This window comes from Sporosarcina sp. P17b, from assembly GCF_002743115.1.
Lineage (GTDB): Bacteria > Bacillota > Bacilli > Bacillales_A > Planococcaceae > Sporosarcina > Sporosarcina ureae_C.
Genome location: NZ_PDYP01000004.1, coordinates 1 through 115,343, shown reverse-complemented (window position 1 = coordinate 115,343; position 115,343 = coordinate 1). Strand labels below are relative to the sequence as shown.

General features: G+C 42.1%; 107 protein-coding genes, 1 tRNA gene, 2 pseudogenes and 1 riboswitch (1 of these 111 running past the window's edge). Of the genes and pseudogenes, 28 read left to right on the top strand and 82 right to left on the bottom strand.

Going from position 1 to position 115,343, the window contains the following annotated elements; translation table 11 throughout:
* From thiD to bshB2, 3 genes are all read left to right on the top strand, one after another.
* On the top strand, positions 1 to 751 hold the 3' portion of the coding sequence (thiD, locus tag CSV76_RS06325) for a bifunctional hydroxymethylpyrimidine kinase/phosphomethylpyrimidine kinase (RefSeq protein WP_085428094.1). The gene continues 83 nt to the left of window position 1, outside the view; the window shows 751 of its 834 coding nt (coding positions 84-834); the start codon falls outside the window, past its left edge; the stop codon is at positions 749 to 751.
* Between the two features lie 126 nt (positions 752 to 877).
* Entirely contained in the window at positions 878 to 1,228 is a 351-nt protein-coding gene (locus CSV76_RS06320; protein ID WP_085428093.1) for a YojF family protein, read from the top strand.
* Between the two features lie 13 nt (positions 1,229 to 1,241).
* Complete coding sequence (gene bshB2 / locus CSV76_RS06315) at positions 1,242 to 1,916, top strand: bacillithiol biosynthesis deacetylase BshB2 (RefSeq protein ID WP_099625015.1); 675 nt, start codon at positions 1,242 to 1,244, stop codon at positions 1,914 to 1,916.
* Between the two features lie 42 nt (positions 1,917 to 1,958).
* Here the strand turns inward: bshB2 and CSV76_RS06310 are convergent, their stop codons facing one another.
* The 5 genes from CSV76_RS06310 to CSV76_RS06290 form a co-directional block, all read right to left on the bottom strand.
* Positions 1,959 to 3,020, bottom strand: coding sequence for a hypothetical protein (locus CSV76_RS06310; protein ID WP_158232743.1), 1,062 nt, complete (start codon positions 3,018 to 3,020; stop codon positions 1,959 to 1,961).
* Between the two features lie 93 nt (positions 3,021 to 3,113).
* On the bottom strand, positions 3,114 to 3,761 hold the full coding sequence (locus CSV76_RS06305) for a YczE/YyaS/YitT family protein (RefSeq protein WP_085428090.1): 648 nt from the start codon (positions 3,759 to 3,761) through the stop codon (positions 3,114 to 3,116).
* Between the two features lie 76 nt (positions 3,762 to 3,837).
* Positions 3,838 to 4,326 carry a Cys-tRNA(Pro) deacylase gene (gene ybaK, locus CSV76_RS06300; RefSeq protein ID WP_099625013.1) on the bottom strand — a complete coding sequence of 163 codons (489 nt, stop codon included), beginning with the start codon at positions 4,324 to 4,326 and terminating at the stop codon, positions 3,838 to 3,840.
* A gap of 115 nt (positions 4,327 to 4,441) precedes the next feature.
* A complete protein-coding gene (locus CSV76_RS06295; RefSeq protein WP_099625012.1) occupies positions 4,442 to 5,002 on the bottom strand; it encodes a hypothetical protein in 561 nt (186 codons plus the stop codon).
* Positions 5,003 to 5,411: 409 nt separating this feature from the next.
* Entirely contained in the window at positions 5,412 to 7,343 is a 1,932-nt protein-coding gene (locus CSV76_RS06290; RefSeq protein WP_099625011.1) for a cation:proton antiporter, read from the bottom strand.
* Between the two features lie 112 nt (positions 7,344 to 7,455).
* Between CSV76_RS06290 and CSV76_RS06285 the strand changes: the two genes are divergently transcribed.
* Together CSV76_RS06285 and CSV76_RS06280 are read left to right on the top strand one after the other, a co-directional pair.
* Positions 7,456 to 8,493, top strand: coding sequence for a hypothetical protein (locus CSV76_RS06285; protein ID WP_085428086.1), 1,038 nt, complete (start codon positions 7,456 to 7,458; stop codon positions 8,491 to 8,493).
* A gap of 29 nt (positions 8,494 to 8,522) precedes the next feature.
* Entirely contained in the window at positions 8,523 to 8,711 is a 189-nt protein-coding gene (locus CSV76_RS06280; protein WP_085428085.1) for an SE1832 family protein, read from the top strand.
* 535 nt (positions 8,712 to 9,246) lie between these two features.
* On the opposite strand, the gene CSV76_RS06275 is transcribed toward CSV76_RS06280, so the two are convergent.
* Both CSV76_RS06275 and CSV76_RS06270 read right to left on the bottom strand, forming a co-directional pair.
* Complete coding sequence (locus CSV76_RS06275; RefSeq protein ID WP_085428084.1) at positions 9,247 to 9,792, bottom strand: RNA polymerase sigma factor; 546 nt, start codon at positions 9,790 to 9,792, stop codon at positions 9,247 to 9,249.
* Positions 9,793 to 9,906: 114 nt separating this feature from the next.
* Positions 9,907 to 11,157 carry a hemolysin family protein gene (locus tag CSV76_RS06270; RefSeq protein ID WP_085428083.1) on the bottom strand — a complete coding sequence of 417 codons (1,251 nt, stop codon included), beginning with the start codon at positions 11,155 to 11,157 and terminating at the stop codon, positions 9,907 to 9,909.
* Positions 11,158 to 11,401: 244 nt separating this feature from the next.
* Here CSV76_RS06270 and CSV76_RS06265 point away from each other — a divergent pair, with 244 nt between their 5' ends.
* Positions 11,402 to 12,784 carry a dipeptidase gene (locus CSV76_RS06265; RefSeq protein WP_085428082.1) on the top strand — a complete coding sequence of 461 codons (1,383 nt, stop codon included), beginning with the start codon at positions 11,402 to 11,404 and terminating at the stop codon, positions 12,782 to 12,784.
* 688 nt (positions 12,785 to 13,472) lie between these two features.
* Here the strand turns inward: CSV76_RS06265 and CSV76_RS06260 are convergent.
* The 6 genes and pseudogenes from CSV76_RS06260 to CSV76_RS06235 all read right to left on the bottom strand — a co-directional run bounded on the left by CSV76_RS06260 (position 13,473) and on the right by CSV76_RS06235 (position 17,313).
* Entirely contained in the window at positions 13,473 to 14,063 is a 591-nt protein-coding gene (locus CSV76_RS06260) for a nitroreductase family protein (RefSeq protein ID WP_085428080.1), read from the bottom strand.
* A gap of 104 nt (positions 14,064 to 14,167) precedes the next feature.
* Positions 14,168 to 14,665: pseudogene (locus CSV76_RS06255) on the bottom strand (amidase domain-containing protein); the annotation flags it as partial.
* Positions 14,666 to 14,698: 33 nt separating this feature from the next.
* Entirely contained in the window at positions 14,699 to 15,427 is a 729-nt protein-coding gene (locus tag CSV76_RS06250; protein WP_085428078.1) for an amino acid ABC transporter ATP-binding protein, read from the bottom strand.
* A 25-nt stretch (positions 15,428 to 15,452) separates the two neighbouring features.
* Complete coding sequence (locus CSV76_RS06245) at positions 15,453 to 16,121, bottom strand: amino acid ABC transporter permease (protein WP_085428077.1); 669 nt, start codon at positions 16,119 to 16,121, stop codon at positions 15,453 to 15,455.
* A gap of 1 nt (position 16,122) precedes the next feature.
* Complete coding sequence (locus CSV76_RS06240) at positions 16,123 to 16,947, bottom strand: transporter substrate-binding domain-containing protein (RefSeq protein ID WP_085428076.1); 825 nt, start codon at positions 16,945 to 16,947, stop codon at positions 16,123 to 16,125.
* A 293-nt stretch (positions 16,948 to 17,240) separates the two neighbouring features.
* Positions 17,241 to 17,313, bottom strand: a tRNA-Ala gene (locus tag CSV76_RS06235).
* Positions 17,314 to 17,383: 70 nt separating this feature from the next.
* Between CSV76_RS06235 and CSV76_RS06230 the strand changes: the two genes are divergently transcribed.
* A complete protein-coding gene (locus tag CSV76_RS06230) occupies positions 17,384 to 18,403 on the top strand; it encodes a DUF2804 domain-containing protein (protein WP_369823293.1) in 1,020 nt (339 codons plus the stop codon).
* A 109-nt stretch (positions 18,404 to 18,512) separates the two neighbouring features.
* Entirely contained in the window at positions 18,513 to 18,968 is a 456-nt protein-coding gene (locus CSV76_RS06225) for a YusW family protein (protein WP_085428074.1), read from the top strand.
* 159 nt (positions 18,969 to 19,127) lie between these two features.
* On the opposite strand, the gene CSV76_RS06220 is transcribed toward CSV76_RS06225, so the two are convergent.
* The 3 genes from CSV76_RS06220 to CSV76_RS06210 form a co-directional block, all read right to left on the bottom strand.
* Complete coding sequence (locus CSV76_RS06220; RefSeq protein ID WP_369823292.1) at positions 19,128 to 20,930, bottom strand: ABC transporter ATP-binding protein; 1,803 nt, start codon at positions 20,928 to 20,930, stop codon at positions 19,128 to 19,130.
* Complete coding sequence (locus CSV76_RS06215) at positions 20,927 to 22,645, bottom strand: ABC transporter ATP-binding protein (RefSeq protein ID WP_099625008.1); 1,719 nt, start codon at positions 22,643 to 22,645, stop codon at positions 20,927 to 20,929. The genes CSV76_RS06220 and CSV76_RS06215 overlap by 4 nt, the downstream gene beginning before the upstream one ends.
* Positions 22,646 to 22,717: 72 nt before the next feature.
* On the bottom strand, positions 22,718 to 23,665 hold the full coding sequence (locus tag CSV76_RS06210) for a DMT family transporter (RefSeq protein ID WP_099625007.1): 948 nt from the start codon (positions 23,663 to 23,665) through the stop codon (positions 22,718 to 22,720).
* Positions 23,666 to 23,791: 126 nt separating this feature from the next.
* On the opposite strand from CSV76_RS06210, the gene CSV76_RS06205 reads away from it, so the two are divergent.
* Complete coding sequence (locus tag CSV76_RS06205) at positions 23,792 to 25,444, top strand: putative bifunctional diguanylate cyclase/phosphodiesterase (protein ID WP_085428070.1); 1,653 nt, start codon at positions 23,792 to 23,794, stop codon at positions 25,442 to 25,444.
* A 396-nt stretch (positions 25,445 to 25,840) separates the two neighbouring features.
* Here the strand turns inward: CSV76_RS06205 and CSV76_RS06200 are convergent, their stop codons facing one another.
* The 4 genes from CSV76_RS06200 to CSV76_RS06185 form a co-directional block, all read right to left on the bottom strand.
* Positions 25,841 to 26,071 carry a hypothetical protein gene (locus tag CSV76_RS06200; protein WP_099625006.1) on the bottom strand — a complete coding sequence of 77 codons (231 nt, stop codon included), beginning with the start codon at positions 26,069 to 26,071 and terminating at the stop codon, positions 25,841 to 25,843.
* A 209-nt stretch (positions 26,072 to 26,280) separates the two neighbouring features.
* Positions 26,281 to 27,672 carry an L-cystine transporter gene (locus CSV76_RS06195; protein WP_085428066.1) on the bottom strand — a complete coding sequence of 464 codons (1,392 nt, stop codon included), beginning with the start codon at positions 27,670 to 27,672 and terminating at the stop codon, positions 26,281 to 26,283.
* A gap of 267 nt (positions 27,673 to 27,939) precedes the next feature.
* Complete coding sequence (locus tag CSV76_RS06190; RefSeq protein WP_158232742.1) at positions 27,940 to 30,033, bottom strand: beta-propeller domain-containing protein; 2,094 nt, start codon at positions 30,031 to 30,033, stop codon at positions 27,940 to 27,942.
* 205 nt (positions 30,034 to 30,238) lie between these two features.
* Positions 30,239 to 31,411, bottom strand: coding sequence for an aminotransferase class I/II-fold pyridoxal phosphate-dependent enzyme (locus tag CSV76_RS06185; protein ID WP_099625004.1), 1,173 nt, complete (start codon positions 31,409 to 31,411; stop codon positions 30,239 to 30,241).
* A gap of 154 nt (positions 31,412 to 31,565) precedes the next feature.
* Here CSV76_RS06185 and CSV76_RS06180 point away from each other — a divergent pair, with 154 nt between their 5' ends.
* Positions 31,566 to 32,447 carry an SDR family oxidoreductase gene (locus CSV76_RS06180; protein ID WP_099625003.1) on the top strand — a complete coding sequence of 294 codons (882 nt, stop codon included), beginning with the start codon at positions 31,566 to 31,568 and terminating at the stop codon, positions 32,445 to 32,447.
* A 305-nt stretch (positions 32,448 to 32,752) separates the two neighbouring features.
* Here CSV76_RS06180 and CSV76_RS06175 read toward each other — a convergent pair whose 3' ends face one another.
* From CSV76_RS06175 to CSV76_RS06145, 6 genes are all read right to left on the bottom strand, one after another.
* Positions 32,753 to 33,946 (bottom strand): acyl-CoA dehydrogenase family protein, encoded by a 1,194-nt coding sequence (locus CSV76_RS06175; RefSeq protein WP_099625002.1) that lies wholly within the window; start codon positions 33,944 to 33,946, stop codon positions 32,753 to 32,755.
* Between the two features lie 25 nt (positions 33,947 to 33,971).
* Positions 33,972 to 34,580: a GNAT family N-acetyltransferase gene (locus tag CSV76_RS06170; protein WP_085428061.1), complete on the bottom strand. Its 609-nt coding sequence runs from the start codon at positions 34,578 to 34,580 to the stop codon at positions 33,972 to 33,974.
* 79 nt (positions 34,581 to 34,659) lie between these two features.
* A complete protein-coding gene (locus tag CSV76_RS06165) occupies positions 34,660 to 35,808 on the bottom strand; it encodes a saccharopine dehydrogenase family protein (RefSeq protein WP_085428060.1) in 1,149 nt (382 codons plus the stop codon).
* Positions 35,809 to 35,833: 25 nt separating this feature from the next.
* Positions 35,834 to 37,309 carry an aldehyde dehydrogenase family protein gene (locus tag CSV76_RS06160; RefSeq protein ID WP_085428059.1) on the bottom strand — a complete coding sequence of 492 codons (1,476 nt, stop codon included), beginning with the start codon at positions 37,307 to 37,309 and terminating at the stop codon, positions 35,834 to 35,836.
* A 459-nt stretch (positions 37,310 to 37,768) separates the two neighbouring features.
* The gene (locus CSV76_RS06150; protein ID WP_099625001.1) at positions 37,769 to 39,622 is read right to left on the bottom strand and encodes a tetratricopeptide repeat protein; all 1,854 of its coding nucleotides are present in this window, start codon (positions 39,620 to 39,622) and stop codon (positions 37,769 to 37,771) included.
* A gap of 80 nt (positions 39,623 to 39,702) precedes the next feature.
* A complete protein-coding gene (locus tag CSV76_RS06145) occupies positions 39,703 to 41,205 on the bottom strand; it encodes a DHA2 family efflux MFS transporter permease subunit (protein ID WP_099625000.1) in 1,503 nt (500 codons plus the stop codon).
* Between the two features lie 174 nt (positions 41,206 to 41,379).
* On the opposite strand from CSV76_RS06145, the gene CSV76_RS06140 reads away from it, so the two are divergent.
* A complete protein-coding gene (locus CSV76_RS06140) occupies positions 41,380 to 42,261 on the top strand; it encodes a TetR/AcrR family transcriptional regulator (RefSeq protein WP_099624999.1) in 882 nt (293 codons plus the stop codon).
* A 174-nt stretch (positions 42,262 to 42,435) separates the two neighbouring features.
* Here the strand turns inward: CSV76_RS06140 and CSV76_RS06135 are convergent, their stop codons facing one another.
* Genes CSV76_RS06135 through CSV76_RS06105 form a run of 7 tightly spaced genes read right to left on the bottom strand, consistent with a single transcriptional unit; the run spans position 42,436 to position 47,393 of the window.
* The gene (locus CSV76_RS06135) at positions 42,436 to 43,401 is read right to left on the bottom strand and encodes a 2-hydroxyacid dehydrogenase (RefSeq protein ID WP_099624998.1); all 966 of its coding nucleotides are present in this window, start codon (positions 43,399 to 43,401) and stop codon (positions 42,436 to 42,438) included.
* A 13-nt stretch (positions 43,402 to 43,414) separates the two neighbouring features.
* Positions 43,415 to 44,434 carry a GTP 3',8-cyclase MoaA gene (gene moaA, locus CSV76_RS06130; RefSeq protein WP_198166157.1) on the bottom strand — a complete coding sequence of 340 codons (1,020 nt, stop codon included), beginning with the start codon at positions 44,432 to 44,434 and terminating at the stop codon, positions 43,415 to 43,417.
* Positions 44,431 to 45,000: a molybdenum cofactor guanylyltransferase gene (gene mobA / locus CSV76_RS06125; RefSeq protein WP_099624997.1), complete on the bottom strand. Its 570-nt coding sequence runs from the start codon at positions 44,998 to 45,000 to the stop codon at positions 44,431 to 44,433. The genes moaA and mobA overlap by 4 nt, the downstream gene beginning before the upstream one ends.
* Entirely contained in the window at positions 44,997 to 45,230 is a 234-nt protein-coding gene (gene moaD, locus CSV76_RS06120; RefSeq protein ID WP_085428051.1) for a molybdopterin converting factor subunit 1, read from the bottom strand. Before moaD ends, mobA begins: the two co-directional genes overlap by 4 nt.
* Entirely contained in the window at positions 45,227 to 45,673 is a 447-nt protein-coding gene (locus CSV76_RS06115) for a molybdenum cofactor biosynthesis protein MoaE (protein WP_099624996.1), read from the bottom strand. Before CSV76_RS06115 ends, moaD begins: the two co-directional genes overlap by 4 nt.
* A complete protein-coding gene (mobB, locus tag CSV76_RS06110) occupies positions 45,670 to 46,140 on the bottom strand; it encodes a molybdopterin-guanine dinucleotide biosynthesis protein B (protein ID WP_158232741.1) in 471 nt (156 codons plus the stop codon). The genes CSV76_RS06115 and mobB overlap by 4 nt, the downstream gene beginning before the upstream one ends.
* Positions 46,137 to 47,393, bottom strand: coding sequence for a molybdopterin molybdotransferase MoeA (locus CSV76_RS06105; protein WP_099624995.1), 1,257 nt, complete (start codon positions 47,391 to 47,393; stop codon positions 46,137 to 46,139). Before CSV76_RS06105 ends, mobB begins: the two co-directional genes overlap by 4 nt.
* Before the next feature lie 66 nt (positions 47,394 to 47,459).
* On the opposite strand from CSV76_RS06105, the gene moaC reads away from it, so the two are divergent.
* Complete coding sequence (gene moaC / locus CSV76_RS06100) at positions 47,460 to 47,951, top strand: cyclic pyranopterin monophosphate synthase MoaC (RefSeq protein ID WP_099624994.1); 492 nt, start codon at positions 47,460 to 47,462, stop codon at positions 47,949 to 47,951.
* A gap of 672 nt (positions 47,952 to 48,623) precedes the next feature.
* Here moaC and CSV76_RS06090 read toward each other — a convergent pair.
* The 11 genes from CSV76_RS06090 to CSV76_RS06040 all read right to left on the bottom strand — a co-directional run bounded on the left by CSV76_RS06090 (position 48,624) and on the right by CSV76_RS06040 (position 61,084).
* The gene (locus tag CSV76_RS06090; RefSeq protein ID WP_099624992.1) at positions 48,624 to 49,145 is read right to left on the bottom strand and encodes a MogA/MoaB family molybdenum cofactor biosynthesis protein; all 522 of its coding nucleotides are present in this window, start codon (positions 49,143 to 49,145) and stop codon (positions 48,624 to 48,626) included.
* A gap of 12 nt (positions 49,146 to 49,157) precedes the next feature.
* Positions 49,158 to 50,177, bottom strand: a complete 1,020-nt coding sequence (locus tag CSV76_RS06085) for a ThiF family adenylyltransferase (RefSeq protein ID WP_099624991.1) — start codon at positions 50,175 to 50,177, stop codon at positions 49,158 to 49,160.
* A 43-nt stretch (positions 50,178 to 50,220) separates the two neighbouring features.
* Positions 50,221 to 51,732 (bottom strand): MFS transporter, encoded by a 1,512-nt coding sequence (locus tag CSV76_RS06080; protein WP_099624990.1) that lies wholly within the window; start codon positions 51,730 to 51,732, stop codon positions 50,221 to 50,223.
* A 68-nt stretch (positions 51,733 to 51,800) separates the two neighbouring features.
* On the bottom strand, positions 51,801 to 52,331 hold the full coding sequence (locus tag CSV76_RS06075) for a hemerythrin domain-containing protein (RefSeq protein ID WP_099624989.1): 531 nt from the start codon (positions 52,329 to 52,331) through the stop codon (positions 51,801 to 51,803).
* Positions 52,332 to 52,349: 18 nt separating this feature from the next.
* Complete coding sequence (locus CSV76_RS06070; protein ID WP_085428041.1) at positions 52,350 to 53,000, bottom strand: response regulator; 651 nt, start codon at positions 52,998 to 53,000, stop codon at positions 52,350 to 52,352.
* The gene (locus CSV76_RS06065; RefSeq protein ID WP_085428040.1) at positions 52,981 to 54,063 is read right to left on the bottom strand and encodes a sensor histidine kinase; all 1,083 of its coding nucleotides are present in this window, start codon (positions 54,061 to 54,063) and stop codon (positions 52,981 to 52,983) included. The genes CSV76_RS06070 and CSV76_RS06065 overlap by 20 nt, the downstream gene beginning before the upstream one ends.
* Entirely contained in the window at positions 54,044 to 54,523 is a 480-nt protein-coding gene (locus CSV76_RS06060; RefSeq protein WP_085428039.1) for a GAF domain-containing protein, read from the bottom strand. The genes CSV76_RS06065 and CSV76_RS06060 overlap by 20 nt, the downstream gene beginning before the upstream one ends.
* Before the next feature lie 30 nt (positions 54,524 to 54,553).
* The gene (narI, locus tag CSV76_RS06055) at positions 54,554 to 55,249 is read right to left on the bottom strand and encodes a respiratory nitrate reductase subunit gamma (protein ID WP_085428038.1); all 696 of its coding nucleotides are present in this window, start codon (positions 55,247 to 55,249) and stop codon (positions 54,554 to 54,556) included.
* Complete coding sequence (gene narJ / locus CSV76_RS06050; protein WP_085428037.1) at positions 55,242 to 55,811, bottom strand: nitrate reductase molybdenum cofactor assembly chaperone; 570 nt, start codon at positions 55,809 to 55,811, stop codon at positions 55,242 to 55,244. Before narJ ends, narI begins: the two co-directional genes overlap by 8 nt.
* Positions 55,804 to 57,420, bottom strand: a complete 1,617-nt coding sequence (narH, locus tag CSV76_RS06045) for a nitrate reductase subunit beta (protein ID WP_085428036.1) — start codon at positions 57,418 to 57,420, stop codon at positions 55,804 to 55,806. The genes narJ and narH overlap by 8 nt, the downstream gene beginning before the upstream one ends.
* Positions 57,410 to 61,084, bottom strand: a complete 3,675-nt coding sequence (locus CSV76_RS06040; RefSeq protein WP_085428035.1) for a nitrate reductase subunit alpha — start codon at positions 61,082 to 61,084, stop codon at positions 57,410 to 57,412. The genes narH and CSV76_RS06040 overlap by 11 nt, the downstream gene beginning before the upstream one ends.
* 431 nt (positions 61,085 to 61,515) lie before the next feature.
* On the opposite strand from CSV76_RS06040, the gene CSV76_RS06035 reads away from it, so the two are divergent.
* The gene (locus CSV76_RS06035; protein WP_085428034.1) at positions 61,516 to 63,036 is read left to right on the top strand and encodes a succinyl-CoA:acetate CoA-transferase ScpC; all 1,521 of its coding nucleotides are present in this window, start codon (positions 61,516 to 61,518) and stop codon (positions 63,034 to 63,036) included.
* 326 nt (positions 63,037 to 63,362) lie between these two features.
* On the opposite strand, the gene CSV76_RS06030 is transcribed toward CSV76_RS06035, so the two are convergent.
* From CSV76_RS06030 to CSV76_RS06010, 5 genes are all read right to left on the bottom strand, one after another.
* Complete coding sequence (locus tag CSV76_RS06030; protein WP_085428033.1) at positions 63,363 to 64,400, bottom strand: ribonucleotide-diphosphate reductase subunit beta; 1,038 nt, start codon at positions 64,398 to 64,400, stop codon at positions 63,363 to 63,365.
* Positions 64,379 to 64,816, bottom strand: a complete 438-nt coding sequence (locus tag CSV76_RS06025; RefSeq protein ID WP_085428032.1) for a flavodoxin — start codon at positions 64,814 to 64,816, stop codon at positions 64,379 to 64,381. Before CSV76_RS06025 ends, CSV76_RS06030 begins: the two co-directional genes overlap by 22 nt.
* Positions 64,804 to 66,987, bottom strand: a complete 2,184-nt coding sequence (locus tag CSV76_RS06020) for a ribonucleoside-diphosphate reductase subunit alpha (protein WP_369823301.1) — start codon at positions 66,985 to 66,987, stop codon at positions 64,804 to 64,806. Before CSV76_RS06020 ends, CSV76_RS06025 begins: the two co-directional genes overlap by 13 nt.
* Before the next feature lie 198 nt (positions 66,988 to 67,185).
* Positions 67,186 to 67,362, bottom strand: a riboswitch (cobalamin riboswitch).
* Positions 67,363 to 67,864: 502 nt separating this feature from the next.
* Positions 67,865 to 69,286, bottom strand: coding sequence for an alanine/glycine:cation symporter family protein (locus CSV76_RS06015; protein WP_099624987.1), 1,422 nt, complete (start codon positions 69,284 to 69,286; stop codon positions 67,865 to 67,867).
* A 66-nt stretch (positions 69,287 to 69,352) separates the two neighbouring features.
* Positions 69,353 to 70,474: a glycerate kinase gene (locus tag CSV76_RS06010; protein WP_099624986.1), complete on the bottom strand. Its 1,122-nt coding sequence runs from the start codon at positions 70,472 to 70,474 to the stop codon at positions 69,353 to 69,355.
* Positions 70,475 to 71,200: 726 nt separating this feature from the next.
* Between CSV76_RS06010 and CSV76_RS06005 the strand changes: the two genes are divergently transcribed.
* Positions 71,201 to 71,707, top strand: coding sequence for a DUF2243 domain-containing protein (locus CSV76_RS06005; RefSeq protein WP_369823300.1), 507 nt, complete (start codon positions 71,201 to 71,203; stop codon positions 71,705 to 71,707).
* Positions 71,697 to 72,530 (top strand): cytochrome c oxidase assembly protein, encoded by an 834-nt coding sequence (locus CSV76_RS06000; protein ID WP_099624984.1) that lies wholly within the window; start codon positions 71,697 to 71,699, stop codon positions 72,528 to 72,530. Before CSV76_RS06005 ends, CSV76_RS06000 begins: the two co-directional genes overlap by 11 nt.
* Positions 72,531 to 72,569: 39 nt before the next feature.
* On the opposite strand, the gene CSV76_RS05995 is transcribed toward CSV76_RS06000, so the two are convergent.
* From CSV76_RS05995 to CSV76_RS05980, 4 genes are all read right to left on the bottom strand, one after another.
* Entirely contained in the window at positions 72,570 to 72,809 is a 240-nt protein-coding gene (locus CSV76_RS05995) for a PaaI family thioesterase (RefSeq protein WP_199173043.1), read from the bottom strand.
* Between the two features lie 210 nt (positions 72,810 to 73,019).
* Positions 73,020 to 73,586 (bottom strand): DUF6518 family protein, encoded by a 567-nt coding sequence (locus tag CSV76_RS05990; RefSeq protein WP_099625120.1) that lies wholly within the window; start codon positions 73,584 to 73,586, stop codon positions 73,020 to 73,022.
* Positions 73,587 to 74,070: 484 nt separating this feature from the next.
* Complete coding sequence (locus CSV76_RS05985; RefSeq protein ID WP_099624983.1) at positions 74,071 to 74,580, bottom strand: YfiT family bacillithiol transferase; 510 nt, start codon at positions 74,578 to 74,580, stop codon at positions 74,071 to 74,073.
* Between the two features lie 193 nt (positions 74,581 to 74,773).
* Positions 74,774 to 75,028: a GlsB/YeaQ/YmgE family stress response membrane protein gene (locus CSV76_RS05980; RefSeq protein WP_099624982.1), complete on the bottom strand. Its 255-nt coding sequence runs from the start codon at positions 75,026 to 75,028 to the stop codon at positions 74,774 to 74,776.
* A gap of 243 nt (positions 75,029 to 75,271) precedes the next feature.
* Between CSV76_RS05980 and CSV76_RS05975 the strand changes: the two genes are divergently transcribed.
* Positions 75,272 to 76,318, top strand: coding sequence for an FUSC family protein (locus CSV76_RS05975; protein ID WP_099624981.1), 1,047 nt, complete (start codon positions 75,272 to 75,274; stop codon positions 76,316 to 76,318).
* Positions 76,319 to 76,550: 232 nt separating this feature from the next.
* On the top strand, positions 76,551 to 77,396 hold the full coding sequence (locus tag CSV76_RS05970) for a DegV family protein (protein WP_085428020.1): 846 nt from the start codon (positions 76,551 to 76,553) through the stop codon (positions 77,394 to 77,396).
* A 46-nt stretch (positions 77,397 to 77,442) separates the two neighbouring features.
* On the opposite strand, the gene CSV76_RS05965 is transcribed toward CSV76_RS05970, so the two are convergent.
* The 14 genes from CSV76_RS05965 to CSV76_RS05890 all read right to left on the bottom strand — a co-directional run bounded on the left by CSV76_RS05965 (position 77,443) and on the right by CSV76_RS05890 (position 88,330).
* Positions 77,443 to 78,045, bottom strand: coding sequence for an RIO1 family regulatory kinase/ATPase domain-containing protein (locus CSV76_RS05965; protein ID WP_085429069.1), 603 nt, complete (start codon positions 78,043 to 78,045; stop codon positions 77,443 to 77,445).
* A gap of 284 nt (positions 78,046 to 78,329) precedes the next feature.
* Positions 78,330 to 79,376, bottom strand: coding sequence for a threonine aldolase family protein (locus CSV76_RS05960; protein ID WP_085428019.1), 1,047 nt, complete (start codon positions 79,374 to 79,376; stop codon positions 78,330 to 78,332).
* A gap of 135 nt (positions 79,377 to 79,511) precedes the next feature.
* Entirely contained in the window at positions 79,512 to 80,003 is a 492-nt protein-coding gene (locus tag CSV76_RS05955; RefSeq protein ID WP_099624979.1) for a DUF4825 domain-containing protein, read from the bottom strand.
* Between the two features lie 598 nt (positions 80,004 to 80,601).
* On the bottom strand, positions 80,602 to 81,012 hold the full coding sequence (mntA, locus tag CSV76_RS05945) for a type VII toxin-antitoxin system MntA family adenylyltransferase antitoxin (protein ID WP_099624977.1): 411 nt from the start codon (positions 81,010 to 81,012) through the stop codon (positions 80,602 to 80,604).
* Between the two features lie 145 nt (positions 81,013 to 81,157).
* Positions 81,158 to 81,445, bottom strand: coding sequence for a hypothetical protein (locus CSV76_RS05940; RefSeq protein WP_099624976.1), 288 nt, complete (start codon positions 81,443 to 81,445; stop codon positions 81,158 to 81,160).
* A gap of 120 nt (positions 81,446 to 81,565) precedes the next feature.
* The gene (locus CSV76_RS17210; protein WP_158232666.1) at positions 81,566 to 81,718 is read right to left on the bottom strand and encodes a hypothetical protein; all 153 of its coding nucleotides are present in this window, start codon (positions 81,716 to 81,718) and stop codon (positions 81,566 to 81,568) included.
* Between the two features lie 106 nt (positions 81,719 to 81,824).
* A complete protein-coding gene (locus CSV76_RS05935; RefSeq protein ID WP_099624975.1) occupies positions 81,825 to 82,553 on the bottom strand; it encodes a Fic family protein in 729 nt (242 codons plus the stop codon).
* 171 nt (positions 82,554 to 82,724) lie between these two features.
* Entirely contained in the window at positions 82,725 to 83,201 is a 477-nt protein-coding gene (locus CSV76_RS05930) for a hypothetical protein (protein ID WP_099624974.1), read from the bottom strand.
* 781 nt (positions 83,202 to 83,982) lie between these two features.
* Positions 83,983 to 84,192, bottom strand: coding sequence for a hypothetical protein (locus CSV76_RS05915; protein WP_085428004.1), 210 nt, complete (start codon positions 84,190 to 84,192; stop codon positions 83,983 to 83,985).
* A gap of 131 nt (positions 84,193 to 84,323) precedes the next feature.
* Complete coding sequence (locus CSV76_RS05910; RefSeq protein ID WP_099624972.1) at positions 84,324 to 84,920, bottom strand: hypothetical protein; 597 nt, start codon at positions 84,918 to 84,920, stop codon at positions 84,324 to 84,326.
* A gap of 103 nt (positions 84,921 to 85,023) precedes the next feature.
* Positions 85,024 to 85,254 carry an ATP-dependent Lon protease gene (locus CSV76_RS05905; RefSeq protein ID WP_099624971.1) on the bottom strand — a complete coding sequence of 77 codons (231 nt, stop codon included), beginning with the start codon at positions 85,252 to 85,254 and terminating at the stop codon, positions 85,024 to 85,026.
* Positions 85,255 to 85,324: 70 nt separating this feature from the next.
* Positions 85,325 to 85,588, bottom strand: coding sequence for a hypothetical protein (locus CSV76_RS05900; RefSeq protein ID WP_099624970.1), 264 nt, complete (start codon positions 85,586 to 85,588; stop codon positions 85,325 to 85,327).
* Positions 85,589 to 85,603: 15 nt separating this feature from the next.
* Positions 85,604 to 87,862 (bottom strand): PAS domain-containing sensor histidine kinase, encoded by a 2,259-nt coding sequence (locus tag CSV76_RS05895; RefSeq protein WP_158232740.1) that lies wholly within the window; start codon positions 87,860 to 87,862, stop codon positions 85,604 to 85,606.
* A gap of 45 nt (positions 87,863 to 87,907) precedes the next feature.
* Positions 87,908 to 88,330, bottom strand: coding sequence for a hypothetical protein (locus tag CSV76_RS05890; RefSeq protein ID WP_099624968.1), 423 nt, complete (start codon positions 88,328 to 88,330; stop codon positions 87,908 to 87,910).
* 219 nt (positions 88,331 to 88,549) lie between these two features.
* On the opposite strand from CSV76_RS05890, the gene CSV76_RS17205 reads away from it, so the two are divergent.
* Together CSV76_RS17205 and CSV76_RS05885 are read left to right on the top strand one after the other, a co-directional pair.
* The gene (locus CSV76_RS17205; protein WP_157129970.1) at positions 88,550 to 88,717 is read left to right on the top strand and encodes a hypothetical protein; all 168 of its coding nucleotides are present in this window, start codon (positions 88,550 to 88,552) and stop codon (positions 88,715 to 88,717) included.
* 69 nt (positions 88,718 to 88,786) lie between these two features.
* Complete coding sequence (locus tag CSV76_RS05885; RefSeq protein ID WP_085427998.1) at positions 88,787 to 88,966, top strand: hypothetical protein; 180 nt, start codon at positions 88,787 to 88,789, stop codon at positions 88,964 to 88,966.
* Between the two features lie 99 nt (positions 88,967 to 89,065).
* On the opposite strand, the gene CSV76_RS05880 is transcribed toward CSV76_RS05885, so the two are convergent.
* From CSV76_RS05880 to CSV76_RS05835, 10 genes are all read right to left on the bottom strand, one after another.
* Positions 89,066 to 89,971, bottom strand: coding sequence for a chemotaxis protein (locus CSV76_RS05880; RefSeq protein WP_369823291.1), 906 nt, complete (start codon positions 89,969 to 89,971; stop codon positions 89,066 to 89,068).
* 157 nt (positions 89,972 to 90,128) lie between these two features.
* On the bottom strand, positions 90,129 to 92,165 hold the full coding sequence (locus CSV76_RS05875; RefSeq protein WP_099624966.1) for an EAL domain-containing protein: 2,037 nt from the start codon (positions 92,163 to 92,165) through the stop codon (positions 90,129 to 90,131).
* Between the two features lie 415 nt (positions 92,166 to 92,580).
* Complete coding sequence (locus CSV76_RS05870) at positions 92,581 to 93,741, bottom strand: CaiB/BaiF CoA transferase family protein (protein WP_099624965.1); 1,161 nt, start codon at positions 93,739 to 93,741, stop codon at positions 92,581 to 92,583.
* 56 nt (positions 93,742 to 93,797) lie between these two features.
* A complete protein-coding gene (locus tag CSV76_RS05865) occupies positions 93,798 to 94,250 on the bottom strand; it encodes a MaoC family dehydratase (RefSeq protein ID WP_099624964.1) in 453 nt (150 codons plus the stop codon).
* Positions 94,251 to 94,290: 40 nt separating this feature from the next.
* On the bottom strand, positions 94,291 to 95,151 hold the full coding sequence (locus CSV76_RS05860) for an HpcH/HpaI aldolase/citrate lyase family protein (protein ID WP_099624963.1): 861 nt from the start codon (positions 95,149 to 95,151) through the stop codon (positions 94,291 to 94,293).
* 72 nt (positions 95,152 to 95,223) lie between these two features.
* Positions 95,224 to 95,970: an IclR family transcriptional regulator gene (locus CSV76_RS05855; protein ID WP_099624962.1), complete on the bottom strand. Its 747-nt coding sequence runs from the start codon at positions 95,968 to 95,970 to the stop codon at positions 95,224 to 95,226.
* 37 nt (positions 95,971 to 96,007) lie between these two features.
* Positions 96,008 to 97,300: a TRAP transporter large permease gene (locus CSV76_RS05850; RefSeq protein ID WP_099624961.1), complete on the bottom strand. Its 1,293-nt coding sequence runs from the start codon at positions 97,298 to 97,300 to the stop codon at positions 96,008 to 96,010.
* Positions 97,297 to 97,821 (bottom strand): TRAP transporter small permease, encoded by a 525-nt coding sequence (locus CSV76_RS05845; RefSeq protein ID WP_099624960.1) that lies wholly within the window; start codon positions 97,819 to 97,821, stop codon positions 97,297 to 97,299. The genes CSV76_RS05850 and CSV76_RS05845 overlap by 4 nt, the downstream gene beginning before the upstream one ends.
* 63 nt (positions 97,822 to 97,884) lie before the next feature.
* The gene (locus CSV76_RS05840; RefSeq protein WP_099624959.1) at positions 97,885 to 98,928 is read right to left on the bottom strand and encodes a TRAP transporter substrate-binding protein; all 1,044 of its coding nucleotides are present in this window, start codon (positions 98,926 to 98,928) and stop codon (positions 97,885 to 97,887) included.
* 48 nt (positions 98,929 to 98,976) lie between these two features.
* Positions 98,977 to 99,318: a cupin domain-containing protein gene (locus CSV76_RS05835; RefSeq protein ID WP_099624958.1), complete on the bottom strand. Its 342-nt coding sequence runs from the start codon at positions 99,316 to 99,318 to the stop codon at positions 98,977 to 98,979.
* A 417-nt stretch (positions 99,319 to 99,735) separates the two neighbouring features.
* Between CSV76_RS05835 and CSV76_RS05830 the strand changes: the two genes are divergently transcribed.
* The 3 genes from CSV76_RS05830 to CSV76_RS05820 all read left to right on the top strand — a co-directional run bounded on the left by CSV76_RS05830 (position 99,736) and on the right by CSV76_RS05820 (position 103,122).
* On the top strand, positions 99,736 to 100,062 hold the full coding sequence (locus CSV76_RS05830; RefSeq protein ID WP_099624957.1) for a nucleoside triphosphate pyrophosphohydrolase: 327 nt from the start codon (positions 99,736 to 99,738) through the stop codon (positions 100,060 to 100,062).
* Positions 100,055 to 102,475 (top strand): DEAD/DEAH box helicase family protein, encoded by a 2,421-nt coding sequence (locus CSV76_RS05825; protein WP_099624956.1) that lies wholly within the window; start codon positions 100,055 to 100,057, stop codon positions 102,473 to 102,475. Before CSV76_RS05830 ends, CSV76_RS05825 begins: the two co-directional genes overlap by 8 nt.
* 326 nt (positions 102,476 to 102,801) lie before the next feature.
* Complete coding sequence (locus CSV76_RS05820; protein ID WP_099624955.1) at positions 102,802 to 103,122, top strand: hypothetical protein; 321 nt, start codon at positions 102,802 to 102,804, stop codon at positions 103,120 to 103,122.
* 221 nt (positions 103,123 to 103,343) lie between these two features.
* On the opposite strand, the gene CSV76_RS05815 is transcribed toward CSV76_RS05820, so the two are convergent.
* The gene (locus CSV76_RS05815; protein ID WP_099624954.1) at positions 103,344 to 104,318 is read right to left on the bottom strand and encodes a DNA/RNA non-specific endonuclease; all 975 of its coding nucleotides are present in this window, start codon (positions 104,316 to 104,318) and stop codon (positions 103,344 to 103,346) included.
* A gap of 284 nt (positions 104,319 to 104,602) precedes the next feature.
* On the opposite strand from CSV76_RS05815, the pseudogene CSV76_RS05810 reads away from it, so the two are divergent.
* Positions 104,603 to 105,220 (top strand): annotated as a pseudogene (locus tag CSV76_RS05810) (recombinase family protein).
* Between the two features lie 126 nt (positions 105,221 to 105,346).
* Here CSV76_RS05810 and CSV76_RS17655 read toward each other — a convergent pair.
* Both CSV76_RS17655 and CSV76_RS17650 read right to left on the bottom strand, forming a co-directional pair.
* On the bottom strand, positions 105,347 to 105,838 hold the full coding sequence (locus CSV76_RS17655; protein WP_233204415.1) for a tyrosine-type recombinase/integrase: 492 nt from the start codon (positions 105,836 to 105,838) through the stop codon (positions 105,347 to 105,349).
* 41 nt (positions 105,839 to 105,879) lie between these two features.
* Positions 105,880 to 106,245: a hypothetical protein gene (locus CSV76_RS17650; RefSeq protein WP_233204414.1), complete on the bottom strand. Its 366-nt coding sequence runs from the start codon at positions 106,243 to 106,245 to the stop codon at positions 105,880 to 105,882.
* A gap of 312 nt (positions 106,246 to 106,557) precedes the next feature.
* On the opposite strand from CSV76_RS17650, the gene CSV76_RS05800 reads away from it, so the two are divergent.
* From CSV76_RS05800 to CSV76_RS05780, 5 genes are all read left to right on the top strand, one after another.
* Entirely contained in the window at positions 106,558 to 107,418 is an 861-nt protein-coding gene (locus CSV76_RS05800; protein ID WP_099624953.1) for a DUF6414 family protein, read from the top strand.
* An 87-nt stretch (positions 107,419 to 107,505) separates the two neighbouring features.
* Positions 107,506 to 108,186, top strand: coding sequence for a S1 family peptidase (locus CSV76_RS05795; RefSeq protein WP_233204413.1), 681 nt, complete (start codon positions 107,506 to 107,508; stop codon positions 108,184 to 108,186).
* Positions 108,173 to 108,631 carry a hypothetical protein gene (locus tag CSV76_RS05790; protein WP_099624952.1) on the top strand — a complete coding sequence of 153 codons (459 nt, stop codon included), beginning with the start codon at positions 108,173 to 108,175 and terminating at the stop codon, positions 108,629 to 108,631. Before CSV76_RS05795 ends, CSV76_RS05790 begins: the two co-directional genes overlap by 14 nt.
* Before the next feature lie 343 nt (positions 108,632 to 108,974).
* The gene (locus CSV76_RS05785) at positions 108,975 to 110,099 is read left to right on the top strand and encodes a protein kinase family protein (protein WP_099624951.1); all 1,125 of its coding nucleotides are present in this window, start codon (positions 108,975 to 108,977) and stop codon (positions 110,097 to 110,099) included.
* Positions 110,100 to 110,556: 457 nt separating this feature from the next.
* Complete coding sequence (locus CSV76_RS05780) at positions 110,557 to 111,276, top strand: hypothetical protein (RefSeq protein WP_199173039.1); 720 nt, start codon at positions 110,557 to 110,559, stop codon at positions 111,274 to 111,276.
* A 304-nt stretch (positions 111,277 to 111,580) separates the two neighbouring features.
* Here CSV76_RS05780 and CSV76_RS05775 read toward each other — a convergent pair whose 3' ends face one another.
* Entirely contained in the window at positions 111,581 to 113,800 is a 2,220-nt protein-coding gene (locus CSV76_RS05775) for a DEAD/DEAH box helicase family protein (protein ID WP_099624950.1), read from the bottom strand.
* Positions 113,797 to 115,188 (bottom strand): DNA methyltransferase, encoded by a 1,392-nt coding sequence (locus CSV76_RS05770; RefSeq protein WP_255406933.1) that lies wholly within the window; start codon positions 115,186 to 115,188, stop codon positions 113,797 to 113,799. The genes CSV76_RS05775 and CSV76_RS05770 overlap by 4 nt, the downstream gene beginning before the upstream one ends.
* Between the last annotated feature and the right edge of the window lie 155 nt (positions 115,189 to 115,343).

Here is a 115,343-nt window from a genome sequence, read left to right as displayed (position 1 = left end):
AGAACACGGTACATACGGCATGACGGCAGTAACAGTAATTGTAACGATGGATCCCGATCAAAACTGGTCACATGATGTCTATTCATTACCGATTGATGTCGTAAAAGCGCAATTGAAGACGGCGTTGTCGACTGGGATCGATGCAATTAAAACAGGCATGCTTAGCACGGAGGAAATTATCAAAACCGCAGGCCAGGCAATTGATGAGTCCGGTTTAGATCATGTAGTTATCGACCCTGTCATGGTGTGTAAAGGTGAAGATGAAGTACTGAATCCAGGCAATACAGACGCGATGATCAAATATCTTGTGCCCAAAGCAGAAATTGTCACACCGAATTTATTCGAAGCAGGACAATTAGCTTCTATGAAAACACCGAAGACTATTGACGACATGAAAGTAGCGGCGCAGAAAATCCATGAACTGGGTGCACGCAATGTTGTGATCAAAGGCGGTAAACAACTTGATCACGAAGCAGCCGTAGATTTATTCTACGATGGCACGACATTTACGGTATTGAAATCAGAAAAAGCGGATACACAGTATAATCACGGTGCAGGTTGTACATTTGCTGCAGCCATTACAGCGAATCTAGCGAATGGTATGACGATTAAAGACGCGGTCATTGAAGCAAAACAGTTCGTCACAGCGGCAATTACGCACGGCTGGAAGCTCAATGAGTATGTAGGACCTGTCATGCACGGTGCAAAAAACCAGTTTGACGCACCACAGGTAAAGCTGCAGGAAGTATAAGCGCAAAAGTCAGGTCTAGGCCTGACTTTTTTTATGAGCCGTCTAATCGCAATTAAACCGTACAATCTATATACTAATAAATAGATGAATTGCAGTAAAATGACTGCAGGATTTAGGAGGTTGAGCATGGAAACTGTTGACGCGAAACACTTACAGGAGTTACTGGACTCCTTTGCTAATAAAGATGTTTACATACATTTGGAAACCACAAACGGTTCGTATGCTTCTCATTTCCAAGAAGGTTTTTTCAATGCGGGGGCATTCATTCGTAATGTCGTCATTCGCTATGAACTTGGAAAAGTAGCAGGCGAATCCCCTCACCGAATTGGCTTGAAGTTACCGAGCGGTTGGATTTACGCACAAGGGATTACACATTACACACTGGATGAGCATAATCGTTTACTGATGGCAGGACTTGGACCTGACGGAAAACTTGCGGTTGCGTTCGAAATCAGTGAAACACCATTTGCTTATTAAGAAGGGAGATTTTTTGATGTTGCAAAAAGAACGACACGTACTCGTTGTATTCCCTCACCCTGACGATGAATCATTCGGAATCGCCGGAACCATTGCAGAATACATTGAAATGGGCGTACCCGTTACGTATGCTTGCCTGACACTTGGCGAAATGGGTCGAAATCTAGGAAATCCACCATTCGCGAACCGTGAAACACTGCCGCAGATCCGTAAGCAAGAGTTGCTGGATGCATGTGACGCAATGGGTTTGACAGATTTACGAATGATGGGACTTCGGGACAAAACAATAGAATTCGAAGATCCAGAGAAACTCATTACGATGATGACCGATCTGATAGATGAATTAAACCCTTCATTAGTCATTTCATTCCATCCGACGCTTGCTGTGCACCCCGACCACAATGCGACAGGCGTAGCCGTGATCGAAGCGATGAGTCGCATGCCTGAAGCGACCCGTCCTGCGCTATACATGAAAGCTTTCGACAATGATACGTTGAAGCAACTTGGTGAACCGCATATCGTACACCATACGCCAGACGTGGCGGATAAAAAGATTGCGGCTTTGCGCGCACATGCATCACAAACGATCTGGATGCTACCTGATATGGAAAAACGATGGGCAGCGAACGATACAGAGGCACTCGATTGGTTGCATAATGAAGCTTTTTATATTCATACATTCAAGTAAAAACCGCAGAGGCTCTGCGGTTTTTTTGTGTTTTATACTAAGTTACTTGTCTTCATACTCTTTAATAAAGGCATAAAGACTTTGCAATTTCTTCTCAAATACTTCCACATTCAATGCTCGGTCCATTTGGATTCTTACGCTGTTTTGTGCTTGCACAGCGACTTGCATCTGTTTGCCCGCTTCTCCAATGGTCGTTTGATAACGCTGTCGAATATCTTCAATCTGCTTTTCTGCTTCCTCGTCCTTCGCACATAGCGGAACAATATCTACTAATTCATCACGCGGACTATCTGCATCATAGGCATGAGGTTTCGTTGCGTCAAACAAGCAAATCGATAACTCTGGAAACAGCACTAAGTCAATACTTGCCGGATCCAGACCACACCAGCCATATAACACATTTATCCCTCGACGCTGCGCTTCATCTCCTAGCGCACGCATCATAGTAGATTTCCCTGTACCCGGCAACCCTTTAATTAAAAAGCGTCGTTTCATATGTCTTGTAATAGACGGGATGAAATCATGTGCACTGCCAGCGGACAACGAACCGATAATTCGATGCGAGACGTGGGCAGTTTTCGTCAGCTCCATAGTGCCGAATATCTCTCTCTTTAATTCTTCCGTAATCTCTTCGTGGCGCGGCCAATCCATGCGCGCGATATTGACCAGTTCCCACTCATCATGGATCGCTTTTGCCTTTTTCAATGCCTTCAACGACTGTTCGAAGTGACTTCTTTCTTCCTTCAGCAACGTACTTACTTCATCATGCCGAACGAGCAGCTGATCTTGATGATAGACATCATAGAAGCAAAATACTTTATGGCGTCTGCCCAGTTCTGTCGGCTCAAATGAAATCGGATGCGAAGCCTGTAAGATGAACAGTTCCAGTCCTTTTACGAACAGCGCATCGGTTTTATCCACATGGCCAGGATTCATGAATCTATCTACATGATAACCCCTGTTGACAAAGTAGACCGCCAAGTCATTAAGTACTTGCGATAAGGAATGCGTAGGCAGACACTTCAAAAATATCGTTTTCTTAGATTCTGCAAGCAACTCCTCGTATTTGTGCTGCACGCCTTGTCCTGTATAGGCTGTTCCCATGTATTCTGTAATATAACCGTGTATGTTGACCACCCTTTCTTTCTTCCTTTCATCATATGTATAGGCAAATAAAAAAAGCACAGCCTTGATGGCTTATGCTTCTTTATAGTTCAATAACACTTTCTCATCCGTTTGTTGAGTAATCTTCAGCAATATTTTCTTGCATTGCGGCAAGGCAATCTGAATGATTTGTCCAGAGAATATGACAACAACGAGTGTACCAATCCCGACAGGTCCGCCGAGGATGAAACCAAATAACGTGGCGATTGCTTCTATCGTAGTACGCACCAATCGAAGGCTCCAGCCAAATTTTTCGACGAACAGTATCATCAAGCTATCACGTGGACCCGCACCAAGATTTGGTGAAACGTAGATTCCTACACCATAGGATAAAACGAATACACCGATGATGAATAAAATGATTTGTGCAGTCAATGATGTGACATCCGGCAAAAGCCAGTTGAAAAAGTCAATAAATACACCAATCACCAACATATTTAACCATGTACCTAGTCTCGGCCACTCTCTTAAAATCACCGACGTCACCGCAATGATAACAAAACCTGATATTATACTCCATGAACCTATCGTTAACCCGAAGTTTTGATACAAACCGATATGGAATACGTCCCACGGTGCAATTCCAAGACGTTGACCTTTAATCATCAACGAGATCCCGAGTGACATTATCATCATGCCACCGATGAAAAATATCCACCGCCAAGCTAGTAAATTACGCATATACATTCTTCTTTCTTTTAGTTGTCAATGTCTTCATTGATTCATTGTAACAGAAATCGACAAGGTTGCTAGGTTCTTACTTTATGAGATCACTGAATTGTGCTTTTGCGACAAGCGCCAAGTCGTGAGGGGCCAATTTCATTTGTAAACCGACTTTACCTGCGCTGACATAAAAATAGTCGAGCGCTTCCGCTTGTTTGTCAATGAACGTCGGTAACTCTCGTTTCATGCCGATTGGCGAACATCCGCCACGGACATAACCCGTTTCTTTCGTCAGTTCTTTCATTGGTAGCATTTCCACTTTTTTAAATCCTGCCGCTTTTGCAGCCTTTTTTAAATCCAACTCATCTGATACGGGAATGATAAAAACGAGCAAATCCGTTTTACTAGCCATTGCTACGAGCGTTTTATAGACGTTCGCAACCGATTCATTCGTTTTATTGGCAACTGAAATTCCATCATTCTGTCCGTCATCTGTTTCGTAGCTACGGACTTCATGTGGGATAGCTTCACTTTCAAGAATACGAATTGCGTTCGTTTTAGGGGACTTATGTTTTTTTGCCATATACGTGACATCCTTTCTTTCGTTCTAATAGAAAACTTGTATATGCTATGTATGACTAAAAAGCCCATTTCACTGGGTTCCAGCAAAACGAGCTCCGTTTTTCAAGCGAATCGGATCAGACGCTGACATTCAGTTGGGGCTGATCCATTTGGTACTGATTCAATTTGGCTTGACTTTGTACTTGATAGATGGAAAACGCATGACTGTATTGCTGTTGCATGCGACTTGGTCCGTCAGTTACAACATTTTTATCGACGGCCTTCATTTGATCGTGGATGGTTTTGGCGCGGTTATGTAACGCTACTTGTAGTTCAGCTTGTGTGATCTTCGCTGATGCTTTACTAGCTAGCTGATAGTCCGCAGTCGTCGGCGCGACTTCAGAGTACGCTTCTTTGCGAACATCACGCCATAATTCAATAGTTTCATCTAGGTTGTTGCCGAGTGGAATCGAGATGTTTTTGACCTGGCCTGCGCCAAGCTTTTGGAAGTCGTTTGGTGTTTCTTCAAGTTTTTCAATTAGATGTGAGTTTCCGCGCAGCAGGGCAACTAAATCATCTTTGGTCTTTTGCGCTTGTTCACGAAATTCTGTTTGGCGTTCATAGGCATTCTTTCTACGGACTGCGTCATACCGCTGCAGTTGTTCGGCAGCGCTCGCAAACCCCATTACAGCATTCATGGCATCCACCTCCGAATAGAAATTTTCGATACGAGTGTCTAGTATTACTAGTTTACGCAATAGCGCGTGAACTGCCAATCCATCAAAAGATTGGAATCGTGCGGGTTATTGTGTTCATTTTACCCAGCAAGTACGCATTTCATACTATGAGGGTATGCGTGACGGGTGATTTTTACTAGTTTTTGTTAGGCAAACATGTGTAGTATAACTACCCTCTTTTCTATGAAACCAAACAAACCACACGCTACTTGGAGTAGTGTGTGGTTTGAAACTTTGTAAGGGGTATTAAGTTCAAGGGCGAACGGTGAATGAATTAGAGAGTTAATTGGATTGTGCATGGGATGGAAGCTGCAGCTGGCGGACGCTTTCCCTAGCACGATACTAATTCTACTTTACCTATTTCAATCCCTTATTTCTTCATAATCTTCGGAGGCGTGTCTCCTGGTATTTCTGGTTTTTCATTTGGGGCATCTTCCAAGAACTTCGTTACGACGATATCTTTCGGCACATTGGCTTTGCCGTTCTTTTCTTCCAATTTGTCAATTGTCCGCTCGATGGTTTTATTCAACGTCGAGAGCGCTACGATGGTATCCCCTGTCTGTGCTTGGAGTTCTTTTTCTGCCGTGTAGAACTCCATGTCTCCATTTGCACGCATGACGTATAGCAATACCGACTGGTCATCGCGTTCGCGTAAGTACTGGGTGTAGCTGTATTGTTTCGTCAGCAACGTCTTACGGAATACGTGTCCTTGATGAATGCGCTCGTCCAGTTCATGGATGGACAAGTTCGGTGTAAACAGGAACTGCCCTGTTGCTAAATTAAACTGTTGATCTGCGCTTCGTTTATGCGTTGTCGTTTGGAACAGTAAGTCCCTTCCTAGATCAGGTGTGAAGTCAGCACATACATGTGAATTATAAGTATCGGTCTTGGTCATAGCCAAAATATAACGGTATGGCGTTAAGTCGAGATGATACCCGGTATGTTCAGATAAGATATCTCCCATATATGTTGGAACACTGAGCTTTCGTGCGTTGGAAAGACCGCCCCACGAACCTTCAATAACTAATACTTTATGACCTGCGTCACTAATGTTCTTCGCCAGTTCGGCTACAAACCTCGTGCTACCGATGAGCACAACACCCGACTCGATCGGTGTGGTCAAATTCAGTTTCTTTGCGAGCCAACCAATCGAGAAGCCGTGTACGATAACGGTCGAAAATACGAGCGCAAAGGTTAGTGCAGTCAATAGTTCTGCATCTTTGTAGCCGTTCTCGAGCAAAATCGAAGCGAAATATCCCGAAACGGTCAGTGCTACAATTCCTCGCGGCGCAATCCACCCGATGAGTGTTTTCTCACGATTCGTCAAATCAGTGCCGATTGTTGATACCCAGATAGATAGCGGTCTGACGACGAATAGCATCGCGAGTACGTATAGTATAATTTTCGGATTCAAAATTTCAATCAGTATATGCGGATTGAGGGAAGCTGTCAGCATGACGAAAATCCCTGAAATAAGCAACACAGAAATGTTTTCCTTGAATTCACGGATGTCTTCTAGTGTAGTCAAATGCATATTCGCCATCGTCATCCCCATCGCTGTGACGGCCAATAAGCCCGTCTCATGCATGATTTCATCAGATAATACGAAGACGAATAATACAAAGCCGAATAAAATAGGCGCTTTTAAAAACTCAGGTACCCAACCTTTTTCAAACGATGTACCTAATATCCGACTGGTCCCCCAACCAAGAAGCACAGAAAATAGTGATGCGCCCACGAAAAGCAACATCGCTTTGACTGTTACTTCATTATTTAGGAACTTGATCACTTCAAATGCAAAGACTGCTAAAAGTGCGCCGAACGGATCTACGACAATACCTTCCCACTTCAATATGGCTGCAGCACGAGGCTTTAATCGCGCTTGTCGTAATAAAGGTAGGATGACGGTAGGGCCTGTTACGATAAATAATCCCCCGATGATGAATGCCACTTCCCACGACAATCCTGCGATATAGTGGGCTGCAAGTGAACCGGCAATCCACGCGAGGAACGCACCGAATGTAACGATTCGCGCAACGGGACGACCAAATCCTTTAATTTCTTTAAAATCGAGATTCAAACTTCCTTCAAATAATATAATAGCTACCGCAAACGTAATAATCGGAGAATATAAATCTCCCATGGATTGCTGCGGATTGATCAAACCGAAAATAGGTCCAACCAACAGACCCGCAATCGCCATCACGACAATCGCTGGCATTCTCGTGCGCCATGCTATCCATTGCGACGCTACACCAATTAATACGACCAACATTAAATCCATAATCAATGAATTGAACATTAGGTAGGTCGCCTCCTTCCATCTTCCAAGCCTTTCTGAAGCACTTTCTTCTCATTGTAATAAACAATTGCTCTTTTTCATAGGGTAAGAGGAACGAGCAGATTCAGAAAGGGTGGTTCCTATCGAAAAACAAGTCCAAAAAACAATCGTGATCTATCTTTCCATAACTGAAGGTAAGGGAAGTTATCCTTTACGCCGTGCACTAATACTGGCAAATACGCTAAAAAGCGAAGCACAAGTCATCTTTTTATACGATCAAGAAACACCAGTCCCAAGCGAAGATTTTACATGCCATAAAGTAATCGGCCCTTCTTCATTCATTAAATTAATAGGTAAACTTCAGCCTGATCTTTTGATTCGTGACAGTGGTCCAAGCTATAAGGACGAAATGATCAAGATTCACGAACTAGTGCCTAGTATTCTACATTTCGATGATTTTGGTGATGGCGGACAATTAGCAGACTGGGTGATCCAGACGCTGTATCCGGAAACTCAGGAACTACATGCCGAGCACTATATCGTGGGGCCTGAGACATTCATAGCAGACGCTTCACTGGAATCTTTTCGACATGCCGGTTTAAAGAGAAAATCCCTATCTTCATCGCAACTCGTCATTTCATTCGGTGATGAAGATCCCGGAAATCTCACGTTTCGTGCGTTGCGACATTTAAAGCAACTGCAAATTCCTTTATCCGTTATGGTGCTACTAGGAAAGAATTATAAACATGATGTGAGTGAAATCCAAATGATGGCATTAAGCCGACCGAATACAAAAGTCGTCCAAGCCCCGGACAACCGTGCAGAGTTGTTCTCCAAAGCCGATATGGTTCTGTGTGATGCGGGCTATACACCTTATGAAGTAGCTGTTATCGGTGTACCTTGTATTGTACTTGCCCAAAACGAGTTCGAATCAAACCTCGGCTTTCCGACCGAAAGAAACGGCTTCACCCACCTTGGCCTCGGCCGTAAAGTAACACAGTCAAACTTACTGAACGCGATTATGGAACCATTGCTGCATGACGCACGTAAGGAACGCGCGATCAAAAAGCAGTTGCAAATCGATGTAGGTACGAGTAACAAAGAGGTAATTGAGGCGATCCGTTACTTGCTAGAGTTTCCTAAACGCACAAGACAGAATATGTTACACTAAAGGAAAACATATGATAGGAGTTTTCCTTTATGACGAAGGATCAGTTGGAGCAAGAGATCGCTGAGCTGAAAATGGACTACATCAGCTTGCAGGGTGATATGGAGAAGTTGGAGTCGACGGGTCATGTGAAGATGATCGAGAACGCAGAACTACGCCTTTCTAGAATGGAAGAGCGCCTCGCAGATTTGAACAAGCAACTTGCTGAAGCGACGAATTAAACACGAACAGCCTCTATCAGGTATTGCTGATGGAGGTTGTTTTTGGTTTGGAATTAAGTATAGCTGGCCATGGATAGGGGTGGGGATTTGCGCTCTAGGCGGACGCTTTCCCATGGGCTCTCGGGAGTCGCCCCTCCTAGTGCAAAGATGTGCTCCTAACGCTACGCTTTTACTCGCAATACGAGTGGGTGATACTTTTCAAGTTCATTGAAGTTAGGATTGTAAGTCGTTCTGAACTGGAACCGTACTTGACCTTAACTAAGTTCAAAAATAACAACACTAAGTCACGCACTAACGGCAGTAAGCATTCTATATCCTTCTACTTTCAAAGTAGGATTGAGGCGGAAGCTGGGGCGACTCCGGGAGGATCAGCGTGCGCCTTGAGACCCCGCAGGAAGCGTAGCGTACGAGGAGGCTCAAGCCACGCCCACCGGAAAGCGTCCCCAGCTGGAGCCTCAATCCCCTCCCACTCACTAATTTTCACTATTTATCTATCCTCTCACCCCATAAAAAAAAGCCCACAGCAAGTGTGAGCTTAAGCCATTACATATTCATGGGCTGCTTCGTCTTGTACGAGCAACTCCTTCAAATACTTCTTCGCACGGAACAAGCGAGACTTCACCGTACCGATCGATACACTCATCAACCCGGCAATCTCTACCAACGAATACTGATTCACATAGAAATACTCAATCGTCTTCCGGTAAATCCCATCCAACTCGCCGATCTTCTGCTGCACCAGCTCCGAAATATCACTCTGCTCCATCAACTCAGCAGGTGTTTTCGAATTACTGGGAACCAAATCAAGGATCGGAACGTCTAATGTATCAGGTTGATTCATCACGTATTGACTGTGACGTACATTTTTTCTATAACGGTCGCGGAATGTGTTCATACAAATCGTTGTTAACCAAGCCTTCATACGGTTCACTTCGCTCATTTCACCACTATAGCGTACAACCTTTACCCATACGTCTTGCATGAGATCTTCTGCTTCTTCTTTATTGCGAGTCAATTTAAGACATAAATGATATATATAGCGTCCATATTCTTCGTATAATGCGTTTAAGTCGTTTTTCATAATAAGTAGCCTCCGTTTTGTAACTGATACCCTTATTATCACCGACAAACACATTATGAACTATCGCTTTCTCTTTCAGTAACCTTACAGTTATGTAAGGTCACTTGACATCTCTTAAACTTCTATGGCCTCTTCTTGTTCTTCTTTCTTGGTAATCCTCAGACGTAAAATCCGTGTTCGATCCATCTCTTCGATTTCAAACAACAACGACTTGTAGTTGAACGATTCGCCCACTTCGGGAATATGACCCACTTCTTGAAAAACAAATCCGCCGATTGTATCATGATCTGTCGGCAACTCTATGTCGAGAAGTTCAATGACGTCTTCAATCTCCAAGCGTCCTTGACAAACTAAGTGATTATCTTCTTTCTCAAAGACCATCGACTCTTCCTCTACATCCGTTTCATCCTCTATATCCTGTCCAATCATTTCTTCAATAATATCTTCCTGCGTTACAATACCAAGTGTTCCACCGTATTCATCTAGCACGATGGCCATATGCTTCTTTTGTGTCAGCATCCGTTTAAATACTAGTTCCACACTGGCTGTCTGGACGACGAACAACGGTTGACGATCAATGACATCCGCAAACGACCGCTCAGGATACATCGACCACTCGATTATCATTTTCGAATAAAAAATACCGACCACTTTGTCGATACTTTCTTCATATACAGGGTAGCGAGTGTAGAAATATTGCAATACGACATCGCGTACTTCTTCATACGTAGAATCCATCGATAGCGAAATAATGTCCGTACGGTGTGTTTCCATTACATCACTGACATCTTTATCGCGGAAGTCGAGCATCCCTTTTAAACGAAGAGATTCATCTTGCCCGAATGTACCTTCTGTAGATGCGATATCTACCATAGAACGGACGTCTTCTTTCGTCAAAGTCGCTTCTGTAATCGTTCCTTTAGAAATCAAACGAACGAAGAAATTTGTAAACAGTGACAAGACTAACGTCAATGGAATCAATAACTTCACGAGTACCGTAATAGGTGGTGCTACGATATACGCGATACGATCCGCAAATGTAGCAGCAATCGTTTTCGGTAATACCTCTCCAAATATAATCAAAACTACCGTTAAAATCCCTGTCAATAATCCAATACTCAATCCTTTGTCGATGGCAATCATCGTTACAATGGTCGGCATTAAAATATTGGCAATATTATTTCCGATTAAAATGGCCGTAATCATACGATCCGGCTTGGAAATCAATTTCCTTAATTTTATCGATTTAATGTCTCCCTGATCCGCGCGCAATTGAACTTTCATTCGATTGATAGCAGTCAGAGCTGTTTCACTTCCCGATAAAAAGAAAGACAAGAACAAACAAAGTCCCAGTGCAATAAACAATTGCGTCTCCTCCAGCGTTTCTCCATTTATTTGTTATCATTCATCAATTGTTAATTCCATGAATCCAACATTTCTTATTGCGTAAGTATATCATACATATAAACTGAGCCGTTAATGCAACACGCAAATTAGGACGTCTACTTTTAACATTCGGTTCCCTTATCTGTAAGCGTCTAAACCTTAATGCATCACGATCTTCTGCTATACTGTGAATAGAAAATATCCAAAGAAAAGAGGGTTTATTATGACTTCATTACAATCATTGGACCAATATTTCACGAATAACCGCGACCGCCACTTGGAAGAATTAACAAAATTCTTAGCAATTCCAAGTATCAGTGCACTTTCCGAGCATCAACCGGATATGCAAAAAGCAGCGGAATGGCTGTCGAATGAATTTGAAAGTATCGGACTGGAAAATGTATCGATTGAAAAAACCGCTGGACAATCTGTTGTCTATGCAGACTGGTTGCATGCTGAGGGTCAGCCAACTATTTTGATCTACGGTCACTACGATGTGCAGCCTGTTGATCCACTCCACTTATGGGAAACACCTCCATTTGAAGCAACTATCCGTGATAATAAATTATATGCACGCGGAGCAAGCGATGATAAAGGGCAAGTGTTTATGCACAGTAAAGCAATCGAGGCGCTGATGAATGTTGAAGGCAAACTTCCCGTCAACGTCAAGCTTATTATAGAAGGAGAAGAGGAAATCGGCAGCCCGAGTCTTGAGGAATATATCCAAAATAATCAAGATAAGCTAGCGGCAGACTTCATCGTCATTTCTGATACTGGCATGTACGGACCTGGACAACCGGCCATTTGCTACGGACTGCGCGGGTTAGCGGGCGTACAGATTGATGTAAAAGGACCTAAAGGCGACTTGCACTCCGGACTATACGGTGGTGGCGTTCAAAACCCAATCCACGCACTCGTCGAAATCCTAGCTTCATTCCGTGATGCTGAAGGAACAATTGCGATCGATGGATTCTATGATCAAGTTCGCGACCTAACCGAAGAAGAACGCGCAGGCTGGGCGGCTCTTGATTTTGATAGAGAAGCAGTGAAAAAAGAAGTGGGCGTCAAAGAACTTACAGGCGAACCCGGCTATACGTACACGGAACAAACATGGGCTCGTCCTACACTCGAGATCAACGGTGTATTCGGTGGATTCTCAGGAGAAGGCATCAAAACCGTTCTTCCTTCCGAAGCCGGAGCAAAAATCACATGTCGTCTAGTTCCAGATCAAGAACCTGACGAAATCGTAGAAAAACTACGTGCGCACATCGCGAAACACGAACCAGTGGGTTGTGAAGTAACGATCACGGAATTCGATAAGGGTAAACCTTACTTAACGCCATACGACCACGAAGTCATTCAAGCGGCGGGCCGAGCATATGAGCAAGTCTACGGTGTACCAACTGTCTACACTCGCGGTGGTGGCTCTATTCCAATCGTCGCAGCATTCGATGAAATACTTAAGTTACCTGTAGTATTAATGGGCTTTGGTCTAGATACAGAAAACTTCCACGCGCCGAATGAACACTTCCACTTGGAAAACTTCGACAAAGGACTGCGTGTGATTAGTGGTTACTATGGAGAGATTGAAAAGCTCGGTCTGTGAGTTTAAAGTCTATGAGCGGATTTGTGGCTGCATAGAGCACTCGGCCGGAGTCTATGAGCGGATTCAAGGCTGCATAGAGCACTCGTCCGGAGTCTATGAGCGAATTCAAGGCTGCATAGAGCACTCGGGCGTAGTCTATGAGCGAATTCACGACTGCATAGAGCACTCGGGCGTAGTCTATGAGCGGATTCACGACTGCATAGAGCACTCGGGCGCAGTCTATGAGCGAATTCACGCCTGCATAGAGCACTCAACGCAGTCTATGAGCGAATTCACGACTGCATAGAGCACTCGGGCGCAGTCTATGAGCGGATTCACACCTGCATAGAGCGCTCAACGCAGTCTATGAGCGAATTCACGACTGCATAGAGCACTCGGGCGGGGTCTATGAGCGGAATCACGGCTGCATAGAGCACTCGGGCGTAGTCTATGAGCGGATTCACGACTGCATAGAGCACTCGGGCGTAGTCTATGAGCGGATTCACGACTGCATAGAGCACTCAGCCAGAGTCTATGAGCGGATTCACACCTGCATAGAGCACTCAACGCAGTCTATGAGCGGATTCAAGGCTGCATAGAGCACTCAGCCAGATTCTATGATCACATCACTCCCAACACACATCCCTACTCACCTTTTCAACATACAAAAACAGGCTACTCCACATCGTGGGGTAGCCTGTTTCTTATTTCACTCTTCTTCGTCTGGTTCACTGCCAAAGTACGTAATAATTTCTTCGATTGGCTTACGTGGTGCTGCTTTCGGTAATGAATCGAAATGACCGAACTGCAACATGCTGATGATACGCTCGCCTGACTTTATACCCAAGCGTTCGCGGAACTTCGGATTATCGATAAACGGAGGTGTTTTCCAGCACGTTCCTACTCCACGATCCCATGCAAGCAATTGAATATTCTGGATCAGTATGCTGGCTGCCGCAAAATCCTCCAGCCGTTCTTTTTGGCGTACATCTTCAGGTACGATGACGAATACAGCTGCACTGGCAGTCGAGAACTTCTTCATTTGTTTTTCAAGATCCTCGTCAGAAAGCTGTTTCCAATTTGCTACACCGAACTCCTTCAAGACGTCCAAAAGCTGTTCATACTGTTCATCTGTTGCTACGATCAATCGCCAAGGATTACGGTTTCCGTGGTTTGGCGCCCAAATGGCATCTTCTATGATTTCTGGGATGATCTCTGGTTCGATCGGTTGTCCGTTAAAATTCTTAATAGAGCGCCGTGATACGATGGCCTCTCTTACCGATAATGCTTGTTCATTCACACTCAACCTTCTCCTTTGCAATAAGTATCTGTTTTTCATTATACCCTAACTTGGTAGTCTGTTGCTAGAGGCTATGGGAAACACTTTGATGCAGAGCTGGATATTTATGAGAAGTCGTCATGTATTTTGAAAAAGATGTATTTTGCGTTTGGCGAGTAGGCATAGGAGTCCTTATAGTCCCATGTGCGGTTATGCGCGTTATACGTATGTGCACTGACGAGTGGGTTATCTCCGTCCATAGCAGTTACAATCGTCGAATGATCGAAACGGCCGTCCCCTTGGAGGTCATACGAAATTACATCGCCCGGTCGTAATTCTTGGGCGCTCTTAACTTGTGTAGCAGTCAGCCCTTTTGTGGAAGTGGCTAGATACCAGCGCAATGAATGGGCAACGGTGAAACTGAAACTCCACGTGCCTTTGTACATCCACCAACCTTTTTCACGGTTTGGTGCGCCATGCATCGGTGCACCGCCTGCCAATAAACATTGTGAAATAAAATTCGTACAGTCATCATCAAAAATTGGGAACGCTGGATTTCTATCGTTCCACCATTTATCCGCGTAGCGAACTGCTGCTTGTCTATCGTACAAAAAAATCCCTCCTTGTCACATCATATGACAAAGAGGGACGTTCGATTAATGATGTAATACTTTCGATAAAAAGTTTTGGGCGCGTTCCGTATCTGGGTTCGTGAAGAACTTGGCCGGAGAGGCTTGTTCAACCACTTTACCATCTGCCATAAAGATAATTTCGTCGCAGATTTCTTTAGCGAAGCCCATTTCGTGTGTCACGACGACCATTGTCATACCACTTTCAGCGAGTTTACGAATCGCATCGAGCACTTCCGTGACCATCTCAGGATCGAGTGCAGAAGTGGGCTCATCGAAAAGCATGACTTGCGGATCCATCGCGAGCGCACGCGCTATGGCGACACGCTGTTGCTGGCCGCCTGATAATCGGTTTGGATAGGCGTCGAATTTGTCGCCAAGACCGAGTGAAGTCAGCAACTCTTTCCCTCGCTCCTCCGCCGCACTTTTGCTAAGTCCTTTTACATTGATTGGTGCCAGTGTCACGTTTTGCAACGCGGTTAAGAATGGATAGAGATTAAAGCTTTGGAAAACGAACCCAATTTCAGAACGTGCTTTATTAATATTTACTTTTTTATCGTGAATGGAAATTCCGTCTACGATGATTTCTCCATTATCAATGGGCTCGAGCGCATTGATTGTTCGGATTAATGTAGACTTCCCTGCTCCACTTGGGCCAATAACAGCCACCACATGGGATTTAGGTACTTCAAGTGAGACGTCTGTCAGCACTTGATTCATACCGAATGTTTTATTGACATTTTTGATAGAAATCATATCTGGCACTCCTTCACATCAAACTTCATGAATTTTCTCTCGCTAATAGCTTCTGTTCGATCGCACGGATGATCATGGACAACGTGAACGTCATGGCAAAGTACACTAGACCGACGAACGTCCACACTTCAATGGAGCGGAACGTTGTCGACACTAGATTCTTCGCATTCAATGTCAGTTCCGTTGCACCGATTACCGAGATCAACGATGAATCTTTAATTAGCATGATGAATTGTGAAGCAAGTGGTGGTAGAACGCGTCGGAATGCTTGTGGCAAAACAATCAAGCGCATTGCTTGCCAGTAGGTCATACCCGACGAACGAGCTGCTTCCATCTGACCTCTTGGCACGCCTTGTATTCCTGAGCGAACAATTTCCGCAATGAACGCAGCCGTAAAGACTGCTAAACCGATAATTGATCCCCAGTAGGAACCAAGTTTTAAAAACTGTCCCAGTACAAAGAAAATCCAAATCAATAATACTAGCAACGGCACGCCGCGCATGACTTCCACATAGGCTGAGGAAAGAATACGGATAAATCTATTGCGGGAAATTCTGCCCATTCCGATAATAACCCCAAGCGGAATAGCCAACAATAATGCAATCGCTGAAATTTCAAGTGTCTTTAGCGCACCTGCAATAAAGATATCCATATTTTGTGATATTACACTGAAGTCATATTCATAGCCGCCCATATTATTCTCCTGAAACCTTATCTAGCCAGTCGCTTTCCTCGAACCAACGATTTCTTGATTCCAACTCTTCTGGACTGTCGATATAGCTGAATAAGAATGAATTAAGCCATTGAACTGTTTCAAAATCATTTTTCTTTACAGCTATCCCTAAGTTCTCAGCAGATAATAAACCTTCCATCTGATGAACTTTCCCTTCGTTCTCCAAGCGCCATACTGCAACTGCAGGTTCGTCATAGACGACAGCATCCGCTTGTCCTGAACCCATCGTCGTAGCAGCTAACGGGAAGTCTTCAAAATCTACTACTTCCGCATTTTTAAACTGAGATTTCGCAAGCAAAGCACCTGTAGTTCCGATCCCTACAGCAATCTTCTTACCTTTTACATCGAGCTCTTCCCATGATTTAATGCCTTTGTTCGCTGCAGGTACCATGATGGCCTGACCTGTCTTGTAATATGGATTCGACATACTGACTGATAATGCACGGTCTCCACGAATCGTCATGCCTGCGATAACCATGTCCACTTCGCCTGTTTGCAAAGCTGGCACTAAGCCATCAAATACAAATTGCTTGAACTCTACTTCCGTTTTCAGCGCTTCCCCTACCGCATTTGCTAGATCGATATCATACCCAACAAAGCCGCCTTCTGTACTTTTCATTTCAAAAGGGAAATAACCGGGTGCAATTCCAATCACCAGTTTTTTGTTGTCTTTAATATTTTTTAATGTAGACTTCTCGGATGAACTTGCCCCTCCGCCGTCATTACTGCTACAACCTGCTACAACCAATACCAAAATTAGTACTAGTGCTGTAAACATCTTCTTCATACATTTCCCCTGCTTTCTCTCGTTTGGTATAAATATTCTAAATTAATATAATTATAAGATAACGAATAGTATCTGTCTACAAGTATATGTATACGGTTACTTGCATACTTCATACAGTAGCCAAGCTCTTATAATAGTTATTTACTCTAGTACTCAATATACGTTATAATGAATAAATATACAACAATAAAAAGTTTTATTCTATACTATTTAGGGGTATCTATAAGGGATAGCAACATAAAAAAACGACAGTTCGTTGAGATTTCTCTCAAGAACTGCCGCTACTACTTTAATGGAGCATAGGGGGCTCGAACCCCTGACCTTCGCACTGCCAGCGCGACGCTCTCCCAGCTGAGCTAATGCCCCTCGTATCTGATACAATATAGAGTATATCAACTGTTCGTTTAAAAAACAATAGGCAAGAAAGGGGGTTAATATGATGCAGCATGAAGAGAAAGAGTTGAATGAAACTGTACCTCTGTGCAACTCCAAGGGACTTCTGAATCCTGAATCAATAGGATACGCACGCAGCCCTTTAGTGAGAAGCAACTTAAAAGGTCAGTTCATGAAAAAGAAGCGCTGGAATCATTGGTGCGTCTACGGGGAAGATCTCTTATTGTCTGCCTCGATCGTACACCTGGATCATAAAGCAATTTGCCTCATTTACATACTGAATTATGAAACACAGCGTTTCTATGAAAAGCACGTAACCCTGCCTTTTGCGAGACGTATAAAAATGCCAGAAGAGGCACTTGAAAGCATCAAGTTTGTACATGACGATATTACGGTTCAACTTGTTCACATGCAAGGTGAAACACATTTATCTGTCCTTATCCCTGATTTCGACAATGAAGTATTACACGCAGATTTGCATATTATTCATCCAGAGAAGGACGAGTCATTGAATGTAGTGATTCCGAAAAACCGTGACTCGTTCCATTTCACTTCTAAACATTCAATTATGCCGACCGGTGGATATGTACGCATTGGCGATCGTCGCTATGACTTCAATCCGTATTACAGTTTCGCCGTTTATGATTATGGTCGTGGTGTGTGGAATACCCGAACGAATTGGGAGTGGGCAATGGCCTCGCAGCGTACAAGCGGCAAACGAGTTGGATTAAATTTTGGTGGTAGTTGGACAGATGGTACCGGATTAACAGAAAACGCTGTCTTCGTGGAAGGCACAATGCATAAGATTCACGAGGATGTATTATTTGAGAGCGATAAAGAAAATCCGAAAAGTACTTGGAAGATCCAAACAAAGTTTTCAGATGATATTCAATTGACATTCAAACCATTTTTCCACAGCTCCACACTTGATCATTATCTCGTACGGAAGATGTCGATCAATCAATATGTCGGTTATTACCACGGGAAAGTTCGTCTACCAAGCGGACAAGTTTTACCGATTCGACAGATGCTTGGTTCGATTTCAGAGCGCAAATATCACTAATTGTATCTTTACTCTGCTTTCACAGCCCCTAAATAAAGCAGTTCGGGTTTAAGATCCCTCTTTTTAGGTGATAATATAAGTAGTATACACTTTAGAAAGGGTGGCGCTTATGTCATTAATGCGAATGTTATCCATTGCAGGGGTTTCATCTATTTTACTTCTAGGCGGTTGCGCGTCAAAAGACGAAGCACCGAACAACGATGATGCGGTAAGTATTGAAGGTGAAAGTGAAGGCAGTACGATGAATACAGGCGACGGATACGGCTTCACAGATTTCGATTTGACGATCAAGAAAGATGATAAGAAAATCGAAACCGATTATGAGGATGTAAAGCCTGGCGATGCAGAGTATGTCAACGAATTCCAAGAAGTTGATCTCGAAGGTAATGAAGCAATTGACGATATGCATAAGATGTTTATGGAGATTTTGATTGATAGTGGCACTACAAAAGAAGAAGCGATTGATCGCATTCTGCAGTGGTATGGTCTTGATGATTATGATGAGTTTAAGTTGGATGTAGACTTTACAGACGACAAGTCCCTAAATATTGATGATAAGAAGTAATAACATGGAACAAGCCATTTATCCTGTATTGGATAGATGGCTTGTTTTTGTTTGGAATTAGACAGTTGGGTGAGGGTGAAAGCAACGTTGATCTGCGTTCCAGGCGGACGCTTTCCCATGGGCTCGGCTTGAGCCGCTTCCCTCACTTCATTTCACTCATCAATCATGATTCAACATCCCATAAAACACGCCTCTACGTTCCAATAGTTCTTCGTGACTGCCTGACTCAAGTAGCTCACCATCTGCGAGTACAAAGATTTTGTCTGCTTGCTTGATCGTGTTCAGACGATGGGCGATGACGAAACTGGTTCTTCCTTCCATCAGGCGCTCGAGCGCTTCTTGAATTGCCAGCTCCGTCACGGTATCGATACTACTTGTCGCCTCGTCCAGCAACAGCAACGTCGGATCCGCCACTAATGCGCGGGCGATGGATAGCAGCTGCTTTTGACCTTGTGAAATCTCTTCGCCACCCGCTGTCAGCACCGTATCATAGCCCATCGATAACTTGTTGATGAAGCTATGGGCATTGGCTTTTCTAGCGGCCTCTTCCACCTCTTCATCCGTTGCGTCAAGTCGGCCATAACGAATATTTTCGCGCACGGTCGCTTCAAATAAAAACGGATCTTGCAGGACGAAAGCCATTTGACTACGCACAGTTTGGCGCGGTAGTTCGTTGATCGGGATGCCGTCGAGTAAGATTTGCCCACTATCCGCTTCATAAAAACGGGATAGCAGTTGCATAATAGTGGTCTTGCCTGCTCCTGTCGCTCCAACGAAGGCTGCTGTTTCACCTGATTGAACGTGGAAACTAAGGTTTTTGATGATCGCTTCCTCTTCGTAACCGAATGTCACATCACGAAATTCGACATCACCGTGTAATGTTTCGGTCTGTTGAGTTGCTTCATCTTTTTCGACCGGTTCATCCATGATCGCAAACACTCGCTCTGCTCCCGCGATAGCGGAGAGTACCGTGTTAAATTGATTGGCAAGATCGTTCAGAGGTCGCGTAAATTGTCTTGCATACTCACTGAATATAACAATCGTCCCGACCGTTACACCACCAGATCCTGTCACCGCTAGCAGTCCACCGACTCCTGCGACTATTGCAAATGACATATTATTGAGCGTGTTCATGACTTTCGGAATGAAACCTGAATACGTCTGAGCCCAGAAGCCTGCCGTTCGAAGATGCTCGCTTTTCTGTGCGAACTCTTCCATGACATTCTGTTCCTGCGAAAACGCCTTGACGACTCGTTGGCCCGAAACAGTTTCTTCAATCATGCCGTTTAATTCACCGATTGCGCGTTGCTGTTCTTTAAATAGAATGCTTGTCCGCCGAGTGATCCATCGCATCGCAAAAAACATTAACGGAACAATAATCATCGTCAGTAACGTTAATAAAGGACTGAGATAGAGCATAATCGATACTGTACCCACTAGTGTCAGTACACTGGAAAATACTTGGATCAATGAAGAATTCAATGTTTGGCTAACGTTCTCAATGTCGTTCGTCACGCGACTCATTAGTTCACCGTGTTGTCTTTTATCAAAGAAACGGATGGGCAACTTCTGTAGATGACCAAATAATTGCGTACGCATACGATACACCGTTTGCTGCGCGATGCCGACCATCCAGTAGTTTTGAAAATACGTAGACAAAGAGAAGCCCGCATAGACAAGTAACAATAAACCAATCTGTAGGCTTAGTCCGTCCACTTCTTTCGGAATGATGAAATGGTCGATAATATTTCCGATCATCAACGGACCAAGTAGCGCAAGTCCGGAACTAACAAAAACGAGTGCCAGTACAGTGAGGAGTAAACTACGTTGTTGGTCAATCAACTGCCAAATACGCGTGAGAACGGATTTCCAATTACCCGCCTTCTGAACTTTTTTACGCTGTACTTTTGATAAATCGCTTTTTTGAATAATAGGTTCATAGCCAAATGGTTTTCGCATCATGCCACTCCCCCATTCTGTTGCGATTCTGCAATCTCTCGGTAGAACGAGGAAGTCTCTAATAGTTCTTCATGTGTGCCATAGCCAACTATTTTGCCATCTGACAATAATAAAATCGCATCAGCTATTTGAGCAGTTTGAATCTTTTGTGTGACGATAAACATCGTCGTATCTTCTTCACGCAAGGCTTCCCACAGTGCCGACTCTGTTTTAACGTCGAGTGCACTTGTGCTGTCATCTAAAATCAATAAGGATGGCTTACGGATCAATGCGCGTGCAATGGATAGGCGCTGCTTCTGACCGCCTGATAAATTGACTCCACGTTGTCCAACACGTGTTTCATACCCTTCTGAAAAGTGCATGATCGATGAATGAATTTGTGCCTTTTTAGCAGCCTCTTCAATTTCATTCGCTGTGGCATCCGGTTTACCCCATGATAAATTTTCTGCTATGGAGCCAGTAAACAGCATCGATTGCTGGGGCACATAGCCGATCAAATTACGCAACGTGTCAAGCGGCCATTCTTCTATGTACTTGCCGTCAATCCACACAGCACCTTCAGTAACTGTGAACATACGCGGTAATAATTGAAGCATCGTAGATTTACCTGATCCAGTAGCGCCCATGATGACAAGCTTTCCGCCCGCTGGAACTTCAAACGATACGTCTTTCAGCACGTCTTCCGTAGTTCCTGGATAGCGGAAGGATACATGTTCAAAACGGACAGACGCTGCACCTCGTGGACGATTGTCGCCAATCTCAAGCTGTTCAAGTTCATCGTCAGCCACTAGCAATTCTTCCATTCGTTCGGAAGATGCTTTTGCACGGGAGAAGATTACAATTAAAAAGGAAAACATTGAAAATGCACTGGTCATACGCATCGTGTAGTTAACGACCGCTACGACGTCTCCGACAGGCATTCCTGAATTACGAACTTCATCTGCACCGAACCAAAGTACTGCCATAAAGCTAACGTTCATGATAAACAACAAGACAGGCAAAATCAGTTCCATCAATCGCATGGCGCGGACACTATCTTTCTTCAGTGCGCCGGCTGCTTTTGAAAAACGGTTCGTTTCAAAAACACCTCGCAAATAGGCTTTAATGAGACGAACCGCTTGTAGATTTTCTTGCACGAGTTGATTTACTCCATCTAAACGACGCTGAACCAAGCCGAATAAACGGACGCCTTTTCGTGCCATGATAATAAGAAACACAGCTAAGAATGGCGCACCAATCAGTAGAAATATCGCGAGCCTAGGACTGACAACGAATGCCATAATTAAGCTTCCGATTACCATCAACGGCGCGCGGGCCATAATACGCAATCCCATAAAGAGTGCGTTTTGTGCAAGCGTCACGTCACTTGTCAGACGTGTAATAAGACTTGACGTCGGAAAGCGCAAAAATGCTGCCAACGAAAACGTTTGAACACGCTGAAACAAAGCCTGTCTTAGATCATAACCAAAGCTTTGTGCCGCATGCGCTGCGAAATAAGAATTGACAACACCTGTAATAAGCGCCAAGAAAGCTAAAGCCATCATGACACTTCCCCACACTAGAACAGTGTTCAAGTCTTCTTTCATAATTCCATCATCTATAATTCGACCAATTAGCAATGGCTGAATTAATTCGACCGATAGTTCGAGTAACATTAGTACAATAGCAATAAACATCGGCCATTTATAAGGGAGTGCGTAACGGAAAACTGTCTTCATATAGGTCACCTCTTACTCGCTGTCATTCCATTCATTATGTCATATGAAATGACTACGTGTACAGACGAAGACCTACACTTCGCTATGGTCATACTCCTGATAGGCTTCAGGCGGTGGAGCGGTTTTCTTCTTGCGATTACCACCGACTGATAGCCAGACGACTCCGACGAGCATGACCGCTGCGCCACTAATTTGCCAGACACCCATCGTTTGGCCAAGCCATAGTACGGAGACGATAGCTGCTGTCAGTGGCTCGAAGCAGGAAAGCACGCTTGTTTCAACAGGAGAAATGAACGTCATACTATGCAGGAACATAATAAATGCTAGCGTTCCCATAATGATCACAAGTAACAACATCCCCATCGCTGGGCCGTTAAGCAGAACACCTAGGTTCATGAAGAACATCGGTAAATTGATGATGAATAAAGTGACTCCTCCAATGAACATACCCCAGCCGACGACAAGTAATACACCCCACTCTGCCATAAGTACGACAGGATATAATGTATAGAATGTGAATGCAAACCCTACAATGACGCCCCATACAATTGCGGTAGTATCCAATGAAATACTTGAGAACGAGCCATTTGTTAATAGTAGGATCAAACCGAATAACGCGACGATCATTCCGATCACTTGACCGCCTGGCGGGAATGACTTTTGAAGAATAGACAATAAGATGATGATGTAGACGGGTGCAACGAACTGGAATAACGTGGCCACTACTGCGTCACTGTGTGCAATCGTCTGGACGAATCCGTATTGTACACCGAGCATCCCGATGACACCGAACATCACCATTTTACGCAACCACAACTTCTGCCTCATAGGGCGACCAATTTGTATGCCTTTTGCTTTCAATAATAATAAAACTACAGCCCCTGCGATCGTCAAACGTAGGATTAACATCATAGAAACAGACATCTCACTATGGTTCAAAATCCACTCCATCATGGGTCCCGTGGCTCCCCACAACATGGATCCTATAACGATCATCATAATTCCTTTTAATCGCAACATTATCCGTCACCCCTAACTAATTCCTTATTTTTTAAACTATATAGTATAAAATTCACATATAAGATATAGACACAACGGTGTTTTGCTTTATAATAGTTATATAGTAGATTGGAAAGGAGTATCTCTATGCATACAATTAGCTTACCAGAGACTAGCGAACATCATGCACTAGTCGATAGTCTTAATAGATACCAATTAGTTACACATACAGACGGCGAAGGTCTAATCACCTATGCCAATCAAAATTACCTAACTGTCAGTGGTTGGACTCCTAAGCGTATTATAGGTAAATCCTTCTGGCAAATGTTCTCCGACCGAGCTGAAAGTCAGGAAATAGCGAATGCCATTTGGGACCGTTTATTGTCCGGCAAAACATGGGTGGGCAAGGTAGAAAAAATGACTCGCGTAGGCGAACCGTTCTTTGTCAATACACTGGCTGTTCCTACCCTCTCTGATTTTGGCGAACTGCAATCCGTGTTTTTCCTAGAGCTTGATATCACAGAAGATATCCGCTTGCAGGAACGTTTAGGAGAAATTGCATTCATTGATGTGGAAACTGGACTCATGAGCCGACATAAGTTGGAACAAGTAGTCAATGAATCCATCACAACTGGCACGCATTTTTCATTCGTCTATTTGACAATTGATCATTATTTCACTATGAAAGAGCTGCAATCCCAGGAATCTGAGACACAGCTGATCCAAGAATTTACCAACCGACTAAAGCGCTACTTCCAAGATAGCCCCATTGCGCGTATCGATACGAATAGCTTTGTTGTGTTGACAGCTTTCGGAGATTGGTATATTCAAGGTTTTTATGATTTCTTGAAGCAGCAGCCCGTCTACCTCAGCCAAAACGCACAGACCCTATCGATCAGTGGCGGGATCGTACGTTTCCCAGAAGATCAACAAACATATATGCAACTCTATAAAGTGGCAATGACAGCTGCGGATGACGTGATCAGTCAAGGTGGCGGGCGGATAGCATCCCTTTCTGCTCAGTCCCATAAAATTCTGAACCGACGATTGGAAATTGACCGCAAGATGCTAACCGCACTCGATCGCAATTCATTACACGTAGCTTATCAGCCTCAACTCGATGTGGCTAGCGATAAAATCACTTGCTACGAAGCACTCGTGCGCTGGGAAGATGAAGATTTAGGTGTCATCAGTCCTGACGAATTGATTCCCATTGCAGAAGAAAATGGCTTGATTGAAGAAATCGGCGCCTATGTTGCAGAAGAAGCCATGACGTTCGTGACGAAATGGCATCGCATTGGTAATGATATGAGTATTTCTATTAACTCGTCCATTCGCGAATCACTGAATCCGCAATGGAAAGATCGCTTGATTTCTATTTTAAATGAGACCGGTTGCCCTGCGCATAAAGTACATCTTGAATTCACAGAGAAATTTGCACTTAAAGCGGAAGAAGAGCAATCCGTACTGGGGCAAATGTCAGAACTGCAAAAACTCGGTTTGCAGTTTACGCTTGACGATTTTGGTTCGGGATATGCATCATTACGCTACTTGCAACATTTACCAATTTCTAGTGTGAAGATTGATCGCGTCTTTATTGATGCGTTGCTTAGCAATCCCAAGACACAAAAGTTGATTGAAGGATTGATTCTTCTTACCAAGAAATTAAACTTATATACAATTGCAGAAGGTGTCGCCAATGAACAGCAATTTGAATTGCTGAAAGAGATGGGCATTGATGCTATGCAAGGTCACTTCATCGGCATGCCGTTGCCTGCTGAGCAGATCGAAATTCAATAAATTATCTTTATACAAATCAGATGGAGCTCCTTTCGTATAGAAAGGGCTCCATTTTTGTCTAACTTGTTTAATTGTGGTCGTTACTAGTGCGTTTGATTACAGCTTACTGTACAAGGGCTGAAAAGACAACCTTTTTCGATTGCGTAGAGGAGGTCATGTGTTAACTGTAGGCTCTCAGTGGTCATTTGTGGCGTTTTTGAAAGAGGGGATAGTGGTTGGACCCCGTTGATCTGCGTTACAGCCAAGAGAACAGCGAAGGGTTCGCTTTGCCGTATTTCTGCGCCTTTTTGCAGAAATCAAGGCAGGAATTTCTGGAGGGTGGGCGGTAAAACACACCTCTTCACTCCGATCAAATAAGTGACTACAACAAATATATTTCACAAACGACCCGATTGTTTAATCCGAGAAGTTATCAAACAAATATTTTATAGCTTCTTCTCCTTCTACGTCTCCTACACTCTTAAATCGCTCAACAACAATATCACTATCTTCAGCAGCAAACTCAACTTCCCATCTTTCACCAGGAACTGAAATATCAACCCTTACATATTCGTCTCTAGTTTTGTCTAAAGTATAATAAATTTTATTACGTTCTAGTTTTTCTAAAAACTCAATAAAGTTTTTCATTACTACACCTCTTTCATTCCTCAAAATGGCCCTATTACAAAATTATGAGCCTAATCTTACTTTCCTATTACTATAGCAGAAATATCCAAACTACTTAAATAGATTTACTAACGTCCTATCTAGTGCCACTTGATGCTTTAATGGGATGTTCGTTCGCATAAAAAAATCCCGTAGAAGACAAAGCTGTCTTCTACGGGATTTATTAAAAATTATGCTTCTACTGTTTGTTTTTCAAGTGATTCATTATACATATCTTTATCGAGTTCACCAGTTACGCGTGCTGTTGTGACACCGGCTGTCATTGAACCACTGACGTTTACAGCAGTTCGGCCCATGTCGATTAATGGTTCAACCGAAATCAATAACCCCGCGAGTGCGACGGGAAGATTTAGTGCCGACAAGACGAGAATTGCAGCAAATGTCGCGCCTCCCCCAACGCCAGCTACACCAAATGAGCTAATCGCAACAACAGCGATCAATGTCAATAAGAACATTGGTTCAAGTGGGTTTTGACCTACTGATGGAGCAATCATGACAGCGAGCATCGCTGGGTAAATTCCTGCACAGCCATTTTGCCCGATGGATAAACCAAACGAACCAGAAAAGTTTGCGATCCCTTCAGGTACACCTAAACGGTTTGTTTGTGCATGAATCGTTAACGGTAATGTACCCGCACTTGAGCGTGATGTGAAGGCAAATATTAATGCTTCACCTGCTTTTTTCACATATGTCACTGGATTTAATCCCGATAATGTAATAATGAGCAAGTGAATGCCGAACATCACGATTAAGGCGACATAAGAAGCAAGGACAAACTTCCCGAGACTGTAGATTGCCATAAAGTCAGACGTCGCGACAGTTCGCGCGATAATCGCCAAAATACCATATGGCGTCAAACGTAGAACGATTCGTACAACACCCATGATCAATGCGTAAATTGCGTCAATTCCTTTTTTTACCGTGACCGCATTTTCTTCATCTCTTCTTGTAATCGCTAAGTAAGCAAACCCAAGGAATGCTGCAAAAATAACGACCCCAATAGTTGAAGTTGGACGTGCCCCTGTGAAATCTAAGAAAGGATTAGCAGGTAATAAATCAATGAGCTTCTCAGGTAACGAAAGATCGGCTACCGTTTCGAGGTTTTCTTCCATAGAAAGCCCACGTGCCGCTTCTGCTTCTCCTGACACAATTTCAGAAGCGTCCAGTCCAAATAGAAGCGTAACTGAAATCCCTACAATCGCAGCAATCGCGGTAGTCCCGACGAGCATACCTAAAATCGTACCTGCCATTTTCCCAAAGTTTTTCCCGATAGTTACTTTCGTAAAGGCCGCTAAGATGGAAATAAAAACTAGTGGCATAACAATCATTTGCAGTAATTTAACATAGCCGGTTCCGATTAAGTTAAACCACGGCATCGACTGCTTGAGGATTTCTGACTCTGTCCCGTATGCAAAATGTAAAATAAGTCCGTATCCAATCCCGAGCCCAAGTCCCGTAAAAACGCGTTTTGAAAATGAGACCTTTTTGCGATTCATTCTATATAATAGGCCGACGAGCAACAATAGACCCGCAATGTTCACAATAAGTAAAAAAGTATTCATCATTCTATCCCCTCTATTTATATATTATTGTAGTATTTCATACAAACTATACTCTATCCCTCCAATCCCTATTCGTCAAGTAAGATTTAAAGATTAATTATAGTAGACAATCTATCACGCTACTCACTTGAACTAACATCTCTTCTCACAACAGTTATAGCAATTAACGTTATGTATCGAAGACTCCAATAAAAAAAAGGAATACCGACTAAGCTGCATAGAGTCGGTATTCCCATGAATGAGTTAAGGATCAAGTAGCGTTTACTTTTACTTCGCTAGTGTGTCCAGCGGTGCAAATCCATTCAACGCGTAGCTTCTGACTTCATTTGGAGAAATCGTGTAAACAGTGTCTCCACTATATAACAAGCGGCGGATTTCTTTTTCCCAGTCCATATAGTCATTTGTCATGCGCTGCGTCAAATCAGCCGCTTGGACGATGCCTTTTTCTACTGTGATTTCGTAAATCATTGCGCCTGACCTTTGCAAGTCTACGACGCCTCCCTCACGTTCAGATTGTTGATAAATGCTGACGGGGAAACCATACAAGTTGCGAGACGGATGAATGAACAATGCATGATGGTCGTCTTGTACCGATGAGTAAGTTCCCTGCCCACCGATGATTTCAGTATCAGTTTCTTTCGGGTTCGCGAAATCGGTTACGTCAAACAAGGAGATTTTCATTCCGCCCGTTTGGATGATCGGCTCGCCACCTTGTGGATTTTTCTTTGCGATTGTTTCATAGCCGAAGCCAATCAAATGTCCTTCGTCAAGCGGGTGTAAATAATTACTGAATCCTGGAATTTTTAATTCGCCGAGCACTTTGGGATTATTCGGATCTGCTACATCCATGACAAATAGCGGATCGGTTTCACGGAATGTGACCATATACGCCTTATCACCAAGGAACCGTGCGGAATAGATGCGTTCATTGACCGCCAGATTTTCGACTGATCCGACTTGCTTCATATTTTCGTCGAGAATGAACAAATGGTTTTTTGCTTTATTACGTTCATCCCATAGATTACCTTCTGTTGTGACGGTTCGGAAATAGCCGTTGTGCTCATCCATCGAAAATTGATTTAAGATGGTCCCTTTTAATTGAGCGGTTTGCAGGAAATTCACTTGCGTTTTATCTAGAGCGAATTTGTATACTTCGCTAGTATTTTGATGTTGGTCTTGGTAGTTTGTAGACGTCAGATAAAGGTGATCTGCTGACATGTAAAGTTGTTCGCCACTTCCAAGATACGCTTTCGTATTCACTCCACCCTTTTCCCCCGATTCTATATCAAGTGTCGTGATGATCGAGTAAGAGGGTTCCATCGCGCCTGGCAAAATAGAGATTTTATCGAGTGCTAGCGATTGTACTTTTTGTTCGACTGATGAATCATAGACTTTCGGCAATAACTGATCTTCTGCCGGTACTGGATGATCGTACCAAAGGAATGGTTGGTTATTCGTGATCATGTAAACGTATGGACCAATTTTACGCGTACCGATTACGTAACCTTCTGCACCTGTTTCACGAATAAGTTTCGGATTTGTGCGGTCCGTGACATCGTACACACGAATGACGGATAGTTGTTGCATCGACATCATACGATCTTCCATCATTTTTGAATCCGTATTGGATGTCGGGGCATTTAGATTTTGACCACCGATTAGTACGACTTTGTCTTGATCAACGTACAGTTCGTTTGCATAGAATCCATCCGTGAAATCTACCTTGCTAGCGTGAACCATGTCTTTTGGATTGCGGATATCTGTGATGATCAACCCATCTCCGTTTAAGACTTCGTAAAGGTAGTCACCATCTGTTTTGACTTGGTCCGCCTCATCTACCCCTGCTACTTGTTGATTGGTCTGTGAATAATCGGGACCGCCACCAGATGCTGAAGAAGCTTTATCTTCCGTGGAAGATTCCATCATGATTTCACTCCTTCCTTGCGGCTCTATCCGCTCGAAGAAGTTTTCGATTTCTTTAATAGAGTTTACAGGTTGCACCGATTCTAGAACGGTGAATGAAAGCGCCTTATCCTCTGCTCGCTTCCATATGCCAAAACTATTCGATGGAATATGCAATGTATAGTTTCCTGGTTGTAGCTCACCTATTTGTAATGAGGTATTGCCATTTCCGTACGAAAGCTCGGCTTGGGTTTTCTTATTGCTTTTCGTCACGTGAAACTGCGAAGCATCCATACTCTTTTTCACGGGGGCAGTAAAATAGATATTCAGCGACTGGCCCGCAAGCACAGACTTTGTGGATGTAATTCCGACTTTCGGCCAGAATAGGAAACTGATCAGCACTAAGATTCCGATCGTTCCCGCTGCACCAAGTACAACAAGCCATCTGCCTGTATTCATAGTTTTCATCTCCTTTAGTTTTGATGTGTACTAAAGTAGACTGAAAATTTTTGATTTCGTTACACTTTATTTTTAAATTCTACAACTTCTTCCATTGTCTGTCGCCTTCATCTTTTTCGTTGCTGACGGATTGTGAAATGAATAGTGACCCATTTATTTTTCAATAAAAAAGAGAGAGTAGAAATCCACTCTCCCTAGTTTTTGTTTAGTTACTAACAATCGATAATCCCCTAAGCTGTTCAATCGCCTGCTCGATCAATTCGACTTTCTGCACGAGAGCGAGTCGGACAAAGCCATGTCCTGCTGTGCCGAAAATGCTGCCGGGTACCATGACGACGCCTGCTTGTTTAATGACCTCGAAGACGAATTCTTTGTCGGCCATGTCGTATGGATACTTCGCCCAGACGAACATTCCTCCTTCAGACGGTGTCGTTTCCCAGCCTAGAGATGCTAGTCCGTCCATTAAGGCGTGGTGGCGTTTCGAGAACTCGGCGCGTAGGCGATCTGTGATTTCTTCCCCGTTATCAAGCGCAACAATAGCAGCTTCTTGAATCGGTCCGAACGTTCCATAGTCGAGGTTTGATTTCAGTTCGCGTAGTACTTTGATCATTTCTGCATTTCCGACGAAGTAAGCGATCCGTGCGCCAGCCAAGCTGAAGCTTTTCGACAATGAGTTGATTTCCATGCCGACCTCCATTGCGCCTGGTGTTGTGAGGAAACTTGCGGGACGGTCGCCCGTGAAAAAGTACTCCGAGTAGGCTGCGTCATGCAGTACAATGATTCCATATTTCTTTGCGAACGCTACAACTTCTTCGAAAAAGGCTTCACTTGGCATAGCAGGTACTGGATTTCCGGGTAAGTTCAAGATGAGAAGCTTCGTGTTTTTCAGCACGTCTTCTGGGACTTCATTCAAATCTGGTAAGAAGCCATTTTCTGCAAGTAATGGCATGTAATACGGCACTGCACCTGCTAATTTAATTCCTGCGTCATACGCGACGTAGGCTGGGTTAGTTGTCAGAACGTAATCTCCTTCATCGCAAAATGCGAACGGCAAATGGACAAGACCTTCTTGAGAACCCATCGTCTGAAGAACTTCCGTATCGGGATTAATGATGACACCCGTGCGTCTTTTATAATAATTCGCGACCGCTTCATGGAATCGCTTCGTCCCTCCGAGTGTATAACCGTAAGAAGAGGCTAACGCGCTTTGTTCGGACAACGCATTACGTACACGTTCGTCAGGTGGAAGATCTGGACTCCCAAGACTTAGATCGACGACTTGTGCACCTGTTGCTTTCTTCTCTTCAGCGGCTGCTTTCAGATCACCAAAAATAGCTGGTGAGAAAATGGACATTTTTTTGGAAGGTTGAAAATTCATGAAGACACGCTCCTTGGCTGTTATAGGTTAGTTAATGACTTCATTATAACACGCAAAAAGTTCATCCGGAATCGTTTTCCCGATGAATATCACAGGTTTGCAGGGTAACAATAGGGGAATACTTTCGATAATGATAACTAAAGGAGGGTCTTACGTGAGTAAAGATCAATACGAGAAAATCGACGAGCAAGTACAAGGGCAAACACAATCTACCCAACCTGGTGTCGAGGAGGACATGCACCCCGCGCCAATCTACGACGATCCTAATTTTACAGGAGCAGATAAACTAAAAGGGAAAACCGCGCTCATCACAGGCGGAGACAGCGGGATCGGACGCGCTGTCGCAGTCGCTTACGCAAAAGAAGGAGCGAACGTCGCCATCGCCTATCTTGCCGACCAAGAAGATGAAGATGCGGATCAAACGATAAAACTCATTGAGAAGTACGGTGGCAAAGCAAAGAAATATCAAACGGACATCAGCAAAGAAGAAAACTGTAAACAATTAATTCAACAAGTAGTCAAGGACTTTGGTAAGTTAAATATACTCGTCAACAACGCGGGAAAACAATTCCCTCAAGAATCGATCGAAGATATTACCGAAGAACAATTAAAAGAGACATTCGAAACCAACTTCTTCGGCTTATTTTTCATGTCCAAGGCGGCAGTGAAGCATATGAAAAAAGGCGATTGCATCGTCAATACATCATCTGTAACAGCCTACAACGGATCACCCGGGCTGCTTGATTATTCCGCCACAAAAGGCGCCATCACAAGCTTCACACGTTCTCTTGCACTAAACCTTTCAGACCAAGGCATCCGCGTCAACGCGGTAGCACCCGGACCCATTTGGACACCATTGATCCCATCAACATTCGATGCACAAAAAGTAGAAAACCAAGGATCAGACACCCCCATGCAACGCCGCGGCCAACCAGCCGAAAACGCACCCGCCTACGTGTTCCTAGCCTCACAGGACTCTAGCTACATGACTGGACAAACGATACACGTCGATGGTGGAGATTTTGTCGGTTCTTAATTTGATAAGCTGAAAAGATGTTAGTAGTGGATTCGTTTTTCTAATCAGAGAAGTTCGTTTGCAGTACTTTTCAAGCTTATATAACTTCAGAAAAAGACACCAGTTGATCTTAGTTTCAGGCGGCGACTCCTCGATTTATCAGCGTGCGCCTTGAGACCCCGCAGGGAGCGCAGCGTACGAGGAGGCTCAAGCCACGCCCATGGGAAAGCGTCCGCCTGGAACGAAGATCAACGGCCTTTCCCCCTTCTCCCCCTAACACAGCAAAAAAGACGATCCCTATATGAGATCGTCTCTTTGCTATGCATTCATTCCTCAAACGGCCACTTCGGCAACATGCGATTCAACTTCTTATCACTACGCTCCCCAAGCACATATCCCGCCTGCATCAACGTATGAATCTCCCGCGTCCCCTCATAAATAACAGGCGCCTTTGAATTACGCAAATAACGCGCTACCGGATACTCATCCGAATACCCATACGCTCCATGAATCTGCACCGCATCGTCCGCCGCCTGATTGGCAAAATCACAAGCTTGCCACTTTGCAAGCGACGTTTCGCGTGTATTACGAACTCCTTGATTCTTCAGCTCACCTGCACGATATACAAGAAGACGGCTCATCTGATAACCCGCTTCCATCTTCGCAAGCATCTGTTGCACAAGCTGATGCTCCCCTATCTTCTTGCCGAATGTCTCACGCGTCGTTGCGTACTCTACACTGGATTCGAGACAGGCATACAATAATCCGACAGCCCCAGCCGCCACGGTAAAGCGACCGTTATCAAGCGCCGCCATCGCAATCTTGAACCCTTCGCCTTCTTCGCCAAGTAAATTCGTAGCGGGTACACGAACGTCTTCAAAGAACAACTCGCCGGTGTTGCCTGCACGAATACCGTACTTTCCTTTGATCGCTTTCGATGAAAATCCAGGCAGTGTACGCTCTACAATAAACGCGCTAATGCCGTGGTGCTTCTTCGGTTTATTCGTATAAGCGAAAACGAGGAAGTTGTCTGCAGAATCACAAAGTGAAATCCACGTTTTCTGGCCGTTCAATATATAGTCATCCCCATCACGAACCGCTGTCGTTTGAATGGCGGAAACATCAGAGCCAGCGCCTGGTTCCGTTAATCCGAATGCGCCAATTTTCTCGCCTTTCGCTTGCGGCACCAGATACTGCTGCTTCTGCTCTTCCGTCCCCCATTGCATCAGTGTCATACAATTCAAGCCAATATGCACGGAAACCGCCGTTCGAAAAGCCGTGTCTCCACGTTCGAGTTCTTCACATAGTATCGCCAAAGCATTATAATCCATGCCGCTGCCACCGTACTTTTCCGGCACACAGACGCCCATGAATCCTAGATCTGCGAGTCGTTTCCAAATCGCTTCGTCAAAGCTTCCTTGTGCATCCCATTTTGCAATATGCGGCATGATTTCCGCGTCCACGAACTGTCTTGCCGTTTGTCGCAACATTTTCTGTTCATCTGTAAATGTAAAGTCCATCTTCGTGTCCTCCTTTACAATGAAACTATGCTTTTTCAAACCAAGCGTTTACCGCAATTTGTCCGACAGGCACACGGTATACTCGGTTGTACAACTGTCGATAAAACTTCCGGAACTTGCGCTCATTAAGCTCCGGTAACTTGATACTAGTCATCAATAATAATGGATGCTTGAAATTCGTCAATTTGATCGTTTGGTCGAGCGTTAATCCATTGCGTTCGTAAAACGCGATACGGCGAGTGCGAATAGATAATTGTTCTTCATTTTGGGACAAGTCCGGATCTTCTACTTCGAGTAAAATCCCTTCCGGTGATAACGCATCCAAACGGCGAAGCATCACGCTGCCTAACCCGTATGAACGGAATTCGGGCGCAATTGCTAAGTACAACACGTGTATCCCTCCGTACTTCGGAATTTTTTGATAGATTGCATAGCCGTACACGTTGATGCCATCTGTCAAATAGACTGCATGCAGAATCTTCTTCTTTAACGCCTTACGCATAATCGGAAATGGAATATGGTCGAGAAAGCCGAAATCCACCAGTACGAATTTGAATAGTCTATTCAACGTCCGACGATTCGTTGCCAAGTGCTGTAGCCCCATCTGAGAGGTGTTTAATGTTTGTTCATGCATTTTCACTTCACTCCTTAGTAATACGAGGAGATGGTCTGTTGAGATCTAAATCCACGCTTTACTACCAGTATATACTGTATTAGGCCTGTTGTACGTCGATGACAACTCCGCGTTTCTTCATTTCTTCGATATACAGTTTGCCAGGTACAATTTTTTCCGGTGGATAAGCGCCTCTTTGCGTAATCACTCCATTGCCAATCATTTGCGCGACGACAGAGATCGTGTTCGCTGTAGCTAGCGCCATGGCAGTTTCATTGGTATTCTGATCTTTTTCGGTAATCATATTGAACGTTACTGTATGCGGTTGTTGATCTTTTATTCCGCTTACTATAACCCGCAGCAATACAGCGTCCGATTTTTCCCCAAGACGTAATTGTGGCGTCAAATGAGCGAGCATGACGTCGCGCACACGTAGCGGTCTACCATCTACACGGATCGAGGATTCTCTAGATAGTAAGCCAAGATCGACTAATACTTGAACCTTGTCGGCATGACCTGGGTAGCGGATCGTCTTGTACTCTAGTGTTTCGATAGTAGGAAACGACTCGAGCATGGTCGACGTACCACCTGATGTATGGAAGGCTTCCATTTCACCATAGCGATCGAATTCCAGCGTTTCGATTTCCGATAACGAAGGCAGTTCCTTCACTTCACCATTTCGCATAACGCGGGACGTATCCGTGTAATGATCGAATAATCCTTCCAATGAAAAGACGACATTATAATTTAAGGGTGGTTCAGGCTTGACCGGAACACCGCCTACATAAAGTTTGATCGATTGCGTTTCATCCAGTAAAGACGCGCCGTAACCTGCGAGAATATTAATCATACCGGGCGCTACACCTAGATCCGGAATGAGCGTCACGCCTTTCGCAGCAGCCTGTTCGCTTAGCGCGAGAACTTTCTCCGTTGCTCCACCGATATGTCCACCTAAGTCCACAACATGTACGCCTCGTTCTACAGCGCAGCGGGCAACCGATTCATTGAATGTATAAAACAGTGCGTTGACGACAATATCTCCAAGCCCGATGACATCACTGAGTTGCTCTTCATTCGTCGCGTCGAGCAATAAAATATCGAGCTTTTCATTCATTAGTTCTTCTGCAAAATCTTCCGCTTGTCGAATGGCACGATCTGCAAGATACACTTTCTTCACTTCATCTTGCTTAACTAAATCACGAACTACTTCTTTTCCCATTAATCCTGCACCTAATACGACAACTTTCATTTGCTCATCCCTTCTTCCTGTGAGTTCATTCCGTATCGATTTGCGCGCGCTGCAACTTGCCGCTGTAATCGATATAAATGCTCTTCCATTCCGTAAAGACGTCCAATGCCGCCACACCAGAGTCTCGATGACCGTTCCCCGTACCTTTCGTTCCGCCAAACGGTAGATGAATTTCTGCGCCTGTCGTGCCTGCGTTAATATAGACAATGCCGGTGTCTAGATCGCGTTGTGCACGGAATACTTTATTGACGTCTTGCGAGAAAATGGAACTGGATAAGCCGTAAGCTACGCTGTTATTTACTTCGATCGCTTCATCCAGACTGCTGACCGTAATCAATGAAACAACAGGACCGAAAATTTCTTCCTGCGCTAGTCGGCTGTCCCATGCCACATCTACAAATAACGTTGGTTCGAAATACTGTCCGCTAGCGAATTTACCTTCATTCAGCACATTTCCGCCAGCTACGAGATTTGCACCTTCCTCTTTGCCAATTTCAATATAACTTTGAATTTTCTCGAGTGCCTTTTCATTGATGACAGGACCCACTTTTACCGTTTCATCCAGTCCATCACCCATCGTCAGATCTTTCATACTTTCGATCAGACGTTTCTGCAACTCTTCTTTGACATCTTGATGAACAATCACGCGACTGCAAGCTGTGCAACGCTGCCCCGCCGTTCCAAATGCGCTCCATAAAATCCCTTCGACCGCGAGCTCGATATCTGCGTCTTCCAATACGATGACCGCGTTTTTGCCACCCATTTCAAGCGATACTTTCTTCAAGTGACGACCGCCCAACTCCGCGACATGTCGACCTGTTTCCGTCGAGCCAGTAAACGAAATTACGCGAACGTCGGGATGTTCGATCAGCGCTGTACCAACATCTGAGCCTGAACCAAAGACGATATTCGCCACGCCATGCGGCAAGCCAGCTCCTTCGAAAATCAACGCCATTTCATACGCCATGAGTGGAGTTTCCGTCGCCGGTTTCCAGATGAATGTATTGCCCGCCACAATTGCCGGGAACGACTTCCACGTCGCAATCGCAATCGGGAAATTCCACGGTGTAATCAGACCCACCACGCCAATCGGTGCACGAACACTCATCGCGAACTTATCCTGCAGCTCGGACGGCACCGTTTCACCAAACAAACGACGCCCTTCTCCTGCCATGTAAAACGCCATATCGATTCCCTCTTGCACTTCACCACGCGCTTCTTCTATTACTTTACCCATTTCCTTCGTCAGCACGCGTGCGAGATGCTCTTTTTTATCTTTCATCATGCGGCCGATTTCATAGAGATAATCCGCACGCTTAGGTGCCGGCACCAAAGCCCACTTCTTCTGCGCCTTCTTCGCCGCCACAACCGCCTGATCTACCTCTTCCTCCGAAGACAAAGGCACCTGCGCCAACTCTTCCCCATTCGCCGGATTAAGCACAGCCGTATAACGAGCCGCCTCCCCTTGCCAAACACCATCAATATAATTAGTCAACTTCATCAAAACCACTCCTCTCTACTCCATATAGTTTTCGTAAGTTGTCCCTATTAGAATTGTTCGACAATATATCATCCTATTCCTCTAATACAAGGTATATTCCCAAGATTTAAACGGTTTAATCAAAGTAAGAAACGGTACTAGCCCCACTTCGGCGCTTGCAGATGGCTACCGCAATAAGCCAACTGATTAGAGACGCCTCCGTTTTATATGTAGCTGGAGATCTTTACATATCACTAAAATAGAAGGGCAAACTAGTTGATCTGCGTTTTAGGCGGCGACTCCCGCGGGAAAAGCATGAGCCTTGAGACCCCACAGGAACGAAGTGACGAGGAGGCTCAAGCCATGCCCGCAGGAAAGCGTCCGCCTAAAATGCAGATCAACGGTGCCTTCCCACTCACCAACGCAAAAAACCGCCACAGCAAGTCGGAAATTCCAACTCGCCATGACGGCCAACATTCATTACAACAAATACCAAATATAATGCGCTTCCTCATGACTGCCTGGCGTAAGCGCCACACTCTTCGGATAACTCATCTTCTCCACAGCCATCTCCATCAACTTACTCACATGTGGATTCAACTGCTCTGCCTTCGCAAACAACTCCAAAGCACGCTCCGAAGACTCACCTTGCGCACGCTCCATCTCCACCAACCAAGACAAATACCAATACGCCGCATCGCCTTCAGAAACTTCTACCGTCGCCTCCAACAATCGTGTCGCCTGATCAATCTCTCCCTGATGAATCAAAGAAGAAATCGCCAAGTATCGCGCACCTTGATGGTCAAAGAGGTCAAGCGACAGCAGACGTATAAACATCTCACTCGCCTCTGCAAAACGGCCTTGCTCATAGAACCACACACCGTACAGCATTAGACTGCGCAAATACGGGCGGTTCGGCGCAAACTTCCATGCATCTTCTGCACGACCGTCGAACTGCTTTTCGCCAGAGAAAATAGCTTGCTTGAAGAACTTGTCCTGCTCGTCCTTCGAATCCGTCAACTCTGTCTGAAGCAATAACGCATCGACATTCGTCGGATCCGCGCCATATGCCCCTTCTGCAAAGTCACGTCGCTGTTCTACCGTTTCCGCGTTATATGCCATATAACAAAGCATTTGCGCTTCTTGCTGCTGATTTTCGGGCTCAAATGGTTGCTGAATTGCTTCTTGAATATATGCCTGTGCTTCTTCAAACGAATCGAAGTCATGCTTTTGCGTTAACATATGCACTTGCCAGTTCATTTGCTCGGACGGAAGAGGATTAGTACCGATATGATACGCAGCTTCTGTCTGTCCTTCTGCCATCATTTTCTCAAGATCTTCAATTTTCTCTTGCAAGATATCTGTATGCTTTCGGAAAGAAGATACGGATACATCGAACATTTTCCCGACTTCCGCTTGTGTATACGTATTCGGCATCATGCTCGTATCGACAGCCAACTGGAACGCCGCCGCTGCGAGTACTTCCGGCTTACGGAATTTCGGATCTTGATCGGTAAAGTAGTAGGCCATCAAGGACAGCAACATTTCATACGCACCTGGATATAGCTCTTCCTTTTCGAGTTTAGCATCCAGTATTTCTACTACTTCACGTTGTAATGGCGTGAAGTTCTGCTCGACTACATCTGATAATGTCTGAACGTCGAGTCTGCAAACGACTTCATAAATATCCACGAGATGCTTTTTGAAGAAATCGAAGCTATTCTTTTCTTCGCTCGTTTCTGCTATTTCCTGCACACGTGTTTTTAGTTCGGTACTCATATGTTCATTCACCGCGATGGCAGATATCGGCATGACCCAACGCTCGTCATTGCGCATCTCTTCTAGGACAATCGCAATGACAGCTCGTACGTCTTCTGGTTCGCCTGCTTCTCTTGCCAATAAATACTCGCCAGTCCCAAGAATCTCTTTCATATAGTAGACTTCTTTATCTGCCTTCGATACTTCCGCAAACGTAACGAACGCATTCTGCCAGCTTTTCAAGATAGCTCGTACCGCTCTATTTTGTGTACGGTTCAATGCTTTTACTAGATGACGTCTCCATAGATCTTTACGGACGATGAAGAAGTAATAATCACTGACATTCGTCACGAGTTCCTCTTCTTCCATCCACTCACCAAGACGTCCTCCCCACTCTTTTAATAAGCCTTCAAGCGTTTTAATCTCTAAAGGAGATAATGTAGTTTCATAATAGCTATTTAGTATTTGCTTAAGCTCTTCTTGTATTTGATTTGTGCCCGGCACATCTGTTTTGCCACAGCAGTTCTCTACGATTTCCCCGCTTCCGCATGGGCATTTTTCTTTATTCCCTATCACATCGAACACAACCTTTTCTTTTTACTATACCATACTAAAAAGAAGCTCCGCATGCATAGTAGCACACGAAACTCCTTATTCTACTTTTCAGACTGTTCCTTCACTTCCCCAATAGCTGGTGAAGTCGGTGGCATGACCCGTTTAATGAATAACGATAGGATCAACGCGACCAATGTAATAACTGTCGAGATAAAGAACGCATGATTGACGCCGTCCAGCATCGCTAGACGTCCAATCTCTTCTTTCATAGTAGATACATCGACGCCAGATGCAGCCAAGTCCTTCACTTGATTAGCTGCTGATAGATCCAACCGCTTGGTCATGAGTGTCAATAACAAGGCTGAACCAATCGCACCAGATACTTGCTGCAATGTGTTATTCATTGCCGTACCATGTGGATTTGAGATCATCGGCAACGAGTTCATTCCGTTTGTCATAACCGGCATCATCACCATCGACAAGCCGAACATCCGGAATGTATACACTGCCATTAAATAGTAATAGCCTGTATCCATCTGCAGTTGGCTTAATAAATACGTTCCGATTACAGAAATGATCAATCCTGTGTAGACGAGGACACGCGGGCCATATTTATCGAATAAACGACCTGTGATTGGCGACATGATCCCCATTAAAACTGCACCTGGTAGCATGAGCAATCCTGCATCCAGTGGTGAAATACCACGGACATTTTGCACGTATAACGGTGTCAAAATCATCCCGGAGAACATCGCTACAGACAGCACCATCGATACGACGGAAGCGAGTGCAAACATCGGGTACTTGTAAATTCGAAAATCGAGCATTGGTTCTTTCATACGTAATTGTCTTAGTATAAACAATACAAGCCCTATCGCTCCGAGCGCGATCGTACCATAGACAATTGGAGAACCCCAACCCTTTTCACCCGCTGAACTGAAGCCGTATAGCAGGCCACCGAAACCAATCGTCGACAATACCAACGAGAAGAAGTTGATGCGGACATCGCGGTTCGGCGTAATATTCTTCAGCTTGACGATAGCAAGGACTAGTGTCAGCAATGAAATCGGCAGAACGATTTCAAACAACGTCCGCCATGAATAATTCTCAACTACCCAGCCGGACAAAGTCGGTCCAATAGCGGGTGCTGTGAACATTACCAGACCGAACATACCTAGTGCCGCTCCCCGTTTTTCGATCGGGAAAGCTGTTAACATAACATTCATTAACAACGGCATCATCAATGCGGAACCGGATGCTTGGATCATACGTGCGACGACTAGTAAAGAGAATGTCGGCGCGATGATAGCGATAAACGTCCCTAACGAGAAGAGCACCATCGCTGTAATGAAGATTCTTCTATTAGTAAACTTCTGAATGAAAAACGCACTGGCTGGAATCATAATTCCGTTGACTAGCATATACCCAGTTGTCAGCCACTGAACAGCTGATGGAGTAATCGAAAACTCTTCCATAATGACCGGCAATGCGATATTCAGTAAAGTATTATTTAAGATCGCAACAAACGCACCAATGAACAAAATTGCAATGATGCCATAAGGTGGCTTCTCATGCATTTTTTTAATTTCTAATGATTCTACCATTTTACCCTCCTATAACACGTGAAAATATGTCAGGTTTATATTTTATACCGCCAGTTCATTTATTACAACTAATTAATTCGTATAGATTCAAAAGCTTGATATAACAGTGTTTTAAGAATAGTATATGTAGTATACACACAGTATAAAAAAATCCAAACATACAGGTGATTATCTATGAACGACCGAAAAAAACATGTATTGCTTATCGCAAAAAAACTATTTATCGACAAAGGCTTTCACGCGACATCTATTCAAGATATTTTGGATGCAGCACAAATTTCAAAGGGAACGTTCTATAATTATTTCTCTTCTAAAAATGAATGTCTCATGGCGATATTGCGCGATGCTTATTATATAAGTTACTTACGAAGAAACGAGCTGGCGATCGGCAAAGATCTTGCAGACCCCGCCCTACTTTCTGCACAAATTGAAATTCGTTTGACGATGAACCGACAACAAAATTTGCTTCCGTTATTTGAAACGATTGTTCATTCGCCTGATGACGAGCTACGTCAATTCGTCAAGCACATGCATTTTCGAGAACTCGCATGGATTGCGAAACGTTTGGTCAACGTCTACGGCGAGGAAGTAAAACCGTACTCTTATGATTGCGCATCGTTACTTTTCGGCTTCATCCAACATGCGCTTAACGTCTGGAAAAGTTCCACTACAGAGAAAATCGATACGATGAAACTAGTAGAGTTCGTCATGCAACGAATGGAAGTCATCGTGCCGGACATCGTAAAACGTGACGCACACTTCCTGTCACAGAGCTTGCTAGAAGACATGTTAACAGCCGCCGAGTTTTATCCGATGACACGCGAAGTGCTAACCGAGAGTTTGCAAAAATTCATCGAAGAGTTACCCGAAGAGGAAAATCAAAGAATGCTTTACAGCCAATTTCTATTGGACGAGTTATCATCTGACCACCCACGACTCTATTTACTAGAATCCGTCGTGCGCTCATTCCGCCAAGCGTTCGAAGGTTCCGAACTGCAACTACAAGTAATCGAACTATCCGCGGCGATTTGGTCGTTCATCGACAAATCTCAATAACAGCACAAAAGAGACTAGCAAAGTCAGCGATTATAGCTTTGCTAGTCTCTTTTTCAGTTGTTAAGGATTAGGTTGAGTGGTTTCTAGTTGTAAATAAATTACGTTATTGAAACCGCTTCGGTGGTGGAGGACATTTTTATTTGTCTATTATGGAGGAATCACTACACATCCCTACTAACCACGAACCTGATGATTAGGCTCTTCTCCTAGCGCAAACGCAAGCAAAGCATCTACGTTCAGCTTCATCATCGCCTTACGCGTCTTGACCGTCGCACTGCCGATATGCGGCAACACCGTCAAATTAGGCAACGTCAGCAACGGATGATCGAGCGGAACAGGCTCCGTCTCAAAGACATCTAGCCCTGCCGCATGAATCTTCTTCGTACGTAGCGCATCAAACAACGCAGTCTCATCCACAATCCCGCCGCGCGCCACATTAATCAAAATCCCCGTCTCCTTCATCAGAGACAGCTCCTGTTCACCAATCATACCCTTCGTCTCTTCACTATACGGCACCAGAATTAACACGTAATCAGATGTCGCCAACAAATCCGGAAGCTCGGCATAGCGACAGCCATACATATCCTCTACTTCAGACTTACGGGTACGATTATGATAGAGCACGTCCATATCGAACCCTTTCGCGCGTCGCATCACTGCTTCACCGATCCGTCCCATACCGACGATACCAAGAGTGGCACCGTGAATATCCATACCTGTGAAACCAAGAGGCTCCCATGATGTCCATCGTCCTTCACGCAACGTGTTTTCTGCACCAATTAAATCGCGACCCGTCACCATGAGTAATGCGAAAGCCAAATCTGCAGTCGTTTCAGTCAGCACGCCCGGCGTATTCGTCACGATAATATCGCGTGCCTGCGCCTCTTGTACGTCGATATGATTATATCCAACCGCCATATTGACGATCAGTTTTAATTTCGGTGCCGCGTCAAATACTTCTTTATCGATTTGATCGGAAATGACGACCCACAGCGCGTCTGCTTCTGCCACTTCTTTCAATAACACATCCCGCGGGACTGGTTCACTCGTTGACTCCCACATCCGCACGTCATACTGTTCACGAACAGGCGCAACTACGTCTTCCGGCATCTCGCGGCAAATATATACTACTGGTTTCATGGACAACGCTCCTTTAGCCACCGATATAGTTCATATTGATCTTCTTGCGGTTCTTCACGGTTTGTTCCGTACGTTCGTCAGAGTAGCGATCTTTACGACCTCTCCAAACGTTCGCGATCTCTTCAAACAATTCCTCATCTGTTTTACCCGAGCGAATTAATTCCCGTAGGTCAAAGCCGTCTGATGCGAACAGACACGTATACAACTTTCCTTCAGACGATAGACGAGAACGTGTACAAGTGGAGCAAAACGACTCTGAAACTGAAGTGATAAATCCTACTTGCGCATCCGTTCCTGTATAACGGTAGCGTTTAGCCACTTCGCCATAATAATCTTCTTCTGCAGGCTCCATATCGAATTCAGCAGCCAGCATATCGTAAATTTCTTTCTTCGTGACCACTTTTTCAAAGCTCCAGCCATTGTCATTTCCGACGTCCATGAACTCGATGTAGCGCAACGTAATATTGCGTTCTTTAAAATATTTAGCCATCGGGAGGATTTCACTTTCATTAACGCCTTTTTGTACAACCATATTTACTTTGATCGTGAAGCCGATGTCTTGCGCCTTTTGAATGTTTTTAAGAACGAGGTCAGGTGAAATGCCACGGCCATTGATCTGCCCGAACAGTTCTGGGTCAAGTGCATCCAAACTGATGTTTAGCCGGCGCAATCCCGCGTCATAAAGCGGTTGCGCATATTGACCGAGCAGTACTGCGTTCGTTGTAAGTCCGATGTCTTCGATCCCTTCGATGTCGTGAAGCTTCTGTATCAACTCGGGTAAATTCCGGCGCATTAGCGGTTCACCGCCCGTCAATCGAAGCTTCTTCACACCTAGCTTCGCAAAAATCCGAGCCAAACGTTCCAATTCTTCAAATGACAATAATTCATTCTTCGCAAGGAATAAAAAGTCATCCCCGAAGATTTCCTTTGGCATGCAATACGTACAACGGAAGTTACAACGGTCCGTCACGGAAATACGCAAATCACGGATCGGTCGTCCGAGTTGATCTACAATGGCATTCATCTTCTTCATCCCCTTTCCAGTTCACATGGCGTGTTGACATTTTTAAAAGCAATTTCTGGAGTATCCGTCAATAAGACTCCTTCAATCCACTGTACTTCATGTTGCGACTGGACATGCATCACGCGACGGTTACCGTCTAGTAACGCTTGTCTGATCGACGTTTTAACATTCGCGTTCCAAATTGAAACGAGCGGATGACGTTTCCCATCGACTGTGACTGCAGAAATATCCCCTACGTGTAATTCGAGCAACTTTCCTATCACACCGGCCACGATAAACGGCATGTCACATGGCAGCACGACGTATCGGTCTGCAGCGATCTTATCCATGGCGGATAAAATACCCGCTAGCGGTCCCATCCCTGCAAATGTTTCGAGATCCGTCGTCACGTGAACCGTATCCGGAAAACACCTCACAAATTCCGGTCGCGCTACCACTACGATTTCATCGCAAAACGGACGTAACGCATCCAGCGAATAATGATAGAACTCGTGGCCTTCATGCGTCGCGAATGCTTTCGGTGAACCGAAACGTCTAGACTTGCCGCCTGCCAGTAGAATTCCTACCGTTTTCATCCGCCACTCACTGGTGGAATGAACGCGCAGACATCTCCTGATTGAATGACATCTTCTTTCAATGCGTATTCTTCATTCACCGCGACATGGATCGTCTCTTTACCAAATCCCGGATACGTTTCTTCTGCCCAGTTAAGCAATTCTTCCACCGTCAAAGGTGCACGATCCAAAGACTCTTCCCCTTTACCTGTCAACTCACGTAATCTTGCAAAGTAATGAACTGTAATCATTGTGATTCGCTTCCTTTCTCCGGATATTTCTTCTGTGCACCGATCCATTCTTCACCGTCTTCCCAGATTTCCTTCTTCCAGATCGGCACGACTTCTTTGATGCGTTCAATCGCGTATTCATTCGCTTCATAGGCTTCCTTACGATGCGGAGACGAAACGGCTATAACTACAGCAATATCGGAAATCTTCAGCTCACCGATTCGATGCGCCATAGCGACTTGAACTCCCGGCCACTTCACTTCCATCTCTGCACCGATTTCTGCCAGCTTCTTTTCCGCCATCGGTACATAGGCTTCGTACGCGAGGTATAATGTGCGAACGCCATGCGTCCATTCACGCACATGTCCTGTGAACACTGTCACCGCGCCCGCTGCAGGATGCAACACTAGATCGCTGTATTTCTGCACGTCAATCGGCGTGTCTATGATTTCATAACGTTTCATTCTCTCGCCTCCACCCATTGTTGCAACCAGTCGTCGAGTCGTGTGATATCTTCGAACAACTCGGCTGTTTTCACCGTCCGAATGATTCCAGGCAACGATTTCAACTCTTCCCGTTCCTCTTCATTACGGATGAGCACCACTTTCTCACCGGCCTCTTTTTTATAGCCTTCTATTAATAAAACATCTGGTTCACCTAACGCGACCAATGCCTTTAGCTGTTCAAATGAATGTTCTTTGTTCTGTATCAATTGTATCATATTGCCACCAGCGACAAGGGTTGAGACAGCTCCAGAATCAAGAAACTGCACCGTGTCCGTATGTGCTGGAGGTAGTTCCGGTGCGCCTCCATGACCATGATGTTTTAGTACGGCAACTTCGAAACCAGCCTGATTGAGCACGGTAATCCAATGGGAAACAAGCGTCGTCTTTCCGCTGTTCTTGTAGCCAACAACATGTAGCGTCTTCACAGCTCCCAACACTCCGCGCCTTGCTCCGTTCCTAGTAGCAATACATCCACTGACATGCCTTTTTCAAAGCCGCGAGTCCCACTTGGTAAAACGATGATGCAGTTACCACGTGCGATCGAAGACACGGCGCTAGATTTATTGAAACCAGCAGGCGTGGCGATGATTCCTTCATTCGTCATCGACCAGCTTGCACGAACGAAACGAGTGAATGGATTGGCTTTCTTGAAATCATCTCCGAGTTTTGCTTGAATGCGTGGCATATAAGGAGCCGTGCAACCCATCATCGAGTAAATAGCAGGACGTGCAAATAATTCAAATCCCGTGAAACATGCGGATGGATTGCCAGACAGACCAAACAATAGTTTATTCCCAAGCACTGCCACTGTCGTCACGCTTCCCGGTCGCATTGCCACCTTATTGAACAACACTTCCGCCCCGAGACTCTCATATATTTTTGGCAAGTAGTCATAATCACCAACTGACACGCCCCCCGTCGTAATGAGGAGGTCCGTTTCTTCCAGTGCTTTCTTGACGATTTCGGTACATGCAGCCAAATCATCTTCCATCATGCCATATGATTTATAATCAATACCCATCCGCGTCAACTGCGCATTGATCATCGGTCCATTCGAATTGCGGATTTTGCCAAGTTCCAGTTCATCCGTAACACGCAGCAATTCCGTACCCGTCGAAAGCACTCCGGCAATTGGACGTTTCGCGACGCATACTTCGGCATAGCCAAACGTCGCAAGCAACGCGATCGTTCCTGGATGAATGATCGTTCCTGCTTCGATCAGCGTCTCACCTTGTTTCATATCTTCACCTTGACGTGAGATATTCTCGCCCGCTTCAAACGGCTTACGCAACGTAAAACCCGTCTCATTCTCTACCGTTTGCTCAAGCATCACGACTGCGTCCGCTTGTTCCGGAATAAGCGCACCTGTCATGATACGAAACGACTCACCCCGCTCAAGTGGACGATCCGCCACATGTCCCGCACCAATTTCTCCAATAACGTCAAAAGCTTTGCGGTCAGTACCTGAAGCTCCTGCAGAATCTTCCGCACGAATCGCAAAACCATCATACGGCGAGCGATCAAAAGGTGGTACGTCGTGTTTTGCTATAATGGGCTCGGCCAACACACGTCCATATGTATCTTCTAACGGTAAGGTCTCCGTCCCCAACTTATGTACATTGCTCATCACTCGTTCTACAGCTTCCGCTACTTGAATAGGCTTTCGAATTTCTACCACGTACATCTCCTACTTTCTTTTGGTATACTAATCAGTACAATGAAACGAAATGAAAGGATGATCAACATGTCCGAACTTACTCACTTCAACGAACAAGGTCGCGCCAAAATGGTTGACGTGTCCGACAAAGAAACTACATTACGTACGGCAATCGCTACATCATCAATTAAGGTTAACGCATCGATTCACGAGCAAATCACCCATGGTACGAATAAAAAAGGAGACGTCTTCGCAGTTGCGCAAGTCGCCGCCATCATGGCCGCAAAAAACACGTCCAACATCATTCCTATGTGCCATCCCCTTCCCTTAACGGGTGTGGATGTGCGATTCGATTGGGATATCGATAAAGAATCTACCCACTATAATGTGCTTATTCAAGCCGAAGTCAAAACAAAAGGCGTCACCGGCGTCGAAATGGAAGCTTTGACTGCCGCTTCCGCCGCTGCATTGACCATTTATGATATGTGTAAAGCCGCTGGCAAGGATATGGTCATCGGACCGACGATGCTGCAACATAAATCTGGTGGGAAAAATGGCGATTACCAACGCACGGAGTAAATTCCGTGCGTTTTTTTGATTGAGTTGGGTTGGATTGGGCGTGTTGGAGAGTGTTTGGGCTCAATGATGTTGCTTGAGTGCTCTATTTGGTTGCGTGGCCGCTCTATGTCGCGTGATGAGTGCTCTATCAAGCCGCGTGGCCGCTCTATCCCGCACGATGAGTGCTCTATCAAGTCGCGTGGCCGCTCTATCCCGCACGATGAGTGCTCTATCAAGCCGCGTGACCGCTCTATGTCGCGTGATGAGTGCTCTATCAAGCCGCGTTTCCGCTCTATCCCGCGCGATGAGTGCTCTATCAAGCCGCGTTTCCGCTCTATCCCGCACGATGAGTGCTCTATCAAGCCGCGTGGCCGCTCTATGTCGCGTGATGAGTGCCCTATCAAGCCGCGTATCCGCTCTATCCCGCGCGGTGAGTGCTCTATCAAGCCGCGTGGCCGCTCTATGTCGCGTGATGAGTGCTCTATCAAGCCGCGTGGCCGCTCTATCCCGCGCGGTGAGTGCTCTATCAGGCTGCGTGCCGCTCTATGCCGCGCGGTGAGTGCTCTATCAGACCGCGTTTCCGCTCTATCCCGCACGCTGAGTGCTCTATCAGGCTGCGTTTCCGCTCTATCCCGCACGCTGAGTGCTCTATCAAGCCACGTTTCCGCTCTATCCAACAAGCCAAACGCTCTATCAAGCCTCCAAGTGTTTCCCCAGTTCATGCACGATATGCGGCAACTCGGGAATAATCAACTTATCCACCGCAAGCGCTACAGCTTTTGAAGATCCCGGCAATAAAAACACCGCCTGCAAGCCGATTCCGCCAGCCGTCGCACGACTGAGTAATGCTTTCGATCCTACGTCTTCGGTATAACTCAAAAATCGGAACAACTCGCCGAACCCGTCCAATGGCTTCGTGAAATAAGGTGACACGGTCTCTATCGTAATATCCCGTGCGCCAATGCCCGTTCCGCCCGTGAAGATCATGGCTTGAATTGATGAATCGGACGACCAAACGGATAACCGCTCTACGATACACTCCGCTTCATCCGGGCAAATTTCATACGCTTTTACAGTATGGCCAGCTTCCACTAACTTGTCGCAAATCACCTTACCGCTCTTGTCATCCGCTTTTGTCCGCGTATCACTGATCGTCAATACCGCGACTGCAATCGATTGATTACGCGCTTTTTGCGGCAAATGAGCCTCTTCCATTTCCCATTCCCCCTAGCCGAATAATGAATGATAGATTTTTCGCCCTTCTTGCATATCTTTTAAACCGTGAATCAATAGTCTGCCATTGCCGAATAAAATACAGCGGTATCCTTCCGCCTGAAACTCCACAAAGAATGGTGTCTCTCGGAATGTGGATCCTAACTGCTTCGCGACTTTCACACCGTCTGCCACCGTCAGCTGACGTCCCGCGTCCGGTATGATTTGTACCGTATCGCGTCCGCATAGCACAGCATACTGTGTACCGGCTGCTTGATGCAGTGCCGGATACGTTGGATGATCCCCGCATGTCTCGCATTGCGGGTTCTTCATCCGACTGATTCCCGCTTCAACTGATGTATTATTCCACACATCAAAATGTAGAAGTTTCGTGCGCATAGCCGACTCATTCCCCGTCAGCCATTTCATCGCTTCCGCACTTTGATGTGCAGCCGAAATCTGTACAGCGGGCGCAATTACCCCTACTGTATCACACGTTTCATTGACCGCTGGCATGACCGGCAGTAAACAACGGAAACACGGTGTCTTGCTTGGAATAAAAGGAAAGACGCTGCCTGAACTGCTGACGACTGCGCCGTAGACCCAAGGGATATTCAGTTTCCATGCGACGTCATTGATCAACAAACGCGTCTCGAAATTATCGGTTGCATCAAGTAAAATATCCGCCCCTACCGCGATTTCTTCGAGCAACGGGCCGTCGATATGATCGAGCAGCGTTATGATCTCCACATCTTCACGAATAGCATGCAAACGTCGCTTTGCCGCGACCACTTTTGGCACACTGTTTTTCGCATCGGCTTCAACAAATAATTGCTGTCTCTGCAAATTCGACGCTTCGACATAATCACGATCTGCAAGTGTGACTTTTCCAATTCCTGCACGTACAAGCGTCTCCGAAATGGAAGAGCCAAGCGCGCCGCAGCCTATGATGACTGCATGTGCGTCAGCTAATTGTCTCTGTCCCGACATGCCAATTGGTTGAAATAACGTTTGTCTCGAATATCGATTCTCCACTGGATCTACTTCCTTTCATTAAAACAAGAAGCAAGGCAACCGGTTATGACCGATTGCCTACGCTTGCTTCTGGACTAATATCGCTGAACGAACCAACGTAGCGAACGACGTCGCCTGTTCCATCTTTTACAGAACTGATAGATAGGAACTCTAAGTACTCTTCACCGTTCTTTTTCTTATTCCAAATCTCGCCTTGCCATTCACCCTGTTGATCAATTGTGCGCCACATGTCGTCGTAGTATTCCCGATCGTGTCTGCCCGAGCTTAAGATATTCGGACTTTGACCAAGCACTTCCTCTTCACTATACCCTGTTAGTTTCGTAAATGCCGGATTGACCGAAACAATGAGCCCCTTGGAATTGGTCACGAGAATGCCTTGTCCTGTTGAATCAAATACTTCTTTAGACAAGCTTGTGCGATCCATGTAGTAAAGCCAGAAAGCTAATACGAGACTGGCTAACGACACTTGTGAAAATGCCATGAAGCCAATTGAATACGAACCTGTCATCGAGAAAATCGTTGCGAGTAGTAATGGAGGGAAAAATCCACCAAGACCACCCATCATTGATACAATCCCGTTCACAGTACCTGCTTGCTTACTGAAATACATCGGTACTAGTTTAAAGATGACACCATTCCCGAGACCTGCAGCCGCCGCAATCATAATACTACCGACTGTGTACAGTCCAATACCTGGTGAAAATGCTAGTACGATGGATGAGATCGTCAAACCAGCGAAACAACCCATCAATAAGAATAACGGTTGGAATTTATCACCTAACCAACCACCGACAGGGCGTAACAACGTCGCAACAACGATGAAACCGGCTGTTCGAAGTCCCGCGTCTACCTTATCTAACTCGAAGTAATTAACGAGGAAACTTGGCAAGAACACCGTAAATGCAACGAATGAACCGAATGTGATGAAATAGAACAACGAGAAGAACCATAATTTCTCGTTTTTATAGACACCTTTAATCTGTTCGACAATCGGCGCTTTCACTCTGACTTCCTTACGGTCACCGAAGAAGAAATTCAACGCGATGAACGCAAGTAATAAAATCAAATACATTTTGACGGTCATGGACCAGCCGAACTTCATCGCGAGGACCGGTGCTGAAAACGTCGTGATCGCTGTCCCGATGTTCCCCATCCCGTAAATACCATTGACGAGTCCGTGCTTTTCCTTAGGATAGTACTTCGGTAGCGATGTAACACCAACAGAGAAAATCGCTCCCCCTATCCCAAGTAACGTTCCGCCGATCAAAAGTCCTGTCACTGTTGATGTTTCGCTTATGTAGTAGACAGGAAATAGTAAGACGATGAAACTGATGAAAAACATCATACGCGCACCATAGACGTTGGCGTAGTAGCCGAGCGGAATCCGCAATATGGAACCGAGTACTACAGGGATTGCTGTGATGATGGCCACACGCTCTGGTGGAATATTAATATCTTCGCTGATAAATGGTAGCAAGGAAGATATGAGAACCCACACCATGAAGCCGACAACTAGATTTGCCGTTTGCAAGGGCAACTGAATCTTTTGTGTCATAGGAATCCATCCAATCTAAAGTTAGTTGCAAAACTACCCACTTACTCTTTTATAAGATTTTACTTTTATTATTCCGGTAGAATCGATGTATATAATTGATCGAATAATTCATCTTGCTCTTTTGCAAGTAACACCGATAATACCATCGGGAAAATGACGTTTTCTTCTTTTACAAAATGAATCATGATGACTTCAAACGCTTCGCCTGCATCTTTTACGACATCTTGCATCATAGCGAGTGTAAATTTCGATAGATCGCCTCTTGTATGATGAAGAAAATGTCCGATAAACGCATCGATTTCGTCATGTTCTTCTTGCACCGCTTGAACCGGACCTTGATCACTGCCTACATATTTCGCAAGCATCGGAAATAGGAATTCCTCTTCCTTTTCCGTATGATTCTTCAGCGGATCAATGAATTCGACGACTAACACACGCAATCGTTTAAGCGCTTCTAGACCTTCGTCACGCGTGAATCTATCATTCTCGAAGTCCAGTACAATCGCATGCCACTCCTCCATCAAAGTCGTTAGGAAGCGATGTTCATTTTCAAGCACGCGGAGTGCAGGTAGCGTATGCGTAAGTCCTGTATTGACCATCATCCTTCACCTCAATCGTTAGAAACTTAAAAACTTCTTGCGTAACGCATATTCGACGAGTTCAGGACGACTCTTCAATTGCAACTTGTCCATCATTTTCGCTTTATGCGCTTCTACAGTCTTGACGGAAATATAAAGCATTTCTGCAATTTCCTTATTGCCGTACCCTTTTGCGACAAGTGGCAAGATCTCGATTTCGCGTTTAGATAAAATCTTAAACGGATCATCTTCATCTGCCTCTTTCGGCCCTTTTGTCACAAACTCTCGCACGAGCGAAGTAGCCATCGATGGATGGACGTACGTGCCGCCATCATACACTTCACGAATGGCATGTAGTAATTCTTCATCAGGAGCATTTTTTAAAATATAGCCCGATGCACCATTTTTCAATACATGAAACATATATTCCTCATCATCATACATCGTCAAAATAACAATTTTCGTTTCAGGGAAGTCTTCATGAATTTTGCCTGTCGCAATTAATCCACTTTGTCCAGGAGGCATGCTTAGATCCAGTAAAATAATATCCGGTCTATGTTTAGCAACCAGTTCATACGCTTCCAATCCATCTGCAGCTGTTGCTACGACTTCCATATCCTCCTGGAAATTCAATATGTGCATGAAACCTGTGCGGACGACTGCATGATCATCAGCTATTATGATTTTCACTCGTTGCTCTCTCCTTCTTCAATGGAATAGTTGCCTGAACTGTCGTGCCGTCTTGTTGACTGGAAATGATAGTCAAACTGCCGCCGACTAGTTCTACCCGTTCTCTCATGCCATATAAGCCGAGGCCCGTGCCTTGCGGTGTAAAGTCATTGACATCGAAGCCCACGCCTTCATCGCAGACTTTTATTTGCAGCTGATTATCAACTTCATCCAAATACAAGAAGACATCTTCTACTTGCGCATACTTCATGGCGTTCAAAATCGCTTCTTGGCCAATACGGTAAGCAACAGTTTCAATCGCACCGTCATAGCGACTTTTCTTCAAATTCGATTCCAAATGAATATATAATCCGTAATTCTTCTCTAAATTCTTCATATGCGTCCGAAAAGCTGCTTCCAATCCGAAGTCATCGAGTACAGCTGGTCGCAGTTCAACGGATAGATGACGAATCTCATCGAGTAAACGCATTAATGAGCCTTCTGTATGCCGCAACTTATCGAGGGCTTTGTCGTTCATGCCCATGTATTTCAGTACACGTAAGTCGACAAGCGTACTGAGCATTTCTTGCGCCACACTGTCGTGTAACTCGCGTGAAATTCGTTTGCGTTCATTTTCCTGCGCTAAAATCACTTGTTGCATGCGTAATTTTTGATGGAGAACTTCTGAGGTTTGCGTTTGACGTGTCAAATTACGCAGCATTAGCACAGAAATCTCTTGCTCCCTATCAAGTATTTGATACGTCGCACTATACGGTTGTAACCCTACATCTTTCGTCTCCAAATACAGCTGGAATGAAGATAATGTCTGCTGTGGTTTCTCCATAAAGCACGAGACACATGTCATTTGCTCGTCTTCACTTGTAAACCCTCGACATGTAAGACACATCGCATCTGCTTCGCCCCGTTGCATTTTGCTATAGATCGCTGGCTCCATAATGCTTTTCGCCGCTTCGTTCATTGACAATATCTCACCGCGTGCGCCGAAAAAGAACATAGCTTCCGTCGTGCAGTCGTATAGTTTGTGAAGCATAGTGGTTAACTCGTCATTGTTCAATATAGTCATCTTTCAATCGCTCCTTCATGTGAAACGGTCCGAATTGAGGTCCTACTACGCGCCTAAATTCCTCAAACTTTTCAGCCGTCAACCGATTCACTTCACGGTAGCTGATCAGTAGCACACCTTGCACATGATCCTCTTGAAACAAAGGAATCGCGCCAAAACTCTTCAGCTTTTCAAATACGATTATGGGATAGTTATATAAATCCTGATACTTTACGGACGTCTCCACATTTTCGATTCTCAGAGGCTTACCTGTTTTGAAAACGCTCCCTGCTATACCTTTACCTGAATGAAGAACAATTCTACGATAGCGTAAACTTATATTCCCCGTGACATATCGCCACTTTAATTCGTGGTGGTTCTTCTGTAAATCCACTAACGCTAGAGCAATGAAATCGGCATGAAGCGTTTCTTTCAATTCGTCGATCGCTAGTTGGAAATTACTATTTGGTTGTCCCGTCATAGATATGATCTCCTATTATTCATCATTCGCTTAACGAGGTGACTGTTTGGTCGGCTGATGTTTTCTATATAGAATATAACTTCTGCCCACATAATTCAACGGCACACTCCAAACGTGCACAAGGCGCGTGAATGGCCACATCGCGAAAATGAGGAATCCTGTCAAAACGTGAAGCTTAAACATAATGGGAACAGACGCCATGAACGCGGCTTCCGGTTGGAAAATCAGTAAGGACCTGAACCAGACTGAAATCGTATCACGGTAATCAAATCCCGGCGTCATCGTGTTCGTGATCAAGGAGCTGTAGACACCGAGGAATACGATGAACAGCAACAACGAGTTGACGATTAAGTCCGATCTAGAAGATAGCTTGCGTACGTTTTTTATCGTGAAACGACGGGATGTTAAAATAATCATTCCAACGAACGTCACGACTCCAAAGAATCCGCCACCCCATACAGCACCAATATGGTACATATGGTCACTGATTCCCATTGCGCGTGTCCATTCTTTAGGAATCCCAAGTCCCGCCACATGCCCTAAAATGACGGGGAAGATTCCGATATGAAACAGCAAACTACCGATCATCAATTGCTTCTTCTCGATGAACTCACTCGACTTCGCGGTCCAGCCGAATTGATCGTTCTTATAGCGGAAAATATGTCCTACAATAAATACTGCGATACAGATGTAAGGAAAAATGACCCACAAAAATTGACTAGTCATTAGCGGAAACCTCCCGTTGAATACATGATTTACATGTTTCACGCAGTGCACGGATCAAATGAAGCCACGGACTTTCATACTTCTCAAGTGCTTTCATCAAGAAATACGAACCGTCCTCGATGACCGCAAGCAACATCGTGAAGCTCTGTTGCGCTCGCGGATCTCCCTTCCATTCAGCTGCATAAATAAATTCACACATTAACGGAAGCAAGTCAGATAGTTCTTCATCCGGCATTTCGAGCCCGAACATTTCGTATAACACTTTTAACTGCGCCAGTGTCTGACCGCGCTCTTTCGAGTCTGCAAATTTCACATAAGTCATAAACAACGTAGCGTCTTTTTGGAAATCGAATGTGTACGTGTACATCTCTTGTATTTCATCCAAACTGTACGTTTGCATTGTCTCCCAGTAGAGCTGCAGGTCCTCGTAACCTGCAGCATCTTCTGTGACATACTCATTCCACATATCTGGATGGAATGTCAGCTTTTCCGGGTAGTTCAGTTGATGGGAGAAAAAGCCGAAGATATGCTTCTTTTCATATAAGAGATCAAGATTAATCACGCCAGATCCCCCCATAGAAATTCTCTTCATAGATTTGCTTGCCTGTTTTCACTGGAGCTGCTCCTGGTGTTACAGGACCGCAACCGTCACAACCTCCGTCCGAGCCCATTACGGAGAATGAGGAATATGGGTTTTGGGCAGGTGCTTGTTCGCCATACGTACCCATGCCGTCATATCCTGCAGAACCTTGGGAACGGTACACGTTCATCTGACTCTCTTTATGTGAAGTCGGAATTACAAAACGATCTTCATATTTTGCAATGGCCAGCAAACGATACATTTGCTTCGTCTGTTTGGCAGTCAATCCAACGCGTTCTAGTTTGGATTCGTCGAAGTCTTTGCCGGAAGAAACTGCACGCATGTATGAACGCATCATCGCCATACGTTGCAAACCTCCTTTGACAATATCTACATCTCCAGCCGTTAGCATATTCGCCAAATACTGAAGCGGAATTCGCATTTCTTCGATAGCGGGGAAAATCATGTCGGGATTTTTGATAGAGTCTTTCCCTTCAAAGTAGTTCATGATCGGGCTAAGCGGTGGAACATACCATACCATCGGCAACGTCCGGTATTCTGGGTGCAATGGGAATGCTAACTTGTACTCGATCGCTAACTTATAAACAGGTGAGTTCTGTGCTGCGTCAATCCAATCCTCAGAAATGCCATCGTTGATTGCTTGCTCAATGATTTCAGGATCATGTGGATCTAAGAACAAATCACACTGCGCTTGGTATAAATCTTTTGGATCCGGTGTAGATGCCGCTTCCTGTACGCGGTCTGCGTCGTAAAGCAAAACACCTAAATAACGGATTCGGCCTGTACATGTTTCCGAACAGACTGTTGGTAAACCAGATTCCACTCGTGGGAAACAGAATGTACATTTCTCTGCTTTATTCGTTTTCCAGTTGAAGTAGACTTTCTTGTACGGACAACCGGTCATACAGTAACGCCAACCACGACACGCATCCTGATCGACAAGAACGATTCCGTCCTCGTCACGCTTGTACATGGCACCTGAAGGACAAGATGCTACACAACTTGGATTCAAGCAGTGTTCGCATAGTCGTGGCAAGTACATCATGAACGCTTGTTCAAAGTTAAATTTGATTTCTTCTTCAATTTTCTCGATATTCGGGTCAGTTGGTCCCGTGATATGAGCGCCTGCTAACTGATCTTCCCAGTTCGGGCCCCACTCCGGATCCATGTATTCACCCGTGATGACAGACTTTGCACGTGCAACCGGCGTATGTTCTTGATCCGGTGCAGATGTTAACTTTTCATAGTCGTATGTCCAAGGCTCATAGTAATCTTTCATTTCAGGCATATCCGGGTTGTAGAAGATCTTCCCTAGTGCAATTTTCGAAAGCTTCGAACCCGATTTCAGTTCAAGCTTTCCTTTTCGCAACTGCCAGCCGCCCTTATAGAGTTCCTGGTCTTCCCAACGTTTCGGGTAGCCGATCCCCGGTTTTGTTTCAACGTTATTGAACCACATATACTCGGCACCTTCGCGGTTCGTCCATGTCGTTTTACACGTCACACTACACGTATGACACCCAATACACTTGTCTAAGTTCATCACCATTGCAACCTGTGCTTTAATTTTCAAGCCAGTTGACCTCCTTCATCTTACGGACTGCGACGTAGACATCACGTTGATTACCGATCGGTCCGTAGTAGTTGAATCCATAACTGAGCTGTGCGTAGCCGCCTACCATTTGAGTCGGCTTCATGTGAATTCGCGTCGGTGCATTATGGCTTCCTCCGCGTTGCTCGGTAATTTCCGAGCCAGGCATCTGAATATGCTTATCCTGTGCATGGTACATGAACATCGTACCTTTAGGCATTCTGTGACTGACGACGGCACGTGCATTGACGACGCCGTTTCGGTTGTACACTTCAAGCCAAGCATTATCGTCGATTCCATGCTCTTCTGCGTCGAGATTCGATAACCAGACAGTCGGACCTCCGCGGAACAATGTCAGCATGTGTTGATTGTCTTGGTACGTCGAGTGGATATTCCACTTACCGTGCGGTGTTAAGTAACGAAGGACGAGTGCATCTTGTCCGCCTTTAATTTCTGCATCCCGATCCGCAAAGACGAATGGCGGAAGTGTTGGTTTATAGACTGGCAATGCTTCACCAAATCCAAGGAATAATTCGTGATCGACGTAGAAATGCTGTCTGCCCGTCAATGTACGGAATGGTACAAGTCGTTCGATATTCGTTGTAAATGGCGAGTAGCGTCGACCGAGTTTATTGGAACCACTAAAGACTGGTGTCGGAATGACTTCACGCGGTTGCGCGGTAATACTTGCGAATGTGAAGCGCTCCGCTGCGCGGTCTGCCGAGATGTCTTTTAGCTCCATGCCCGTATCGTGCTCTGCCGCTTCAAACGCTTTTTGAGATACACGGCCGTTCGTTGCGGAAGACAGTGTCAACATCGCTTCTGCTGCGTGTTTCGCTGTGTACAATTTCGGCAAACCGTCTTTTACGGTATCGTCGTCATATACACCGTTGATCCCTTTCATCATTTCGTACTCATCAGCTACCGAGAAGCTGACGCCGTGTGCGCCGGTTTTCCCTGTGGATAATAGCGGTCCGAGTGTAATGTATTTATCATAGATTTTTGTGAAGTCACGTTCGACAATCGTCATGCCTGGCATCGTCTTACCAGGGATTGCTTCAATTTCACCTTTACTCCAGTCATGTACTTCACCCATCGGCTGCGCAATTTCCTGAACGGAGTCATGTGCTAACGGTGATGTGACCAAGTCTTTGTAGACGCCCGGCAAATGCGTTTCCGCAAGTGTTGAGAATGTTTTCGCGATCTCGCGGTAAATATCCCAATCCGATTTTGATTCCCATAACGGATTGACTGCTGGATTGAACGGGTGGACGAATGGGTGCATGTCTGTTGAAGACAGATCCACTTTCTCGTACCAAGTAGCAGCTGGTAACACGATGTCTGCATAGAGCGGTGTCGCCGTCATACGAAAATCGAGTGCTACGAGTAAATCCAGCTTTCCTTCCACATCATCGCGCCAAACCATTTCTTTCGGTTTCATATCTTCGTTCGGCGTTGCAAGCAAGCCGTCTGAAGCACCGAGTAAGTGTCGCATGAAGTATTCCTGCCCTTTTGCCGAACTGGAGATCAAGTTCGAACGCCAGACAAATAATGAACGTGGGAAGTTTTCTGGTGCGCCTGGATCTTCTGCCGCAAATTGTAGTTCGCCTGATTTCAACTGATCGACAACATGCGAAACGATTTCTTTTGTATCGGTCTTCCCAAGCTTCGCTGCTTCTTCCACAAGCATTAAACTATTTTTATTGAACTGTGGATACGATGGCAACCAGCCGAGACGCGCTGCAAGTACGTTATAGTCTGCCGGATGCTGGTAACGCGCTTCTCCACCAAGTGGTGACATGAGTGTATCCGTACCCGCTTCTTCGTACTTCCATTGATCGGTCGCAAAGTAGAAGAATGAAGTCGCATTTTGCAGACGCGGCGGACCTTGCCAGTCTTTCGCAAAGGCAATCGTGCTCCAGCCTTCAATCGGACGACATTTCTCTTGTCCTACGTAATGCGCCCAGCCTCCGCCGTTGACTCCTTGTGAAGCCGTCAATGTTACAAGATTAAGAATCGCGCGGTAGATCGTATCACTGTTGAACCAGTGATTGATTCCCGCTCCCATGATGATCATGGAACGACCGCCTGTGTCGATGGCGTTTTGTGCGAATTCCATTGCGATTTGCGTAACGAGTTCAGGTTTAACGTTCGTGATCGCTTCTTGCCAAGCCGGCGTATAGATAGACGTCACGTCGTCATACCCTGTCGCTTCTAGCTCACTGTCGATTCGATTGACACCGTACTGACTCAGCATGACATCGTATGTTGTCGCAACTAAACGCTCTGTGCCGTCTGCGAATTGAACTTTCATCGCAGGGATTGGGCGCTTGAATGTGCCGTTTCCTCGGTTATCAAAGTAAGGGAAATGAATTTCTTGCCATTTCTCTGCATGCTTTTCAATGGATAATGCAGGTTCAACACGGGTGCCATCCGCATTTTCCAGTTGCAGATTCCACTTGACATCTTCTTCCCAGCGCTGCCCCATCGTGCCGTTCGGAACTATAATTTCATCTTTCGCTTCATCAAATAGCACGGGTTTCCACTCAGCATGTGGCGACTGCTGTCCAAGATCACTTGCACGCAAGAAACGTCCTGCCTTATATGAATCTTCATGCGGATCTAATAGAATTAAAAACGGCATGTCCGTGTACTGTTTGGCGTAGTTTATAAATGTCGGTTCTTTACGTTTTTGATAGAATTCATCCAAAATGACATGTGTCATCGCTTGAGCAACCGCTGCATCTGTTCCCGGGTTCGCTGCGATCCAGTCGTCTGCGTGCGTTACACTTTCCGCATAATCCGGCGCGACGGAAACGACTTTCGTTCCTTTATAGCGAACTTCTGTCATGAAGTGCGCATCCGGTGTCCGTGTCAGCGGAACGTTCGAGCCCCACATAATGATGTAGCCCGCGTTAAACCAGTCACTTGATTCTGGAACGTCCGTCTGCTCCCCCCATATTTGTGGAGAGGACGGTGGAAGATCTGCGTACCAGTCATAGAAACTGAGCATTTCGCCACCGAGCAATGAAATGAAGCGTGCGCCCGATGCATAACTAACCATCGACATAGCAGGAATCGGTGTGAATCCAGCTACGCGATCCGGACCGTATTTTTGTACCGTATAGATGAGTTGAGCTGCGATCAGCATCGTCGCATCACGCCAATGAATTCGAACGTGACCGCCTTTGCCGCGCGCTTTCTTGTATTCATTGGACTTCGCCGGATCTTCGACGATTGACGTCCATGCTTTCACCGGGTCTTTCGTTTCTTCAAGTGCTTCGTTCCACATACGCCACAGTTTCCCTCTTATATAAGGATACTTCACGCGCAGTGGACTGTATTCATACCAAGAAAACGATGCGCCACGTGGACAACCACGAGGTTCAAATTCAGGCATATCTGGACCACAAGAAGGATAATCGATTTGCTGATTTTCCCATGTGATAATGCCGTTTTTGACGAAAACTTTCCAGCTACATGAGCCTGTACAGTTTACGCCGTGTGTCGTGCGCACTACTTTGTCATGCGACCAGCGTTGACGGTACATGTTTTCCCAATCACGATTTTTCTCTTCTAGCACTGACCAACTTCCGGAATAACTCTCGACGGGTTTAAAATAATTCAATCCGAATCTCTTTTTCATCGAACATTTCCACTCCTTCTCAGAATGTAGAGTACATGTAGTAAACCTACTAATCTTCTTACCCTAAAATAAACTAAGTAATCTGAATTTAAACTAAGGGTATTCCCTATTCTTTTTGTGTAATATGTGAGCTTTTACCTAATTCTCATAAAATTCCTTTATATTATATAAGTATACGTGTTTTTTAGTAGGTTTCTATCGGGGAATTCCCTATTCTCTCCATAACAATGTTCTTTTTGTATTTCCACGTAAGGGAAAACTCTAAGCTACCGTCTATTCCACGCGCTGTATGGTTTTTGTAATTTTTCATCAATTAAAGTGGTTTTATTGAATAAGTGGATAAATCAGTATAGTTCTCATAATATTGTGTTGATTTTATTTATATAAATGATAGAATTATATACAAATTGAAAGGTAAGGTGGATGATACCGTGGCAAACGAATTAAACAAGGTACTTCGTTGCGAAGCACTGAAAGACAAAATTGTTACAGCAGAAGAAGCAGCATCTTGGATCGAGGACGGAATGTCTCTAGGTCTGAGTGGATTTACTTTGTCCGGAGACGCAAAAGCGGTTCCATTGGCATTGGCAGAAAGAGGCAAGACTGAAGACTTCAAAGTAAACGTTTTCACTGGCGCTTCCATGGGCCCAAACGTTGATGAATTGATGGCAAACGCAGACATTATCAATTTGCGTGTTCCATATCAAGGCAACCCAGCAATGCGTGGTAAAATCAACTCAGGTGATTCTTTCTACATCGATCAGCACCTTTCTCATACATCTGAATGGATTCGCCAAGGCGTAATTGGACCTGTAGACTACGCGATCATCGAAGCAGCTGCTATCACAGAAGAAGGATATATCATCCCGACTGGTTCTGTTGGTAACTCTCCGATTTTCGTTCAAGAAGCGAAGCATGTCATCATCGAATTAAACGTGAATGCACCTATGGAGTTTGAAGGCTTGCATGACATTTATATTCCTGATGCTCAAAACCAACGTAAAGAAATCCCTGTATACAGTGCAACAGATAAAATCGGTACACCAGGAATCAAAGTAGATCCTGCAAAGGTTGTCGGAATCGTTCTTACGGAGAAAGGTGATATTCCATCCCCTATCGTTCCTCCAGACGAAGAGACACAAGAAATTGCCAACAACTTGTTGAACTTCTTCCGTGACGAGATCAAATTAGGCCGCATGGATGAAACGCTAATGCCTCTTCAATCAGGTGTTGGTTCAGTTGCAAACGCAGTACTTGACGGTATGAGAACTTCTGAGTTTAAAGATATCGAAGTATATTCCGAAGTACTTCAAGACGCAATCTTCGACTTGATCGATGACGGCGTAGTGAAATTCGCTTCTGCTACTTCATTGACTCTATCTAAAAAACGTTTGGACAGCTTCCAAGACGACATCGGTAAATACCGTGACAAGTTGGTATTCCGTCCACAGGAAATCTCCAACCACCCGGAAGTAATCCGTCGTTTGGGTATTATTTCATTCAACACAGCGCTTGAGCTAGACATCTACGGAAACGTTAACTCCACACACGTTAGCGGTACGCGCATGATGAATGGTATCGGTGGATCTGGTGACTTCGCTCGTAACGCGCGCATCGCGATTTTCGTTACGAAGTCTTACGCAAAAGGCGGAGACGTGTCATCCATCGTACCTTTCTCTTCTCACGTAGACCACACGGAGCATGATGTAGACGTAATTGTTACGGAACAAGGTTACGCGGATCTTCGCGGCTTGGCTCCAAGACAAAAAGCGGAGCTGTTGATCGAGAACTGTGCTCACCCTGATTTCAAGGAAGAGCTACGCGATTATTACAACAGAGCATGTGAACAAGTTGGCGGACAAACTCCACACATCTTGGAAGAAGCTCTATCTTGGCACGTAAATCTTGCGAAAAACAAGACTATGCACAAGACTGCAGAAGCTCAGAAGTAATTTTATAGATGTGAAGAGACCGAGCGGGGTTAGACCCGCTCGGTTTTTTTATGTGGGTCGGCTGGGTCGGCTAGGGTCGCTTAGAGCGGATAGCATGCCCGATAGAGCGGTCGCGGGGCGGCTTAGAGCGGATAACACGGCTGATAGAGCGGTCACGCACTGGCATAGAGCGCTTAAGTTGCCTGATAGAGCACTCAGCCATGTTCATTGAGCATTCCAGAAATGACTTCCATTCAAAAAAAACAGCACAAGTTGATCAACGGTGCCCACCCCAACTCTAGACACAAAAAGAGGAACCCATCACGGGTCCCTCTCCTCCTCATCTATTACAAATCATCAAAACCATTCAAATCACTAGTCTTCACGTATTGACGGCTAGTTTGCTCGAAGAAATCCGTCTTTGTGTCGTCGAAGTTATCAACGTACGCGCGGATCCACTTCATTGGATTGTCCGTGAACTCTGGGTAAATTTCGCTCAAGCCGAGCATGCGCAACATTTTGTTTGCGCGATACTTGATGTAACCTTCCATCTCTTCCAGCTCCAGGCCATCGATGCCTCCTAATACGTAGCGGCTCCAGATGACTTCTTGCTCGACGGAGTGGCGGAATTGGTCATAGATCCATTCCGTGAATTCGTCTGTGTTGTACTCTGGATTTTCAGCCAATGCTGCTCGGAAGATATCGCTGATCGCTTTACCATGTTGCAGTTCATCACGGTTGATGTACGAAATCATCGTCGATGTGCCGACCATTTTCTGGTGGCGCGCCAAGTTATAGAAGAACGCGAAACCACTGTAGAAGAATAGACCTTCTAATAAAGTCGTGTAGACCATCGCTTTTAGAACAGTTTCGATTGTCGGGTTCTCCGCAAATTCATTGTAGACGTCTACAATTCGTTCATTTCGCTTCATTAATACTTCATCTGTACGTCCCATTTCGAAAGCTTCCATTTGCTTGTCCAAGTTCGTGACAGATGAAAGTACGTACGCGTAGCTGTGATTATGTTCACTTTCCTGGTCTGCAATTGTCGCTAGAATCGACTTGACGGAAGGATCCGTTGTGAAGTCTGCGATTTTCATTGCAATGACGGTTTGTGGACCATCAAGTGTAGCGAGTAGGCCGATAATTTTTAGGAATGCGGATTGCTCTTCTTTTGTCAGGCTTGAGAACTGCTTGACGTCTTGTGTCATGTCCACTTCATTCGCTGTCCAGAAAAGAGCCCGGATTCGCTGACGTAGTGTATAGAAATGAGGGTGCGCGATGTCGTTCCAGTTCAGGATGCCGCTTGCTTCCCCTCCGAAAATAGCTGTTGCCTTATTCGGGTTTGCAGGATTCAGTACTTTTACTCGTGTAAGTGTCGCCAATGTTCGAGCACTCCTTTCGTCCAATTCGTAACGATTTGTTCTTGCATGCCGCGTGGGCTTTGCTCAATCTTCAATGGTTCAAATGGGGAATGATAAAATTTCGCTAGCTTGTCTGCTGCTTTGCAAAATAGATCATCGCCGCCAAACTGGGTATCCCCTGTGCCAAAGACGTAGACGAGCTCGGGTTTATAGCCGACGTCCGCCACGAAATCTTTGACTTCATCCGGCGTTGCTCCTTTTTCCCATGTGAATGAACCGATGCACAACGCGTCGTATTCTTTAACATTTGGGATGAGGCCGATGCCGATACGATAGGTATCGACTTCGACACCTTCATTTTGTAACCGTTCCGTAATCAATTCCGCTACTTCCTGCGTGTTGCCACTCCAGGATGCATAGGCGATTAAGAATGACACCACTCGCACTCCTCAATCTCCGCTGCGGTTGAACGCATATAGTACGTCGTTTTCATGCCGGATTTCCATGCCTGCAAGTGCAGATCCAAAATAACAGATGCGCGGATGGAGTTCGGTACATAGATGTTGAATGAAATCGACTGATCGATGTGCTGCTGACGCGCGGCATTTTGCTTGATAGACCAGCGCTGATCGACGATGTAAGCAGAACGACGGTAAATGTCATACGTATTGTGATCTAGATCCGGTGCAATAACCGGTAATTTATAGTCTTTCTTCTCTTCATGGTAGAACGGCTTGAACACTGGATCGATGGATGCTGTTGAGCCTGCGATAACCGACGTCGAGCTGTTCGGTGCAACTGCCATCAAGTAGCCGTTACGCATACCGTTCATCGCCACATCCATGCGCAGTTCACGCCATTTATTGGAATCGTATTCGCGTTGCTCGAAGTATTCGCCCGTTTGCCAATCCGAACCATCAAACAATGGATACGCGCCTTTTTCTTTTGATAATTCCATTGAAGCTTTAATTGTCAAATACGCGATATTTTCATATAATTCGTCTGCGAAATTCACGGCTTCATCTGATTCCCACTGAATGTTTTTCAATGCGAGTAAATGGTGCCAACCAAATGTGCCAAGTCCAATTCCACGGTAGCGTGCATTTGTGCGTTGTGCTTGTACAACTGGAATTTGGTTTTGATCGATAACGTTGTCGAGCATGCGTACTTGAATTTTGATCAAGCGGTCTAAAACGTCTGCTGTCACTGCTTTTCCAAGGTTGATCGATGATAGATTACATACAACGAAATCGCCTGGCTTCGTGCGTGTGACGACCATATCGTCTTCGAGTGTAACCGATTCATGTGTAGATGCTGACATATTTTGTAGTATTTCTGTACACAAATTACTAGAATAAATAATTCCTTCATGCTTATTAGCGTTCATACGGTTTACTTCGTCGCGGTAAAACATGAATGGTGTTCCTGTCTCCAGCTGGCTACGTAGGATACGTTTCATGATTTCAATCGCTGAAACCGTCTCTCTCGATAGATCTTCATTGCGGACACATTCTTCATACTTCTCGCGGAATGTTCCTTGTCCTTTTGTTTCATCATAAAAATCTTCCAATGAATAGCCCATTTTCGTGCGAACTTCATGTGGATCGAATAAATGCCAGTCTTCACGGGACTCGACTTTCTCCATGAACAAGTCCGGCAAGCATACGCCTGTGAAAATATCATGTGCGCGTAAACGGTCATCCCCGTTATTGAGCTTGAGGTCGAGGAACGTGAAGATATCTTGATGCCATACGTCGAGATAAACGGCTACGGCACCTTGACGTTGACCGAGTTGATCGACACTGACTGCTGTGTTGTTCAGCTGTTTGATCCAAGGAAGAACACCGCTTGACGCACCTTCGAAACCACGAATCGATGCACCGCGTGAACGAACTTTCCCCATATAGACGCCGATCCCGCCACCGAATTTCGACAAGTTTGCGATATCGGTGTTGCTGTTGTAGATTCCTTGCAGTGAATCATCTACTGTATCGATAAAGCAGCTTGATAGCTGACCGTGCATCTTACCTGCGTTCGACAATGTAGGCGTCGCTACCGTCATGTACAAGTTGCTCATCGCCCAATACGCTTCGCCGACTTTATGAATACGGTCTACTGTTTCGTCTTGCATTAACGTCATCGCGATGATTAACCAGCGCTCTTGCGGAAGCTCTACGGACTGCTTCTTAAAGTTTACTGTTACATAGCGGTCTACCAATGTTTTCAAACCGATATATGTGAATAATAGGTCACGAGAAGGATCAAGTAGCTTACCGATTTCCTGCAGCTCGTCCTGGCTGTACTTTTCAGTCAAAACGGGTGTATATAAACCTTGTTCCACCAAGCGTTCTACATTTTTCGCAAAATCGGTATAAACATCCGCTCCACGCAATGCTTTTTGCTTTGCATAGACGTCGAATAAATAAATACGCGCCGCTACAAACGTCCAATACGCATTCGCTTCATCAATACGGCTTAAAGACTCTAGCACCATAGCGTTTGTCCACTCAGTTGCTGAGCTTGCGGGGTGACGCTCTTGGAATTTCTCACTCGCTTCGATCAACGGTTCAATTTGTTTCTTGCCGAATTCCTGTTGTAAGTTTTCCATCAATAAATTAAGTCCCACAGATTCTTGAATAATAGCCATTATATCCGCTCCCTTTAGTTAATTAATTCGGTTATGTACTAAATAAAAAAACTCCCGATATAATCGGGAGTCGTCGATTGACGTGTAGTAGATAGCGGAAAGTTTTAGGCAGACTGAAAAAAGACTGCTTTGTGCTTTCACTCTCCAACCCCGAAGAATGTTTTGCTGAGATGACTGGCAGGTCTACTGGCTGGCACATCGTTCTTCCATCTTTCCTTCCCGCCGAAGCAGTGGTTTTCATAAGATAGTCGTCCGTGCCCTCAGTTGCGGGGGCAGCTCCGTTAGTGGCGGATTCCCTTTTAAACGTGGTGGGTACCAATTCATCTAAATGCTGTTATACACTATATATAGTGTGTTGATTCATATACAACCCTAACATGTTGTGTTCAAACATGCAAAACAAAAATCGAACCGATGTTCAGAATCCTTCTTCTGAACTACGATTCGATTTTTCTTATTCAGTATTTTATAGTATATCAAACTTTTTACTTCTTGACTAAATTGTTTGTGTGAACGTTTTTAAATAGATTGTGAAATTAGTTAGGAGAAGGGATTTCCGCTTCAGCAGGGGGACGCTTTCCGGAGGGCGTGGCCTGAGCCAAGCGAACAGCGAAGGGTTCGCTTTGCCGTATTTCTGAGTACTTTGCAGAAATTAAGGCACCTGTCCAGGGTCTCAGACTCACGCTGATCCTCCCGGAGTCGCCCCCTGCTTCCGCTACAATCCTACTTTCTAACGTAGACCACCTAGAAACTTCACTGTTTTTTAGTACCAGTTCAAAGTCTCAAGAACGTAAGGCCAAAGTTCACAACTTGAAAATCCTGATATCATCTATCAATATCACAAACGATCTTCCGCTCTTTCAGCTGTTTCTTCCCAACATTCTGCTCCTTTTAGGCCAGGGATGCTAGCTGATTTGAAGACGGGGTTTCTGCCAGCTTTTCGTTGTTTGGTGAAGTCGTCGAGTACTTTGAAGGCGATTTTGCCTAGGAGTAGAATAACGACTAGGTTGATGATGGCCATTAGTCCCATGAATAGGTCAGCCATGTCCCAGACTATTTGTACTTTTGCAACAGCTCCGAAAAAGACCATTGCGAGTACGAGTACTTGATAGATTCGTTTCCACATGACGTTGGCGTTGATGAATTCGATGTTCGTTTCGCCATAGTAGTAGTTACCGATGATGGAACTGAAAGCGAAGAACATGATCGCTACGGCGATGAAGTATGGTGCCCATGCGCCTACGTGTACTTCCATGGATGCTTGTGTCAATAAGATACCATTCGTTTCGCCTGATTGGTACAAGCCGCCTAGTAAGATAATGAAGGCAGTTGCTGAACAGATGATGATAGTATCGAAAAATACACCTAATGATTGTACGAGTCCTTGTTTTGCTGGGTGCGATACGTTCGCTGTCGCTGCTGCGTTTGGTACACTACCCATACCTGCTTCATTGGAGAAGAGACCTCGGCGTACACCTTGCATCATTGCCATACCGATTCCGCCACCCATGATTTCCTTAATTCCAAATGCGTGCTCAACAATTAATGCGATCATCGCTGGAACTTCTGTAATGTTCAATATTACAATATACAAGGCCACGATAATATAAAATGTTGCCATTACAGGGACGATTGTCTGCGTTACTTTAACAATACGTTGCACACCGCCAAAGACGATTACTGCCGTCAGGACAATGAGTCCAACTCCTACAGCCCAATGCGGAATGCCGAATACGTCAGTGAACGATTGACTGATTGTGTTTGATTGCACTGCGTTAAAGATGAACCCAAAACACATCGTCAATAAAATCGCGAAGACGATACCTAGTTTCCGCCAACCGAGTGCTTTTTGCATGTAATATGCGGGTCCTCCGCGGAAAGTATCGCCATCTTTCACTTTATATACTTGTGCCAATGTACTTTCAATGAAGGCAGTTGCCATACCGATTAGAGCAATAACCCACATCCAAAATACTGCACCAGGTCCACCGATTCCGATCGCTAGGGCAACCCCTGCTACGTTACCTGTCCCTACGCGTGACGCGGCACTAATTGTGAACGCCTGAAATGGTGATACACCGTCGTTGCTATCTTTCTTCTCTACAATTAGACGGAACATCTCACGAAATAAGCGTATTTGTACAAATTTCGTACGAATCGTGAAATATAAACCTGCTGCCAATAAAAGTCCGATTAAAACATATGTCCAAATGAAATTATTCGCCGGCCCTACAAGCCAGTCGATCGCATTTTGAAACATCTGACCACCTCCTTGTGTATTCTATACCCTACTCGCTTGCTTACTATGCCTTACATAATAAAATAACTAGTTTCTAGTTTGCAAAACTATAGATGCTTTATTCTCCAATAAATTTGCTGCGTCAGTCATCAATTCAGCCAACGACTTCTCTCCGTCGTCCAATGCATGCACTTCAGAGAACCATTCGAGTAACTCGGTACGTGCCGCTTCATCAATAGTTCCCGAAATGACGAGGACCGGAACCCCCTCTACTTTCGCTAGCTTCGCGATGCCCATTAACGCTTTGCCGGCAAGCGTTTGCCGATCTGTCTTTCCTTCACCTGTCAGAATAAGGTCAGCAGAAGAAAGATGGTTTGCAAAATCTATCGCTTCAAGCACGACACTGATTCCACTTTCCAGACGTGCACCGCAATAGGCAATTAATGCACCCGCACTTCCCCCTGCCGCGCCCGCTCCGTGCAGCTCATGCAGACGTACACCTGTCACTCTTTCAGTCTCATCCGCAAAATGCTCCAGTCCTTCGTCTAAATCCAAGACCATTTCGGGATCGGCTCCTTTTTGCGGACCGAAAACCACCGACGCTCCTTGGTCTCCAATGAATGGATTCTCCACGTCAGACGCAATGCGAATATCCGCCTCCAATAGTCGCTTATCCAGTTTCGAACTATCGATTTCATCGAAAACAGAAAGCGTGGAGCCATTCATTTCTAACGGCCACCCTGCCGCTTTAAATTTCACTCCGAGAGCTTCAAGCAGACCTGTACCTCCATCATTCGTCGCGCTGCCCCCAAGCCCGATGATCAATTTACGATATCCTTGGTCGAGCGCATGACGAATCAATTGCCCCGTACCGTATGTAGACGCTTTCATCGGATTGAGTTCTTTTTTCGCAAGCAACATCAATCCAGAGGCCTGGGCCATTTCAATAACCGCTGTCTCGCCGTCTCCAAGCACCCCCAGATGTGCATCGATCACTCGGCCAAGCGGATCTTGCACAGACACCGTTTGAATAGTCCCGCCAGTTGACGAAATCAGCGCATTCAGCGTCCCTTCCCCTCCGTCTGCAACAGGTAACCGTACGACCTCTGCGTCTGGAAACACTTTTTTCACTCCATTAGATAAAGCGTCGGCCGCTTCCTCCGCACTCAAACTACCCTTAAATGCATCAGGTGCAATAACAATCTTCACGACTCTCACTCCCTTTATGTGTATTCTAGCAGATTATGCGGGAAAAGTTACCATGCAAATATTGGTTTTTTAATATATTTATATAATGAGTTGAGGGAATTGTCTATGGTTGTCTGTTTGAGTGGATGCTTTTAGATGGTCCTGAGTGATCATGGAAGGCGTGTGAACGCTCTTAGATGGACCGTGTGTGATCATGGAAGGCGCGTGAACGCTCTTAGATGGCCGTGAGTGATCATGGAAGGCGCGCGAACGCTCTTAGATCGACCGCGAGTGATCATAGAAGCCGCGCGAACGCTCTTAGATCGACCGCGAGTGATCATGGAATGCGTGTGAACGCTCTTAGATCAACCGCAAGTAATCATAGAAACCCCGCGAACGCTCTTAGACGGCCCTGAGCGATCATAGAAAACGCGCGAACGCTCTTAGATCAACCGCAAGTGATCATAGAAACCCCGGGAACGCTCTTAGATGGCCCGCAAGTGATCATAGAAAACGCGCGAACGCTCTTAGAAATCCACAAGTGATCATAGAAGCCTCGGGAACGCTCTTAGACGGCCCGCGAGTGATCATAGAAACCCCGCGAACGCTCTTAGAAATCCACAAGTGATCATAGAAGCCACGCATCCGCTCTATGCACCTGTGTCCCACAGCCCTCACATCTCATCAACAATGTATTAATCCCCCTGTCCTCAGGGAACACTCCGTATGTGAGGAAAGGAGCAGTATATAATGACGGTCATGCAAGTGAAGAATTGGACGAATCGAAAAACATATGAGAAGAGAAATCTCTGGGCGGGTATATTATTTGGGCTCGGGTTTGTGGCGTTTTTGGATGAGACACTGTTTCATCAGCTGCTGCATTGGCACAAGTTTTATGATAAATCTACTGTGGCGGTCGGCTTGGTGTCGGATGGTTTGTTTCATGCGTTCAGCTGGTTTGCGACGGTGGGCGCGTTGTTTTTGGTAGCGGATTTGCGTAAGAGGAATGCGTTATGGCATAAGATGTTCTGGGGTGGTAAGTTGCTTGGTGGCGGTGCGTTCCAATTGTATGACGGGACCATTCAACATAAGGTTATGCGCATTCATCAGATTCGTTATCATGTAGATATTGTTCCGTATGATGTTGTTTGGAACGTTGCTGCGATTGTGATGATTGGGGCTGGTCTGTTGTTAATCAAGTCAGCGCACCAGGATGCCCGATCGGCGGACAGGCTGGTGCTTCATGCTACATGATGCTTATCTTAGTGCAACGGATTGGCTGTTTGGGGGGCTTGCGGTGTTGGCCATTCTGCTATACAGCGTCGCGGTATTTCATTCCAATCGGCAAAGACGTTTGCGGAAATGGCCATACAAACGGACGGTGTTGTGGATCGCAGGCGTATTCGTTTCAGTAAGCGCTGTTGTCGGACCCCTAGCCGAACTGTCGCATGCTCATTTTACTTGGCATATGTTGGGCCATCTTCTGCTTGGCATGCTCGGTCCCCTACTATTGGTGCTCGCTGCTCCTATGACGTTGGTTCTGCGGGCACTTCCCGTTCGGCAGGCTAGGAAGGTAAGCTACTTGCTAAAAAGTCGACTCGCGGGGTTCTATACACATCCCGTCATCGCTTCTATTTTGAACATCGGTGGGCTTTGGTTGTTATACACGACGGGCTTATTTGCCGCCATGCATCACCATCTCTGGCTGCATATCATCATCCATCTACACGTGTTTGTTGCGGGTTATCTATTTACTATTTCTCTGTTATACATCGATCCCGTCTCTCACCGCTATAGTTTCCGCTACCGTACAGTAGTCTTTATTGTAGCTCTTGCAGGACACGGAATTTTATCCAAATTACTATACGCTTATCCGCCTTCCGGTGTGCCAATTGAAGAGGCGCGGGCAGGAGCAATGCTTATGTATTACGGTGGCGACGCGGTCGATCTCGTGATCATCATTTTATTGTTTAGCAGCTGGTATCACTCGACCAAACGTCAACATAGCCACGTTCCATCTACTCCCAACCGGCAGGCGCACGCAAATGAAATAACACAAAACGCACCCGCGAGCTAATGGGTGCGTTTTAGTATGTAGCTATTTCCGATACAACCGTCAGAAAGTGGCATAAACCTTCTCATCCCCATCTTTGACAACAAAGACATCACAGCGACAGACGGCTTGACGTTTACCTGAAGAAATAACTGTCTTCCGGGCAATTATTTTTCCACCTATCGCGGGCCGTACATAGTTGATTTTGTATTCTATGGTCAATACGTTCGGACCTAGAACGGACCCACCTACAAAAGTCAACGCGTTATCCGCTACATAACCAATAACCCCAACTTGTACAATACCATGTTGCTATAGTAGATGTTCCATGGCGGGAACTTCTAAAACTACTTCCACTGTAGTGAAATCCAGTAATTTCATTCCCAAAAGCCCTCTGAAAGATTGGGCTTTTAGTGCTTGTTTACCAATATGAAAAATTTTATTTTCGGTGATTGCACATCCACAAAAAAAGCCCTCTTCATCGATAGGAAAGGGTCCGTAAAGTAGGATAAATCAAAACACAAAGAACCAAGACAATGGTGTCAATTCAATTACACCTGTGACCATAATAGAAAGAATAATCACGATAGACAGTTGTCTAGGGTCTCGGTAGAAGATCACGCACAAAATGACGTACATAATAAGCTCTTCTAAATAATTCACATTAAAATAAAACAATCCCACTCCGAGTGCAAGACTTAACATCACCCCCATAGGTAACGCGGGTAAAAAATTAGCCAAATATCTACTATGTTTCGCATACCAGACCATCACCGCAAGAAACGGCGTAACGACTGCTATACCCCCCCAGTACTTCATATCATTCGTCGAATACACACCGAATAAATGGGCGGAGTATAGATAATAGCCGGTCAGCATTCCTAAAAAGAATAGTAATGTATGAATCGCCGCCCGCATCGCTGTTTGACTGTATGCCGCAATGCAAGTTGCAATTAATACCCAAATGCCCATTCTAGTGAAGATATCTCCAAGGAAAGGGACAAAATCTAACATCTTGGTTAATACACCAAATAGAATACTGACTACTAGCCATGATACAAGCACAACTATTCTTTGCATCTCTTTCACATCCATAAGTTACTATATTCCATGCATTAAGTAGTTTATTATATGTAAGAAGATCTATGTAAAAAAGATTTCTCTACCTTCGATAAACTTGTACTTTGAAAAGCCAAATATGCCTCAAATTATATTGAGGTTATCGATAATAATTTGTAATCTCGATTGCATCTATTTGAACAGGTACATTATTGTAATTCAAAACTATTGTATAGGTTTTATTTCGCTGATGTGAAGTTGTTTTTCCATTCTGGTCTTATTTTTACTCATGCATCCACACTTTATCATTCTTCCACTCATTCCGTACCTTTGGCTATTGCTCGATCTATTTCGTGTCCCACAGTTGGTTGATTATGCCAATCATCAGTCAGAATTGGCATTGGTTCGCGCAATAAAGCGTTCAAGAGATATCTAGGAACATTAATAAAACCCCGCCACTTCCTCCATGTGAAGAAGTGGCGGGGTCATACGATATAAGACAAGCTTATTTCGCCAAAGCTATCTTAATATGCGCTAAATGATGTTCTTCATGCCAAGCTAGCTTTGCGATCTTTTTCGCTACTGTGATCTCGCCGTTTACTTGATGAATAAATGTTCGTTGCAGTTGCGCTTCCGTTAGACTATTGCCTAACGCTACAATACGCTCATTGATTCCTTCGAGCATTTTAATCGAAGGCTCAACCGGTAGTTCTGTGTCAGGTAGTACAGCCCATTTCTCTTGATCAAACGCGGGCGCTGTTGGATTGTCGTCAGTTAACGCAAGCTTTAGTCGCTGATACATCGTCAACTGCGAGTCTGCAATATGATGCACCAATTGACGAACGGTCCATGCACCTTCGCGATACGTTTTATGTAACTCTTCGTCATTCAATGAATCTACAGTTTCTCTCAATCGAGTCGTGTAGGTTTCAATTTCTCGTACCCACTGTTGAATATCTTCCAATGTTACATGTTCAGGAACGTGTAATTCTCCGATCGGAAATCGACTATCCATGACGAACCCCCCTTTTCATTACCTCATTATCCCACAAACTGTCTAACTATTCTATTTATTGAGCGGTGAAAATGGTAATTTCAATTATTTTTGAAAATATTACTGAATGTATCGCCCCTTACGTTGCATCACACTTTATATTACAAAAGAGGACTCCCCAACGACAATTCGGGTAGCCCTCTTCCCTATCTAATTACCTTCTTTTCTGCGCTGCTTTCATAATATAGCTAACGATTATGACAAAAATCAGCGCCCCTACAATACTTGGTACGACATAAAAATCGCCTAAGCGCGGTCCCCAACTGCCGAATAAATTTCCACCAATCCACGCACCTATGATTCCTGTAATAATATTGCCGGCGATACCGCCTGGGACACTTTTGCCAATGATTAGACTAGCAAACCAGCCAATCACACCGCCAATTATTAAATATAAAAGGACACTCATTTCCCACACCCCTTCTCTTATTTTTATACGTATTTGATGCTTTATCTCCGAACCTGACAATGAAGTGATCGAGTTACAGCCTTAAGAATAATCTATTCCTTGATACAGCATAGTATTCGCCAAATAAAAATCTGTGTAGGTATATTTAAGCGATAAATAGCGCTCGTACGTTCCGATGGTAGGGGATGATATAATGTACTACAGTACTAGATATACGCAGTAGAAACAGGAGGTTATAACGGTATGCGATCCTTTCATTTTAACGGCAGTCGAATAGTGAAAACAGGCATAGCGATCTTTTTGACAGCTATTATTTGTGAATGGTTTAATTGGCCACCAGTATTTGCGGTCATCACAGCCATTGTTACAATTGAGCCGACCGTTAGTGATTCCATCAAAAAAGGGTTCGTACGATTTCCGGCTTCCGCTATCGGTTCCGCATTTGCTGTACTCTTTATCACGCTCTTCGGGAATTCCCCGATTACCTATACATTAGCAGCGGTGGCCACTATTTTAGTCTGTTACCGATTAAACTTGCATGCTGGCCTACTCGTTGCCACATTGACCGCGGTCGCCATGGTCGAAGTCATCCACAGCAATTACTTAATCGCGTTCTTCATTCGATTAGGTACGACAACAGTCGGTCTACTCGTATCTACCGCAGTCAACATGCTCGTCTTCCCTCCGAACTACCGGAAAGATATTCTGACAAGCATCCAAAGTATCGGAGAACGGGCAGGCAGTATGTTGGAACGAACATTCCGAAAAAATTTATATGATGAACATGAAGATCACTTAGGTGAACGAGAAAATCTCAAGCAACTAACGAAAGATATCAAAAGAACAGAAACGTTCATAAATTTTCAGCGCAATGAATCCAAAATTTATCCATGGGTCAAAAATCGAGAGGCAGAACTTCTCATGGCAGAAAGGCAATTAACATTTTTGCATAATCTTGAATTTCACTTGGGGACTTTACTGCATATTCCGCGGCAAATCACTTCGTGGACTCCGACAGAACGTCATGTGATCATGCAAGCCGTGACGCAGCTGGCGCATGATTTAAAGCATTCTATTGACTATGATCCAGAAAAGCACAGGGCGCAATTACAACATGTCACCGATCTTTTTTGGGAAGATACGAAGTGCATCACAGCAGATGAAGGAATTCATCCGAGCCAGTTCCCGCCAGAGTTCGTGATTCTCTATGAATTGATCACTATTTATGATTTAGTGGATCAATATTATGACCCCGCTAGTTTGAAAGTGGCGCAAAAGGAAGTTCAATAATTTATTGTTCAACAAGAGTCTGAATATATTCGGACTCATTTTTTTGCTCATATACATTCTCTACGGGTCTATCGCCTCTTTATGTCATAGACATATGTTCAATTTATGACTGTAACCACAATAATTCGACAAGATATGACAACTGTCACTAGGACGTTACTATGCAGTAGTGTAGATTATGAATAGGTCATGTACGTTTCAAAATCACATTTATATAGAGGAGAAACAGTTATTGCAGAAAATAGCTTGGATTACAGATACTGCTGCACAACTGGATGATGCATTCATCCAAAAATATGATGTATATGTTCTGCCACTGGGTGTAGTTTTTTCCGATGTCTGTTATAAAGAGTCCATCGATATTACGAAGGACGAGTTTTACGATAAATTACGTGCGGCAAAAGTTTCTCCAAAAACCTCTCAACCCGCAATCGGTGAGATGACTTCATTATACGAAAGATTACAGGCTGATGGATATGACTTTGCGGTCGCTGTGCACTTATCTAGCGGACTTTCTGGAACGTTTGAAACTGCTCGAGCGGCTGCGAACATGACAGACTTCCCTGTGTATCCCATCGACTCAAAAATCGGTTCATTTCCGATGGTTAAGATGATTGAAATTGGCAATGAATTGTTCGCAGACGGCAAAGAACCAGAAGAAGTGGTCGCAACCCTTAACGCTATGGCTTCTCACTCGAAGTTGTCGTTTATTCCGGGTGGTCTTGGCCAATTGCATAAAAGTGGACGCGTTTCTGGGACACAAGCATTCTTAAGTAATCTACTGAATATTAAAGTCCTGATCAGTTTCGAGAACGGGAAAGCTGTCATGACAGAAAAAGTTCGGTCGAATAAGCGGGCAAAAAATCACGTAACATCCTTACTCCGAGCTGACATGGTAAAAGCCGATGTGCCCGAAGTGGCTGTCATCCACTGCCACAATGCGCATGACGCGGAAATTTGGAAGAATGAATTACAATCAGAATTCCCGACACTGCAAGTACACGTCGTTTCACTGAGTGTCTGCGTAGCGGTACATGCCGGTGAAGGAACTACTGGCTTAAGCTGGGTAACCTATTAACTATAGGCAGGGACCGAATCTATACAGATTCGGTCCCTGCCTCTTTTTATAGCCTATACGAAGGTATGAGTCCCTTTTTATACAAGAACGCTATCGCATTCAAAAATGAACTAGGCACTTTTTTCGAAAAGTAACGTTTTTGATAAAATTGTCGATGTGCTTTTTTAAGATTATTCCATTGTTTACAGTTCTTTTTCTGTCTATACCGTGCCACATCGATGAGCCGCACTTGCTCATCAGGCGTGATGAAAATATTGCGTAAATGAATGTCTGAAGGATTCAATCCGCAATTTACTGCTAAAGATAACGCATGATCAATCTCTTTTATATGCACCTCTGTAATTAATCGCCCATTGGTCATACAATCGAAAAGCGTTTCTCCTTCAATATAATCCATCACCACATAATTCGCTCCCGTTTCATAAATACTAGGGAAATAGCGAATGCTTGTAAGTGATTGATACACTTCAGCTTCTTCTTTCGCGATATAAGAAGAACCTGGAAAGAACACTTTAATGGCTTTATTCGAAGACATAATCCTAAAAACAAATGCACTTCTCCCTGTTCCGACTAGCTGCAACGAAGGATTATAGCCCAGTAGACGATTCTTTTTATTTATGATGATCGAATCTACAAGTTCTTGATACATACTCAATATATTACCTCCAGTAGTTTTAAAAAATAAAAAAGAGACATCAAGACCAATTATTGGTCTCGATGTCTCTACTAAAATAAAAGACCTCACCAAATAATTGGTAAGGTCTCGCAAACAACGTGAGTTGCCAGTAAGGCCGAGGATGTATATCCTGTATTGACGACTTTTACTGTAATAGCTACTCCCCTTAACGGAAGCGGAACGTATAATGTTGTAAGTTCACTATAAACCGAAACGGATGATACATCAATGAATTGCATGGATCATCACGAAACAATTCATGATTTAATACATACACGATGTAAGTCGTTGACGAACATCTCTACATGTTCTTTCTTCGTAGCCCAGCTTGTACAAAATCTAACCGCGCTATGTGTCGCATCTACCTTTTCCCAGTGAGAGAATGAATAGTTATTGCTTAATTCCGCAATGACATACTCCGGCAAAATCGGGAATTGCTGATTCGTTGTGGAATCATAGCGTAAGGCAAATCCATTTTCCACGAATGCTTGGCGAAGGATCAACGCCATATCCACAGCATGTTTTGAAACTTCGTAGTACAAACCATCTTCAAACAATGTTTCGAACTGGATGCCTAAAAGACGCCCTTTAGCCAGCAAGCCACCTCTTTGTTTGATCAAATAGCGGAAATCTTTTTTTAGTGACTCATTTGTGATAACTACCGCTTCGCCAAACATGGCACCGATTTTCGTTCCGCCAATATAGAATACGTCACATAGTCGTGCATAATCTGCCAGTGTGATATCGTTATCTGGCGATGCCAAACCGTATCCTAATCTAGCTCCGTCCAGTATGAGTGGCAGCTGACTTTCCTTACACACTTTATTCAAAGCTTCCAGTTCAGCTTTTGTGTAAGTCGTTCCATTTTCTGTAGGGTTCGAAATATAGACGAGACCTGGTTGCACAGAATGCTCAGGACTTGCATCACTCCAATGAGCATCGACTAATTCTTTCACTTGATCAGCTGTAATCTTTCCGTCTTCACTCGGTATCGTAAGCACTTTATGTCCAGTCGCTTCAATGGCACCCGTTTCGTGTGTAGCGATATGGCCACTATCTGCAGCGATGGCACCTTGATATGGACGCAAAATCGAAGCGATGATTGTCGTATTGGTTTGAGTTCCCCCTACTAAAAAGTGGACATCTGCTTCTGGTGCTTCACACTCTTTTCGAATAAATCCTCTAGCCTTTTCACAGTGTTCGTCCATACCGTATCCAGGAGTTTGTTCTTCATTCGTCTCAATCAATCGTTTCAGAATTCGCTCATGAGCGCCTTCCGTATAATCATTTTCAAATCGTATCATAGTTGTCCATCTCCAAATATGCTTGATTTTTTTTGCAAGTATACCATAGAAATGTGGGTGTCTGTTGTAATTTAAATTGTTCTTATAATGTCGAATGTTTCGATTGTTCTTTAATTAAAAGCGGCTAGAACGTACTTATTCTGTGAAAAGCTGATGTAACTCGCTATCTTGCTCAAGCATACGTTGAATGAGTGTTTCCAACTCGTTTTCATTTGCAACGTCATGTAATTCCTTACCGTACCAATCTTCTAACTTCGCTTTGGTAATCTTATATGAATGATCTTCAAAATCAAAGACAACCCATTCGGCATTATCAATTAATGTAAATAGATAACTAGCATTGTAAACAGCCGCTTCCTCATATTCACGTTCAGCCATTTCTGTATCTATATTTTCATACATGATGGTCATTCCATACGGTTGTGTTTTTGTTTCAAGCGAAACCTCATGAAACTTTTCAGCGTATGGAAGTTGTTCAATTATATGAATAACCGCACTATTATCCCCAATCAATGATCCTTTGTATTGAAATACATCCTCACTCTTTTGATTCGTAGTGGAACTGCAACCTGTCAATAGAAGGAGTAAACATAGTGGTAGTAGCAAACGCTTTGTGATGTTCTTCATTTTTCATCCCCCTCATTCGTCTTCATTGATCAAGCTAGTCTAATTAAAAAGTCACGATTACATGAAAGGTCCATTTGCTTTTATTTTCAACACTTTGTTTACAAGCAGTGAAATGTGGAAAAATATTAACGAAGCTAACACACCGAGTATAAAAATATTGGATATGAGTAATCCCGAGACTTCTCCGTCGATCAGGTACGTGATGAGTAAAAGTAAGCTTACAATGAATAATCCGCCTGCTATATATACGAGGATGTACATGATGTATTTCAAGACTTCATTTCGAAACTTGATTTTCTCGAAATAGACATCGACGTAATGCGAGTACACAATCCCACCAATTATATATATGGGTAAGGAATAAAGGAGGTATAGAACAAACAGCGCGCTGATAGTGAAGGTACTAACGCTATCTCGCTGTTCCATTGAAGATGTATATTCAAAAAAAGCCAAGCTTAAAGCAAATACTAGTGCAGAAAGTATAGCGATACTAAATCTTCGTAAAATTTTCATTTATTTTACCTCTATTCATGCTAAAACCTTAAGGTAGATGTGATTCACTCAACGTTCGATGGTTGTCACTTTATTTAAAATCACATCATTCATCGCCGAATACACTCCCTCTTTCCCGAATGCTTTGTAATACTTCTGCTCGTTGCTGGTTAAGGTTAATGTACATACTAAAAGCCTTCATTCGCTGTTTTATAAACTCATTTTCATCACGGCAAGAAAGTAACTTACCTGTTGAAAAAATTTGCATAGCAAATACTGTATCTACCTCTCGAATATTGACTAAATCGACTTCCCTTTTAGCAACTTGTGCTAGTTCACCCGCTAATATAAAACGTTCATATGATGAAAGTAAATCAACTGCATAATAACCCAAATCAATATCACTGTCTTCTCTAGCAGTGCCTTTTCCATGAGATCCAAATAATAAAATAAATGACGGATTTACTCGTTCATTTAGCAAGTCTACAACTTCTTTTTTTATTTCTTCAGATAGCATGACTCTCACCACTTTCGTCTGTTTTATCTATTATAAAAGGAGTAACCAAAAATGGCTACTCCTCCCCTCATCCACACTCGTTTCTTACATAACGATTTGCCGTTAACGCGCCCGATTAACGAAGATTATAGACTACAACCTTTTACTAAAAAACAGTAGTGATCTTAATTTCTTTTCGTTTAATTAGATCCGCTAAAGGAATTCCCTCTATTTTCACATAATCAATTATATATTGATTAAGGTCACCAAAATACTCGCTTACCCTTTTTTGACCAATCCACATAGCTCTTCCTTCTAAAGAATGTGAAATAAAGTATTCTTGCTTCTGATAAACAAATTCAATTTCCCTACCTTGTTCTAAGTAAAATAAAAAATGTTCATAACTAATACTTTCACCTGCTGGGACATCATCAAACCTTTTTAGTTTATCCATATCACAACAACCTTTCTTAAAGGCCCATTTTATGAAAAAGGGTACAATCCTTATTTAAGAATTGCGCCCGATTACCTTATTACTCGATTAATGTTGCGATATCTTTTTCAATTTCAAAAATCAAAAATCATCATCTTCCTCAACTATTACTTTTCCATATCTAACTTCTTTGTCAATTATCATTTCAAAGTAGTCCGTTTCGTTATTCAATTCAAAAACTGGACATTGATCATATCTAACATCACCAATAAAAATTGCTCTTACTTTTTTCATTGTCGTTTCCTTTCAATGCAATATTATTTTCCTAGCCATTTGAACTAATTGGCCCGATTGAAGCACATCTAATGGTTGCAAAAAAAGCACCTCATAGAGATGCTTTTTAACTAATTGTACTTAGATATAAGTCAAGAGAATCTTCTACTTCACGTTCTACTAATGCTATAAAATCGCTATAATCTTCTGTCGTATGTGCTTTGTCAAGCGCTTCATAATAGGCCAATCGATTTTCCACCTTAATAATGACAGGAGGAAACCCATCTTTCATTACTTCTAAATTCAGCAAAAGTCTTGAAGTGCGTCCATTTCCGTCTATAAATGGATGAATGCCTACAAAAATAGCGTGTAACATCGCTCCACGCTCAACTGGATGAAGATGGATAGCTTCGTTAAGATACCAATTCATCATTTGTTCCATTTTTTCTTCAAGTACATAATGTGCTGGTGGTCTATGTCTTGCCCCAGAAATAAAAACTTGTTCTTTACGATACGCACCTGCATACTCGTCATGAATTCCTTTCAGCACTAAACGATGTAGATTTTTTATTTGCCATTCAGAAAGGGGTTCTTTCATTTGGACAATTTCTTCAACATAAGTAATAGCATCACGATGATTGATGACCTCCAAATGTTCTCTTAGTGTCTTACCACCGATTGTAATTCCTTCAAGGACCACTTTCGTTTCGTTCATGGTTAAGGTGTTTCCTTCAATCGCATTCGAATTATAGGTCCATTCTAGAAATAACTTTTCCCGCAAACTTTTTAATGTATATTTAGGCAAGGGACGAGCAGCATCTAATTGTGCCTTCTTTTTATTAATAACTTCAAACAAATGAGTAACCTCCCAAGTATACAAGTAGAGTATTTCTATTATTATACCGCATATTGGAAAAGTTCTATACCTAATTGATAGTGATCATACTTTTAAATTATAACGATGTGATTTTAGTTAATGATTTATGGAGTATCTATTTTGTCGCTATCACGTAAACGCGCCCGATTGTTAGTTTACACTTTTCATTATCCTCAGAAGCTGTAAACCATCTGATTGATGTCCACTATATCCACCCATCCATCGAGGATATTTAACAGGTACTATTGTCGATATAAATTGAAAAAGATTAAAAACCATAGATCCAAAAAATAATTGATGGAGCTCATTTTGGGAAGTTATATTTGTTAACCACCCAAATAAAAGTGTAAGTAGCAAGGACATTAAAGGACCACCGGCTAATGCAGCTACTTTTTGCCTTTTATTTAATCTTGCATCCCAATATGCAAAGCCAGTGTAAGACCAAATTATATGAAAATGTAATCTTCCAATCTTAAAGTTTTCCTTATTTTTTTCGTTTTTTATACCTAAATAGATATGTACTTCAGAATCAGAAGAAAAAACAGCTCCTAATCCATGCCCAACTTCATGTAATAAAATAAAAAGTGGTATGAGTAAAACATAGAAAGATAAAAATATTAGTAGCACATATCCACCTCGCCCAATCTTTGTTCAATAAAGTTCATGCTCAAACTGGCCCGTTAATGGCATAAAATTTGTGCCACAATCAAGTACTCGATTGTCCCACATTACCTATTTTTCACCGCATCATCTGATTGTACATATAAAAACCATATAAGACGGGTAACAGCAAGCCAAGTGCTAAACAAATAACTGCTGCTAACTTTGACTGTTTAACAACACGTTCATCGTTAAGTCTTAAATGTTGGAAAAATGTAAGTGTAAAATAAAAACAAGTAATGATTTAAATTGTTGAGAGCATACCAATCCAATTTCCTGCCCCCATAAAATTCATATCATTCATTCTTTCAATCTCCTCTTCTAATAATTTGGTCCGATTGTAGCCCTGCCCTTATTCAGTAAACGTATCCATTTGTTAAAATATGTTCTTTAACCAAGTAAGTATATAGACAAACATAAGTGGTTCAATCAATACTAGGCAAAGTAAAGTGATGAAAAAGGATACACACGATATTATTTTCATTACGCCATTTTCCCTTTTGAGAAAAGCGATAAAACTAAAAATCATGCCAATTACTAAAAAGATATAACCGACTAGAACAACAGGCTCCATTATTTCAGGTGTTATCCAATTGACCACAAATGCCACTAATCCTAAAACTATAAAAACAATTGACCAGGTACTAAAAGGTCTTTTCATGTGTATCAATCCCCTTTTGTTAACCGTTCACTTCGGCCCGTTTAAAGCTCAAATCTTATTCTGTTAATACACCATTCTAATAAAAAACTATTTGTCTGATTGCTTAACTAAAATCAAACCTAATTTAAATAGCATATACAATATGAAAATAATCACTAAAGTTCTTGATAGTACAAATCCGTCAAGAGCTAATTCATAGCCGCCCGATAGTAATAGATCCGGGTTAATAATAAGAAAAGCTGCGATCAGTATAGGAATTGCAATTAAAAAAACGGCTAAAGTAGATTTATTGCTCATTTTCGTCCCCTCCTTTTTTTATTTATGCCATTCAGTTATGTAAAGATTCAATTGCCCTTACAAGTTACCTTCTCTTACTCATTATTCTTACTCTATTGCGGTACTCTGATAGTTACTTATAAAACAAACTTTTATTTATGAGATACATCATAAAAGACGGTAGTATAGTGATCAAAAACTGCCCAGAAATCGCCTTGCAGATTACCTAACATCGTTTGTAAATCACTTCTCGAAAAATACTTTCCGTTTTTTATAAATCTAATACTCTCTTCTAAGTTCAGGAAGTTATTTAAACTATCTACCAGGTGTACTCTTTGTTCCCTAGAATAATCTCCTTCAGACACAACAAGGTGTAACAAGGTGTTTCTTGCCTGTTGTACATCCAAAAGCATTCTATCCAGTTTGTCTTTATCCATTGTTTTCGAGTCCGTACCGATCAGCCATTCTTGTTCAAAAACCGGAAGAATAAATTGAGTTCGATTTACCGTAGGGTTGTGATGATCACTTTCTACATCCTTATCTAGATCTTTCTCATAGGCAGCTTTAAACTGACCCATCTTTTCTTCGTAGGTTTTGCTGTTATGAGTTTCTGGAACAGGATGATAGGTAAAGCTTTGATGGATGCTAAAAGGCGAGAACGGATAATACCAAGATATGAAAGCTACAACAAGTACAATACATACTCCTGCACCTATCCCCCAGATCTTCTTTTTACATTTTGTATTCATATAAAGCCCCTTTATCATCAGACTAATCCGCTTGTTCATTCAGATAGTTCGGTCTGATTGCAATATCAAGCGATCGCGTCGGAAAGTTTAAGTACGTCATAGATTAGCTTTCCGTTTCTTTTTCTTCTCTCTCTTTTATATATCTCTCGTACGCCTCTTTCACTCTGTCATTGCTATCGGCTGGTACGACTTGTTTATGGATTTCATTAATTAATATGAATGACCTGAAAATGACTCCGATGATTAGTACACATAAGATATACATTCCGACAGGACCAAAGAAAATCAACATCCCCGAAAACATGGCCACTAGTACGGATAACAAGTACTTCACAAAACTCCCCCTTCAATAACTACCTGACTGTTGCAAAAGAGTTCGATTGCGTTAATGAACTCCCAAACGTTTATACATCTGCATTCATCTCTACATTTCTTTTTCTAACGTCAGAAATTGTTTTTACAGCTAAACCAACATACAGCGCAATAAACCCCACTTTGACTGCGATTGGCCACTCCCAGATTACAGCTGAAAAGACGACTCCGAGTGTTATAGCCACATAGTACTGAATTTTATATGACTTTTTTGAGAAAATATCCACGACGAATAAAACAATGAATAAACCCATGAATAAATTTCTTAAAACTACAATCATAGTACTTGAATCCATATCTTCATGCCCCTTTTAAAAATATATATCCGAGAATTCATATTTCACTCTTTCCATCCGATCCATATCACGAGTAGGCTCATATATAGTTCCGTTAGTAGTGGAATTCTCGATGGGCAGTTCAATAGTAAATGTACTTCCCTCACCTAATACACTTTCAACGTACAGTGTGCCTCCATGCAGTTCGGCTAAAGATCTGGCTAAAGGTAAACCAAGTCCTGCGCCTTCAGATAGACGATTAAAATTACGATTCAATTGGATGAACTTCTTAAAGACTTCGTTTAGATCTTTTTGCGCGATACCGATTCCCTCATCTGTGACGGAAATTCTTACAGTGTTTTGATCGGTTACCATCAATTTCACCAGTATCTGTTTAGCAGTCGCAGAGAATTTAATAGCATTTGAAATAAGGTTGAGTAGAATCCTGTCGAATTTATAAACATCCAATGCCATCATTACCTCTTCCACTTCAGGATCAAAGAGGAGTTGAATATCTTGAGACTTCGTATAGTCTGATACCGAGTCTATAATCCCATCAATAATCTCTACAATATTATAATTGTATGTGCTTAGCTCATACACTTCCGATTCCAACTTGGAAATATCCAAAATATTGTTGACCAATTTAATGAGTCGATAATAATTTCCTATCGTGGCTTTATTGATATTGAAGAGTTCTTCCCTATGTTCTTCGAGAGAATTTTTTTCTAAATACAAGTTTACTAATTGTGCACCACTGAATATGACACTTAACGGTGTTTTGAGTTCGTGGGATATATTAATGAAGATTTCTTCTTGCATTGTGAGTAGTTTCTCCATATTTTCCGTTGCGATTTTCTCATCTGTTATATCAAACCCTACCGCGACAATCTTCTCTACTATATTGTCACACGTAAATATGGGATGGAATATAGTTTTTGTATACCTTTTCTCTCCTTTTAACATGGCTTGATGTTTGTGTACAAAAGGAATTTTAGTTTTAATGGAAGTGTGGATTTCATTTTTCACGTCATGTAAATTATCTGCTCTATAGAAATCAAAAAACGATCTTCCGATAATATCTAGTTCTGTAGAGATATTGCTTCGCTGCATCTGAATAAATTGAAATGCGTATTGATTAAGATAATCGATTTTATAATCTTCTGGAGAAAAGGACACATAGTAAATGGGAGACACATCCATGTTTTCTCGTAGTGCTTGATATTCTACTGCTTTATGGACGAGCGCCGTGTTTTTGTAAATCAAAATAGCGCCGTCTATATTTCCTGCCCTATCATAAAGGGGTTGGCCTTCACATGAAAAATACGTCGTAGACCGTTCGCTCGTTGCAATGATTTTGTGATTACTTAACTTTTCACCGCGTAACACTCGCTGATCGGGCGTATTTTCAAACGCAATCTTCTCGCCATTTACATCGTTTAATTCATACGCTTCATAGGCTATTTTAGTAGAACTCAATTCAAAATTCGTGATATGAGACGGAAGATAGGGTGATAAGAAATCTTTGGCCATATTATTTATATAGACGTAGTTCCCATCCTTATCCAAAATAGTAACCGCATCTGAAATATTATCCAGAATCAGTTCCATCCCGGTATGACGTTTTTCGGAACACTTTCTCTCATAAGCCCTCTCCGTCACATCATAAAAGGAAACTACGGTAAACCGACGATCACGTTCCCCCGTAATCATTTTTATATTGATATCCCAATACGTCGCCATTCCCCTAGCCCCGACAACCTTCACTTCAAATTCATGAAGAGACAAGCCTTCACAAAGTACATCCATGATAGCGGTTGGAAATACGGCATGATTACCTAACACGTTGTCGGAATTGCTATTCATCGACGATAAGACGTCTATATAATTCTCGTCATACTGCAGAAGAATTCTTTCTGGATAGCTAAAAATCGCGACAGAACCGTTTTTATTGGCTGTGTTGCTTCCGAAATTATTTAACGTGAAGTATAATGAAGGACTTTCTAACTTCTCAAAGTAATAGACGCTAACATCGGAATCCAGTGCGCTGAAGCTAATTGTCACTTCTATCGGCAATTGATCTTGGTTAAAAATATAGGTACGTGCTTCATCTTGAATGGTTTGAATGGATAGTTGATGTTCAGATTTTAGTAATACGCCTACATCTGTAAGTGATAATCCTATGAGAACCCTTTCTTCGTATCCAGTTAATTGCGGGAACCCATCACTGACTTTATAGATTTCATTGTTTTTCGCATATATATGAGGAATATCCGCTTTACGATTTATATTCATCACCACTTACCTGCACTCCCCTTTTCGACATTGGATGTATAGTCGTTAGTTGCCGGGTACGCCAATCGTACCGAAATAGGTTTCTTCACCATTTTTATAGACCTTGGAATACGTAAATTCACGATCTGATTTAATTCGATATAGCCAATAGGTATCTTCTGTCGGCTCATCATTTTCATTCAAATATATATGCATAGAATCTTTATCTGTTTCGATATCTAACCCACCAAAACCTTTTCCGTTACTGAGAAAATCCTGCGTTACGTATAAGTATTGAATATGTGCTTTATCATAATATTTATATATTCCGTTGCGTTCTATATCCTGACTCCCCTGTACACTCTGAATGAATCTTTTGACGTTTTCGTTGACTTGCTCCTGCTTTACTTCCGAATAGGATACTGTATTTTCAGCGCATCCGACCAACAGGCTACTAAGCACAAAAATGAGGAAAAAGAGCTTTTTCATACGCGCCACTCCCTTATTTTAACTAAATATACCATTTCTTTCATTCAGTTGTCTTTCAATAATGAAATTTTCTGGAAATCGTCTAGTAGAGTACTTGCATTTCCCCATTCCTTTACGTATTTGTGGTAAAATAGAGAGAAGATTCAACAAAGAGTCAAGTCACATATTCTATTTCCTAACAGAGTAAAAGAAGATTTTATTTTAAAGGAGGAATTATAAATGGCTAAAGACGACCGAAAAGAAATTGTGAAGGCAAATGAAATGCGCACGAAGGAAATCGCCAGAATGATCGATGAAGGCGGGATGGGCGCGGATAAGTATTATGATATTAAAAAAGTGTCACCGGAAGAAGAAATTGTAGAAGTATCCAAAGATAAAAATAAGTAAATGGCAGATCTGTCTGTGAAGTTACACCATTATCTCCAACATATATTTCAGTGAAAGGTGGAAACGAATATGACGAATGACGGCCGCAAAAAGATTGTGAAGGAACATGAAATGCGCACGAAAGGTATTTCAAGAATGATCGATGAAGGTGGAGTAGGTGCAGATAAATACTACGACATCGAAAAAGATGGAATTAAGGGAGAATATGTTCCGATTGATGATAAGGTGAAACGTGACGACGATAAATAAAGAATCTACTTAACACGCCACTTGCCGGTATCGGTACGTGGCGTGTTTTTAGTCTATGAACGAAAAAAGACCCCCGCATAAAACGGAAGTCTCTCATTCTTATAATATATACTTATCGATCTTCAATACCAATTCAGCAATTTCCGGCTTACTGACTTGATCGTCAGCTCCAACGCTGTCCCCTTTGTGCTTCAGATCATCTGTGATGAGAGATGAGAAGATAATGATGGGTAGAGCAGAAAGTTGCGGTGTTTCACGAACACGTTTTGTGAAGTGATGGCCATCCATTTGTGGCATCTCAATATCCGTAATGACCAACTGGACTTCCTTCTTCACGTCTACACCATCCGCCACTAACGACTCCAAATAATCGAACGCATCTTGACCATTTTCATAAAAGTCGAGATTTGCGTAGCCTGCTTCACTTAGCGTATCATGCAATAACTTGCGCAATAGCGGTGAATCTTCTGCAACCAAAATACGTTTATCCGAACGCTCACGTTTCCCAAGCTTCTTCACTTGGTCCACATTAATACCCGCTTCCGGATTAATATCCAAAATGATCTTCTCGAAGTCAAGCAACAGTAACATTTCGCCATCGAGCTTGATGACGCCGATGACTTGAGAGCTTTCTGCTGCATAGATCCCAGAAGGTTTCTCAATTTGATTCCAAGAAATACGGTGAATCTGTGTGACGTTGTGTACACGGAAGACAACCGTTTGTTTATTGAAAGCAGCGACGATATACTTGGCATCTTGCGGATTTTCCGATGGCGCCATTCCTAAAATCTTTTCCATACTGACGACAGGTAATACTTCACCACGTAGCTGAATAATTCCCTCTACCGCAAAATGCGCGTGGGGGATCGGTGTAATCTTCAATGGCATGATAATCTCTTTTACTTTGATCACGTTAATGCCGTAGCGATTACCTTGCATCTCAAATCCGACAATCTCCAGCTCATTTGTGCCGCTTTCCAATAAAATCCCTGAATCCTTGGACAAATTCTTCCACCCTCTCAGACAATGTGGTCTATTCATAGTATATTTATCGATAAATTCCATAACTTGTTGGTGCGATAGGACTAGTATACCATAGAAACAAACTTTCAATCTATGACAATGAAAATAAATCTAGTTCCTTACTTACTGCTACCGTCCGTTACGGATTATTTGGACAGAGACGCTGTTTATTGGACTCCAACACCCATTCTTCCAATTGCGGAACGGTTAAAGGCTTGGAGAAATAATATCCTTGAAAGATCAAGTCTGGCTGTAAGTCAAGCAAGAAGTCCACTTGTTTTTTCTTCTCCACACCTTCAATCACAATAGAAAGATCCATTGAGCAACCAATCGCAAGGATGGCATTCAGTACAGCACACTTTTTCGCTGGTGCTGGTACTTCATCCGTAAAGGACTTATCTATTTTCAGCGTCGTAATGGGCATCTGCTGTAAAAAGGACAAAGAAGACACGCCTGTTCCAAAATCATCGAGTGCGATGGAGAATCCATAGCGCCTGAATCGTTTCATCGCAGCAATAGCCTGAGTCGTGGACTTGGCGGTACTCGTTTCCGTCAACTCCAGTTCAATACGGCTCGGATCGAATCTGTATACATTGGTCTCTTTCCATAACAGATCGAGTAATTGTGGCTCGGTCACGTATTCGCCCGGGATGTTAATTGCCACTTGCGGCACATGAACGCCTTGTGAATCCCAGTTATGAATTTGCCTGCACACTTCGCGAATAATCCAGTCCGTCACTTCCCCCATTCGCCCTTCTTGCTCCAATATCGGAATGAACGTTGCTGGCGGGATGGCTCCGAGTTTTGGATGCGTCCAGCGAAGCAATGCCTCGACCCCGACGAATTCCTCGTTGTTTCCTCTAACTTTCGGTTGATAGACAATATACATATGATTTTCATCAAGTGCTTTGTTAATATCGCGCAAAACATCCTGCTCGTATGACATGCCATGATTCGCGGGATCAAACGTCAGCAATCCCCACTCATGGGAAGCAGTTGCTTGTTCAACGACTATTAAGGCTTCTTTATATAACGTCTTCACCGTTTTATTTTTGTCAGCCTTAGCCAAGCCACAGACGTACCGCATCTCTTGGCGCTTGATAGGTAGCAATTGATCGATTTCACGTTGCATAATGACCAAGTTTTTATAAAAATCTGCCGAACGACCTGTCTGATGCACGCAAAACAGATAGCGATTACCGCTCACTCTGTAGAGTTCCGCAAATGGCGGTTTCCATTTCGACAGTAACTCACCGATTTCTTGTAGTATCTTATCCCCTGCCATATAACCATATAATTGATTGATACGCTGTAAATCAGGGAAATTCCAAATGGCAACATCACCGGCTGCCACTTCATCCGTCAAACAACGCTCCCAATTTCGTCGATTCGGGAGTTTCGTTAGCACGTCAAAGTACTTCAGCCAATAATCCAAATAACCGTCGACATAGGAAGTCAATAACATGCCGAGTAGCAATAACCCAACGCCAACCCCGATCAACGTATTCATGATCTGCATATGCATGATGGACTCACTTAATGCTTGTCCTTCTTCTATATAATACGAAGTAGCAAAAATACCCAAGTAATGTGCAGATAACGTCCCCATTGTCAGGCTTAACGTGGCGATCCATTTCGATGACGACGTACGTTTGGGATGACTAATTGCCTTCAGCGCAACATACGCAAACAATCCACCCGCTATATTCCCAGCAATCACTAGTTTCCAATCGTGGATAATTAACGCATCCGCCTTTAACGCCTTCATGCCAAGAAAATGCGTGAGACTCATACCAAAAGCAATCGACGCAGCGGCCAACGCATGTCGCCAACAAGCTTTCAATGGAGCTTGCACGAGCCAGAACGCAAATATCACCGTGAGAAAGATCGGTACTATACATACAAATGCCCAACCGTAATGGATATGCATTTCAACAGGAATCAATAAAGAATTCATCGACAGAAAATGGGTGGCCCAAATTCCGAATGATAAAGCGAGTGTCGCCAATATTAGCCACACTTCCCGTTTGAAGAAACTCGGTTTCAACATCCGATCATATAATACGAGCGCGGTATAGGAAGCGAACGCTATAACTAAAATAGATAATAGTATCATCTTAGGTGAAAAGGATCCGATTAGTTGTGTGTATTCTTGGTTGTCTAGTATCGAATTCATACGTTCCACCTCCTCATCCCTTATTTAAAAAGGGAAATTCATACTTTATAATGATTCTTATTACTCATATCAAACATTGTATAATTGGAGTTGCTTACTATTCATTATTTACTATTCGTCGATTCTAGTCAATCATTTTCAGAAACCTTCAGAGCATTTAATTTAAAGCCACTTGGAATACTAGATATTAGACTATTTCAATAGTGAAGCCTTTTTGGTTATCACAGCTTATGCTGGATTATGGTAGAATAAAGCAAATTACGGAATTGAAGGAGAGTATATCTTTAATATAATTTACTTTTTACCTTAGATTTAAAGTTCAAGCGCCTATAATCCTCTTAACATAAATTATAAAAAAGCTATTTAAAACCATCATTAGATGTTTTTAAATAGCAGTCTATTACTATGAAAAGTATCATTTTAATTCTTTGTCACTGAATCCAACTTCTTTAAAGACTTCTTCATTATGTTCACCCAAATTGGGAGCATATCTATTTACAACGGCAGGCGTATTCGAAAAATTCACTGGAAACTTTATGTCCTTTATTATTCCTTCAGATGGATGTTCAACCTCTCTAAAAAAATCAATTTCTTTTAGGTGCGGATCATCAAAAAGATCTTTCGGTGAATTGATTCTAGTACAAGGTATATCTGATGACTCTAATATTTCAAGCCAATCTTCAGTTGTCTTAGTACTAATTATTTCCTCAACTGCTTGATACACAAAATCAATATTTGCTGAACGATTCTTCATGTTTTTAAATCGTTCATCATCTTGTAATTCACTATGACCTGATACCTGGAAAAATGTTTGCCATTGTTTATCGTTGTAAATCATTACTCCTATATAACCATCTTTAGTTTTATAAGGCTTACGATTCTTTGAGGTCACTCGGGAATAATAAATCGATCCTAAAGGCGGTGTGAAAGTTTCACCATACATATGTTCAATCATACTATAAGACACCATGGTCTCAAACATAGGAACTTCTATCTCTTGTCCTTCTCCGCTTTTTTCTCTATGATACAGGGCGGCTATGATGGAACTCATTCCAACTAATCCCGCTGTTTTATCGGCTAAAACAGTCGCCAGATATTGTGGTTCTCCACTAATTTGGCCTTGGGCAGCTGCGATTCCAGAAGCGCCTTGAATTATATCGTCGTATGCTGGTTTTTTACTATATGGACCGTCCTTGCTGAATCCGTACATTCCACAATAAATTAATTTATTATTAACTTTTTTTAAATCTTCATAGGATAAACCCAGTTTCTCCATTGTATGTGGTCTCATAGTGTGCACAAAAACATCTACTTCTTTAGTTAGCGCTAATAGTATTTCTTTTCCCTTTTCACTCTTTAAATCTAAAGTGATACTTCTTTTATTTCGATTTAAATGGAGAAATAAACTTCCCATACCCTCGTTTTTCGTTGGGCCAAGATAACGTGTACCATCTCCAGATAAATTCTCAACTTTTATAACGTCAGCTCCCATATCCCCCAACATCAAGGTGCAATAAGGTCCCATTACTACAGCCGTCAAATCTAAAACACGTATTCCTTTTAGAGGTCCGCTCAATTTCATTCCTCCTATCTAGAATTCATTCATTCACATTTATCATTTGTAATATATTATTATTGCTTCTTCATCATGAGTGCAGTTCGTTTTGTTTTAACCACTAATTCATCTCTTTGATTGTAACCACGATGTTCAAACCAAACAATACCTACATCTTCTCGAGACTTTGAATCCCTCTTTTTTATAACTTCAGTTTCCCCTCGCAAGGTGTCACCTATTCTAACTGGCGCTGGAAATGTAGTTTCGTCAAAACCGAGGTTTCCTTGTGTGGTACCTTCTGTTAATTCACCTACACCTACACCTACAACAAAAGATAGTGTAAATAAACTGTTTACGATACGTCCCCCATAAGGAGTCGTTTTTGCGTACTCTTCATCTAAGTGTAAAGATTGTATATTATGAGTTAAAGTCGTGAACAATAAATTATCTGTTTCTGTAACCGTTCTTCCTGGTCTATGCTTATATACATCACCAATGTTTAGTTCTTCATAATACTTTCCATACGCCATTATCTCATTTCTCCCTTTTACTTAAAATACAGCCCACCATTTAGTATCGTTTCAATATTTCTTCAGCTGTTTTTACATGTGCATAATCTATATGATCGCCTCTATACATAATTGCTGACTCACCTGATAACTCGGCCTTTCTAAATGCTTCCACCATACCTTCATAGTATTCTAATTCCTCACTTGAATAAGAATATATCTCATTTACTATTGATGCATTCGAGGGATGAAGGATTAATTCCCCAACAAAGCCAAGCCCTCTATTAAACACAGAGTGTTTTCTTAAACCTTCAAGGTTATGTACATCTTGCCATAGTCCTCCAAGGGGCATAACTTCTGCTGCTCGAGCTGCCATGACAATCTTCGAACGCATATATAAAGTTTCCAGACCTTCTGGAGTCCACTTATAGCCTAAAGCCCTTGCTACATCTCCATCCTTTGCGCTTAAACCAGCTATTCCAATAACTCTTTCAGATAACGCAATTTCATAAGCATAAATCATTGATTTTGCAGTTTCCAATATAGGAATAAAACTAATCTGTTGATGGTTTATTCCTTTTTCTGCTTCGATTTCTGCCACCAAATCAGATAATCGGGTTAATTCTTCTAAACTGTCTATTTTGGGTAAGACAATTCCATCAAGACCTTTTTTAATAATTTCTCTTAAATCATCAATATCAAAAAAATCTTTAGACTTATTAATTCTTACAAAGATTTTTGTGTCACTATCAGAGAACACTTCTATTGCTTTGGATACATTTGATCTTGCTTCTGACTTTAAATGTAAGGGAACACTATCTTCTAAATCAAAGATCACGCAATCCGCTTGACTAGTACGGACGTTCTCAAACCATTTTGGCTTTATCCCTGGTATAAATAACAGTGTTTTAAAATCCTTCATATAGACTCTCCTTTTATACAATGTAATATATACAAGTGATAATCCAAGGTGTATTTTGACGAACAACAGAATTCACTTTTTGATGTAACCTAATAAATGAGAAATATTGCTTGCTGCAGATTTTACATTGCTAATATATTCAACTTCATTTTCTTCTTGATAATCACCTATCGGAATAACGCAAATAATACTACCAATTACTTTTTGACTAGCATCAAAGATTGGTGCGCCAATACTTAGTGCTCCTTCTTTACGTTCATTGAAAGTCTTAGCATATCCATCATTCTTTATTTTCTTCAATTCTGCTCTAATTCGTGATTTACTAGCATCATCTTCTAATTCCCTATCAATAATTTCCGAAATATCATCTTGATCAAGATTAGCCAGTATATTCTTTCCACTTGCTGCAATATGAATTGGCTGTAGGACACCTATTTCTAATACATATTGAAGACCTTGAGAACCTTGTATACTATCTACAAAAGCCAATTTTTTATGTTGTGGATTGTATAACGCCAAATAGACAGAGTGAGGAATACTTTTAGCAAGCTCTTCAATATAAGGTCTGGCATACCTTTTCATATCCACATTATTCGAGATGATTGAAGACATTCTAATGAACTCGGATCCAATTCTATACTTTTCCGTTTGGTCGGAAAACTCCAGTATATTTTCAATCTTTAATGTTGCAAGAAGACGATGAACACTACTCACCGGCATATTCAAATATCTAGCTAACTCATTTACTCCCCATTCACTTTTCTCATCGCTAAAAGCTCTGAGAATAGTGAAGGTTTTAGAGATGACGCCAGGTTTCATAGCTACTCACCTATCTTATGTCAGTATTTTATTAATATTATTTCGCCATCAAATCTGGGAGGACTAACGTAATAAATGGTACACAGATTAAGAGTAATAGGATCAGTAAATCCATAATTACAAACCAAGTTACACCTCTGAATCCTTCAGATGGTTTTACTCCAGCAGCTCCAGTTGCAACAAACACGTTCATTCCTACTGGTGGTGTTACCAAACCAATTTCTACAGTCTTAGCAACGACAATCCCAAACCATATCGGATTAAATCCTAAGCTTACAATAATAGGGAAAGTAAGAGGGAGAGTTAAAATTAGAATCGCAATCTGATCCATGAAAAATCCAAGTATTAAATATAAGACCATAATGAAAGCAATAATCCAATAACGTGAAATATCCAGACCTTCAACATACAACACCAGTTTCTGTGTGACTTGAGTTAATGTTAAAAAGTAGCTGAATAGATGTGCACCAATAATAATAGTCATAATCATTGTTGTCGATTTAATTGTGTCATTGAGTGCATGAATAAACTTTTTGAAATTCATTCGTCTCATTAATATAACGACAATTAATGTAATGAATGCACCTAACGCTCCTGCTTCAGTAGCTGTAACAAATCCACTATAGATTCCACCAATGACTGCTATGATAATTAAAAGCATCGGCCAAACCATTTTTAAAGATCTTACTTTTTCTTTTAAAGTTAACTGTTCTTCAATCTTCGGTGCAATTTCTGGTCTGAGCTTAACCCAAACGATGATTACTATTATGTAACCTAACGCTGTTAAGATACCTGGTACAATACCCGCAATCAGTAATGAACCTACACCGGTCTCAGTTAAGATTCCATAAAGTATTAGTATGATACTTGGTGGAATCATTACGGCTAGAGTACCAGACATACTGATGACGCCCATTGTAAACGAAGTACTATAATTATACTTTCTCATTTCAGGTGCAGCGGCTTTTGACATAGCTGCCGCAGATGCTTGACTGGAACCTGAAACCGCTCCCATTAAAGCCCCCGCGAAAACAGTAGCTAAACCTAAACCACCAGGCAATTTTCCTAGCCACTTATAAGCTGCTTCAAATAAATCTTTCATTATACCACTTACCGTCATAAACGCTGCCATCAATATGAACATTGGTATAGCGCTCATCAAGAAGCTTTTCACGCTGTCATACGGTGTAGTCTGTATAATTCCTAAGAACGAATCCCAGCCACTAAACAAAAAGATTCCTATTGAACCTGAAATACCCAAACCAAAAGCAATCGGCATTCCCATAGCTAAAAATATCAAAAGTAGAATTATCGGTATGATAACAGTCAAAGTATATCCACCTCATCTTCCATTTTTGAATCTTCCTGCTCTCCCATCGCAAGTTTAATAATGAGAAGGAGTAGCCTGACTGTAATTAGAAACGAGCCAATAGGAATCCAAATATAAGATAACCATAATGGAAGATCTATTAAACCCGATGCTATTAAGTTGTTTTTCCAAGCATTCATAGTCATTAATAATCCTTGATATCCTATGAAGAAAAAGAAAACACTACCTAATGCGTAAAAGAAAATATTAAAGTAATCACGAAACCTTTGGGGTAGTCTTTCAAACAATATATCCAAGCGAATGTGTCCATCCACTTTTTGAACGTAACTCAGACTAAGAAATACTAATATAACCATCAAATACATTTCTGTTACTTCGTACGCTCCGGTGATTGATTGTTTAAATACATAACGACTAATAGCATCAAAACTTGTAAGAAGCATCATAACTGTCAAAGCAGTATAAGATAGCCACAGTGATAACGTTTCTACTCTTTGAAACCACTTTTCGATTCTCGCCATTAGACTCACCCCTTTTCTTTATTTAAAAAGTTCTTTGCTGATTACTTACACGCAAGAGCTATACTATTCCTTCAATTCTTTACGTATTTGTTGATATTTTTCAATTGCTTCGTTGGCATTGATACCACGTTTCTCCAAGTTCTTTGCCCAACGATCCCAAACCGGCTTAAGTTTTCCATCCCACTCAGCAGATTCCTCTTCTGTAAGTTCATAAATTTCCATCTTCGATGAAAACTCTTCAGCTAATTCTTCATTCTTGTCATCTAAATATACCGATAAGTGTTTTACCGTTTCATCGCCCGCTTCTGCTAATGCATCTTTCACATCTTCAGGCAAGTCTTGATAAATCTTTTCATTAATTGAATAAATTACTGTGAAGCTTCCTAGATTAGCGCCCTTAGTTGAATAGTTTGCTATTTCTTCAATTTGATATGGAGTGAAACTTGTGAAAGGGAATGTAACTCCATCTACTGTTCCACGCTCCATAGCTGTGTAGGCTTCTGTCGCAGGCATAAACACAGGAGATGAACCTAGTTCATCAAATCCTAGCTCCATAGTACCTGTCACGCGTGTCTTCATTCCTTTTATATCCTCAATCTTTTTAACTGGTTTTTTAACCGTTGCCAACTGATACTGCGGTAAAGCAACTGCATACAATGGTCGAACTCCATTTGGAAGGTATTCCTCATCCATTAAGTAATCTTTCATAAGCTTCCAAATAACGTTCGACCCTTCTTCTGAAGAATCATAAGCTCCTGGCAAAGTTGCGATTTCTGAAAGTGGCAAACGGTCTGCAGCATAAGACGTATAACCAATTTGAATCGTATTAGATAATGTTAAATCCAGATAACTATTTGCTTTACCAATTTGTTCTGCAGGGTAATATTCAAACTCTACTTTTCCATCAGTCAACTCTACTACTTTATCCATAAAGTACTTGGTGCCCTCTAAAGATAAATAGTTAGTAGTTGGGAAGGAGTCAGCAATTTTAAATTTAATCTTCTCTTCACTCGTAGTAGAACCCTTTTCCTCTTTTCCGCAGCCGGCAATAACGAGCATAGCTAGTAAAGCTACAAACAATACTTTAATACTTATACTATTCTTCATATTTTCACTCTCCCCTAATTTTTTCTCTGCCTAATATTTGCTGTACTCTTATTTTGGTGGTGAGTATATTAATACAAAGCGAACCGTTTCCTTACCGATGTTTACAACCTCATGCATAGCTTTCTTAGGTATCCATACAACATCATCTTGTCTTAAAATAGTTTCTTCATTTTCAATAATAATTTTCATTTCTCCACTTAATATAAACATTGATTGCTCGATCTCTTCGTGAAAATGAGGATCCGCCGTTCCTCCTGGCTCAATTTCTCCAATAATTACTTCTAATTGCTCCATACCTTCTTCTTTCCCGAACAACCTTCGATTAGATGTACCTTCATGTCCTGGCGGTGAGTACACTTCAACGTCTTTTGCATTTTTCCAGTAACTCATTCAATTACCCCTTTTCCTTTAGTATGCGCTTACATTATTATTATTGTTATAAAGACCGCAACTCCATTCCATTAGGTGGGATGGCGTTCCGATTTAGAACAACAATAGCATATGGTATTTTTCTTTGCAATATATTTTTAAATTATTCTGACATATCAATTTACTATCTACTATTGTAAAATTGTATTAAACAATTAATAACAATGTTCTTTTTAGTCAATGGATCTTTGCAGTTTCTAAATTATGTAATTAAATAGCTACATATTATCTATTTCAAATAATTGTAGGGCTAATCAGTAATTATATTAATATTGCAGTTATTAATTTAAAATCTAATGTTTACAACATTATTATTCATTTTTTATAATGTGGCTATGGTAGAATAAAGCAAATTACGGAATTGAAGGAGAGATCCCTATGCCCATCTATAATAAACTCGTCCGCGACCTGATCCCGGAAATCATCGAAGCCGACGGAAAAACATGTGTAACGCATACATTGAACGAGTCACAATACATAGCGGAAATAAATAAAAAGATGCACGAGGAACTGTCAGAGTATGAAGAAGCCACTAATGCGGAAGATGCTGTCGAAGAACTGTCCGACATGCTAGAACTAATCCATGCGGCAGCTATTTATCATGGTGTGACGGTAGAGGAACTGGAAGCCGTACGCGCGCAGAAAGCTAAAGCGCGTGGCGGATTCAATGAACGAATCTATTTGGTGGAAGTAGCGGATGACTAAACTGCGTCTACTGACGAAAAACTTGCTAAGCGACTTAAAGCGATTAACTGCCGAAGCGGATACGATCTACTGGATGACCGCGTTCATGATGAAATCTGGCGTGAACGAAGTACTCCCCGCTTTACGTGACGCTTCTATGCGTGGCGCGGATATCAAGATACTGACGGGCGATTATTTATCGATTACACAACCGGATGCACTGAAATTATTACATGAAGGATTACCTGCTGCCGAACTTCGCATGATCGAAAGTGGCGGTACATCCTTCCATCCAAAAGCGTATCTATTCAAATCACAAAACAGTTCCACCGTTATCATAGGATCGTCCAACTTATCGCGTTCCGCCTTGACGAAAGGAATCGAATGGAACCTTTACGCACCATCGACAGTAGACGAAGAGATTTTCGAAACGTCTGCGGATGAATTCATGAAAATGTTCTTATCTGTGAATACAGTACCGATTAACAATGAACAAATTGAATTGTATAGAACACGATACGATGAAACGAATCGCAAACTACCCTTTAGTTCAGTATGGGAACCTCAATCTGAAATCGAAATGACATTCGGTGCCACTGAACAAGAAGAAAGTAGCACCGTCGATCCAACAGCACCTTATCAATCATCTGTCTTAGATCCACGCCCTGCACAAGAACTAGCTCTCACTGCGCTCAAGCAAACAGTCGAAGCCGGCTATGAAAAGGCACTCGTCGTTCTCGCAACAGGACTCGGTAAAACGTATCTAGCAGCTTTCTTCGCAGAATCATACAAAAGCGTACTCTTTATCGCGCACCGTGAAGAACTGCTTACGCAAGCACAAACTTCATTCGCCCGGGTCTTCCCGAACCGCACAAGTGGCATCTACAACGGCCAGCATAGACAAGCAGACTCGGAATTCGTCTTCGCATCGATCCAAACACTCGCGAGACAATACCATTTACACCAATTCGACCCGACTGCGTTCGATCTAATCGTCGTGGACGAATTCCATCACGCGGCCGCCACTACATACGAACGCGTACTGGATTACTTCAAACCGGAATTCCTGCTCGGTCTAACCGCAACACCCGACCGACTCGACAACAAAGACGTCTACAGCCTATGCGACGGCAACGAAGCGATCTCGATCCACTTCCTAGACGCTATCCGGAAAAACTGGCTCTCCCCTTTCGTCTACTATGGCGTGATGGACGAAACGGATTACAGTCAATTAAAATGGCGAAATAATTCATACGATGAAGAAGAGCTATTACGCCTGCAACTACGGGACAGTTACGCACAAGCAGTACTCGACGCATGGAACGAAAACAAACAAACGCGAACGATCGGATTCTGTTCTTCCATTAAACAAGCGATCTACTTAAGCGACTACTTCACCAAAGCCGGTTACCGCTCACTCGCCTTGTACGGAAACACAGACCGACATACGCGTACTACTGCACGAAACTTACTAGAAACTGGTCAACTCGACATCATTTTTACTGTAGACCTATTCAACGAAGGCGTCGATATACCAAGCGTCGACACCCTCCTATTCGCCCGCCCTACCGAATCGCTGACCATCTTCACCCAGCAGATCGGTCGCGGTCTACGTATAGCAACCGGTAAAACACATTGCGTCATTATCGACTTGATCGGGAACTATCGCAATGCACGGAAGAAATTTGAAGTATTTAACGAAGACAAAGCTTTACCTACAAAAATCAGCAGCGAAACATTTACCGAGAGTGGCTATTTCGAATTCCATTTCGAAACAGCTATCATCGACTTGCTGGAAGCAATGAAACAGAATGAACCGATTCAGCAACGACTGATCAATGCGTATTTTGATTTAAAAGCAGAACTAGGGCACCGTCCGACATATCTTGAGTATCATTTGAAAGCGAATGAAGATGCGCGGGCTATTCAGCAGAAGTTTAAGACGTATCCGATATTGCTAGATTACGCGAAGGAATTAAGTGAGTTGGAGAAGGAAGTACTGACTCAACATAAAGACTTGCTAATTGAAATCAATAAAACGCTGATGAATAAAAGTTATAAGATGATTCTATTGAAGTATATGCTGACTAGAGGAGCGTCTGATTGGTATAAACCGGTAGCACCAAGTGAGGTTGCCCCCTTCTTCCATGCGTACTTGATGGAGAAACCTTATCGGCGTGATACGGATCTGTCGGATAGACAGGGGCAGTTACTTCGGGAGTACGATGAGGATAAAGTTGCGAAGTTGGTTGCTATGATGCCGATGTCGAAGTGGAGTGGATCTTCGAAAGGTTTGTTTGTGTTTGAGAATGGTGCGTTTGGAACACAGATGAAAGTTGAAGAGCAGCATGAGGATGTTTTGTTTGGTTGGGTACAGGAGATTTGTGAGTATCGGTTGCATTGGTATTTTGAGAAGATAGGTTCTATTACGTAAAAAAAGTTGCGACTTTCGCGCAACTTTTTTATAAGCCGGAAGGGTCTGAAACATTTTTACTAATTAAACAAAGTGTTTCCCATGTAATGCATAAGATACTTACCGAGAATCTTTTTTCAATCCACTCCCCCAACGCTGGGAGTGACTTGATATTGTAATACCTCTCTCTAGATGGGCATTATTTCAATCCACATTCTTATAATTTAGAATGACATTCAATCTAATAAATTAACTCATTATAACACAAGAGAACAAAATATTCAGTTTTAATAGAGGTATAACTATAGTCTTGTCGAATTATATAGCTTAAAGGGAGGAGATATGATTTGAATAGTTGGGATAACTGGGAAAAAACGTACGGAAATCCACCAATATTACAAGGTAAAGATTTTGTAACAACGATATTTAATCCGTTAATTGAAGAACAAATGATTTTAATCACTGGTGATAACATCGATGGTACGGATGAAGGCTTAACATTTTTATTTATCTATTTAATAATTGACGGTGAAGTAGATCACGGACTTGAAACGCTAGCTTTCAATAATCCAGAGGAAGCGCAAAGTTTTGTGCAGAACCTTCCTAAAATGACGGCTCTTCAATTTATGTTCAAGACACTTGGTGTCCAACCTGGTTTTCTTTATTAAATAAATGTAAGCAGCCATCATTAATAGTTGGCTGCCTTTTTTTAATAATTTATCAGAGTCCATCTAGTTCAATTGATAGCCTATCCGATTAATATATTCATATAAGAATTATTTCGAACAAAGTCCTGCAAATATATTTCACCCCTTAGAGATTCACCTCAATTCCAAACCGATCAAATTTCAATGCTTTTAGAATTAATGCTTCCTGAAGGTCCGATATCTTATTCGCCTACCATGCCATCGTTATCATTATCTCGCATATATTTATACAACCAGTGTTCGCTAGTTATTGGCATACTAAAACCTGCTGCTTTTGCTTCTTTAATTGTTACTTGACCATTACCGTTTGTATCAACACTAGAGAGCTCACCTTCGTTTGTGGAAGTTCCTTCTGAATTGGACTCGGATTCATTATTCTCGGTTAGTCCAAGAGATTCGTTTACCTCATCTGGATTCACATTTTCAAATGTATCCGTAATAACATTTCCCTTTATTGTATAGATATATTTGTAACTTGAAGGAATCTGCGATTCCGTATTTGGATAGGTGATAATTGCTTCAAATTTGGTAGCTCCACCTGCTCTTCGGATCTCGTTTTCCATATGCGCTTGATCACCATGTCGGTTGAGCGTGCTATCCTGTGGGGTAATATTATATGCATTCGATACCCCTCCGAGAGAGTCAGCAATTATATGGCCTTCATCTAAAACATCAGATTCAACTCCGGGAACCTTAGCCTCATCAGAATAGTATCTGCCAGACGATAAAACAGGTTCTTTACTGTCATCTTGCAGGATGATTTCGTCAGCTATGACACGTACTAGTTGTCCGTGTTCATTAGTAAACCCCCAATATTCCCGGTCCCCATAACCAATGTCAACAACGACGTTAGGTTCACGATAACCTGATAAATCACCACCATCAACTTCAATTAGTTTGTATCCGGAGAACAGTTCCTTCTTGGGTTGAGTTGGTATTTCTTCTTTCTGTTTCTCTACTACGGACTCCTCTTCTTTCTGTTTTTCGACGGCCGTAGTGACAGTTTCTTCTTTTCCACTATTTTTATTGGGTTCAACAGTCGTGGCTTTTTGCGGATTTGTTTCTACATCTGTAATGGATGCATCTTCTGAGTTGGTACAACCGACAATAAAAACGATTGTTAATAGTAAGATTAAATAGTTCATTATCTTTTTCATTCTTCAAACCATACCTTTCATCTGTGTCAAATCTTCATCCAAAAATTATATCATAAGTAAACGCGCATTCTACCATTTCCCATGAAGTTTAAATTAAAATACACGAGAATTAGTAGAGTTCGTAAAAGCACACTTTTACGGACGATTTATAACAGACTCAAAAATAGCAAATGCAGTGTTCATAAAAGTGTTAAAATAAATTACGAACGTTCACTAATTCACTAATACTTTTACGAACGAATTTCAGGTATAATGTAAGGAAAGAATCTTTTTCGAGGTGAACTATGGAACAACGCAAATTTGGTTATATACGCGTCAGCAGCAAAGATCAAAATGAAGGTCGGCAATTGGATGCTATGAAAAAGTTAGATATTAATGAACGCGATATTTATTTGGATAAGCAAAGCGGAAAGAACTTTGAACGTGTAAACTATCAATTGCTTAAACGGATTATCCGAAAAGGTGACGTATTGTATATCCATTCGCTGGATCGATTTAGTCGTAACAAAGAAGAAATCCTGCAGGAATGGAATGACCTGACGAAGAACATCGAAGCCGATATTGTTGTCATGGATATGCCGTTACTCGATACGACGCAATATAAAGACAGCATGGGAACCTTTATCGCGGATTTAGTTTTGCAGATCCTTTCCTGGATGGCTGAAGAAGAACGAGAACGCATTCGAAAACGGCAGCGTGAAGGAATTGATTTGGCGTTGCAAAATGGGGTTCAGTTTGGAAGACCAAAAATTCTTATTTCAGAAGAGTTTAAAGGGGTTTACATAAAGTAGAAGGCTAGAGAAATAACAGCTGTGGAAGCTATGAGGGAATCTGGAGTTAAAAAGACTAGCTTTTATAAATTGGTGAAAGCACTCGAAGAAGAAATATCGAGCACATTATAATAGAAGAAACTCTTAAAACCTCCTTTACCGAGAATGGCAAAAGAGGTTTTGTATACTTACAACGACTGATTTAAAAGTTCGGAATTCAACAGATTTATAATACCGAAGTTAATTTCTCTTCTATGCCTACAAATATTTATCCAAGGTTGTCTCGGACACCGTTAGGTAATGTTGAACTAAAGTTTCCAGTGATTTATGTCCTGTTTGTTGAGCGATAGTTGGTAAGTCTGCACCTGCAGCGTGCATCGCTACCACCTGACTTTTTCTGAAATTGTATCCGGTAAGTCCCCCAGTCCACCGCTGCAGAGCTTTACAATAACCTATTTCACTAATAGCTGTGCTCTCATAGCGTCCATTCTTATATACTCTCCCTACAAAGTAATCGTCTGTTTGAAGATTGTATTCGCGTATATAATCTTCAATTGCGATAATAACTTCTGGAGTAAGCCGTTTAGTATGCCATCTTTTTTGTTTCTTCAAATAAACATGAACGGATCTGTTTTTTAGATCAAAATCTAATATTTTCATACGAACCATTTCATTAGGTCGGTTAGCGGTTACAAGATTAACTAAACAAATTGCTTTTGCTCTTATCTGTAGCTTATTAAGAGTATCCATCAATTCTCTCTTATCAATGGCTGATTTTCCTCGAATCTGAATTAAATGGCATATTGATCTTCACGATACATTTTCCGCATCGCTGAAAGCTCGTATGCCACTCTAGACCTTCCTTTGAAATCTATACTATGAATCAGAGTTAAGTATTTTCTAATAGCTGCCAGTCTACGTTCCCACGTCGCTTTTTTAATTCTTTGTTTGGTCAATGAGATATATAAATAATCGAGCAGCGCCTCTGTTTCAATTAGTTGGCTAGTATTGGTGCAATATTCTTTGCACCTACGAATATCCCCCTCATATTGTCTTGGGATCTCCCCCATCTTATTTTCAATATCAACTTTCCTTTCGTAGTGACGTTTTTGAGTCTCAAATGTATCTTGATGCTTTGATAATTTAAAATCTGACATTCCTTTTCCTCCCCACTTCTTTTAAAATCAATCTTGGCCAACATTTTGACAGATTGATTATGAAAATAATTATGAGGCTATACAAAGGAGGCAGAGAAGTAATATAGATAATACCAGTGAGTAACAATACCTTTACTACTTCATACCTTACGGATAATAAATGTACTTTTCAGAAATGGAAATGTTATACTCACCATACAAGCTTGGCTAATTCGTAATAGACCGGTATTCAGTAATCGGGCCATGATTTTTGTATAATTTTTCATTTTATATGCAGACATATTTACTCAACTTGTATAGGGGGATGGGCTATTGTCAAAAAAGAGTATTTATCGTGATATCATTTATTTTGATACGGATAAGGTGCAATCTATATTAGCACAAATTAATAAAGGATTAATAACTTCTATGTTGGAATCTACAAATTCAGAGCATAAAGGGAAAGGTGAACTAAAAACTGGAAAGTTGATGGAGCTACTTTTACAATTACCTATTTCAGGAGAAGGAAGTTATGAGTACACCAGAATTAAAGGACTTCATGAAGAAAAGTCTTTACATGATTTTGCTTTAACCGAGTTGCTTGAGACTTTACCATTAAATGACGTGACTTCACTAAAGAGAGAGGCTTTTAATTCAGGTAAAAAGCGAACCTTTGTAAAGGTACGAGGAGATTTTTCTTTATACGATTATGAAGATCTGGCTAGGACAATTGAAAGAATAGAAATTATAGATTCATTATTCGGGAATGCAAATGATGAAAATGCACAAATGAAGAGCTTTGCGGATTTTATTAAAGCTGCCTATGAAGGACTCACAGCCATTGAAATTATTAATAAAAGCGACATCAAATTTTTAGGAGCAATTAATCCGATTTATCTAAGAGAAACAATGAGAAACCTTCTTTTCAAGTATGGTGGTAGTCCTAAAGGTGAATGGGAAATGGTTTGTCAAATAACTAATTTACCCGGGCGAAGTAGTCAAAGTTTAAATGATTCCTTTAAAAACTTCGGAGAAACTATTGATCAAAATGCCATTAGTAAAGCAAAATCAATAAATCCTATTATGAATGAAATTGTAAATGAATTCAGTAAAATAAACGATATGTTTTCATCTGTATCATATCCAAACATTTCTGTAGAGCCTATAGCTGTTTATAAAGAAATGAGTTTGTGATTAAAGTGTGTTTAGGGTATATGCCAATAATCGGGCCATGCTGCAAAAAGAAGTTCTAAAATAAAATAAAATCAGGTGATAAAGTAAATGACTAACTCATTAAAGGAGAAGGAAATGGAGAATTTAGTTTATTCTATAGGTAGGTTAGAATCTGAAATATACTATCCCCTTGGAACATGTACGCTTATAAATAAAATTGATACTTTAATAACAGCTGCACATGTAGTCAATGGGAATGATAATAATTTAGTAATTAAAATAAATAATAACATTTCAGGTTACCAAGATACGACAGAGAAGAAGCTCACATTAGTAGGTGTGAAAATTGAAATGATTGATCCTATTAAAGATATCTGTGTATTAAAGTTGGTTCAAGCATCTGGGGCAAAATCTAATCTTAGAATAGGAAATACTGATAGTTTAGCGATAGGTGAGAAAGTAGCCATTATAGGTTTCCCACATTCAGATTTAGGAAGAATCGTGTTAACCCAGCAAACAACGGAGGTAGGGGCAAAAATACTGTTAGGCAATAGTGGCGTTAAAACAAAACATCTTGTTCTAAATATACAAGCAAGACCAGGTCAATCAGGAAGTCCAGTAATTAGTTTGAAGGATAGAACCTTAGTGGGAATTCTGATTGGCCCTTATGTGCCAACTGTAACTGGTGGAATAAGTTTGGGAGGGATAGATCCACAGACATTACATCAAACAACACATGTAGTTTCTTCAGAGTATCTACAAAGGATGATTGAAAATGAAATGGAATGAAATAGTAAGTACTTTTGATATTCCGAATGAGGAATGGCTAATAACACTACCTAAATATCAACAAAGTACTATAAAAGAACTCTTGAATATTAAGGATCCAGAGGATGTTGCCATTGCGTGGTTGACTGCCACAACACAGAATACTTCTCCTTTTAGTGCAAAAAAGGAGGATTCTAGTAGATACTTTGATTTAATAAAAATAGAACTTTATAAATTACTGTGTGGAAATCCTGAATATAGTGAAGAAAGAAAAGAATTAAACGGAATAATTAGTTCACACAATAATAAGACCCTTGTAGTATCAAGTATTTCAGGAATTATTGGATCAAAAGTTGGGTTGGCTGGTACTTTTATAGCACCTGTTACCGTATTGATTTTTATGACAATATCTAAAGTCTCTGTCAATGCCTGGTGTGAATGGCAGAAACAAGATGAGACTCAATAATATTATTAACTGGAAATTATATAGTCATTTTATAATACTTGTTAAATGAAAAAGACATCTTAAAAAGTGAATCTCAATATTCAACTAAAGGAAGCATTAACAGTAGAAGATTAAAGCCGTAATAGGACCAATTAGTCTCTTGTCAAAGAATGGTGGTCTTATATCCAGTGAGGAAAGGGAAAATGGAATAGCGAACTAATCACTTGTAATTTGTAAAAATTTGGTTTGATGTCAGATGAAAAGCTTCTTTTGAACTAACGTCTTTACTTGTGAAGTAACATATATCAACGTTCTACATCATGGTATTATAAATACAATATTGAATTGGGAGGAGAGATGTTAAATGACGAAAATTGTTAACTTTGAAGCGATTAAGAAACAATTCATCCTTGTTAAACCCCTGGGAAGTGGTGGAACCGGAGATACACATCTTTTGAAAGATGAGACAACGGATATGCTTTTTGCATTTAAAAAATATGTACCAAAAGATTCGAATTATATAGATGAAAATTATGAACGTTTTATTGATGAGATAAAAATTTTATTTAATTTGTCCCACCCTAATGTTGTACGAGTTTATAATTATTATCTGTATCCTCAACAAAAGACCGGGTATCTTCAGATGGAATACATAGAAGGTGATTCAATTGCAGAATTTGAAATAGATCCTTTTGGTGGAAAAAGGTGGTCAGACATTTTTATTGAAACAATAACCGCCTTCGAATATTTAGAATCAAACAATGTCTTACATAGGGATATTCGTTCAGCAAATATTATGATAGATAAGAATGAAAATGTTAAAGTTATTGATTTTGGTTTCGGAAAGAAATTGGAGGGTTTGGATCTTTACGCTAAAAGTGTTCATTTAAATTGGCCTGTAACCCAATTGCCAAATGAAACAAACTATGAAGGTATATATAATCATCAAAGTGAAATTTATTTCCTCGGAAAATTACTGGACAATGTTATCGACAGGAGTCTATTTACTTTTAATTTTGAACATATCATTGAAAAAATGATTCAATTAGACCCTGAGAATAGATATAAATCGTTTCATGATATTTCAATAGATATTTCTAAGGGTGTACTTGGAGAGATTGATTTTACAGAAGAAGAAAAGGATATATATGGAAAATTTGCAAACATACTCTCGGCTGTCATTATGTATTATTGGTCAGAATACGATCCGATTCGTGATGATAATGAAATCTTAAATAACCTTGCTAATCTAATAAGAAGAAGTTCACTTGAGAACGTTATTCAAGATAATGCGTTATTAATTACCTGCTTTATTAAAGGCCATTATAACTACAGTAATAATATAGATATTGAAGTATCAATAATCTCAGATTTTTATCGATTGCTAGATAGCCTAAGTCCTTACAAGGTAAAGATTGTATTAGATAATATAGATGCAAGATTATCTACTATAAAGGTAGAGGCAGTAGAGGATGATTTGCCTTTCTAAATCATTACGACTTAATATTTAATTGCACCGAGAAAACACAACACTTATGGCCATTAACTATGACGAATACATAACTACCCGAAATACTGAGTACAGAGAGTTGTCAAAAGAGTATTTTGAAAATCAAATCCTTTTATAAAGATGCTTAGAAAACAAATAGACTATGACATGGTGAACCAGTAAGAAATAGAGTAGGCGCATGAATTCATTCATGCACCTACCCTATTTCTACTTTTAAACTTGTTCAAAACCATATATGGATTTTCGGTGTACGGATAATTCATGTTGGAAAAACTGCGGAATTTTAAAGTGCTGAGGGTGTTACAATTCAAAAGTTATGACACTCTCGTGCTGTAAAAGAATATGCGGAAAATGAAATCTGACAAAAGTGAACCTTCAATTTAATTATGCGCTAAAATGAATTGGAAATAGTGAAAAAAGGAGGTTTTGAAGCCTGATGAAAGACATATTTTCAAACAACGTAAATAATACTGAAACAACCGCTTATATGAATTGGAGAACACAACGCTTAGACCATATTAATAATATGATTGTTGTCGCAGAAGGGTTTAGAGACTCATCTTTATTATTAGTAAAAGAGATTTTGAAAGATAATACAGACAAAAAAGCCGATATATTGATTTTCCCAATCCTATTTAATGCGAACCACAGTATTGAAGTATATTTAAAAGCAATCTGTTGGACTCAAAATAGATTATTGGATAAAGACGATAAGTTTGATGAGAATCATGATTTAAGATGGCTTTTTAAAAAAGTAGTCGATTTGGAAAATGAATTGAATAATTCGAATGACAAAGCAGTATTTCACGAAATGTTGAGCAACCTAAAGGCTTATATTTATGAACTTTATGGGAAAATTGAAAGAACAATTAAAGACAAAAAAGGAAATGATAAATCCATTTATGATATTACATTTTGTCGTTACACCTTTACTTTAGGTAAGGGTAAGGATTTAGCACCGCAGTTCTATATCAATACTTTCGAAAATGTAGTAGTGGATTTAGAGAACTTCCTTACAGTATTTAAAAGTATTTTTGATAACCTTAAATCTTTATCAATGTATTATTCGAGTTTGCTTGAAGCTAAGCAAGAAAATGAATATGAAGCACTCCAACTTCAAAAAGAAATGGAATCTGAATTTCGTGGTGATTATTAAATACCCTAGCTAAAACTAATGTGTCACTTTGACCAATAACTTGCACTTATTTCAACTAATATTTAGTACATCTAACCTGAAAAACCAACTACCTTGAAACCATAGAGTATTAGTTTCAGTAAAAATGTATCCTACGGGTACACTCCAAAGATACAAAAAACATACCATAAAAAATGGTATGCTCCTTTAATTGAACTGAACCCCAAAAGGAGACACTTTTTTAAAGTGTCTACCATTTGGGGTTCAGTTCACCATTATGTTTACCTCACTCTTCTTTTAACTGATAGAAAAAATCTTGTATCTTTTAAAATGCACTTGTTAAGGACTTCCAATTTTCGTGCTGCATACTATCGGTATACACTGTATTATTGATACTAAGGTTTTCGTTCTTGTCACGAACAAAGCCCCATTTAATATTATTTTCTTGTGCATACTTCTTGAATGCTTCAAATTTATTTTCTACTTGTCGGTCAATATTCTTGCTTTGACCATATTTTTGTTCTCCCCCTTTGGTTTCTATAATCCAGACGTCACCATTTTTGAGCTTTACAATGTAGTCTGGATAGAAAAGCCATTGATTACTTATCCCATCAATATAAACTATGGAAAAGTATTGCTGCCCTTTATCTCCATTCGAATATACCCAATCGACAGATGGATTATTTTCACAGTATCTCTCGAATAATCTTTCAGATAGTGAACGAATCCCATCAACTAACACCGACGATGGATACTCTTTATAAGCATTACTTAATATATCTACAATATCGGATTCGTATGGATCAATTTTGATGAAATCTTGTTCTGGAATTCTAAATTCACTTCTCTTAGGAGTTAAAACCATTGAATTTTGTTTTGCCAACTGACTTGTTGCTATTCTAAAATCCTCTTTTAACAATGGCACATTATTAATAACAAAAGCATAAAACTCTTTTGTGTTTAAATTTAGGAGCGCCCCACTATTGAACGAGGTTTTGCGGAACAGCCTTTCCAATATTGTTCTTAATTTACCTTGCTGAATATCTATAGCTAATTTTATTTCATTTATTGAATGTAATAATTCAATCCCATGTTTACTGGTATCAACCTCTCGGTGAGTTTCGAAAAAAGATCCAATATCGGAATCTAAAATTGAAGCTGTTTTAATAAATTCACCTTTTCTGGCGACCCTTACTAATTTATTGGTAATTTCATATTTTTCGGATTTGAACATTCTTTCATTGTCTTTTTTCTTGTTTGTCAATTTATACTTTTTAGTAAAGAACTTATGTATTACATTATAAGTTTCTCTTTCTCCAAGACCGTCAAAATCTAAATCTCTTAGTTGTTTTTCCAATGTAAACGTTTTACATTTTTCTTTCAAAAACACTCTTTTAACTTCGAATGCATTATCAATACTCTGTTTAATACTTTGACGGTACTTTTCATCAAATGTATATAGATAGCAATTATCCAACAAGGTATCTTCATAATGTTTAGCCTCTGGCATCCTTCTTAATCTTCCAATGGTCTGAATTGTGAAGTCCTCATTCATATTTTCACGAAGCTTAATAAGAACTTTTGCTCTTGGACAATCCCATCCCGTTGCTATTGCCTGTTTCATAAGTAAAAATACTGGCCGTGCATCTGATTCCTCGATACCTTCTTTATTGATTTTATCGCTGCTATCGCTCATCCATTTTGCAACTAACTTATTTTCATACGTATATCCCATTGCCGCTAATTTATCTTCGACACGTTCAATAAGCTCTGTTGACATGTCTGGAAACTGAATCAAAACTAAAGGCCTAATTCTTTTATTTTTATTTTTGTAGGCATCTGCTATTGTCATTCTCTTTTCATTAGCCAACTCAATCAAATATTCATGTTCATTATCAATTGTGGTGGCTGCTTCTACCCCGTCATTGATGTACAATGCATTTGTTATAAGACCCGAATTTATAACATCAATCTCTTCGATTTCGTGGAATTCGTAAATCGGATTCTTTTTGGCTGTAGCAGATACCCTTATTGTAAATAAGGGTGCAAAAGAATTAATAATGTCTTTTGCTTTGTTCGTATCATTTGAATGTTCCTCATCAATGATTAAGATAAACTTGGTGCCATCCCTATGCGCGTCGGCAATACGTTCGTAAAGATTTTTTCTCTCGCCATCTGTGATAGCTTTATTTCCTCTTTTAGTGACTAACTCCCAGTTTATGAAAGTTGTATCGCCTGTTTGGAAACCCGTAGTTAATACTTCGAATAAATTCTTTGAATTTCTACTAGGTAGATGCCTTAACATCTTTTGTCTACTCTGTTCTTCTAAATCTCCTTTTCCAGGACAAAGCCATACGAAGGATACATTCGAATCAATCATATTAAGGTACTTATCAATATAATCGATTAGAATGATAGTCTTGCCTGCTCCCGTAGGCGCTTTAACTACAACGGTGTCTTTACCAGTAACGGTTGAAGTAACATCAATTAAATACTCAACACAATCGTTTTGAAAATCAAGTAATCCTTTTGGTAACCCTATCATAATTCTCCTACCTCCCTTAACTCACTATTGAAGTAGTACTCTGGTATAGGAATTAATTTAATTCCTAAATTGTCAAATACCACTTCCTGACTTCTTGTCAGTAATACCTGTGAAGAAATATATATTGCTTTACATTTTTCAAGAATCTCTTGATGCTGCTCAATATTATCTGCATCCTCGTCTGTTAACAAAATAATGTATTCTTTGTTATCAATTTTGATTGCGTGCTCAAGCTGTATCATCTCTATCATGTGTTTTAGAAGTTTTCCAGTGAAATCATAATCGTCATCATTGGAGAATTTTTTAATGTAATCTGTCTTGTAATACTTGAAGTTTGTAGAAATACCTTCTACTTTTTCAGCTATTATGTCTTGGCCTATTAATTTAAACACGCCATCCTTTAATTCTTTTATTATGTTTGTAAAGTTCGCCAGACTACGTTCCTCTATTCCTTTGACGTCTTCCAAGATTTTTTCCATGTCATTCAAATCATTAATATTAAGGAATTTCTCAAATAGTACACTTTCTTTTTTTCCTTGATACTCATAACCATTAATAATGTTGCTTACCCTTTTATAAGTCACATTTTCCGCAATATTATTTTGATTGTTAGTACAAAGAATAAATTTCCGTTCTCCACCATCGTCTTTATTTAATTCAATAACCGCCTGTCCCGTAGTTCCAGAACCAGCAAAAAAGTCTAATACTAATGCATCCCTTTTAGGAAACAGTCTTAAAAAGTATTTAATCATCTCTAAATTTTTAGGATTATTAAATGTGCCACTTTCGCCTAATACATTACCCAATGCTGTCGTACCATCATTAGTTGAAAACTCAATAATACTTCTAGAATTACCCCTACTATACAAGTTGTAAGAAAGCTTTCCGTTGTCATTATATACTTCTGACTTATCGACAAATGTTCTTTTCCTAACAGCATATGACTTAGATCTTTTGTTTTCCGTAATTACAATGAGATGCTTATTCTTATTAAATTTATCTAAATCCCAAGTCCAAGCACCCAATTTACCCCTCACTCTTGGTGGTCTAATAGGAACATATCCTTCTGTAATTAGATCCTCATTATCCGTATATAGTTCATCTTCATCATTTGAAGTCTTAGCCAACTCAATATTATAATCGCAAACAGCCTTCTTATCCTTAGTTGTTGGATTATAATAAACTGTATACCCTAGATTCTTCCGTGCATTTAATACGCCACCTTCGCCCCGTGTTGTTATTGGATCATTAAGGTAATAAAATTCTTCACCTTCTTGAAGAATTTTTTTGACACTAAAAGCGCTATTCAGTAGTGTAGGTTTTACTTTTGTACCAATATAATTACATTGCTTTCTGTAAACTAATATATATTCATGGTTTTTTTGAATATTGATAGTATCATTTTTTGAATCCTAAATTGCAATATTAAATTAGCCACTTAGATAAAATCCAGTGTATGTATGAAGGGGAATGTGATCCCTCAATTAACGGGTTAGTTTTGGAAATACTATGCTAACCTAGCCAACTCTTCTTCAAACAAAAC

Coding starts and splice junctions, on each gene's coding strand:
- CSV76_RS06295 (WP_099625012.1), bottom strand. CDS start 5,002: ATGAATGCTGTAATGGGGTTTGCGAGCGCTGCCGAACAACTGCAGCGG.
- moaD (WP_085428051.1), bottom strand. CDS start 45,230: ATGATTACAGTTCATTACTTTGCAAGATTACGTGAGTTGACAGGTAAA.
- CSV76_RS06140 (WP_099624999.1), top strand. CDS start 41,380: ATGAACGACCGAAAAAAACATGTATTGCTTATCGCAAAAAAACTATTT.
- CSV76_RS05865 (WP_099624964.1), bottom strand. CDS start 94,250: ATGGCGTATGGAAAGTATTATGAAGAACTAAACATTGGTGATGTATAT.
- CSV76_RS06060 (WP_085428039.1), bottom strand. CDS start 54,523: ATGACGGGACAACCAAATAGTAATTTCCAACTAGCGATCGACGAATTG.
- CSV76_RS05955 (WP_099624979.1), bottom strand. CDS start 80,003: ATGAAGAACATCACAAAGCGTTTGCTACTACCACTATGTTTACTCCTT.
- CSV76_RS05885 (WP_085427998.1), top strand. CDS start 88,787: ATGACGAATGACGGCCGCAAAAAGATTGTGAAGGAACATGAAATGCGC.
- CSV76_RS05780 (WP_199173039.1), top strand. CDS start 110,557: ATGAAAGACATATTTTCAAACAACGTAAATAATACTGAAACAACCGCT.
- CSV76_RS06145 (WP_099625000.1), bottom strand. CDS start 41,205: ATGGTAGAATCATTAGAAATTAAAAAAATGCATGAGAAGCCACCTTAT.
- CSV76_RS05900 (WP_099624970.1), bottom strand. CDS start 85,588: ATGGATTCAAGTACTATGATTGTAGTTTTAAGAAATTTATTCATGGGT.
- CSV76_RS05940 (WP_099624976.1), bottom strand. CDS start 81,445: ATGGATAAACTAAAAAGGTTTGATGATGTCCCAGCAGGTGAAAGTATT.
- CSV76_RS06075 (WP_099624989.1), bottom strand. CDS start 52,331: ATGGTCAATACAGGACTTACGCATACGCTACCTGCACTCCGCGTGCTT.
- CSV76_RS06185 (WP_099625004.1), bottom strand. CDS start 31,411: ATGAATTTTCAACCTTCCAAAAAAATGTCCATTTTCTCACCAGCTATT.
- CSV76_RS05875 (WP_099624966.1), bottom strand. CDS start 92,165: ATGAATTCGATACTAGACAACCAAGAATACACACAACTAATCGGATCC.
- moaA (WP_198166157.1), bottom strand. CDS start 44,434: ATGAAGAAGATGAATGCCATTGTAGATCAACTCGGACGACCGATCCGT.
- CSV76_RS06220 (WP_369823292.1), bottom strand. CDS start 20,930: ATGATGCGAAAACCATTTGGCTATGAACCTATTATTCAAAAAAGCGAT.
- CSV76_RS05965 (WP_085429069.1), bottom strand. CDS start 78,045: ATGTATCAAGAACTTGTAGATTCGATCATCATAAATAAAAAGAATCGT.
- CSV76_RS05855 (WP_099624962.1), bottom strand. CDS start 95,970: ATGAAACCTGGCGTCATCTCTAAAACCTTCACTATTCTCAGAGCTTTT.
- CSV76_RS05895 (WP_158232740.1), bottom strand. CDS start 87,862: ATGAATATAAATCGTAAAGCGGATATTCCTCATATATATGCGAAAAAC.
- CSV76_RS06115 (WP_099624996.1), bottom strand. CDS start 45,673: ATGAAACGTTATGAAATCATAGACACGCCGATTGACGTGCAGAAATAC.
- CSV76_RS06170 (WP_085428061.1), bottom strand. CDS start 34,580: ATGCATGAACAAACATTAAACACCTCTCAGATGGGGCTACAGCACTTG.
- CSV76_RS06320 (WP_085428093.1), top strand. CDS start 878: ATGGAAACTGTTGACGCGAAACACTTACAGGAGTTACTGGACTCCTTT.
- CSV76_RS05985 (WP_099624983.1), bottom strand. CDS start 74,580: ATGGATAGTCGATTTCCGATCGGAGAATTACACGTTCCTGAACATGTA.
- CSV76_RS05975 (WP_099624981.1), top strand. CDS start 75,272: ATGCGATCCTTTCATTTTAACGGCAGTCGAATAGTGAAAACAGGCATA.
- CSV76_RS06040 (WP_085428035.1), bottom strand. CDS start 61,084: ATGAAAAAGAGATTCGGATTGAATTATTTTAAACCCGTCGAGAGTTAT.
- narI (WP_085428038.1), bottom strand. CDS start 55,249: ATGACTAGTCAATTTTTGTGGGTCATTTTTCCTTACATCTGTATCGCA.
- CSV76_RS06190 (WP_158232742.1), bottom strand. CDS start 30,033: ATGAATACAGGCAGATGGCTTGTTGTACTTGGTGCAGCGGGAACGATC.
- CSV76_RS05795 (WP_233204413.1), top strand. CDS start 107,506: ATGACTAACTCATTAAAGGAGAAGGAAATGGAGAATTTAGTTTATTCT.
- CSV76_RS05910 (WP_099624972.1), bottom strand. CDS start 84,920: ATGAATACAAAATGTAAAAAGAAGATCTGGGGGATAGGTGCAGGAGTA.
- CSV76_RS17650 (WP_233204414.1), bottom strand. CDS start 106,245: ATGTCAGATTTTAAATTATCAAAGCATCAAGATACATTTGAGACTCAA.
- CSV76_RS06245 (WP_085428077.1), bottom strand. CDS start 16,121: ATGGGCGGCTATGAATATGACTTCAGTGTAATATCACAAAATATGGAT.
- CSV76_RS06250 (WP_085428078.1), bottom strand. CDS start 15,427: ATGATTTCTATCAAAAATGTCAATAAAACATTCGGTATGAATCAAGTG.
- CSV76_RS05830 (WP_099624957.1), top strand. CDS start 99,736: ATGCCCATCTATAATAAACTCGTCCGCGACCTGATCCCGGAAATCATC.
- CSV76_RS05980 (WP_099624982.1), bottom strand. CDS start 75,028: ATGAGTGTCCTTTTATATTTAATAATTGGCGGTGTGATTGGCTGGTTT.
- CSV76_RS05775 (WP_099624950.1), bottom strand. CDS start 113,800: ATGATAGGGTTACCAAAAGGATTACTTGATTTTCAAAACGATTGTGTT.
- CSV76_RS05825 (WP_099624956.1), top strand. CDS start 100,055: ATGACTAAACTGCGTCTACTGACGAAAAACTTGCTAAGCGACTTAAAG.
- CSV76_RS06210 (WP_099625007.1), bottom strand. CDS start 23,665: ATGTTGCGATTAAAAGGAATTATGATGATCGTTATAGGATCCATGTTG.
- CSV76_RS05890 (WP_099624968.1), bottom strand. CDS start 88,330: ATGAAAAAGCTCTTTTTCCTCATTTTTGTGCTTAGTAGCCTGTTGGTC.
- CSV76_RS06305 (WP_085428090.1), bottom strand. CDS start 3,761: ATGCGTAATTTACTAGCTTGGCGGTGGATATTTTTCATCGGTGGCATG.
- CSV76_RS17205 (WP_157129970.1), top strand. CDS start 88,550: ATGGCTAAAGACGACCGAAAAGAAATTGTGAAGGCAAATGAAATGCGC.
- CSV76_RS05960 (WP_085428019.1), bottom strand. CDS start 79,376: ATGATACGATTTGAAAATGATTATACGGAAGGCGCTCATGAGCGAATT.
- CSV76_RS06200 (WP_099625006.1), bottom strand. CDS start 26,071: ATGAAAAACTTTATTGAGTTTTTAGAAAAACTAGAACGTAATAAAATT.
- CSV76_RS06165 (WP_085428060.1), bottom strand. CDS start 35,808: ATGAAAGTTGTCGTATTAGGTGCAGGATTAATGGGAAAAGAAGTAGTT.
- CSV76_RS05835 (WP_099624958.1), bottom strand. CDS start 99,318: ATGAGTTACTGGAAAAATGCAAAAGACGTTGAAGTGTACTCACCGCCA.
- CSV76_RS06240 (WP_085428076.1), bottom strand. CDS start 16,947: ATGAAGAAGATGTTTACAGCACTAGTACTAATTTTGGTATTGGTTGTA.
- CSV76_RS06065 (WP_085428040.1), bottom strand. CDS start 54,063: ATGACTATATTGAACAATGACGAGTTAACCACTATGCTTCACAAACTA.
- CSV76_RS05790 (WP_099624952.1), top strand. CDS start 108,173: ATGAAATGGAATGAAATAGTAAGTACTTTTGATATTCCGAATGAGGAA.
- CSV76_RS06000 (WP_099624984.1), top strand. CDS start 71,697: ATGCTACATGATGCTTATCTTAGTGCAACGGATTGGCTGTTTGGGGGG.
- CSV76_RS06090 (WP_099624992.1), bottom strand. CDS start 49,145: ATGGAAGAGGCTCATTTGCCGCAAAAAGCGCGTAATCAATCGATTGCA.
- CSV76_RS06080 (WP_099624990.1), bottom strand. CDS start 51,732: ATGACACAAAAGATTCAGTTGCCCTTGCAAACGGCAAATCTAGTTGTC.
- CSV76_RS06275 (WP_085428084.1), bottom strand. CDS start 9,792: ATGAAAAACGACTTAAACGCATTATACGAAGAATATGGACGCTATATA.
- CSV76_RS06195 (WP_085428066.1), bottom strand. CDS start 27,672: ATGAATACTTTTTTACTTATTGTGAACATTGCGGGTCTATTGTTGCTC.
- CSV76_RS06215 (WP_099625008.1), bottom strand. CDS start 22,645: ATGAAGACAGTTTTCCGTTACGCACTCCCTTATAAATGGCCGATGTTT.
- CSV76_RS05990 (WP_099625120.1), bottom strand. CDS start 73,586: ATGCAAAGAATAGTTGTGCTTGTATCATGGCTAGTAGTCAGTATTCTA.
- CSV76_RS17210 (WP_158232666.1), bottom strand. CDS start 81,718: ATGAAAAAAGTAAGAGCAATTTTTATTGGTGATGTTAGATATGATCAA.
- CSV76_RS06290 (WP_099625011.1), bottom strand. CDS start 7,343: ATGTTCAATTCATTGATTATGGATTTAATGTTGGTCGTATTAATTGGT.
- moaC (WP_099624994.1), top strand. CDS start 47,460: ATGTCCGAACTTACTCACTTCAACGAACAAGGTCGCGCCAAAATGGTT.
- CSV76_RS06230 (WP_369823293.1), top strand. CDS start 17,384: ATGATGCAGCATGAAGAGAAAGAGTTGAATGAAACTGTACCTCTGTGC.
- mobA (WP_099624997.1), bottom strand. CDS start 45,000: ATGAAAACGGTAGGAATTCTACTGGCAGGCGGCAAGTCTAGACGTTTC.
- CSV76_RS06280 (WP_085428085.1), top strand. CDS start 8,523: ATGACGAAGGATCAGTTGGAGCAAGAGATCGCTGAGCTGAAAATGGAC.
- CSV76_RS05845 (WP_099624960.1), bottom strand. CDS start 97,821: ATGGCGAGAATCGAAAAGTGGTTTCAAAGAGTAGAAACGTTATCACTG.
- CSV76_RS06135 (WP_099624998.1), bottom strand. CDS start 43,401: ATGAAACCAGTAGTATATATTTGCCGCGAGATGCCGGAAGACGTAGTT.
- CSV76_RS06310 (WP_158232743.1), bottom strand. CDS start 3,020: ATGGGAACAGCCTATACAGGACAAGGCGTGCAGCACAAATACGAGGAG.
- CSV76_RS05915 (WP_085428004.1), bottom strand. CDS start 84,192: ATGAGCAATAAATCTACTTTAGCCGTTTTTTTAATTGCAATTCCTATA.
- CSV76_RS06265 (WP_085428082.1), top strand. CDS start 11,402: ATGACTTCATTACAATCATTGGACCAATATTTCACGAATAACCGCGAC.
- CSV76_RS06015 (WP_099624987.1), bottom strand. CDS start 69,286: ATGTTTCAAAATGCGATCGACTGGCTTGTAGGGCCGGCGAATAATTTC.
- CSV76_RS06020 (WP_369823301.1), bottom strand. CDS start 66,987: ATGGAAAACTTACAACAGGAATTCGGCAAGAAACAAATTGAACCGTTG.
- CSV76_RS05785 (WP_099624951.1), top strand. CDS start 108,975: ATGACGAAAATTGTTAACTTTGAAGCGATTAAGAAACAATTCATCCTT.
- CSV76_RS06225 (WP_085428074.1), top strand. CDS start 18,513: ATGTCATTAATGCGAATGTTATCCATTGCAGGGGTTTCATCTATTTTA.
- CSV76_RS06175 (WP_099625002.1), bottom strand. CDS start 33,946: ATGGACTTTACATTTACAGATGAACAGAAAATGTTGCGACAAACGGCA.
- ybaK (WP_099625013.1), bottom strand. CDS start 4,326: ATGGCAAAAAAACATAAGTCCCCTAAAACGAACGCAATTCGTATTCTT.
- mntA (WP_099624977.1), bottom strand. CDS start 81,012: ATGCTATCTGAAGAAATAAAAAAAGAAGTTGTAGACTTGCTAAATGAA.
- CSV76_RS17655 (WP_233204415.1), bottom strand. CDS start 105,838: ATGGATACTCTTAATAAGCTACAGATAAGAGCAAAAGCAATTTGTTTA.
- CSV76_RS05860 (WP_099624963.1), bottom strand. CDS start 95,151: ATGAAGGATTTTAAAACACTGTTATTTATACCAGGGATAAAGCCAAAA.
- CSV76_RS05840 (WP_099624959.1), bottom strand. CDS start 98,928: ATGAAGAATAGTATAAGTATTAAAGTATTGTTTGTAGCTTTACTAGCT.
- CSV76_RS06205 (WP_085428070.1), top strand. CDS start 23,792: ATGCATACAATTAGCTTACCAGAGACTAGCGAACATCATGCACTAGTC.
- CSV76_RS06160 (WP_085428059.1), bottom strand. CDS start 37,309: ATGAAGTTGACTAATTATATTGATGGTGTTTGGCAAGGGGAGGCGGCT.
- CSV76_RS05815 (WP_099624954.1), bottom strand. CDS start 104,318: ATGAAAAAGATAATGAACTATTTAATCTTACTATTAACAATCGTTTTT.